We start from the raw sequence: 115,343 nt of genomic DNA, 5'->3' as shown, positions 1-115,343 counted from the left end.
TCGAGTCAATGGCTTTTCTGCCGACTGCTCGCATGATAAACAGCCTGATCGCATTCAGTGCCTGACAGCGGGCCGCGCTTCTGCCAAAATAGCCCATCTCGGCACGTTAAACAGATGGACTAGCGATTCTGATGGTAGCAAAACTCATTGATGGCAAATCGATTGCTCAACAGGTCAGGAATGACGTTGCCGCACGGGTCAAGCAGCGGCTGGTCGCGGGTAAACGCGCGCCAGGGTTGGCGGTGGTGCTGGTGGGGGAAAACCCCGCATCTCAGATTTATGTCGCCAATAAACGCAAAGCCTGTGAGGATGTCGGTTTTGTCTCGCGCTCCTACAATTTACCTTCCACCGTCAGCGAAGCTGAACTGCTGTCGCTTATCGACCGGTTGAACGATGACGGGCAGATCGACGGTATTCTGGTGCAGTTGCCGCTGCCGGCGGGCATGGATAATATCAATGTACTGGAACGCATCCGGCCGGATAAGGATGTGGACGGTTTCCATCCCTATAACGTCGGACGTTTGTGCCAGCGCGCGCCGCTGCTGCGTCCCTGCACGCCAAGGGGCATCATTACCCTGCTGGAGCGTTACGACATTGAAACCTTCGGCGTCAACGCCGTGGTGGTGGGCGCGTCCAATATCGTCGGCCGTCCCATGAGCATGGAGCTGCTGCTGGCCGGCTGTACGGTAACGGTGACCCATCGTTTCACCAAGGATTTGCAGCGGCATATCGAGTATGCCGATATCCTGGTGGTGGCGGTGGGTAAACCCGGCCTGATTGCCGGAGAATGGATAAAACCGGGGGCGGTGGTACTGGACGTGGGCGTCAACCGGCTGGATAACGGCAAGCTGGTCGGGGATGTGGATTTTGCCGTCGCCGCGCAGCGGGCATCCTACATTACGCCGGTACCCGGCGGCGTCGGCCCGATGACGGTGGCCACCTTGATTCAAAATACCTTGCAGGCATGTGAAGAATTTCACGATACAGCATCATAACGGTGGAATACGATGGAAACCTTTTCTCTAGCAGGACACCCGCACATTGCTTTGTGCGATTTATTAAAATTCCAGGGATGGTGCCATAGCGGCGCGGCGGCGAAAACCGCCATCAACGGCCAGCAGGTGAAAGTAGACGGGGTAATGGAGACCCGCAAGCGGTGTAAGGTTGTGATCAATCAGCAGGTGGAATTTCTCGGCCAGGTGGTGAAGATCGTTGAGTAAACCGGTCTATTCATGAGATGGACCGGCAGGACGGCGCTCTTTCATGCAACGTGCTTAGATCAACGCCAGGGGCGGCAATCCGGGGACCGGTCACTTGATCCCCCCGGACCCCATAGCCGCCGGCATATTCCCCTACCCCTCCTGCAATAGTGAAATAATACCTCCCAACGGGTCCATACCATTGACCAACGCCTTAGAAGGCCGTTGCGCGATAGCGGCCGGCTTGGGCCTTCTGGCGCGTTTTCGTTCGCCTTCCTAGCCGCGGCGCCAGATAGTGCCCTGAGCACTGTCTTCCAGTACGATACCCATGTCGGTGAGCTGTTTTCGCGCCTGGTCCGCCAGGGCCCAGTTTTTCTCTTTGCGGGCATCATTACGCTGTTTAATCAGGGCTTCAATCTGTGCGGTTTCGTCATCGTCGGTTTGGGCGCCGTGCTGCAGAAACTGTTCCGGGTCCTGGGACAGCAGGCCGAGAACATGGCCCAACTGGCGCAACGCGGCGGCCAGCCCCGCGGCTTCCTGGGGATTCTCCGCCTTGAGGCGGTTGACTTCCCGCGCCATTTCGAACAGTACCGAGTAGGCTTCCGGCGTATTGAAATCATCGTCCATGGCGGCAACGAACTGCGCCAGGAAAGCTTCGCCGCCCGCCGGGGGAGTTTGGGGATCGGCGCCGCGCAGGGCGATATAAAGACGTTCGAGGGAGGATCGCGCCTGCTTGAGGTTTTCCTCGCTGTAGTTCAATTGGCTGCGGTAATGTCCCGACATCAGGAAATAACGCACCGTTTCGGCGTCATAATATTTCAGCACATCGCGCACGGTGAAAAAATTATTCAGGGATTTGGACATCTTTTCCCTGTCCACCATCACCATGCCGGAATGCATCCAGTAGTTCACATAGGGCCCCTCATGGGCACAGGTGGACTGGGCGATTTCATTTTCATGGTGGGGGAACATCAAATCCGATCCGCCGCCGTGAATATCAAAGTGGTTACCGAGCTGTTTGCAGTTCATGGCCGAACATTCGATATGCCAGCCCGGGCGGCCTTGCCCCCAGGGTGAAGGCCAACTGGGTTCGCCGGCCTTGGACATCTTCCACAGCACGAAGTCCATGGGGTTGCGTTTGACGTCGGCCACTTCCACCCGCGCGCCGGCCTGAAGCTGTTCCAGGTCCTGGCGCGACAGCTCGCCATAGGACGGGTCGGTATCCACGGCAAACATCACGTCGCCGTTGGCGGCGATATAGGCGTGTTCCTTGCCGATGAGCGTTTCCACCATTTCGATAATATCCGCCATGTGGAACGTGGCGCGGGGTTCGCTGTTGGGGCGCGCGATATTCAGCTTATCGAAATCCCGATACATCTCGCCAATCATTCTGGAGGTGAGCTGTTCTATGGTTTCTTTATTTTGCGCCGCGCGGTGAATAATTTTGTCGTCGATATCAGTGATATTTCGCACATAATCCACTTCATACCCTTTGAAGCGCAGGTAGCGGGTGACGACGTCGAAAGCCACGAAGGTCCGGCCGTGGCCGATATGACAAAGGTCATAAACAGTGATACCGCACACGTACATACCGACTTTTCCGGCATGGATAGGTTTGAATTCCTCTTTTTGTCTGGTCAGGGTATTAAAAATCTTCAGCATCTACATTCATTCCATGGTAGTAACAGGTACGTGTGCATACCGACAGGTTTAGACAGATTGTTCATGCAACGGGGTATTGAACCCTGAAGACGTTGGGAATGCAAGACCAGGCGCCAAGCGAGCACGGAGGACTATGCCACGGACTATGCCACGATCGAAAAGCAACCGTTTTGCGGGGGATTTGGCCGGACATATTAACAGAAACCGGTGTTATCTGCTGTGTATGCTGACTCCACGCCGGACTTATGTTATAAATTCGGTCTGTTTCCCTGGCAGTGAATATACCCGTCATCTTTCACGTTGCCGCTTTACTGCAACATGAAATCAATAGGGTATAACTCCTTTTCTGACTCGTAGGACAACTATTTATGGTCACTTTCCACACTAATCACGGCGATATCGTCATTAACACTTTCGCCGACAAGGCACCGTTAACCGTCGAGAATTTCCTGAATTACTGCCGTAGCGGCTTTTATGATAATACCATTTTCCATCGTGTCATTAACGGTTTTATGATTCAAGGCGGCGGTTTTGAGCCAGGCATGGCGCAAAAAGCCACCAAGGCGACCATCAAAAACGAGGCCAACAACGGTTTGAAAAACAACCGCGGCACGCTTGCAATGGCGCGGACCAACGATCCCCATTCCGCCACCGCGCAGTTTTTCATTAATCTGGTGGATAATGACTTTTTGAATTTCCGCTCTGAAAATGCCGACGGCTGGGGCTACTGCGTTTTCGCCGAAGTCTCCGACGGCCTGGACGTGGTGGATAAAATCAAAAATGTCCCCACCGGCCGCAGCGGCATGCATCAGGATGTGCCTAAAGAAGATGTCATTATCACCAGCGTGACGGTGGAAGAATAAACACTGCTGCAATGGCAACCTTATTTATTGCGGATCTTCATCTAAGTCATAAAGAACCGGCGATCACCGCCGGTTTTCTGCATTTTTTACAGCGGCAAGCGATCCACGCCGACGCGCTCTATATCCTGGGCGACCTGTTCGAGGCCTGGATAGGGGATGACGATCCCGCGCCGCTGCATCGCGAAGTCGCCGCGGCGCTGCGCGCGCTGCATAAAAAGGGCATCCCGTGCTTTTTTATCCACGGCAACCGTGATTTCCTGCTGGGCCGGCGTTTCGCCGATGCCTGCGGCATGATCATACTGCCCGAAGAGCAACGACTGGATTTATACGATCGCCGAATCCTTGTTTTGCACGGGGATACCCTGTGTACCGATGATGTCCGCTATCAGCGTTACCGGCGGCGGGTCAACCGGCGTTGGCTGCAGCGATTATTCCTGGCATTGCCGCTGCGCTGGCGCCTGCGTATCGCCGATCGGATGCGCGCCGGGAGCCGACAGGCCAACCAGGCAAAATCCCCGGAGATCATGGATGTCAACCCGCAGGCGGTGGTCGCCGTCGCCGAGCGCCATGGAGTGGACTGGCTGATTCACGGCCATACCCACCGCCCGGCCATCCACATCCAGCCACTGTCCTCGGGCCAGCTCCATCGGGCGGTGCTCGGCGCCTGGCACCATCAGGGCTCCATGATCAAGGTCAGCCGGGAAAGTATCGAACTGATTGAATTCCCCTTCGAGGGCTAGCCGGCGCAAAATTCTTTCCTCCCATACGTCAGCTATGTCTGAAACAGGTGCTGGGAATGTTATCGGCGCCTCTTTTCCATTGGTCCGCGTTAGGTGATATATGTGATCTATAATTCTGCTTTAACAGGATACGCAACCGTTTTCCTCGCCCGTGACACATGATATGCTCTACGCCCTCTTTTACCGGCATCCCGGCGTGACGGGGGTCGTTTTAGCGCAACCACAGGAGCATTCCGTCCATGCAAGCCAATCCTGCCCCGGCAAAAATCGCCATCGTGATGGGATCCAAAAGTGACTGGGGAACCATGCAGTTCGCCGCGGACATTCTCACTTCCCTGCAGGTCCCCTTTCAGGCGGAAATCGTCTCTGCGCACCGTACACCGGATAAGCTGTTTGAATTTGCCCAGGGAGCGGCGGCGGCGGGTTTTCAGGTGATCATCGCCGGGGCGGGGGGCGCGGCCCACCTGCCGGGCATGCTGGCGGCCAAAACCCTGCTGCCGGTGCTGGGGGTGCCGGTACAGAGCGCGGCGCTGAGCGGCGTGGACAGCCTCTATTCCATTGTGCAGATGCCTCGCGGCATACCGGTGGGCACCCTGGCCATCGGCAAGGCCGGCGCCGCCAATGCCGCATTGCTGGCGGCACAGATACTTGCTTTGCATGACCAGGCGTTGTCGGACCGTTTGGCGGCCTGGCGGCAGGCGCAAACCGACGAGGTTCTGGCCCATCCCGATCCGCGGGAGGACGCATGAAACCGGTTTGTGTTTTAGGCAACGGCCAACTGGGGCGCATGCTGCGTCAGGCGGGCGAGCCCCTGGGCATACAGGTATTCCCGGTGGGCCTGGACGCGGAGCCTGAATCGGTGCCGTTCCAGCAAAGCGTGATTACCGCTGAAATCGAACGCTGGCCCGAAACACCCCTGACCCTGGAGCTGGCGCGCCATAAGGCATTCGTTAACCGGGATATATTCCCGCGGCTGGCGGATCGCCTGACGCAAAAACAATTGCTGGACCAGCTCGGGCTGTCCACCGCGCCATGGGAAGAGCTCAGCGGGGCGGCGCAGTGGCCGCAGGTGTTCAATTCCTTTGGTGATTTGGCTATCGTCAAACGCCGCGTGGGCGGTTATGACGGACGCGGCCAGTGGCGGCTCACTCCCGGCGAAGAAGCTGGCCTGCCCCAGGATTGCTATGGCAGCTGTATTGTCGAACAGGGCATCCCCTTCTCCGGCGAGGTGTCGTTAATCGGCGCCCGCGGGTTTGACGGCGGCAGCGTTTTTTATCCGTTGACCCATAATCTGCACCAGGACGGCATCTTGCGCGCCAGCGTCGCGCTGCCGCAGCCGGACGCGGCATTGCAGCACCGAGCGGAACTGATGCTATCGGCCATCATGCATGAACTGGATTACGTCGGCGTGATGGCGATGGAGTGTTTTATTCTCGGCGATGACTTGTTGATTAACGAGCTGGCGCCGCGGGTGCATAACAGCGGCCATTGGACGCAAAACGGCGCTTCAATCAGCCAGTTCGAGCTGCATTTGCGGGCTATATTGAATTTGCCGTTGCCTAAACCCGTGATCACCGCGCCGTCGGTGATGGTGAATTTGATTGGCACCGGCGTCAACGTGGGCTGGCTTAACGATCCTCTGGTGCATTTACATTGGTATGAAAAAGAGGTCAGGCCCGGACGCAAGGTGGGCCATCTTAACTTCAACCATCCCGATCGGAGCGTTTTGCATCGCAGCCTGACGCGGCTGGCGCCACAGTTGCCAGAGGAGTATCAGCGCGGGCTGCATTGGGCACAGCTTCGGCTGGCCGAGCTGCCCTGAATCCTGACCGTCGGTCAAAAAAAGGCCCCAATACAGCGGGCCTTCCCTATTACCGTCCTACTGAAGCCAGCCCGCTATATTCAGGCCATTACCGCCTTTATCGCGTTGTTCAAGGTGGCGCTCGGGCGCATAGCCTGGCTGGCCAGCGCCGGATCCGGATGATAATAACCGCCGATATCAACCGGTTTGCCCTGCACCTGGTTCAGTTCCGCGACAATCTGCTGTTCGTTGTCGGCAAGAGCAGCGGCGAAGGCGGCGAATTGCTGTTTCAGCGCCGGGTCTTCGTTTTGCTCCGCCAGCGCCTGCGCCCAGTACAGCGCCAGGTAGAAGTGGCTGCCCCGGTTATCCAGCTCGCCGGTCTTGCGCGACGGCGATTTATTGGTATCCAGGAATTTGCCGTTGGCCTGATCCAGGGTTTTCGCCAGGATCTTGGCCTTGGGGTTATTGCCGGCGATGCCGACGTGCTCCAGGGATGCCGCCAACGCCAGGAATTCACCCAGCGAGTCCCACCGCAGGTGATTCTCCTGCAGGAACTGCTGGACATGCTTCGGCGCCGAGCCGCCCGCGCCGGTCTCGAACAACCCGCCGCCGGCCATCAGCGGCACGATGGACAGCATCTTGGCGCTGGTGCCCAGCTCCATGATGGGGAACAGGTCGGTGAGATAATCCCGCAGCACATTGCCGGTGACGGAGATGGTGTCTTTACCGGCCCGGATGCGATCGAGAGAGAAGCGGGTGGCTTCCACCGGCGACATGATGCGGATGTCCAGGCCGGAGGTGTCGTGATCCTTCAGATAGCGCTGCGCTTTTTCAATCATTCGGGCGTCATGGGCGCGGGCCGGATCCAGCCAGAACACCGCCGGGGTATTTGATTCGCGGGCCCGCGTCACCGCCAGCTTCACCCAATCGCGGATCGGCGCGTCTTTGGCCTGGCACATACGCCAGATATCACCGGCTTCAACATTGTGTTCAAGCAAGACCCGGCCGGATTCGTCGGTCACCCGCACCACGCCGTCCGTCGGAATCTGGAAGGTCTTGTCATGGGAGCCGTACTCTTCGGCCTGCTGGGCCATCAGGCCGACGTTGGGCACCGTGCCCAGGGTAGTGGGATCGAAGGCGCCGTGCTGTTTGCAATCGTCGATGACCACCTGATAGATGTCGGCATAGCAGCGATCGGGAATCACTGCCTTGGTGTCGTGCAATTGACCGTCGGGTCCCCACATTTTGCCGGAATCGCGGATCATCGCCGGCATGGAGGCATCCACTATCACATCGCTGGGCACATGCAGATTGGTAATGCCCTTATCGGAATTCACCATCGCCAACTGAGGGCGTCGGGCATAGAGGGCGTCGATATCCTGCTTGATGGCTTGCTGTTTTTCCGCCGGCAGGGCGTTGATTTTGGCATACAAATCGCCGATACCGTTATTGGCGGAAAAGCCCAGGGATTTCAGGTCGTCAGCGTAGCGGTCCAGCACATCTTTAAAGAATTCGCTCACCGCGATGCCGAACATGATGGGATCGGAGACTTTCATCATGGTGGCTTTCAAATGCAGCGACAGCAGCACTCCCCGGCGCTTGGCGTCCTGAATCTGCTCATCGATAAAGCTGCTCAGGGCCTTTTTGCTCATCACCGATGCATCGATAAGCTCAGCGGCTTTTACCGCCGTCTTCGCCTTCAGGACCTTGACGGCGCCGTCTTTGGCCACCAGCTCGATTTTAACGCTGCCGTCATGGTCGATAAGCGCCGTTTTTTCGCTGCCGTAAAAATCACCGGCGGTCATATGCGCCACATGGGTTTGGGAATCGGCGGACCAAGGGCCCATGCGATGCGGATGTTTGCGGGCGTAACTTTTCACCGACAGCGGCGCGCGCCGATCGGAGTTGCCTTCGCGCAGAACCGGATTCACCGCGCTGCCCTTGATTTTGTCATAACGTGTTTTGGCATCTTTTTCCGCATCGGTCTTCGGCTCATCCACATAGTCCGGAACCGCGAAACCCTGCTCCTGCAACTCTTTAATGGCGGCCTTCAGCTGCGGCAGCGAAGCGCTGATATTGGGCAGCTTGATAATATTGGCCTGCGGCGTGACGGCCAATTGGCCCAGCTCCGCCAAATGATCGGAGATGCGTTGATGGACCTGCAGATTTTCGGGGAAGTTGGCAATTATGCGGCCGGCCAGCGAGATATCGCGCGTTTCTACGGCGATGCCCAATGATTGGGTGAACGCCTGAACGATTGGCAGCAGGGAATAGGTCGCCAGCGCCGGCGCCTCGTCAGTGAGCGTATAGATTATTTTAGACGTTGTGGACATTTATTATGTTAACTCCTCAAACCGTATTTTAGTATGACGCCTGGCCGTTACTGTGCAGTAGGCGTGCGGTGGCTGTCAACCTGGTTGTCACTTGCCTGGGGATTTTTTGTTGCATTAATGTTACGCGTTAAAACTCACCCCAGATACTGTCGAAAGCCGCCGTTGCCCTTGACCAGCCGGATACCCAACACGGTGCCCAACAGCGACAATAATATCATCCCCCCCAGCGGCAGCGCCCACCACAGCACATAATCCGGTTGCCAGGGAAAATCGAACACTTTCTGCTGCAATAGCGCCAGCGCCGCTTCGGCGCCGATGGCCGCCGCCACGCCGGCCACCAGTCCCAGCAAGGCAAATTCACTCCACAGGGTCGAGCGCAGCAGTTTGGCGCTGGCCCCCAAGGTCCGATAGACCACCAGTTCCCGCTGGCGCTGGTGCATACCCACCTGTACCTGCGCCAGCAGCAGCAGGCCGCCGCAGATAAGCACCAGCGCCACCATGATTTCCAGGGCGCGGCTGACCTGCTGCAATACCTGCCCGATTTGCCGCAGAATGGCTCCCACATCCAGCAAGGTCAGGGTGGGAAATTGGCGGTTCAAACGGGACATCAGCTTTTCGTCACCCTGATAGCGGAAACTGGTGAGCCAGGTTTGGGGCTGATTATCCAGGGATTCCGGCGGAAAGATAAAAAAGAAATTGGGCCGCAGGCTTTCCCAATCCACTTTTCGCAAGCTGGTCACTTTGGCGGTGAAGGTTTGGGTATCGCCGGTAAAGGCCAGGGTATCGCCGAGTTTCAGGTGCAGATCATCGGCCACCCGCTGCTCCATGGAGACTTCCCCGTGCCCCGGAGGCCAATGGCCTGACACCAGTTGATTACCCTCGGGCCGGTCCGCCATCCAGGTCAGGTTCAGCTCGCGATTGACCGTGCGGCCGCCGGGATCGTTCTCATGAACGATCTGGGTTGCTATCTGCCCGTTGATCTCCGTCAGGCGCGCGCGGACGATGGGATAAAATACTCCGGGGGATACCTGGTTTTGCCGGAGAAAATCCCTGACCTGCGGCACCTGATCGGCGGTGAGGTTCAGCAGGAAATAGTTCGGGCTGCCCGGGGGCAGCTGTTCCTGGAAGCGCTGGAGTAAATCCCCCCGCATCACCAGCAGCAACGCCAGCAGCATAAAACTCAGTGAGAACGCCGCCAGCTGGCTCATGGTTATCCATGGCTGCCGCAACAGGCGGTTAATGGCCAGCCGCAGGGTAAGCCGTCGGACAACCACATGCCGTAGCAGCCATAAGGCGCCCCATCCCACCGCCGCCAGCATCAGCGTCAGGACCGCAATGCCGCCGGCCAGGGTCCAGAATAGACCGCCGACGCCGACGATGGCGATGAGCAATCCCAGGACGACGATAAGGACAGCCGGCACATAATAACGCAGCGGCCAGACAGCGGCGGCCGATTCCCGGCGCAGCACCCGCAGCGGGCGCGTGGCCAGCAGTTGCCGGTAGGGCCGCAGGCCCACCAGCAGGGAAATAATCACCAGCGATCCCAGCGACCACAGCCAGGGCCAGACGCCGGCGGAGGGCAGCGCCGCCGGCAGTACCGGCGCCAGCATGCGCATTAACAGCCATTCGAAGGCCAGACCGATGAGGCTGCCGCATATACCGGCAAAGATCAGTAACGATAGCCACTGGCCGATGATGAGTTTCATCAGCGCCCGGCGTCCGGCGCCGAGGGTTTTCAATACCGCCACCACGTCGCCGCGGCTGCGGCAATAATGCCCCATGGCCACCGCCACCGCCGCCACGGCGAGCATCAGCGTCAACAGCGCCGACAGCACCAGGAAGGAATGAGAGCGCTGGATGGAGACGTTCAGCGCGCCGTTGGAGTCATCCATGCTATACCAGCGCTGGTCGGCGCCAAGCTTGGGCAGCAGATAGCCCTCAAAGGTTTGAAGCTGTTGCGGCGTGCCGGCGAACATATAGCGCCAGGTCACCCGGCCGCCGGGCTGGACGGCGCCGGTTTTCTCCACGTCCGCCCCGTTGATGATGATGGCCGGCGCGGTTTGGAACGGGTTGAATCCGCTGTCCGGTTCCTGCACGATCTCGCCGCTGATGCGTAACGTGGCGTCCCCCACCGCCAGCATATCGCCGACGTTCAGGGCGAGCAGCGCCAGTAAACGCGGCGCCGCCAGCACGGTGCCGGGCTGGACCCGCAAGCCCGCCGGACGAGTGACCAGTTGTCCGTACAGCGGATAGCGCTCGTCAGCGGCTTTGACATTGGCCAGTTGGGCGTTGTCGCCGGCGAAGGTCATCGTCATAAAGCTTACCTGGCGGCTCAAGGTCAAGCCGTCGGCGGCGGCCTGCCTCAGCCAGCTTTCATCTATCGGGCGCGCCGTGCGCAGTACCCGGTCGGCGGCAAGAAATTCGCGGCTTTGCTGCCCGATGCCTTTTTGCATACGATCGCTGATGTTTCCCAAAGCCAGTACGCAGGCCACCGACAGGGTCAGCGCCAACCACACTATCAGCAGCGAAGGAGAACGCCATTCGCGCCAGAACCATCGTCCTATCATGCCACCTCCTGCAATCGGCCGTCCTGCAGGCGCAGGCGCCGCTCGCAGCGGGCAGCGAGCTGGAGATCATGGGTCACCAATATCAGGGTGGTGGCGGAGTCCCGGTTCAGGGAGAACAGCGAATCGGCGATGCGATCGCCGGTTTTGCGATCCAGATTGCCGGTGGGCTCATCGGCAAAGAGAATTTGCGGCCGCCCGCTGAAGGCACGGGCCAGCGCCACGCGCTGCTGTTCGCCGCCGGACAGCTGGGCCGGCATATGGCCCAGGCGCCGGGACAAACCCAGCTGATCCAGCAATTGTAGCGCCTGTTCACGGCTGTGCCCTTCGCTTTCACCCCGCAACAAGGCGGGCAGCTGCACGTTCTCAAGGGCGGTCAGCGTAGGCACCAGCATAAAAGACTGGAACACGAAACCGATGTGCCGGGCCCGCAACGCCGCCCGTCCCTCTTCATCCAGCTCCGCCAGCGAGTGGCCCAGCAGCCTGACCTCTCCTTCGCTGCCGTCGTCCAGTCCGGCCAAAATGCCCAGCAGGGTGGATTTACCGGAGCCCGATTCGCCAATCAGCGCAATTGTCTGCGCCGGTTTGACAACAAGCTCAACTCCGGTAAGGATGGTAAGCTGGTGTTCCCCCTGACCGACATGTTTACCAAGATGATGAACTTCAAGAACGTTTTCCGCTGGCATTTTCCCTTCCTTTTACTGTTAGGACTCTTCAGTGTACGTGCAATTGCCGCTGATACCTTATTGATTTTGGGCGATAGTCTCAGCGCCGGCTATAGAATGGCGGCAGAGCAGGCCTGGCCGTCGCTGCTTAATGATAAATGGCGGCAGCAGGCCGACGGCAGCCGGGTGATTAACGGCAGCATCAGCGGCGATACCGCCACCCAAGGCCTGGCGCGCCTGCCGGCTTTGCTCAAACTCTACAATCCGCGCTGGGTCATGATTGAACTGGGAGGCAACGACGGTCTGCGCGGTTTCCCGCCGCCGGCCATCGAGCAGGACCTGTCCCGGGCCATCGAACTGGTAAAACAGTCGGGAGCGCAGCCCTTGCTGATGCAAATCCGCCTGCCGCCGAATTACGGACAGCGCTACACTCAATCGTTTAGCGAGATTTATCCCGCGCTGGCGCAAAAATACGGGGTGCCGCTACTGCCGTTTTTTATGGAGCAAATCTATCTGAAACCGCAGTGGATGCAGGATGATGGCATTCACCCCAATCCCTTGGCCCAGCCTTTTATCGCCGACTGGATGTCGACGCAGCTCACCCCGTTACTTAAGCATGATTCATCCGTCTCAGGACCAAGCCATGGGTAAAGTTATGCAAAAAACGGTGGTGATCACCGGCTGTTCCAGCGGTATCGGCGCCGTCGCGGCGACGGATTTACGCCAGCGCGGTTATCGGGTGGTGGCGACCTGCCGCAACCCGGCGGATGTCGCAGGGCTGCTGGCCGCCGGATTCGAGGCGCTGCAAATGGATCTGGATGAAGCAAAGAGCGTTGACATTGCCGCCGCCGCTATCATTGAGCTCACCGGCAATCGGGTCTATGCCCTGTTCAATAATGCCGGCTACGGGCAATACGGCCCCCTGGCCGACCTGTCGCGTCAGCTATTGGAGAAACAGTTCGCCAGCAATCTGTTCGGCACTCATCAGCTCACCCAGCGCTTGCTGCCGGCCATGCTGCCCCACGGCGAGGGGCGGATTATCCAGACCAGTTCGGTGATGGGGCTGGTTTCCACGCCGGGACGCGGGGCATATGCCGCCAGTAAATTCGCCCTGGAAGCCTGGTCGGATACTCTGCGGATGGAGCTGCACGGCACCGGCCTGCATGTCAGCCTGATTGAGCCCGGCCCCATAAGCACCGCTTTTACCGGCAACGTCAGACAGTCCAGGTCGGATAAACCGGTAACCAATCCCGGTATTGCCAAACGATTTACGTTGCCTCCCGAGGCAATCCTGCCCAAACTGCATCATGCGTTGGAACATCCGAGACCCCGGTTACGTTATCCGGTCACGCTGGTGGCGCATACTATGTCAGTGTTACGCCGTATTTTACCGGACCGAAGCCTTGATATGATTTTACGCGGCAGGCATTGAGGCGGGGGAAAACGCCCCCATATATCGCTAAAACGGACGAGAGAAAATTTCATGCTAGCTCAAGCCACCCTTGTTGAAATTGATGAAACAAACCTGCAGCAAACCCTCGAACAATCTTTGTCCCAGCCGGTGCTGTTCTATTTTTGGTCGGAGCGCAGCCAGCATTGCCAGCAATTGACGCCGGTTATCGATCGGCTGGCGTTGGAATTCGCCGGCCAGTTCATCCTGGCCAAGGTGGATTGCGATGCCCAGCAGCAGGTAGCCGCTCAATTCGGCCTGCGCGCCATCCCCACGCTGTATTTGTTTAAAGACGGCCAGCCGCTGGACGGACTGCAGGGTCCGCAGTCGGAGGAGGTGATTCGCGAGCTGCTGCTCAGAGCCTTGCCGGATCCCGCCGAACTCAAAATGACCGAGGCCGGCGCCCTTATGGACCAAGGCGCCTACGGCGAAGCCCTGCCGCTGTTGAAAGAGGCCTGGCAGATGAGCAAGCAGTCCAGCGAATCGGGGCTGCTGCTGGCGGAAACCTATATCCATCTCAAGCGTATCGACGATGCCCAGGCGGTACTGGACGTTTTCCCGCTACAGGATAAAGATACCCGCTACCAGGGGCTGCTGGCGCAAATCGATCTGATGAAACAGGCGGCGAACACGCCGGAAATGCAGCAATTACAACTCCAGGTGCAAAATGCGCCGGACGATGCGGCGCTGGCGGTGCAGTTGGCGCTGCAGCTGCATCAGGTCGGCCGGAACGAGGAAGCGCTGGAACTGCTTCTTGGCCATCTGCGCAAGGATCTCGCCGCCGCGGAGGGTGAAGCTCGCAAAACCATGATGGATATCCTGTCGGCCCTGGGCACCGGCGACGCCCTGGCGGGAAAATATCGCCGCAAGCTGTATTCCCTGCTCTATTAAGCCTTCATGCCGGGTGGGGCCGCTGCCCCGCTCCGCAGGCGTCGGTAAGCCGGAAAGCCTCGGCCTGCGGTGCTTCGCCGCTTAAACCGCGCAACGCGTTCAATCCGCCGGACCGGTGAAATCCCGATCCCGTCGCCGAATATGCTCTGTCCCCCGCGAATCCGCGACGGCAAAAGCGTACTATTAAGCCAGCGTTGAAAACGCTGTGTCATGCTGGCCGGCAGCCGCGGGCGATGCCTTTTGGGTCGGCCCGGCCACGTTAGTTCCTTCACGTAAAGAAATGGAGATTCCCCCTATGCTGACGGTTATACCAATCATAGTTATTGTCGCCCTGATTATCGTCTGGGCGGGGATAAAAATTGTCCCGCAAGGATATCATTGGACAGTGGAGCGTTTTGGCCGTTATACCCACACACTCAGACCCGGCCTCAATCTGGTGGTGCCGTTCATGGACCGGATCGGGCGCAAGATCAATATGATGGAACAGGTGCTGGATATTCCGTCGCAGGAAATCATCTCGAAGGACAACGCCAATGTCACCATCGACGCGGTCTGCTTTATCCAGGTAGTGGAACCATCGCGCGCCGCCTATGAAGTCAGTAACCTGGAGCAGGCCATACTTAACCTGACCATGACCAATATCCGTACGGTGCTGGGCTCCATGGAGCTGGACGAAATGTTGTCCCAGCGGGACGGCATCAATACCCGCCTGCTGCATATCGTGGATGAAGCCACCAGTCCCTGGGGCATCAAGGTCACGCGTATCGAAATCCGCGACGTCCGGCCGCCGGTGGAAATGATTGCCGCGATGAACGCGCAGATGCGGGCTGAACGTACCAAGCGGGCGAATATCCTTGAGGCGGAAGGGATACGCCAGGCCGCCATCCTGCGGGCCGAGGGTGAAAAACAGTCGCAAATCCTGAAAGCGGAGGGTGAGCGTCAATCCGCTTTCCTGCAGGCGGAAGCCCGTGAACGGGCGGCGCAGGCCGAAGCGCAGGCCACCCAGGTGGTCTCCGATGCCATCGCGGCGGGCAATATCCAGGCGATTAACTATTTTGTCGCCCAGAAATATACGGATGCGCTGAAACATATCGGTTCCGCCAACAACAGCAAGGTTATCATGATGCCGCTGGATGCCAGCAGCCTGATGGGCGCCATCGGCGGTATTGCCGAACTGATCGGCGATAGCAAACAGGTCCGGGGTAAATAACCATGCTGACCGCTTTGGTGGTAAATCCTCATTGGTTCTGGATTTCGCTCGGCGGTCTGCTGCTGGCTGCCGAAATGCTGGGCGCCGGCGGGTTCCTGTTATGGAGCGGCTGCGCCGCGGTGGCGGTGGGACTGGTGATATGGGTGGTGCCCATGGATTGGGCGGCGCAAGGCCTCCTGTTCGCGCTGCTCACCCTGGTTTCAGGCTTTTTATGGTGGTATTGGCTGCGCGGTCATAACAAAAGCCTGCCCGCGTCGTTGCTCAACCGACGCGGCGAACAGCTGGTGGGCATCCATGCCATCCTGGTGGAACCGGTGGTGAACGGCGTCGGCCGGGTACGCGTCGGCGACGGCACATGGCGGGCGATCTGCGACGAAGATCTGCCCGTGGGGGCCACCGTGGAAGTGATGGCCGCGGAAGGCATTACGTTGCATGTCCGTCCGGTCAGCGGCTCGAGCAGCATCCCGACAGATTATCAATAATCGGGCAATCGGCGCCTTCATCCCCAGGACAGCTTTCCGCCAGCGCCAACAGGTGCTCGCGCATGGCTTTCAGCTGTTCGATGTGATTTTCGATGTCTTTCACTTTCTGCAGGGTGCGGGTCTTGACGTCGGCGCTGTGGCGCTGGGGATTATTAAAGAGCGCCACCAGTTCGCGGCATTCGTCGAGGTTGAATCCCACCAGCCGCGCCTGATGCAGCAGCGTCAGCTCTTCCAGATGCCGTGCGTCATAGCTGCGATAACCATTGTCCCGGCGGGTGGGCTGCGTCACCAGGCCCTTCTCTTCATAAAACCGGATCGCCTTGCTGGTCAGGCCGGTTTTTTTCGCCACGTCGCTAATATTCATTTTCCCCCCTTGACCTTCCCCTTGCGGCAAGGTTTAAGCTTCATTACATCGAATTTTCCCAACCGAAGTCAACCTGTTTGGGAAATCCCGTTAACCACAAAGGAGTCGTGTATGTCACAGACTATCGTACTCGCATTGCAGGGTTTGTCTTGCGATCACTGTATTAAACGGGTCAAAGAGACCCTCGAATCCCGTGACGATGTTGAAAGCGCACGGGTGGCGCTGGACTATGCGGAAGTCACCGGCGATGCCGGAGCGCCGGATCTGATTGCCAGTATTGAACAGGCCGGTTACGACGCCGCGCCGGCGGAGCGGGGGGATACCGAATTGGCCCTTTCCGGCCTGAACTGCGGGCATTGCGTGGCCAGCACCCGCAAGGCGCTGGAAGCGGTGCCCGGCGTCTTCAGCGCCACGGTAACGCTGGATCACGCCAGCGTGTACGGTAAGACGGATGCATCGGCACTGGTCAAGGCGGTGGAACAGGCGGGTTACCAGGCCGTTCCGGCGGTGAGTCAGCCGCACCCAAAAACTGAGCCGCTGACAGTGCTTACCTCAGCGCCGGACTTTCTGGCAGCGGCGACATCTCTTCCGGCATACATCAATAGCGATTCTCCGGACGCGGTGGCAACGACGTCCCCTTCCCCCGTCGCGGCCTTGCCTCAAAGCGCATCGCCGCAAAGCGACGACAGTTTGCATCTGTTGATTAGCGGCATGAGCTGCGCCAGTTGCGTCAGTAAAGTCGAACATGCGCTACAGCGGGTTCCCGGCGTGGAGCAGGCGCGGGTGAACCTGGCGGAGCGCAGCGCACTGGTGATGGGGACCCCGGACGGTGGGGCGCTGATAACCGCCATTGAACAGGCCGGCTACGGCGCGGAGCTGATTGCGGATGAAACCCAGCGGCGGGAACGGCAGCAGCAGACCGCGCAAAGCGCAATGCGACGTTTCCGCTGGCAATCGGCGCTGGCGCTGGCCCTGGGTCTACCGTTAATGGCCTGGGGCCTGTTCGGCGGCAGCATGACCCTCACCCCGCAAACCCGCTTGCCCTGGCTGCTCATCGGCTTGATTACCCTGGCGGTGATGATTTTCGCCGGCGGACATTTTTACCGCAGCGCCTGGCGCAGTCTGAAAACCGGCAGCGCCACCATGGACACGCTGGTGGCGCTGGGCACCGGCGCGGCCTGGCTTTACTCCATCAGTATCGTGCTTTGGCCGGACGTGTTCCCGATGATGGCGCGCCATCTCTATTTTGAAGCCAGCGCCATGATCATCGGCTTGATTAATCTCGGCCATGCCCTGGAACAACGCGCCCGCCAGCGCTCATCGCAGGCCTTGGAACGCCTGTTGGACCTGACGCCCCCCACGGCCAGGGTGGTCACCGAAAACGGCGAGCAAACCCTGCCCCTGTCAGAGGTTCAACTGGGCATGATCCTGCGGCTGACCGCAGGGGATCGGGTACCGGTGGACGGTGAAATTACCCAGGGTGAAATCTGGCTGGATGAATCCATGCTCACCGGGGAGCCGGCGCCGCGGCAAAAATCCAACGGCGATAAAGTCCATGCGGGAACCGTAGCGCAGGACGGCAGCGTGTTGTTCCGCGCCGATGCGGTGGGCAACCAAACCACCCTGGCGCGGATCATCAGGTTGGTGCGCCAGGCGCAAAGCAGTAAACCGGCCATCGGACAGATGGCGGACCGGATTTCGGCGGTATTTGTCCCGACGGTTGTGGCCATCGCCTTAATCAGCGCCGCCATCTGGTATCTGGTGGGGCCGGCGCCTCAAATCGTCTATACGCTGGTGGTCGCCACCACGGTATTGATTATCGCGTGCCCCTGCGCCCTGGGCCTGGCTACTCCCATGTCCATTATTGCCGGCATAGGCCGGGCGGCGGAGTTCGGCGTACTGGTGCGGGATGCCGATGCGCTGCAGCACGCCACCTCCCTTGATACCCTGGTCTTCGATAAAACCGGCACCCTCACCGAGGGCCGCCCGAGAGTGGTGGCGGTGGAACCCATGGCCGGTTTTGACGAGTCACGGGCGCTGTCGCTGGCTGCGGCGCTGGAACAGGGCTCCAATCATCCCCTGGCCCACGCCATCGTCCAGCGTGCCGGTGAAACGGCGCTGCCTGTAGTACGGGAAGTAGTGCGGGAATTTCACACCCTGCGCGGTCTCGGGGTCAGCGGCGAGGTAGACGGGGCCCGGATTTTATTGGGCAACAGCGCGTTGCTAAAGCAGCACCATATCAACGCCGGGCTCATTGCCGACAGGATAAAACACTGGTCGGAACAGGGCGCCACGCCGGTGATTCTGGCGGTGGACGGCGAGGTGGCGGCGCTGTTCGCCGTTCGCGATCCGCTGCGGTCGGACAGCGTGGCGGCGCTCAACCGGCTGCATGCTCAGGGTTATACCCTGGTCATGCTCACCGGCGACAATCCCGCCACTGCCCAAAGCGTGGCGAAAGAGGCCGGTATCGACCGGGTGATTGCCGGCGTATTGCCGGACGGCAAGGCGGAGGCCATCAGGACGTTACAGCAGCAGGGGCACCGGGTAGCCATGATTGGCGACGGCATCAATGACGCGCCGGCCCTGGCCCAGGCGGAAGTGGGTATCGCCATGGGGGGCGGCAGCGATGTGGCTATTGAAACCGCCGCCATTACCCTGATGCGCCATAGTCTGCACGGGGTGGCGGACGCGCTGGCGGTCTCCAAGGCCACGTTGCGCAACATGAAGCAAAATCTGCTGGGGGCCTTCGTTTATAATGTATTGGGGATTCCTATCGCCGCCGGTATTTTGTATCCCTTTACCGGCACCCTGCTCAGCCCGGTGGTGGCCGGCGCGGCGATGGCGCTGTCATCGATTACCGTGGTGAGCAACGCCAACCGATTGATAGGTTTTAAACCAAAAGCATAAACTTGAATACGTCGAGTCGCAGCTGTGTTAGCCGCGACTTGAAGTATGACGGGTATAACGTCCCGGCGGCTTCATGTTACCCTAGGATGCTATAAGACAACGGGGACGACAGGTAATGAGAAAATGGTGGCGGCGCACGGCGACCGTACTGGGATTGCTGTCCCGGCCGGTTTATGCCTGGCCGGGAATGGATATCAGCCTGCCGGCGGATCGGCAACTGCATCTGGTGGGCAGTATCCATATGGGTACCCGGGACATGGCGCCGCTGCCCGCCAGCCTGCTGCTGATGCTGCGTAAAGCCAGCGCGCTGATCGTGGAAGCGGATGTTACCGTCAGCCCGCCGCTCACCAGCGCCACGCCTGTAACGGTGCCCCTGGCCGAGCGGCTCTCACCCGACCACCTGGGGATCCTTCGGCGCCTGTGTGAAGAGTATCATTTGGACGAGAGCACGCTTGCAGGGCTTCCCGCCTGGCGTATCGCACTGATGCTACAGGCGCACCAGGCCGAGGGGCTTGGACTGCGCGCGGCTTACGGTATCGATTACCAGTTGATCCAGGCGGCGAAGGCCATGGATAAACCGGTAATTGAACTGGAAGGCCCCGATGAACAGCTGGGACTGCTGCTGCAATTGCCGGATCAGGGCAATGCCCTGCTGGAGGATACCCTGAGCCATTGGCATACCAACGCTCGCCTGCTGCAGACCATGATCGGCTGGTGGATGAACCGCGGGCCCGCGGATGTAGGCAACGCCTTCCCCGCCACCTTCAGCAGCGAGCTTTACCATTACCTGATGACCGAACGCAACCGCCGCTGGAAATCAGCATTGGAGGCCCTCCCCGCCGGGGCGTATGTGGTGGCGGTAGGCGCGCTGCATTTATATGGCGAGCAAAACCTGCCCTCGCTGTTACAGTCTTGAATAGTATTTTAAACGCCGGGCATTTACCCTCCGGCGTCGGTACGTTACCCTAAATTATCCCTAATGCGATTTACGCTCAGGTTGACGCTATGACCCCTGCGGTTAAGTTATTGGAAAAAAACCATATCGTTTTTACCCTCCATCCCTATGAGCACGACAGCGATGAAACCCACTTCGGCGATGAGGCCGTTGAAAAGCTGGGGCTGGACGCCGCCCAGGTGTATAAAACCTTGCTGGTGGCATTAAATGGCGACCCCAAGCATCTGGCGGTGGCGGTCACCCCGGTGGCGCTGCAGCTGGACTTGAAAAAAGTCGCCAAAGCCCTGGGCGCCAAAAAAGCCGAAATGGCCGATCCCCAATTGGCGCAAAAAACCACCGGCTACCTGGTGGGCGGGATCAGTCCGTTAGGACAGAAAAAACACCTGCCCACCGTTATTGACCGGCCGGCGCGGCAATTCGCCACTATTTTCGTTTCCGGCGGCAAGCGGGGACTGGATATTGAATTGAAACCCGGCGATTTAGGCCTGTTATTATCGGCCGTTTTCGCCGATATCGCCAAGCGGGACGGCCAGGACAAGGCGGCGGACCAAGCATGACCGAACGTATTCTCTCAGGGGCAAAATCCGGTGCAAGCCTGGCCCGGCGCACGGTCTTTCCCGTGCTGGCCGCCATCAGCGTCGCCCACCTGCTCAATGATATGATTCAGTCGCTGATCCTGGCGATTTACCCGCTGCTGCAAGCCTCTTTTTCCCTGAGTTTTACCCAGGTGGGCATGATTACCCTGACCTACCAGATCACCGCCTCGTTACTGCAACCCCTTATCGGCAGTTATACCGATAAACATCCGCAGCCCTACTCGCTGCCCATCGGCATGATGTTTACCTTGTGCGGCCTGCTGCTGATGGCCACCGCCGGCAGTTTCCCCTGGGTGCTGGCGGCGGCGGCGCTGGTGGGCACCGGTTCCTCGGTATTCCATCCGGAATCCTCACGGGTGGCGCGCATGGCCTCCGGCGGGCGCCATGGCCTGGCCCAATCGCTGTTCCAGGTGGGCGGCAATTTCGGCGCTTCGCTGGGGCCGCTGTTGGCCGCGTTAATCATCGCACCCTACGGTCGGGGGCATATTGCCTGGTTCTCTCTGGCGGCGCTGCTGGCTACGGTTATTCTGCTGCAGGTAGGCAAATGGTACCGCGGCGCGATAACGGCGCCCGCGGCTCGCCGCGGCCGGCCCGCCGCAGCGTCCGTTTTGCCCGCCCGCCGGGTGGCGGGGGCCATTGCTATTTTACTGGTGCTGATCTTCTCTAAGTATTTTTATTTAACCAGCATCAGCAGTTATTACACTTTTTATCTGATCCATAAATTCGGTTTGTCAGTGCAGGCGGCGCAGCTCCACCTGTTCGCCTTTTTGTTCGCCGTGGCGGTAGGCACCGTTATCGGCGGCCCGTTGGGCGATCGTATCGGCCGGAAATATGTTATATGGGGCTCCATACTCGGCGTCGCCCCTTTTACGCTGTGGCTGCCCCATGCGTCCCTGGCGGTGACCAGCGTGCTGACACTGTTTATCGGCGTGATTATCGCTTCGGCCTTTTCCGCCATCCTGGTCTTCGCCCAGGAGCTGTTGCCCGGCCGCATCGGCATGGTATCCGGACTGTTTTTCGGCTTCGCGTTCGGCATGGGGGGCCTTGGGGCGGCGGTGCTGGGTTATATTGCCGATTTGACCAGCATTGAATTTGTCTATCAAATCTGCGCATTCTTGCCTTTGCTAGGCATTCTCACCGCTTTTCTGCCCGATCCCCGCTGACAATCTCCTCCTTTCCCGCTGAAGATTGTTCAGCGGGGAACGTTTTTACCCCGAAATCCTTGGTGGCAAATTATAAAATCGGAAGAAATACACCTTTACAGCCTTTTCCCGGTAAAAGCTTTTTTTTTGCCGTCTTGCCATAAATTCCTACCCAAACTCCCCGGCTTTGCCATAAACTCAATATGTAAGTTTTTGTTTCTAACGCCTCTTGGCAAGGAGTCGGGATGCATCATGCCACACCACTCATCAATACCATTGTCGGAGGCCTGGTCCTGGCTTTTTTGCTGGGCATCCTTGCCAGTCGTTTTCGCATCTCCCCCCTGGTGGGCTATCTCGCCGCCGGGGTTCTCGTGGGTCCCCATACGCCGGGTTTCGTCGCCGACACCTCCCTGGCGACGGAACTGGCAGAACTGGGGGTGATATTGCTGATGTTCGGGGTGGGGCTGCATTTCTCCTTCAAGGATCTGATGGCGGTAAAATCCATCGCCATCCCCGGCGCCATTGCCCAAATCGGCGTAGCCACCCTGCTGGGCATGCTTTTTTCCACGTTGATGGACTGGACGCCGGTCAACGGCCTGGTGTTCGGTCTGTGCCTGTCCACCGCCAGCACCGTGGTATTGCTGCGGGCGCTGGAGGAGCGGCAGCTCATCGATAGCCGGCGCGGACAAATCGCCATCGGCTGGCTGATTGTGGAAGATCTGGTGATGGTGCTGACGCTGGTATTACTGCCGGCGTACGGCAATATGCTGGGCAGCGACGCAGGCGGCAGCGCGCTGTCGTGGCAAGACCTGGCCATTACCATCGGCAAGGTGGTGGCGTTTATCACCTTGATGATTGTGGTGGGCCGCCGGGTAGTACCCTGGGTCCTGGCCAAAAGCGCCAGTACCGGCTCGCGGGAGCTGTTTACCCTTTCGGTGCTGGCCATGGCCCTGGGTATCGCTTTCGGCGCGGTGAAGCTGTTTGACGTTTCGTTTGCCCTGGGGGCATTTTTCGCCGGCGTGGTGCTTAGCGAATCAGAACTGAGCCACCGCGCCGCCCAAGATACCCTGCCTCTGCGGGATGCCTTCGCAGTGCTGTTTTTTGTGTCGGTGGGCATGCTGTTCGACCCGCTCATCGTTATCAACGAACCGGGAGCGGTGCTGGCGACGCTGGCCATTATCCTGTTGGGTAAATCGGCGGCTGCTTTCGCTCTGGTGAAGCTGTTCGGCCTCTCCACCCGCACCGCGCTGACGATTTCCGTCAGCCTGGCGCAAATCGGCGAATTCGCCTTTATTCTCGCCGGACTGGGCATCGCCCTGGGCATGCTGACCCAGGAAGGGCAAAATCTGGTGCTGGCGGGGGCGATTTTATCCATCATGACTAATCCGCTGATGTTTGCCGTGCTGGAGCGCTATCTGGCCCGGGATGCGACCGATGAAGAACAATATGCGGAACAAAAGCCGGGGGAAGAGCCCCAGTCCCCCATGGAAATCTGCCATCACGTGCTGCTGGTGGGATATGGCCGGGTGGGTAGCCTTATCGGCGCCAAACTGGCACAGGCAGGCATGCCGATGGTGGTGGTTGAGAACGCCCGCCCCCGGGTGGACGCCCTGCGCGAGCAAGGGATTAATGTGGTCATGGGCAATGCCGCCAAGGCGGAGATTCTTTCGCTGGCGCGCCTGGATTGCGCCCACTGGCTGCTATTGACGATTCCCAACGGCTTTGAAGCCGGACAAATTGTCGCCATGGCCCGAGCCAAGCGGCCGGATCTGCACATTGTCGCCCGCGCACATTATGATGAGGAAGTGACCTATATTACCGAACGCGGCGCAACGCAGGTGGTCATGGGTGAGCGGGAGATTGCCAATAGCATGATTTCCCTGCTGCAGCTTGAGACCTCCCTGGTACCCCAGACGGATGACAGCGTACCGGGGCAGCGTTCGCTGCCGTTTTAACGGCGTGATGCCGAAGGGCGGCTTATTTGTCCGTTGGTTCACTCACCAATTGCCGAAACAGCGCAATCTGCGAGGGGTTATCATTCAGGGCCGGAATATAATGGAACGTTTCACCGCCGGCATGAGTGAAGATTTCCCGATTCTGGACATTAATCTCTTCCAGGGTTTCCAAACAGTCCGACGAAAAGCCCGGACAGATCACCTGCACATGTTTCACCCCCTGTGCCGGTAAATCCCGCAGACTGTGATCGGTAAACGGCATCAGCCAGGGATCGCGGCCGAAACGGGACTGGAAGGTCATCATGACCCGCTCCGGGGGAAAATCCAGCGCGGCCACCAGAGCCCGGCGGGTATCCTCGCAGCGCTGCGGATAGTCATCCCCCTCACGCGCATAGCGCTGGGGAATGCCGTGGAAAGAGATAACCAGCCGGTCCGGGCGTCCGAGCCGGGCGAAAGAAGCTTCAATGCTCTGCTTCAGCGCCGCGATATAGGCGGGATGCTCGGCGTAATCGCGAATAAAGCGGATCGCGGGCAAACGGCGGTAGCCGGTTAAAATGCGGGCTACGGCATCCCAGATGGCGGCGCTGGTGGAACTGGAATATTGCGGATACAGCGGCAGGATTGTCAGGTTGGTTACCCCCGCGGCCAACAGGCGCTCAATGGCGGACGGCAGCGTGGGCCGGCCATAGCTCATGGCCAATTCCACCCTGGTATCGGGCAAGGCGGCCGCCAGCGCCGCCTGCTGACGCTTGCAATACACCATGAGCGGCGACCCCTCTTCCATCCAGACGCTGTTATACAGCTTCGCCACCCGGGGGGAACGAAAGGGCAGTATCACGCCGTGCAGCAGCGGCCACCAAAGAAGACGCGGGGTATCCACTACCCGCCGATCGCTGAGGAACTCGGCCAGATATCGTTTTACCGCCTGGGGCGTGGGTGCCTCGGGAGTGCCCAGATTAACCATCAGGACGGCGTTTTTTTCCTGCTCCATGACCTTATCTCCAGTTAAGGTTTAGCCGCCAACATCCTGTAATACAATGGGAATAGCCCGGCGGTTTCGATAAAACAGTGTAGCCGAAAAACCGGCGCGGGTGTTTATGATCCGGGCTAAGATTATCAATTGTTGCAATAGGTGGCGGGCCGAGCCAAAGGCCCGCCCGACTTGAGCGTGGGTTTTTAACCGAGGATCTTTGCCAGTTCGCCGCTGATTTCAGCGACTTTCCGGGTACCGTCGATTTTGAAATAGCGGGTATTGCCGGCATCGGCTTCCTGACGGTAGTAATCAATCAGTGGCGCGGTCTGCTGGTGATACTCCACCAGACGCTTGCGCACGGTTTCTTCCTGATCGTCTTTACGGCTGGTGAGCGGCTCGCCGGTGACGTCATCCTTGCCTTCTTCCTTCGGCGGGTTGAACTTGACGTGGTAAACACGGCCGGAAGGGGTGTGCACGCGGCGGCCGACGATGCGTTCGATAATCAGGCTGTCCGGTACGGCGAATTCCAGCACATAGTCCACGCTGATGCCGGCGTCCTTCATGGCATCCGCCTGGGGAATGGTGCGGGGGAAACCGTCCAGCAGGAATCCGTTACGGCAATCGTCCTGTTTAATCCGTTCTTTCACTAACGCAATGACTAATTCATCGGTCACCAGCTTGCCGGCATCCATGATTTCCTTGGCTTTTTTCCCCAGTTCGGATTGCGCTTTCACCGCAGCGCGCAGCATATCGCCGGTTGAAATCTGCGGAATACCGTACTTTTCCATAATAAACTGCGCCTGAGTGCCTTTACCGGCGCCTGGAGCGCCCAGCAGAATGATACGCATTGCGTAAATCCCCTTGCTAATCTTAAATGTAAAAAAGTGAGAAAACGCTAAACCTTACCACTAGTGTATAGCGTTCCTCAAGGCATGGCGGCTGGGAGAAGCGGTTTTATGCCGCTTTAGGAATCTTGCCCGGTACGGGGGGGTAAAAAAACGACGTGAATGTCCATATTATAGGCCGGGCAAGCCCGGCCTGAGCTTGTTGACAAAACGTTCGGTCGGGGCAAGGCTTTTACCCACCCCCCCAACGGCTTATTTGGCCAGCAGCTGATTCATGCGGCGGATAAACTGGTTCGGGTCGTCCAGCGTGCCGCGCTCCGCCAGCAGCGCCTGATCCAGCAACAGATCGATCCATTCACCGAAATGGCTTTCATCATTGATATCAGCCGCACGCTTGACCAGCGCATGCTCCGGATTGAGTTCAAATATATATTTGATTTCCGGGGCTTTCTGCCCGGCGGAGGCAAACAGCTTCGCCATCTGGGTGGTCATGTCGTTGGCATCGGTGGTCACGATGGCCGGGGTATCGGTGAGACGGTGGGTCAGGCGCACGTCCTTGACCCGATCTCCCAGCAGGGTCTTCACCCGGCTGACAAAAGGTTCCAGCGCTTTATCGGCGTCTTTGCGCTCTTCCGGCGTCTCTTCATCCGCCAGTTTATCCAGCGTCGCATCGGTTTTACTGATGGATTGGAACGGCTTGCCCTCGAATTCCGTCAGGTAGCTCATCATCCATTCATCAATACGATCGGACAGCAGCAGCACCTCGATGCCTTTTTTACGCAGCAGTTCCAGGTGCGGACTGCTCTTGGCGGCGGCATAGCTGTCGGCGGTGAGGTAATAGATTTTTTCCTGGCCTTCCACCATCCGGCCCAGATAGTCCTGCAGCGAGACGGTTTGCGCAGAGCTGTCGGTATGGGTAGAGGCAAAACGAAGCAGCTTGGCGATGCTTTCCCCATTGCCGGTATCTTCCCCCGGACCTTCTTTCAGCACCAGGCCGAACTGTTCCCAGAATTTCTGATAGTTTTCCGGATCGTCCTTGGCCAGCTTTTCCAGCATTTGCAGCGCGCGTTTGGTGAGGGCGCTTTTCAGGTTTTGCGTTACGCGGTTATCTTGCAGGATTTCTCGGGAGATGTTCAGCGGCAGATCGTTGGAATCAATCAGGCCCTTCACGAATCGCAGATAATTCGGCATGAACTGCTCGGCATCGTCCATGATAAAGACCCGCTGCACATACAGCTTCAGGCCATGCTTATGATCGCGATTCCACATATCCCAGGGGGCCTGGGCGGGAATATACAGCAGGCTGGTATATTCCTGCTTCCCCTCCACCCGGTTATGGCTCCAGATAAGCGGATCGCTGTAATCATGGGAAAGGTGTTTGTAGAATTCCTTGTATTCTTCGTCGCTTATCTCGCCCTTGCTGCGGGTCCACAGCGCCTGGGCTTTATTGATCTTCTCCCAGCTAATGGTTTCGGCGGCGTCATCGGCGGCTTGCGCGTCTTGATCCTCCGCGTCCCCTTCTTTCTCCGGCTTGCTGCGGGTTTCTATTTCCACCGGCAGGGCGATATGGTCGGAATATTTGCTGATGATGCTGCGCAAACGCCAGTCATCCAGGAATTCATCCTCGCCCTCGCGCATATGCAGCGTGATTTCAGTGCCGCGTTCAGGTTTGGTGATATCGGCAATGGTGTAATCCCCTTCACCGGCGGATTCCCAGAACACGCCTTCCTCGGCGGGAGCACCGGCGGCGCGGGTGCGCACGGTCACTTTATCCGCCACGATAAAGGCGGAATAGAAGCCGACGCCGAACTGGCCGATTAACTGGCTGTCCTTCACCTGATCCGACCCCATGGACTCAAGAAAGGCCTTGGTGCCGGATTTAGCGATGGTGCCCAGGTTGTCGATAACCTCGTCCCGACGCATGCCGATGCCGTTATCACTCAGGGTCAGCGTACGTTTCTCTTTATCGCACGACAGGCGGACTCGAAGTTCGCCGTCGCCTTCATAGAGCTCGGGCTGCGACAATGCGCGAAAACGAAGCTTATCCGCCGCATCCGAGGCGTTAGAGATCAGTTCGCGTATAAAGATTTCTTTATTGGAATAAAGTGAGTGGATCATTAACTGAAGTAGTTGTTTTACTTCAGATTGGAATCCGCGAGTTTCTTGTCCTTTCATACTTATACTTACCTCAATCCAAATAGCTGTCAGTCAGGCGGGTTTGCGTACAACGATGAAGAACAAATGGGGGTGGTTCAGAGGAATTTCAAGGCAAAAAAATGAAAATTGTTGGCGGATTCAACGAGGAAGAGGCCGGCACGCGCGGGGAAAATCCCCGCCCCGGCCTTAAAATTTGATGGGTTGGCGGCCCGCCAGGGAGTGTGAAAGGGTTGTACCGTCAACCATTTCCAACTCGCCGCCCATGGGCACGCCGTGGGCGATACGACTAGCCAGTACATTGTGATGGGCGCACATCTCGGCGATATAGTTGGCGGTGGCCTCCCCCTCCACCGTGGGATTGGTGGCAAGTATCACTTCAGCGATGTTTTCAACCGCCAGCCGCTCCTGCAGCCGGCCGAGGCCGATATCCTCCGGACCGATACCGTCCAGCGGGGATAAATGCCCCATCAGCACAAAATAGCGGCCGGCATATTGGCCGGTCTGTTCAATGGCGTGAATATCCGCGGGACTTTCCACCACGCAAATTTGCCGGCTCTGCGCACGGCGCGGATTGGCGCAGATGGTGCAGATATCCTGCTCGGTAAACGTCCGGCAGTCGGCGCACTGGCCGATTTCCGCCATGGCGCGGGTCAAGGACTGCGCCAGCCGCATGCCGCCGCCGCGATCCCGTTGCAATAAATGAAAAACCATGCGCTGCGCCGATTTCGGTCCCACCCCCGGCAGGCAACGCAACGCTTCCATTAACGCTTCAAGCAATGGGCTGGTTTGCATCAGAACGGCATTTTAAAACCGGGAGGAAGCTGCATGCCGCTGGAGACAGAGGCCATTTTTTCCTTCTGCGTCTCGGCGATGCGCCGGGCCGCATCGTTAAACGCCGCCGCGATCAGGTCCTCCAGCATATCCTTGTCGTCCTCCAGCAGGCTGGGATCCACTTCCACCCGGCGGCAGTTATGGGCGCCGTTGATGGTCACCTTAACCAGACCGGCGCCGGATTCACCGGTCACTTCCAGCTGGGCGATCTCTTCCTGCATTTTCTGCATTCTTTCCTGCATTTGCTGGGCCTGCTTCATCAGGTTGCCCATGCCGCCTTTACCAAACATAATCTTCTCTCTCTCGTAGCTAACCGCAGCGCGGTAGTCATGCCGACGGTGCGGCGGTTAAACAGGACGGATGCTGTCTTCATCCAATTCGGCGTCAAAAAAACGCCGAAGCGTCTGGATGTTATTATCTTCGATAATTGCCTGACGCGCCTGCATCAATTTTTCTTCATAGATAGCTTGCCGCCATTCCAGAGGCGTACGCACCGCCGGATTATCGTCCGTCACCACGCTTAATTCAACCGGTGCGCCCAGTTCTGTGCTCAAGGCCTCGGCAATGGCGCCCTGGGCCATGTCGGAATTCAAATGCTGCTGGCCCGACCGCAGATGCAAACACACCTTGCCCGGCGCCAAATCTTCCCGAAAGGCGTTTAACGCCAGCTGCTGCACCAGCTTGGGCAGAGCCAGCCGGTCCACCAACGCCGCCCACGGATCGCGCTCCATCGATTCCGCCGCCAGCCGGGCGGCCAGCTCCGGCGTTTTTTCATGTTCGAGGGCGTTACGCAACGCCTTTGGCGTAGTAACCGGTTCGTCCGGCTCGGATTGAACGCTGGCCCGCCAGCGGTAGGCCTCCGGCTTGGCGTCTTGGTCCGCTTTAGGTCCCTTTTGTCCGCCGAGCTGACGCTGTTGGGCCTGTTCAGTGACCGACGCCAAACGCTCCAATGCGCTGTTCGCCGGTTTCTGGCGCTCCGGCGTCAAAGCCGGTTCAGCTTTTTTTGGCTTGCGGCTCTCACTGCGTTGCATCAGCGCGGTGCGGGCCTGCAGTAGCTGGGCGGTGTTCTTTGGCAAATCAGCCGCCGCGGGAAGATCTTCATCGCCGGCTCCGGGCCCAGGAGCCGGCCCGGCGGCGGCGTCCGGCTCCGCCGGCCCAAACATGGCCGCCGAGTCGGCATCACCCTCGGCCCGAGAACTTGGCGCCGGGTAAACAGCATTGGGATTCGTAGGGGGCAACGAGGAAGCCGGCGCATCCTGTGCGCCTGTATGCGACTGTGCCGGCGCGCTGGTTTCGTTCCTACCCGAACGCGGCGGGAGAATCGTGCCCTGTCGTTCCGCCGGTCGAGGGTGGATAGGGCTCGGAAGAGCGCGTTCTTCTGGTCCGGCGTTTGCCGGAGCGGTTTCGTCAGCGCCATAATCCAGGTTCGCCGATGTATCGCCCGAAGAGTGCTCCGCCGGCGGCGAAAACGCCTGGTGACGGGGATGAAATGCCAGTGCGCGCAGCAGTGTCATTTCAACGCCCATCCGCCGATCGGGCGCGAAGGGCAGCTCTTTACGTCCCACCAGCAGCGTTTGGTAATAAAGCTGCAAATCGGCGGGGGGGATCAGCCGCGCCAGCTCACGCAATCTTGACAGGATAACGGCATCGTCTTCATCCGACAGGGCATCCGGCAAAAGCTGCCCCATGGCAACGCGATGCAACAGCGTCAGCATTTCCACCAGCAGCGTTTCCCAGTCAACCCCGCGGGAGGCGCACTGGGCCAGCTGCGCCATCATGGCGCTGCCGTCCGCCTTCACCAGCGCCTCTATCAGCGCCAGGGGCTGCTCGGTATTCAGGGTGCCCAGCATATCGCTGACCGTCCGGGTGGTCACCTGCCCCCCGCCCATGGCGATGGCCTGATCGGTCAAACTCAGCGCATCGCGCATGCTGCCGTCGGCGGCCCGGGCCAAAAGCTGGAGCGCCCGCGGCTCGCTGCCGAGACCCTCCCGCTGGAGGATACGATCGAGCTGATCGCGAATCTGTACGATGTCCAGCGCCTTTAGATGAAACTGCAGGCAGCGGGATAATATGGTCACCGGCAGCTTTTGCGGGTCGGTGGTGGCCAAAAGAAACTTCACGTGGGACGGCGGCTCTTCCAGCGTTTTCAGCAGCGCGTTGAAGCTGTGCCGCGACAGCATGTGGACTTCGTCTATAAGATAGACTTTAAAGCGGCCCCGGGCGGGAGCATATTGCACATTATCCAGCAGATCGCGGGTATCTTCCACCTTGGTGCGTGAGGCCGCGTCAATCTCGATAAGATCGACGAATCGTCCCTGTTCAATCTCTCGGCAGTTATCGCAAACGCCGCACGGCGTGGCAGTAATCCCGGTTTCGCAATTCAGCCCCTTCGCCAGCAAACGGGCAATAGTGGTCTTGCCGACCCCCCGGGTGCCGGATAATAAATACGCATGATGAATCCTGCCCAGTGAAAGGCCGTTGGTGAGCGCCGTCAGAACATGTTCCTGACCTACAACATCTGAAAACGTCTGCGGACGCCATTTACGGGCAAGAACCTGATAGCTCATGGGTCGCGAAAAAGTCGGTGAACAGGAGGCCATGCTAACACAGCCCCACACCGAAGCGCGAGGCTGATATACCCATCATCTTTCACGTTACAGCTGTGTCGGCTGTAACGTGAAAGATGATGGGTAAATGAATCAGTGGCCGGGGAAAACCACCAGACTGTAACTCTCTACCGCCATGCGTTTAAGACGCTCTTCGCCGCCGAGATCCGCCAGGTTAATCACAAACGCCGCGTCATGGACCTCGCCGCCCAGCCGGCGGATGAGTTTAACCGTCGCCTCGATGGTGCCGCCGGTGGCCAGCAAATCATCCACCACCAGCACTTTATCCCCCGGCTTGATAGCGTCCTGATGGATTTCCAGCATATCCACGCCGTACTCAAGCGCATAGCTTTCGCTCAGCGTCTCGCGGGGAAGCTTGCCGGGCTTGCGGACCGGTACAAAACCCAACCCCAGCGCCAGCGCCACCGGAGCGCCGAACAGGAACCCGCGGGCCTCCGTGCCGACGACTTTGGTCAGCCCTTTGTCCCGGTAGCGATCGGCCAGCAGCCGAATACTGGCGGCATAAGCCTCGGGCTGCTCCAGAAGGCTGGTGATATCCCGAAAAAAAATGCCTGGTTTAGGGTAATCGGGGATTGTTTTGATACTATTTTTTATACGTTCTAGCTGTAGGTCCATCGCGGTCATAATATATGCGCCTGAAACTTTTGAAATCACAATCCGCGCGGACATATAAACCAGCCCGCCGACAGTAATGCTCAGGCTATCATGGACTGGCGGGAAATACCGCGCACGAAAGCGCTCAAATTTATGCAAACCGGCAAAAAATTGCAATACCGGTGCACCGCCATCTGGTCTTTTATTGTTTCACATCAACCCGGACGGAACACGGCGGTCAAAGTAATTCTGCCACTCTTGGCCTTTAATTACATTACATTGAAAACATTTCCCTTACTGGGATTTGCTGTTAACACCGTGCATGACCGGCGCGAGCGCGTTATTATTGCGTATTGAGGTAAATGGGTAATCAACAACAGGTAAGCGGCGTGCAGTCACTTAAATTTATCAATGCGTTAAGCGAAAAGCTCAATGCACTGGCCACCCGCATCGAGGCCACCGGCCATAATGACGCAGCCCAGTCTCGCTTTGATCATAAGCTATTTCAAAGCCGCGGCACAGGACTGGCGGATTACCTGGCCGAATGCAGGCTGACGCTGCAGCACCTGACCGAGACGGCGCAACAGGGACGAACCGAGCAGGTCGCCTGGCTGGCCCAACGGCTACTGGATCAAATGACCGCCCTGGCGCGGGAACTGGCCACCCTGGATTTACGCCGCCGGCAGGCGCCGGTTGCCGCGCCGGTGGATGATTATGTAAAGCTGGCGGAACATCAGGATTACGAACGCCGGTTGATGACGCTTATCCGTGACCGGGAAAGCCTGCGGCAAAACTGCGGCGATAGAGGCCGCCAACATCAGTTACAACAGGAAATCGCCGCCCTGGAAGGCCGTCTCACCCGTTGCCGGCAGGCGTTGACGCGAATTGAAAAACTGATTGAGCGCCGTGAAAACGGGGGAAGTATCGGTTGAGCTTGGGGCTGGGCCTCGGACGGGATGGTCATCATTAATGATACGCTTACTATTTGGCATGCTATCAATCTCATCTATACTCTCTTTTTTATCCAGCTTGGCAAAGCTTGCGGGAGAGACCGGTGGCGCTTGAAGATGAGTCCCCAGAGGTTAAATTAGCGGTCGATTTGATCATGCTGTTGGAAAGCAATGATGTGGAACCGGAGCTGGTCCTGGCGGCGCTGGAAATAGTCAAAAAAGACTATCAGCTAAAGCACCGGCGGCAGGAAGAGAACCCTCTATGCTGACGCCGCCGCGTGGCGCAGGCTGGGGCTAAGCCGCAGCATATCGATCAACACGGCGACCAGAACCCGTGAGCCCCCCTGCAGGTCGAAGGTTCCCGGCACGAACAGCCAGTTCTCCATCAGGCCGGTCATATAGGCCCGCAGCATAATCGCGGCGCGGCGACAGTGTAAATCCTCCGGCAATTGTCCGCAGGCAATACACCGCTTGAGAACTTCTTCGATCCGTTCGTAGCATTCGGCATACAATCCTTTGCGCACGTCCTGGAACAGGGCCATTTCGCCGACAAATTCACATTTATGAAATACAATTTCCATCAGCGCGCGCCATTCTGTATTGGAAACGGTGGACTCCAGAATGTAAATCAATGTCTCTGTGAGCACATGGAGTGGATCATCGGGAAATTTTGCCTGATACTCAAGCTCCAACGCATGAATCTTTGATTCGGCGTTATGCCAAATCTCATTAAATAACTCGACTTTATTCTTGAAATGCCAATAAATAGCACCACGGGTCACCCCCGCCACCGTCGCGATATCGGTTAACGACGTAACCGAGACGCCGCGACGGGAGAATTCATGGACAGCGGCGTCTAAAATGTGTTGCCGGGTTTCCAGAGCCTGTAGTTTGGTTTTTCGTGCCATGGCGCTTTTTTTGGAGGTCTTTAGATTTACATACATTCGCGAATGTATGTAACATAGCATAAGGCTAATTGTTACGCAGCAATAGGTTTGCAGGCTTGTGATCAGTTGATCAACTTTAAATTTTTTAAAATCGGACTCTTGAGGTTTACTATGATCAAAAACAGAGGGATTTTGCCTCTGGCAGCCGTTCTGATGCTTTCAGGCAGCTTTATTCTTGTTGGATGTGACAATAAGGATGCTAAACAGGCAGGTAATCAGCAACAGGCCCCGGAAGTGAGTGTAGTGACGGTAAAAAAACAATCATTGAATGTCACAACCGATCTACCCGGCCGTACCAACGCCTTCCGTGTTGCCGAAGTCCGCCCTCAGGTCAACGGTATCATCTTGAAGCGGAATTTTGTCGAAGGCAGCGACGTGCAGGCCGGAGCATCGCTTTATCAAATCGACCCGGCGACTTACCAGGCCGCCTATGACAACGCCAACGGCGCCCTGGCGCAAGCGCAGGCAAACGCGGCTATCGCCAAGGTTACCGTCAACCGGTATCAAAAACTGCTCCCCACCAATTTTGTCAGCAAGCAGGATTATGATACGGCAGTGGCCACCATGCGTCAGGACGATGCCGCAGTGGTAGCGGCCAAAGCCACCCTTGAGTCCGCCCGCATCAACCTGGCCTATACCCGCGTCACCTCCCCCATCAGCGGCCGTATCGGTAAATCCGCCTATACCGAAGGCGCGTTGGTCACCAATGCCCAAACTACCGCCATGGCTACCGTGCAGCAGTTGGATCCCATGTATGTGGATGTCACCCAGTCGAGCAATGACTATTCGCGGTTGAAGCAGGAACTGGCCAACGGCACGCTGAAGCAGCAAAACGGTAAGGCCACCGTGCGTCTCCTGATGGAAGACGGCAGCGTTTACGCACAAAGCGGTACGCTGGAATTTTCAGACGTCACCGTGGATGAAACCACCGGGTCCATTACCCTGCGCGCCATATTCCCCAATCCGCAGCTTACCCTGCTGCCCGGCATGTTTGTCCGTGCCCGCCTGGATGAAGGGGTAAACGACAGCGCGCTATTGGTGCCGCAACAAGGCATTACCCATGACCCGCGCGGCAATGCCACCGCCATGGTAGTCGGCCCGGACAATAAAGTCGCCCTACGTCAAATCACCGCGCCGCAGGCGATTGGCGATAAATGGCTGGTGACCGCCGGTTTGCAGGAAGGCGATCGCGTCATCGTCACCGGGCTGCAAAAAGTCAGACCGGGCGCGCAGGTGACAGCAAAAGAGGCAACGACAGACGAACAAAAACCGGGACAACCGCAGCCTGAAAATGCCAGCAAGTCTTAATAGGAACGGGTAAACCACATGGCCAAGTTTTTTATAGATCGCCCCATTTTCGCATGGGTGATTGCCATTATCATTATGCTCGGGGGCGCTTTATCGATCTTAAAGCTGCCTATTGAGCAATATCCTGCCATTGCGCCGCCGGCAATCCAGATCACCGCCACCTATCCTGGCGCCGATGCCACAACGGCACAAAATACCGTAACCCAGGTTATCGAACAGAACATGAACGGTATCGACCATCTGCTGTATATGTCGTCTAACAGCGACTCATCCGGTACGGTGCAGATTACCCTCACGTTCGATTCCGGCGTCAACCCGGATATCGCCCAGGTGCAGACGCAGAACAAACTGCAGCTGGCGATGCCGCTGTTGCCGCAGGAAGTACAGCAGCAAGGGGTGAGAATCCAGAAATCCAGTTCCAGCTTTTTGATGGTGGCAGGGTTTATCAGCGATGACCCCAACATGACGCAGCAGGATATCTCGGATTATGTGGGGTCGCATATCCAGGACCCCATCAGCCGAACCCAAGGCGTAGGGAATTTCCAGTTGTTCGGTTCGTTGTACGCCATGCGCGTGTGGATGGACCCGAATAAACTGAATAATTACCAGCTGACCCCGGTGGATGTCATCAATGCGCTGACGGTACAGAATAGCCAGATCGCCGCCGGCCAGTTGGGTGGAATGCCGGCCATCCAGGGCCAGCAGTTGAACGCCTCCATCATCGTGCAGACCCAGCTCACCAGCGTCAAGGAATTCGGCAACATCCTGCTGAAAGTGAATCCCGACGGTTCCCAGGTGCGTTTGCGGGATGTGGCGAAGATAGAGCTGGGCGGGCAAAACTATAACGTTGTCGCGAAATTCAACGGTCGTCCGGCTTCCGGCCTGGGTATACAGCTGGCCACCGGCGCCAATGCCCTGGATACCGCCGCGGCGGTAAAAGCCGAACTGGGAGAGCTTGAAAAGAACTTCCCCGCCGGATTGAAGGTGGTCTATCCCTACGATACCACGCCGTTCGTGAAAATCTCCATTCAGGAAGTGGTCAAGACCCTGGTGGAAGCGATCATCCTGGTATTCCTGGTGATGTATCTTTTCCTGCAAAACTTCCGCGCGACCCTCATCCCCACCATCGCGGTGCCGGTGGTGTTGTTGGGGACCTTTGCCATTTTGAATGCCTTCGGATACTCCATCAATACCTTGACCATGTTCGCTATGGTGCTGGCCATCGGGTTATTGGTGGACGACGCCATCGTGGTGGTGGAGAACGTCGAGCGGGTGATGGCTGAAGAGGGCCTGAGCCCCAAGGACGCCACCCGCAAGTCCATGACGCAAATCCAGGGCGCCCTGGTGGGCATCGCACTGGTGCTGTCGGCGGTATTCGTACCCATGGCATTTTTCGGCGGCGCCACCGGCGCCATCTACCGTCAGTTCTCCATCACTATCGTTTCCGCCATGATCTTGTCGGTGCTGGTGGCGATGATTCTGACGCCGGCCCTGTGCTCCACGCTGTTGAAGCCGATAGCAAAAGGCGATCACGGCATCAATACCGGTTTCTTCGGCTGGTTCAATAAAAGATTCAGTCAAAGCACTCATCACTATACCGACAGTATCGGCCATATCCTCAACAGTACCGGCCGCTATCTGATTATCTACCTGTTGATAGTGGTGGGCATGGCCCTGCTGTTTATCCGTCTGCCCACGTCGTTTCTGCCCGAGGAAGATCAGGGGGTGTTCCTGACCATGGTGCAGTTGCCGGTGGGGGCGACCCAGGAGCGCACGCAGAATGTGCTCGACCAGGTTGCCTATCACTTTATGCACGACGAGAAAAACAACGTCAATTCGGTATTTACCGTCAGCGGCTTTGGTTTCTCCGGCCGTGGACAAAACAACGGCCTGGCGTTTGCCAGCCTCAAGGACTGGAGCGAGCGCGGCGGCAGCGACAATAAGGTTCCGGCCATACTCGGCCGCGCCAATGCCGCTTTCGCCAAAATCAAGGACGGTATCGCGCTCTCGTTCAACCTGCCGGCGATCATCGAACTGGGTAACGCCACTGGTTTCGATTTCGAATTGATCGATAACAACGGTCTGGGCCACGAGAAGCTGACCGAAGCGCGTAACCAGTTGTTGGGCATGGTCGCCCAGCATCCGGATCTGCTGGCGGGGGTCCGGCCCAACGGACTGGAAGATACGCCGCAGTTCAAGCTTGACGTGGATCAGGAAAAAGCGCAGGCGCTGGGAGTCACCCTCTCGGACCTGAATACCACCATCGGCGCGGCGCTAGGCAGTAGCTACGTCAACAACTTCGTTGACCGCGGCCGTGTCAAACAGGTCTATGTCCAGGGCGATGCTCCGTTCCGTATGCTGCCGACGGATATCGGTAATTGGTTCGTGCGCGGTTCCGATGGCCAGATGGTGCCGTTGTCGGCGGTGACCACCAGTCATTGGCAATACGGTTCGCCGCGTCTGGAACGCTACAACGGCCTGCCCTCTATGGAAATACAGGGGGAAGCGGTACCGGGTAGAAGTACCGGTGAAGCCATGGAGATGATGGAACAATTAGCGGCAAAACTGCCTGCCGGCATAAGCTACAGCTGGACCGGCATGTCCTATCAGGAACGCCTGTCCGGTAACCAGGCGCCGGCGCTGTACGCTATTTCATTGATTGTGGTATTCCTCTGCCTGGCGGCATTGTACGAAAGCTGGTCAATTCCGTTCGCGGTCATGCTGGTGGTTCCCCTTGGGGTGGTGGGCGCGTTGATAGCCGCCTCCCTGCGCGGGCTGACCAACGACGTGTACTTCCAGGTGGGCCTGCTGACGACCATCGGCCTGTCGGCGAAGAACGCTATCCTTATCGTGGAATTCGCCAAGGATTTGATGGATAAAGAAGGCAAAGGATTGGTGGAGGCGACATTGGAGGCGGTGCGTATGCGGCTACGCCCGATTCTGATGACGTCCCTGGCCTTTATCCTCGGCGTATTGCCGCTGGCCATCAGTACCGGTGCCGGTTCGGGCGCGCAAAACGCGGTGGGTACCGGCGTTATGGGCGGGATGATCACCGCTACCCTGCTGGCGATCTTCTTTGTACCGGTGTTCTTTGTGGTGGTTCGCCGCCGCTTTGGCAACCGGTCCGAAAATGAAAACCATCCTGATCGGCCGGTGTAGACAATCCTTACCATGATTAAGTGTTAACCAAGGCCGCGCAAGCGGCTTTTTTTGTCGGTTTGACTTGGGGTGAAAAGCGTGCATAATAGTTATGATATAACATAACATATGAGGTGATTTATGAAACCTGCCATACATCCGGACTATCGCACCGTGGTATTCCATGACACCAGTGCTGATACCTATTTCAAAATCGGCTCCACCATAAAAACCGACCGCACACTTGAACTGGACGGGAAAACCTATCCCTACGTGACGGTTGAGGTCTCATCCGAATCGCATCCGTACTACACGGGCAAACAGAGAATTGTGGATAAAGAAGGCAGCACGGCGCGCTTTAACCAGCGTTTTGGTCGTTTTTTCAGTAAAGAGCCGTCATAAGGGAAGAGCCTCGCCATGCAGGTATTGAGTTCGTTACGTTCGGCGAAAACCCGCCACAAGGATTGCAAGGTAGTACGCCGTCGCGGCCGTATCTATGTTATCTGTAAATCCAATCCTCGCTTTAAAGCCGTCCAGGGCGGCAGCAGGAAAAAATAGTCCAGGGCACGTTCGTCGTTTTTATCAGGGCCATCCGTTCGGGGCCCTTTTTTATTGCCGGTTATTGTTGAAATACACCGACGCCATCCCTATATAGAGTCTAGGCAGCCACTTCGACAGCCGCGATGATATTCGCCTCAGGCACAGTTGCCTGGAGCGGTCCTTGTGATGTGTATCTGACGCTATCCGGTCAAAGTGTTATGTAAATTAAGCGATTAAGACCGATTTGCAACGTGTTGTCATAATTTTTTCGTCAATAAAGGGTGTTTAATGCAGCAAGAAATGGTAATAATAAATATCGTGTAGGATGCTCTACTAGAAATGAGTCTTTATCTGGCGGCCACTCGGCAACGGCAATGACTTTCACCGGTATCCTTCAATTTGTTTTCGATATGTATTACTACTCACTTCCTAACTGTGATGATGGTATCTTGCTGTTAACCCGGTCTGTGCATGGGCAATGGTAGTGGCTGCGATATAAATTGCACGAGCACGGAACAGTAAGTTAATGTAAGCTGATTGTGCTATACTGCTCAAATCTTCTATCTTTAAATAGAGCGCAAGTATCGGCACGGATAAGAAGCAGCTCAATCTCGGTCGATTTTAAAGATGACGGTAATTTGTCGAAGGTAGGAGGGCTGATATGGACGAGTATTCACCCAAAAGACATGATATTGCGCAACTAAAATTCCTTTGTGCTACTCTTTATGATGAAGGCATTGCCAGCCTCGGTGATAGTTACCATGGGTGGGTTAATGATCCCGCTTCCGCCATAAATCTGCAGATGAATGAATTAATTGATCATATTGCTTCTTATATGGTGAGCTTCAAGCTTAAATACCATAATGAAAGCGATCTCACCGATCATGTTGAATCTTTCCTGGATGATACGTTTACGCTATTCAGCAGCAGTGGTATCAACAACTTGGATGTTCAGAGATGGCGTACCAGCCGCTCCCGCTTATTCGGAACATTCTCAGAGACTGAGCTTTGTATTTCTTGAAACAGTAAATGATATTTTAACATTCTACTCAACATCTAAGGCCATCATGAAAAAAATCGACTATTTAATGCGTCTACGCAAATGCAGAACCCTTGAGACATTGGAACGCGTGATTGAAAAGAACAAATACGAACTGTCCGACGATGAGCTTGAGATATTCAACTCCGCAGCGGACCATCGCCTGGCTGAGCTGACGATGGATAAGCTCTATGATAAAGTTCCGGTATCTGTCTGGAAGTATGTTCGATAAATGCCTACCATTTGCTACTAAGTATTAACATTATTATATATCCTCATCTATATAAATGGTCATCGTGCATACATCATCAACCTTATAAAAAGTGTTGTTTTTTGTGGTTTGAATCGCTGCTAATCTATATGAAAACCCGTTTCACATCCCTAGTTCAAAGGACGCTCGCCTAAAAAGTAACATCGTTCAAATCTTTCCCAGCAGCAAGCATGGTACAAACGGGATTTGCCAGTGGTTAATTTTAATGCGCGTTTGGCGGAAGGAATATCAGCCGAAAAAATTCAAGAATCAATATATCCAAAACATCCTATTTCGCCCAAGACTAATAAGGAATGGGGTGATAATGTACAGACTAAGACTTTGTCGCCACGTTCGAACTTTGTGATAATTCATTAATATCAATAGACACCAGGAATCATCCAGGCACTTTCCGGGATAAAATGTATTAGGATGCTATAAACATGCAGATTACATTCTTGTTTAGCATCGACCTCTTTACGAGATGATCACAGGAATAAGTCGCCATATTGTTTCACAGCGAATAATCAGTCAAAGCGGATTCAAATGGGTGGAGGCTCCGCCAGCGACATCCCGGCACACACGACGCTTGCTACGGCTGCTTCCTTCCGGACCTGACCGAGTTCACAAGTTAATGTTGCGGGAGCACCAACAGAGCCTCCATTGACGGCCTTAATTTCTAAGGCGCGGGGCATTATCGATGATGCCCCCATCAATTGCAAGCCGATAGCATTTAAGCGCTGCTTTCTTCGCCGAATTCTCCGGATACCGCCGTCCGACCAGGGCGCCTTCCACGCCGGCGCCTTTTGTGCCAACATGGACCGCTCTATTTTGGCTTTGGCTGCAGCGTATATGGATGAACCAACAGATTCCTTTCGTCAGCGCGTCTTCCAGATTATTGCCGCCATTCCGGCCGGCAGCATTACCACCTATGGCGAGGTAGCCCTGCTGGCCGGCTCGCCACGCGCCGCCAGGCAGGTTGGCGGTATCCTGAGCCGCCTGCCTGAGGGCACAGCCCTGCCCTGGCACCGTGTGCTCAATAGACATGGCGGTATTTCGCTGCCCGGAGAAGGCTTCCACCGCCAAAAAGCGGCGCTGGAAGCCGAAGGTATAGAAATCAACGATCAGGGTAACGTCAGTCTTGAACGTTACCGCTGGCAGTGGTAAGTCGACAGGCGTCGGGCCTTATCAGCCGGCAGTCGCGTCCCACAGACCTGCGGGACAAACCGGTTTAAAGTTGATTAGGCGCCGGTATGCTGCTTGAAGGCGTAACCTGCGTCGGCGACGTGGCGGGCACTGTAGAGGGGACTATGGGCCGGCTTGCCAAAGGTATTGACGTTGCGGGGACAAGAACCAAATCCTGCTTGGTGCCGCCATTGTTAATCACAGGTTTTACCTGCTCGGTCATTAGCGCCACACGTCCGTTGACGGTAATGGCCGCGCTCAGCAGAATGCGCGCGTTGGGCTGGATTTCGGTGGGATTATAGGGCAGCACGAAGCTGAACGGCGCCTGTTTGCCTTCGGTGCGTATCACACGCTGCGATATGACGGTGGAAGGGACATCGGACAAACTTGCATCTGACAGGGTCACGGTTAACACCGCATCAGGCGGCAATGCCAAACGTTGCCTGATCCATACGGTACCTGTCACCGCTGGCTGTCTTATGGCATCCGCCCCCTCCGCCGTACCGGGGGTTTTAAACGCGGGAGTCGCCACCTGATGCTCTCTATTCCCGTGAGTGCAGCCGCCGAGCGCTGCCAATAAAACGACACCGCCGATTGTTTGCCAGAGTTTCATGATTTACCTCTCCTTCTTATTATCAGTTCATCATTTCACCACTCGTCAACGGCGGTGAATTCGTAGTGGTTAATACCACCTAATGCTTTAATAATGGCACAGGATCCTGATATTTTCCTGCCGGGCGCATTCGCGGGTAAACTCATTGGGGTCAACCCCGCTCAGGGGATGCGGCGGACGCCTGGTGAATGGTGGAGTCGGTGTCCAGAGCATTATCCTTAATCCATTTGAATTTTAACGGTATTCGCCTATGAGCCACACACTTGATCAGCTATTGGCGCTGATGACGTTGGAAAAAATTGAAGAAGGGCGCTTTCTCGGCCAAAGCGAAGACTTAGGGTTAAAGCGTGTTTTTGGCGGCCAGGTGGTCGGCCAGGCGCTGTTTGCCGCCCGGCAAACAGCGCCTGACGGGCGCATTCTGCATTCTTGCCATTGTTATTTCCTGCGTCCCGGAGACAGCAATGAACCTATCATGTACCAAGTTGCCAACCTGCGCGACGGCAATAATTTCAGCGCCCGCCGGGTAGACGCCATACAACGGGGCCAAACCCTCTTTTCCATGACCGCATCTTTCCAATATCCCGAAGAGGGATTTGAGCATCAAGACACCATGCCGCAGGTGGCGTCTCCCGAAGGATTAACATCGGAGCGGGAAATTATGGCCCGCCTGGGGGGGAATCTGCCGCCGCTGCTGCGGGAAAGATTATCCGGAGAGCAACCCTTCGAAGTCCGCCCGGTTATATTTCATAACCCCGCCAAGGGCCGACCGGAAAAACCCGAGCGCTATATCTGGCTGCGCGCCAACGGCGCCATGCCGGCAGATATCCATAGCCACCAGTATTTACTGGGTTATATATCCGATTTCAATTTCCTGCCTACCGCCCTCCAACCCCACGGCGTGGGCTTTCTCGAACCGGGCATGAACATCGCCACCATTGATCACTCCATATGGTTTCATCGGCCATTCAATCTCGAAGACTGGCTGTTATATGCCATACAAAGCCCCTCCGCCTCGGGAGCGCGCGGTTACGTGCGCGGGCAATTCTACAGCCGCGACGGGAGGCTTATCGCATCGGCAACCCAGGAAGGCGTCATGCGCCGCGCCAATGAACCAGGTTAATCCAACCGGCGGAAAAGCGCCCCACAGCGCGGTAGGCCCGCGATCGCCGAACGTGCAGCGAACGTGTTAAGGGAGACCGATAAAATGGAGGCGAATCTGTCCGCAAAAAAACCGGGGCGTCATCTAGACGCCCCGGTTCAATGATGTGCCGGTAAACTTTTACCGGCCAATCCTGCATAAGTTATTCGTTGTAAGCACTTTCGCCATGGCTGTTGACATCCAGACCTTCGCGTTCCTGTTCTTCGGAAACCCGCAGACCCACCGCGATATCAGCAATCTTGAAGCCGACAAAGGCAACCACGCCGGACCATATCAAACAAACGATCACGCTATAAAGCTGTACCCACAGTTGATGACCCATGGTCACGCCCTGCGCATAACCGACGCCGCCCAGTGAAGCGGAAGTGAAGACACCGGTCAGCAGACAGCCGCAGATACCGCAAACGCCGTGCACACCGAACACATCGCAAACGTCATCCACACGCAGCCATTTCTTCAGGGCAACCACACCCCACAGACCGGCGACACCGCCCACCAAGCCAATGACCAGCGCACCGCCGACACCGACGAAGCCGGCCGCCGGAGTAATGGCAACCAAACCGGCGATACAACCGGAACAGGCGCCCAGCAAAGAAGGCTTGCCGCGAATCATCCACTCGACGAACACCCAGGAAAGAATGGCGCCGGCGGTAGCCATGACCGTATTGATAAACGCCAGTCCGGCGATTTCATTGGCGGCGCTGGCGGAACCGGCGTTGAAGCCAAACCAGCCGACATAAAGAATGGCGGTACCGGTGAATACCATCGGCAGGTTATGCGGTTTAAATGATTCTTTACCAAAGCCTGCGCGTTTGCCCAGCATATAAGCGCCGATCAGACCTGCACTGGCGGCGTTGATGTGTACCACCGTACCGCCGGCGAAGTCCAGCGCGCCCATGGACGCCAAATAACCGCCCGCCCACACCATATGCGCCATCGGCACATAAGAGAATGTCAGCCAGATAACCACAAAAATCAGAACGGCGGAGAAACGGATGCGTTCCGCCAGCGCGCCGACGATCAGACCCACGGTGATACAGGCGAAAGAACATTGGAACGCCACATGCACCAGCTGATAGAAAGTCCCCATCAACGCCGTGGTTTCAATGTTTTTCAGCATCGCCCAGGTAAAGCCGCCGAAGAAGGGATTGCCTTCACTGAAGGCCAAAGAGTAACCGTACAGCATCCACAGCACGCAAACCATGGCAAAGGTTACCGCCACCTGGGTCAGCATTGACAGGACGTTTTTGGCGCGTATCAAGCCGCCGTAAAATAAAGCGATGCCCGGTAACGTCATAAACAGCACCAAAGCGGTGCTAATCATCATAAACGCATTATCGGCCTTATCAACAACAGGTGTCGCGGCCATGGCCCATGTGGGCAACAATGCCACTGCCCCAAGACCGGTTAATGAGACAAGTTTCTTCATTTTCATTCATCCCTATCCACAAAATTCGCGCGTGTCGTTAAAGTGCTGCTTCATCGGTCTCGCCGGTACGAATGCGAATAACCCGTTGTAACTCAGCAACAAAAATCTTGCCGTCCCCGATTTTACCGGTGTAAGCCGCTTTACTGATGACGTCGATAACTTCATCCAATTGATCATCGGCAATGGCAATATCAATTTTCACTTTTGGCAGGAAATTAACGCTGTATTCAGCCCCGCGATAAAGTTCAGCATGGCCTTTTTGCCGTCCAAACCCTTTTACCTCGGTGACCGTTAGCCCTTGAATACCCACAGCAGAAAGTGCTTCTCGCACGTCTTCCAATTTAAATGGTTTTATCACCACGGTTACCAGCTTCATATGCTCCCCCTCAAGAATTTGGATCCGAACTCGCGACCACTACGCCTGAGTAAAGCAAAGCATGTGCCATAAATGTTTTGAAATAGAAATTTACCCTTCGATGCCTGCCCATGGAGCGCGGGCAGGTTTGTCTTTGATTTTATCGGAAGCTGCGTCCAAAGAGAGGGAGAATAGGTGCACCAAAAAGAGGCGCCGCGCCTGATAAGGGTGCATTGGCGCGGGTGAATGCTGGTTAATGCCCGATTGCGGTGCGGGTAGATGTAAATGGGCGGACCATTCAGCCCGCCCGCCGGTAAGCAGGCGCATCACGAACTATGCCGAGCCTTGGTAAAAAGCCCCGTCAAACCGTCGGCGCTATGGGGGTCGCCAATATCCCGGCGGTACTCAAGGCCCGGCCTGCCTGCTGTAGCTGGTACATTTGGTAATAACGCCCCTGCTGTCGCAGCAGGAAATCGTGGGAACCCCGTTCTACCGCTTCGCCGCGATGCAATACCAGGATTTCATCGGCATCGACTATCGTGGACAGCCGGTGGGCGATAACCACCAGCGTCGTCTGCCGGCGGATGGTGGCCAGCGCCCGTTGGATTGCCTGCTCGGTGCCGGAGTCGATATTGGCCGTCGCTTCGTCCAAAATGAGGATTTCCGGCGTCGATACCATGACCCTGGCCAGCGCCAGCAGCTGCTTTTGCCCCACCGACAGCGTGTTACCCTGTTCGCCGAGCTCGGCATACAGTCCGTCGGGCAGCGCACGCACCAGTTCGGCCAATTGCACCTGTTCAAGGACCCGCCAGACCTGGGCTTCGGTGATATCCCGCCCCAGGGTGATATTGGTGAATACCGTATCCGCCATGACCACCGGATCCTGCTGGACGATAGCCACGCCTTGCCGGAGCACCCGGTGCGACAGGCTGTCGATGGAGCGTCCATCGAGCAGTAAGCGGCCCTCATCGATACGGTAGTACCCCATCATCAGATTGGCCAACGTACTTTTTCCGCTGCCTGTATGTCCCACCAGGGCGATAAAGCTGCGGGATGGAACGGTGAGCGAGACGTGTTTTATCACCGGCGCGCCGTCCCGATAGCCAAAGGTCAAATCACGGATGTCTATGCGTCCGCTGCACAGGGGCTTATCATCCGCGCCGTATTGCTGCCGGTGGCCATCCATCAACTCGAAGATACGCTCCCCCGCCACCACCGCCTGCTGCAGCATGGATTGCTGTGTAGTGAGTTCAATCAGCGGCTCGTTCAGCCGTCCCAGGTAGTTGATAAAGGCATATAGTACCCCTACCCCCACCGAACCTACCGGGCTGAAGCCAAACAGCATCAACAGGCCACACAGCACCAGGGCGGAGAGAAGGCTCAATAACGGCCGCAGGAGGAAACCCTCCAGCCTGAGCGTCTGCATGCGGGCCAGATAGTGTGAGTGGCTGGCTTCCGCCAGTTTTTTTCCGAATCGCTGCTGCTGCCGGAACTGCTGTATAACGGTCATACCGCTGATTGCTTCGTTAAAACCGTCATTGATATCCGCCAGATAGGCGCGCAGACGACGCACGATGGGTGTGCTGTAATATTGGTATATAGACATCACCAGCGCCACCACCGGGAAGATGACCAGCGCAACGCAGGCCATGCGCCAGTCCAGCGCGAACATGGCCACCAGCATGGCCACCACCAGCGCGATACAGCGCAGCCAGGTGGACATCACGGTTATATACAGATCCTTCACCACCTCGGTATCGTTGGTCACCCGGGAAATAAGCTGTCCCACCGGCTGGGTATCGAAGGTACTCAAGGGCTGTCGCAACGAAGCATCCATCACTTCGGTACGCAGCTGTTGCACTATGTCCAATGCCGTACGGTTAAACAGCAGGGCCTGAAAATAGCGCAGCGACGCGGAGATAAGCTGCAGCGCGATATATGCCAGGGCCAGCCCGGTCACCAGCAGCGCGGGGAAACGCTTAAGAGGCACCACGTGATCGATAAAATAACTGATGACCACCGGCCCGGCCACTTCCGCCGCCGCCGCCAGCCAGAGCATCACCACCGCCCGGATCAAGGGTTTGCGATAGGGCGCGCTGTAAGACAGCAATCGCCTCAAGGTGGGCCATTGGGTTTGCCATTTACGCATCGGCCGCCTCCGGCGCATCGGGATCGGCGGTCAGGGCCTCTTCCAGCTGCTGATAGCGGAACATATCCCGGTACCAGCCCGGCTGTTGCAACAGCCCGCGGTGTTGTCCCCGCTGGGTGACCGTGCCATGGGCCAGCACCAGGATATCATCCGCCGCATGGAGCGCTGACAGCCGATGCGCAATGATGATAAGGGTACGATCCTCGCCCCACTGGCGTAGGTTGCGCAGGATGGTATGTTCGGTGCGTCCGTCGACGGCGGACAGCGCGTCGTCCAGCAACAGGATTTCCGCTTCCAGCAGCAGGGCCCGGGCGATGGACAAACGCTGCTTTTGGCCGCCGGACAGCATAACGCCCCGTTCACCCACCTGGGTTTCGTACCCCTGCGGTAACCTGAGAATGTCATCATGCACGCAGGCCAGCTCAGCCGCCTGTTCAATTTGCCGTCGGGTGGCGTCCGGCCTGCCGAGGGCGATATTATGCGCCACGGTATCGGAAAACAGGAACGGCGTTTGACTGACCACCGCCAGACGCCCGCGCCACTCGTCAAGCTTGACGGACGGCAGCGGAATGCCGTGAAACCGGATCTCCCCGCGGGTAACATCGAAATGACGCTGGATAAGGGACAGCAGCGTGCTTTTACCGGCGCCGGTGGGACCGCAGATACCCAGCATTTTCCCTGGCGACAGCATCAGCTGGATATGGGTCAGGGTCGGCTGCAGGGTATGGGGATAGGTAAAACTGCCGATATCCACCTGCAGCGTTCCGCGCCCGGGAGGCAATGCGCTGATGCCGTCCGCGATTTCCGGCGCTTCATCGAGGGTCTGCCGTATACGGCTGTAGGCGGCGCTGCCCCGCTCGACGATATTAAACATCCAGGCCAACGCCAGCATCGGCCAAATCATCAACCCCAGATACATGATGAAACTGGTGAGCTGGCCAAGGGTCAGTAAATCCCGCATCACCATCCAGCTGCCGCCGCCGATGGCCAATAAATTAGAGAATCCAACCGTCAGATAAATGGTCGGGTCAAAACGGGCGTCGATACGCGCCACCCGCATATTCTTCGCGCCGGCATCGGCGGCCACCTGTACGAACCGGTCCGATTGGTAATCTTCCAGGCCGAAAGCCTTGATCATCCGGATACCGGTCAGGCTTTCCTGGGTCTGATTATTCAAGGAGGAGAAGGCGGCCTGCGCCGATTTGAAACGCCGATGCAGTTCATCGCCATTGTGTTTGACAATCAGCGCCATAATCGGCATCGGCACCAGGGACAGCAGCGTGAGCTGCCAACTGATCTGTACGCTCATCACAACCAGCACCGAGCAGCCCATTACCAGCGAATCCACCAGGGTCAACACCCCTTCCCCGGCGGCGAACACCACCCGATCCACATCATTGGTGGCGCGGGCCATCAAATCACCGGTGCGGTGGCGCAAATAGAAGCCGGGCAGCTGCCCGCTGAGCAATCGGTAGAAACGGGCGCGCAGTTCCACCGCCAGCTGATATGACGCACCGAATAACAATACGCGCCAGACATAGCGCAGCAGGTAGACCAGTACCGCGGTAAGGACCATGGCGCCGAGCCACAGCATGATCATATGGTTTGAAGCCCGGTGTTCGGTCACGCCATCCACAATCACCCCCACCAGCTTGGGAGGGATCAACTGTAAAATGGCGATGACGATCAGCAGGACTACCGATCCCAGATAACGCCGCCATTCGCGACGGAAATACCAACCCAGTTGTGCAAATAATCTCACGAAATATTATTCCAGCATCATTTACCTGTTTGCCCCGGACCGATAACCGGGGCGGCTCAGGGGAACCCATTATAATGGCACTACCGTCGTATTTTTGATCTCTTCCATCGCAAAACTTGAGGTAACGTCAATCAGCCCCGGCACACCGTTAACCAGGCGCTTATAAAAATTATCGTAGCTTTTCATATCGGCAACCAGCACCCGCATCAGGTAGTCATACTCGCCGGCCATACGATAGAACGCCAGGACTTCCGGCATCTCTTTTACCAGGGCGACAAAGCTGTGATACCAGTCGCTATTGTGCTGTTGTGTTTTGATATGTACAAAGGCCGTAAGTGCCAATCCCAGTTTATCATGATCCAGCAAGGCCACTTTGGCGCGAATGAACCCCTCTTCCTCCAGGCGTTTGAGACGTTTCCAGCAGGGCGTGGAGGTTAAATTCACGGCTTCCGCCAGGGATTGTAATGACGTCGTACAATCCTGCTGCAGTAATGAGAGTAACGTGCGATCGGTTTTATCTAACATGGCGAGCTTCTGGAGAAAAACGTTCTCCCATAACACGGTATCAGGGAGAAAAAGGCAACTTTTTTTTCCCGCTTCCCCGCTATGCTGTGGTCATCGACACTTCGGGGGATATTATGAACCAGCAATGGGTTAAACAGGCTATCAGCGACATACAGGCTGACTTCCAGCGCTCGGCCGATACGCACTTGATACGCTTCGAGCTACCGTCGTTTCCCGGCATTTTTTTCTATTTGAAAGATGAAAGCACCCATCCTTCAGGCAGCCTGAAACACCGTTTAGCCCGTTCACTGTTCTTATACGGATTATGCAACGGCTGGATCAAACAAAACCGGCCCGTTATCGAGGCTTCCTCAGGCAGCACGGCGGTATCGGAAGCCTACTTTGCGCGGCTGCTGGGCCTGCCGTTCATCGCGGTCATGCCGGAGTGTACTGCCAGGCGAAAAATAGAACAAATCACCTTTTATGGCGGACGCTGCCATTTTGTCGGCCACAGCGGGCTGATTTACGAAGAGGCCACCAGGCTTGCCGAAGAATTGGACGGTCACTATATGGACCAGTTCACCTATGCCGAACGGGCCACCTATTGGCGGGGCAATAACAATATTGCCGAAAGTATTTTCCGGCAGATGGCCCGGGAACCCTTCGCAGAACCGGACTATATTGTGATGAGCGCCGGTACCGGCGGCACCTCGGCTACCCTGGGACGTTATATTCGTTATCAGGGACACGATACCCGCCTGGTGGTCACCGACCCTGAACATTCGGTATTCCATGATTATTATCATCAGCGCGACCCCTTGCTCACAGGCGACCAGGCCGGACGCATCGAAGGAATAGGACGGCCGCGGGTTGAGCCTTCTTTTATTGCCGATGTTATCCATCGGATGATCAAGGTTCCCGATGCCGCAAGCATCGCCGCCCTTTATTGGCTGGAGCCGATTTTAGGCCGCCGGGTCGGGGGCTCCACCGGCACCAATATGTGGGGCGTACTGCAATTGGCCCGGGAGATGCGGGCACAAGGCCGCCGGGGCGCTATCGTGACGCTGTTGTGCGATAGCGGGGAACGTTATCAGGATACCTACTACAACCCGGCGTGGGTAAGAGAACATATCGGCGATACGGCTCCCTGGGTTGAGATGTTACGTGATCTATAGCGGCACCGGGATACCTCCTGAATAAATCTCGGCTTTGCCCTGCGCCAAGAAGGCAGTAACATATCCTTTTGCGCAACACATGCAACGAGTCCAGTGATGAAACGAGCAGTAGTGGTTTTTAGCGGCGGGCAGGATTCCACGACGTGCCTGATACAAGCGCTCACGTTATATGATGAAGTCCATTGCATTACCTTTGATTACGGCCAGCGCCACCGGGCGGAAATTGACATTGCCCGCCATTTGGCGCAGGAGCTGGGTGCACGTGTCCATAAGGTTATCGACGCGGGATTGCTCAATGATTTGGCGATAAGCAGCCTGACCCGCGATAACATCCCGCTGCCCCACTACGACGATACCGCCGGCGACGCGTTGCCCTCGACCTTTGTGCCGGGACGCAACATTCTTTTTCTCACCCTGGCGTCCATTTATGCTTACCAGGTGGGTGCGCAAACGGTAATTACCGGGGTATGCGAAACGGACTTTTCCGGTTATCCGGATTGCCGCGACGAATTTGTGCAGGCGATGAACCAGGCGGTGAAGCTGGGAATGGCCCGGGATATAGAGTTCAAAACGCCGCTTATGTGGCTGAACAAGGCGGAAACCTGGGCGTTGGCTGATTATTATCATCAGTTGGACAAGATCCGCCACGATACGCTGACATGTTACAACGGTATCAAAGGCGATGGTTGCGGCGAGTGCGCCGCCTGCCATTTGCGGGCGAGGGGATTAGCTGAATATGAACAGGATCCGGAAAGGGTCGCCGCTGAAATGAAACGTAAAACCGGTCTTATGGATTAGCCGCCTGTTTCCATTGACCGCACCTTATTATTAACCAACCACCTTGGTTGATCGGCTTATCGGGTCAGAGGGACCAACCGCCTCCCTCCGAGCCTGAATCTTTCATTAAATAAACGACTCATTATTCGAACGAAGAATGCTTATTTTTTCTTGGATTTTTTCTTGGAAGTGGCATTCAGCAACGCCCGCAGTTTTTTCACTTCACTACTGGTAAAGGGTTGTTCAGTGATTTCTTGGGTGTGTTGATTATCGACGTCGGCGGCGACATGCTCCGTTGGCGCAGCGCTGTCCTCATTCAGGCTGCGTTCCAGCCTTGCGCCTATTTCTGCACTCATGGAAACGCTATTGCTCTCTGCCAAGGCTTTAATTCTTTCCTTGAGTTGCAGAGGAAGTTTGATTGTTAAGTTAGCTGTCTCACTCATCGTGCTTTCCTATTCATAGAAGAGCCACTAACTTAGGAAAGTTAGTTCCGGTTGTCTAGGCTGTCATAAAAATTTAATATTATTGTCAAAAATTTGCGACATATTGAGAGAATACATTTTAGCCGACTTTAAAAAAAAGCGCTTGTTAACTTATAGGCCAGAGAGCCTTTAAAATCAATACATTAAGTTGTTAAGCGCTTTAAATTAGCGGATTCACCCGCTGACGCAGCCGGGAGAACCCGCAAATCTAATGTTAAATCAGAGCTCTAGTTGAGATTGGATCTTTTCGTAGGTTGCAGTTCCTATTCCCTTGACCTTTTTCAGATGATCTATTTTCTTGAAAGGACCGTGCTTTTCACGGTATTTGATAATTTCGCCGGCTTTGGACGGGCCGATGCCTTTCAAACCCTCCGCCAATTCCTCTGCGGTGGCGGTATTGATATTGACCTTTTCGAATTCATCTTCATCATCGGCAGTGCTATCGGCTTTATCAGACTTGCCGGCGCCTTCTCCTTCCGCCGCCGAGACGTCGGTTTGCGTGGATTTATCCTTTGCGTTGCCTTCGGCGTCGTCCTGCGGCGCCACGGCCGTTTGTGAATCAGCCCCCTGGACGACCTTATCTCCCGTTTGGGCAATAGGCAAATCCTGGCCGCTTGCCGTTGATGTGGCTTCGAGGTCCGGGGTTAGAGCATCGACCTCTGCTGATGAGTCGCCGCGCGTCGCTTTAGTCCCGCCTTCATCCTGCCCGGTATGGTGATGAGCTTCGGCAATGTGGCCGATGGCCGTCGTATCCTGGTCATCTCCCACCGTCGCATAGGCGCCAAGCGGCATGATAAATAAACCGGTGGACAGAATGATACCGAGGGTGCGTTTCCATGATGTATACATTGTGCTTTCTCCTTGTTTGCTTGCACGGGTGGCAGAATGCCCGAGGCGGGAGAAAGGGACAACCAGGGAATACCGAAGATGCAAAAGGCCCCATGCGGGACCCTTTGCCGTTACATCCTATGCGGGATTTTTATGACCGCTATTGCATTTGTGCGGCATTGCCCAATTTGATTTTGGCTTCACCGCGCAGGTTATTAAGCAGCGCATCGAAAGTCACGCCGGTCATGCCCTGATTCAACTGGCCGACAAACAGGCTGCGCTGCCGATCGTCAAGCTTGCGCGGAATGATCTCATCCAGTGCCAGCAGAACTATATTACCCTTGCCATCCTCGGAGAGGCCATAGGAGGATTTATTCGGCTGCGGTTGCGGCAGGGTAAAGACCGCTTGGCTCAACCGGTCGTTCTGCCGGGTGGAATCGAAGGTCTGCGCCTCGCCAAACGCCAGGTTCGCCGCCTTCAGGGCATCATTCCCTTTGCCCTGTTTCAAAGCCATCAGGATCTTTTCGGCGTCCACCCGGGCCTGCTGCGCCGCTTTCTGGCGTTTAACCTGCTGCTCCACCTGCGAGCGCACCGTATCCAGGGATTTGGTGGACTCCGGTTTATGCTCGGCGATACGCACGATAAAGGCCCGGTCGCCATCCACGGTAATGACATCGGAATTATTGCCGGGGGCGCCGTTGGCGCCCAGCAGGGAACCGTCGAAGATGACCTGTTTCACCGGATCAAAATTCAGCCCGGCCGGAACGCTGTCGCGGCTGAACCAGTCGGTTTCGATAGCCTTGGTACCGGCGGCGGCTTCCGCCGAAGCCAGCGATTCGTTATCATTGCTGGCGGCATCACTTACTTTCTGCTGCAAAGCATAATAAGCATCCACCGCTTTCTCCTGCTTCACCTTCGCCGCGACGCTGTCATGCACCTCGGCCAGGGGCTTTACCTGCGCCGGTTGGACATCATCCAGCCGGGCAATCAAATACCCGACCGACGAGGTGATCACGCCGGAAAGCTGGCCTTTATCGTTGAGGTTGGCCTGTTTAAGTTCTTCGACGGTGGAGTCAGCCTCCATCCAGCCGATATCGCCGCCGTTTCTGGCGGAAATCACATCGGTGGATTTCTGTTTCGCCAGGGTGGCGAAATCAGCTCCCTGCTGCAGCTGCGCCAGGATGCCTTTCGCATCAGCCTCGGTTTTGCTTTGTATGATGCGGTAATGTTTCCGTGCCTGCTGGGTGAACTGATCTTTGTGCTGGTCGTAATAGGCCTGTACCTCGGCGTCGCTGACGGTGGTTTTATCCATCATCGAGGCGGCGTCCAGGGGGATATAGGAGACCTTAAAGGATTCGGGCAGGACGTAAGCGTTTTTGTTCTGATTGTAATTGTCCTGGATTTCCTGATCGGTGGCGGTCTGTGCGGCCACCAGGGTATCGATGTCCAGGGTCGCCAAGCGCGCTTTACGATCCTGAATAGCCAGCGACAGCAGGCGGGTGGTTTCGTCCGGCAGCATAAAACCGGTGCCCCCCATGCCCTGAATCAACTGTTGGGTCAATAGCTGTTTGCGCATCAGCTGCGCATATTGGTCGGGCGTCAATCCCATGCTGTTGATGATGGAGCGGTATTTTTCATTATCGAATTTGTTGTCGGTCCTGAACGCCGGGATGGCGAAGATCGCGTCTCTGATCTGGTCGTCGCTGGCCGCCAGACCCAGGGTCTGGGCATATTGGTCAAGCAAGGTTTCGTCTATCAGCTGGGACAAGACCTGCCGCCGCATCTGGAGCATATAACCTTCGTTGCCCGCCAGGGCCGAGAAGCTGTCGCCCAAGGATTCCTGCTGGCGATTACGCTCATTTTGCACCGCCTGCTCCAACTGGGCGCGGCTGATCTGCTGACCGTTGACCTTGGCGGCATAATCTCCGCCGCCGCCTATCAGATAGTTGCCTACCCCGGTCAGCACGAATGAAATGGCGACAATGGCCAGAATAATTTTGAGCACGACGTGATTTGCGGCCGCGCGTAAATTGTCCATCATAGTGTGACAACACTCCGCTGTAAAATGAATGAAACCCTGCGCGGCGGTGATATCCCGCTACACCCGTCATATTTCAAGCCGCAGGTGCGTTGGCCTTCCTGCAACCCGGATCATATAGGGTATATCATGCCGTCATCCGAGAGCGGCTGCGCGCTAAAGCTATTCCTCTGACAACAACGTTAGCCATCTGTCAGGAGAAAACAAAAAAGGCACATCGAAAAGATGCGCCCTGTATTCTACCCTACCCGTTCACTTGCGTCAGGTAATAGTTTGACGCAAAAAACAACGGTGCAACAATCAGTTGACAGCGTCCTTCAAACCCTTGCCGGCGCGGAAGCCGGGCACTTTAGCCGCTGGGATACTGATTTCTTTACCAGTTTGCGGATTACGACCGGTACGGGCAGAGCGTTCGCGAACCGTAAAAGTGCCGAAGCCGACCAATGCAACGTCATCTCCCTGTTGCAAGGTTTCGGTAACGGAACCAATAATTGCGTCCAATGCACGTCCGGCAGCCGCTTTGGAAATATCAGCACCTGCGGCAATTTTGTCGATCAGTTGTGACTTATTCACTCGTTCATCCCCTCTAAAATTCTCTTGTCGCGGCGGAATTTTCCTTAAACGCGACAGCGCAGCTGTTATACCAAGCCTGTTATGTACTGGCAAGTGTAACGCAATTACCGACCAGGCCAGACAGCTACCTAACTTAACGGTACAAAAAAAGGCTGGCAAGCGGGAATTCGCCTGTCAGCCTTATTTTTAACGCTATATGTTACATTGAGCCACTATTTTGCCGCCGCGGTCACTATCTCCATGCCAAAAGGCGAGTTTTGCAGGGCCAGCGTCAGCACTTCGTCGATACGCTGAACCGGGTGGATATCCAGATCGCGAATCACATTCGCCGGCATATCTTCCAAATCGCGTTTATTCTCGTAAGGGATCAATACGGTTTTAATCCCGCCGCGATGCGCCGCCAGCAATTTTTCCTTCAGACCGCCGATGGGCAGCACCTGACCGCGCAACGTTATTTCACCGGTCATGGCAACGTTAGCCCGCACCGGATTACCTGTCAGGCAAGAAACCAGGGCGGTGCACATGGCGATACCGGCGCTAGGACCATCTTTGGGCGTCGCGCCTTCCGGCACATGCACATGGATATCCCTCTTTTCGTAGAAATCGGCGGTGATGCCCAATTTATCCGCACGGGAACGCACCACGGTCAATGCCGCCTGAATCGACTCCTGCATCACCTCGCCCAGCGAACCGGTATAGGTGAGTTTGCCCTTGCCCGGCACACAGGCCGTTTCGATGGTCAGCAGTTCCCCGCCGACTTCGGTCCAGGCCAGGCCGGTAACCTGCCCTACGCGATTTTCGCCTTCGGCGCGGCCATAGTCGAAACGCTGCACGCCCAGATAGTCTTTGAGGTTATCGCCGTCGATATGGATATGCTTGATGGTCTTGTCCATCAGCAGCGTCTTCACCGCCTTGCGGCATAATTTGGAAATTTCCCGTTCCAGATTACGCACCCCGGCTTCACGGGTGTAGTAGCGGATAATACCGATCAGGGCGCTGTCTTCGATAGTCAGCTCACCCGATTTCAACGCGTTGCGTTCAATCTGTTTTTGCAGCAGATGCTCGCGGGCGATATTGAGTTTTTCGTCTTCCGTGTAGCCGGACAGGCGAATCACTTCCATACGATCCAGCAGCGGCGCCGGGATATTCATGGAGTTCGACGTTGCCACGAACATGACGTCGGACAAGTCGTAATCCACTTCCAGATAATGGTCGTTAAACGCCACGTTCTGTTCGGGATCCAGCACTTCCAGCAGCGCGGAAGAGGGATCGCCGCGCATATCCGAGGACATTTTATCGATCTCATCCAGCAGGAACAGCGGATTTTTCACCCCGACCTTGGACATCTTCTGGATAAGTTTACCCGGCATGGAACCGATATAGGTCCGGCGGTGGCCGCGTATTTCAGCCTCGTCCCGCACTCCCCCTAGCGCCATACGCACATATTCGCGCCCGGTGGCCCTGGCGATGGATTGCCCCAGAGAGGTCTTACCCACCCCCGGCGGTCCCACCAGACAGAGTATCGGCCCTTTTATCTTGCTGACCCGGCTCTGCACCGCCAGATACTCAAGGATACGTTCCTTAACCCGTTCCAGGCCGTAATGGTCTTTATCCAGTATTTCCTGCGCCTTCACCAAATCCTTTTTCACTTTGGTGCGCGCGTGCCAAGGCACCGAAAGCATCCAATCGATATAACCGCGCACCACTGTGGCTTCGGCGGACATCGGCGACATCATCTTTAGCTTTTGCAATTCCGCTTCGGTTTTTTCACGCGCCTCTTTAGGCATTTTCGCCGCTTCGATTTTGCGTTTCAGCGCTTCGTTTTCATCGGGTGCGTCGTCCATTTCACCCAATTCTTTCTGAATGGCTTTCATTTGCTCATTCAAATAGTATTCGCGCTGACTTTTTTCCATCTGCTTTTTGACGCGGTTACGGATCCGTTTTTCCACCTGCAGCAGGTCGATTTCCGATTCCATCATCGCCATCAGATATTCCAGCCGCTCCGTAACATCGGCCATTTCCAAAACCGATTGCTTGTCGCTTAATTTCAACGGCATATGCGCGGCTATGGTATCGGCCAAACGGGCGGCGTCATCAATACTGTTCAAAGACGTCAGTACTTCGGGCGGAATCTTTTTATTGAGTTTGATGTATCCCTCAAATTGATTGATCGCCGTGCGTACCAGGACTTCCTGTTCACGCTCGTCTATTTCGGGGGTATCGAAATATTCAGCCTGGGCGGCAAAGTGTTCGCCGCTGTCCGACAAAGTCGTTATACGGGCGCGCTGTAAACCCTCAACCAGTACTTTTACCGTACCGTCGGGCAATTTCAGCATCTGGAGAATCGAAGAGACGGTCCCGACTGAAAAAAGATCGTTAATACCCGGTTCATCCGTAGAGGCCTCTTTCTGCGCCACCAGCATGATTTTTTTGTCGCTGTCCATGGCTGCTTCAAGGCACCGAATCGATTTCTCCCGCCCGACAAACAGCGGGATGACCATATGCGGATAGACCACCACATCGCGCAGAGGCAATACGGGGATTTCTATGCGTTCGGAACGCTCAGCATTCATAGAGCTCTCTCTTAGTTTAGCTTCCGCCAGGTTTAGGGGATTCGCAAAACTCGGCTTTTGCCAGTTTCAACAAATAGGTATCAGAGTATATGGGGGCAATTTTTTTACATTCAACGGGCAAGGTAATGGAAAACAAATGGGGGATAAAATCCCCCACATTAATTACTTTGTCGTTATTTCAGCGGCTTGCCGGCCTATTATTCACCGGAAGCCTGCTGTGCCTCATGTTTACCATAGATCAATAATGGCTCCGACTGGCCGTCAATAACCGACTCGTCGATGACCACTTTTTCCACGCTATCCTGCGAAGGCAGTTCATACATGGTTTCCAGCAGCGCGCCCTCGACGATGGAACGTAATCCACGCGCTCCGGTTTTACGGGCCATGGCTTTTTTGGCAATGGCCGTCAGCGCCTCGTCGCGGAATTCCAGCTCCACTCCTTCCAGATTGAATAATGCCTGGTACTGCTTGGTAAGGGCATTTTTCGGCTCTTTCAGGATTTGAATCAGCGCGTCCTCGCTCAATTCATTAAGGGTGGCAAGCACCGGCAGACGACCGATAAATTCAGGTATCAGGCCGAATTTGATCAAATCCTCCGGCTCAACCTTGGTCAGCAGCTGTCCTTCGGACGCCTTTTCGGCGCTGCCTTTGACCGTGGCGCTAAAACCTATGCCGCGGCCGGTATCGATACGCTGCTCAATGACTTTGTCCAGACCGGCAAAGGCGCCGCCGCAGATAAAGAGGATCTTCGAGGTGTCCACCTGCAGGAACTCCTGCTGCGGATGCTTGCGGCCTCCCTGGGGCGGCACGGCGGCAATGGTGCCTTCGATGAGTTTCAACAGCGCCTGCTGGACGCCCTCGCCGGACACATCACGCGTGATGGACGGATTATCCGATTTGCGGGATATCTTGTCGATTTCATCAATGTAAACGATGCCGCGCTGCGCTTTTTGCACGTCGTAATCACATTTTTGCAGCAGTTTCTGAATGATGTTTTCCACATCCTCGCCGACATAACCCGCCTCGGTCAGCGTGGTTGCATCCGCCATGGTAAAAGGCACATCCAGAAAACGCGCCAGCGTTTCCGCCAGCAGCGTTTTGCCGCTGCCGGTGGGACCGATCAAAAGAATATTGCTCTTGCCCAGTTCGATACCATTGGTGGTATCGCCGTTGCGCAATCGCTTGTAATGGTTATATACCGCTACCGCCAGGACTTTTTTTGCTTTCTCCTGGCCGATCACATAATCGTCCAGATGGTGGCGGATTTCATGGGGCGTCGGCAACGCGCTGCGTTCCCTGTGCGGGGCAACTTCCTTGATCTCTTCGCGAATAATGTCATTGCATAAATCGACGCATTCATCGCAGATATACACTGACGGCCCGGCGATCAGCTTCCGCACCTCATGCTGGCTTTTACCGCAGAAAGAGCAATACAGCAGCTTTCCTGAACCGTCTTTGCGCTTATCTGTCATCAGTAACCTCTTTCTCTAGTCTTGTCCCGCAAATCAACCACGGCGGCAACGCGACTGCTAAACGTAAAACCGGCGCGATGAGTGAATATGAGTCTACCCGAACACCTATACTCTAACTATAGTCTATGGGTATTCAGAATTTCGCCTCAATCGCGATGGTTTAATATGCCATCCACTAATCCGTAGTCTACCGCCTCATCGGCGGATAAGAAACGATCGCGTTCCGTGTCTTTCTCAATTGTTTCAAGCGGACGGCCGGTATGTTTGGCCATCAGTTCGTTCATGCGGGATTTCACCTTCAAAATCTCTTTCGCATGAATTTCAATATCCGTCGCCTGACCCTGGAAGCCGCCCAAAGGCTGGTGAATCATCACCCGGGAATTGGGCAGGCAGAACCGTTTACCCTTGGCGCCCGCCGTCAATAAGAATGCCCCCATGGAGGCGGCCTGCCCCATACAGATAGTGCTGACATCCGGCTTGATAAACTGCATGGTATCGTATATCGACATACCTGCGGTGATAACCCCGCCCGGCGAATTGATGTAAAGATATATGTCTTTCTCGGGATTCTCGGCCTCAAGAAATAACATCTGCGCCACAATCAGGTTCGCCATATAGTCTTCGACCTGGCCGGTCATAAATATGACACGTTCCTTCAGCAGGCGCGAAAAGATATCGTAAGAACGCTCTCCGCGTGAAGTCTGCTCAACCACCATCGGCACCAACGCCATGCGGGGTGCGTGTTGATCTTTTTCGCCACTGTATGACATTACCATCTCCTAGATAAATTTCTTTCGGCGCCATTCTTACCAATTCTACTTGAGATGAGGAACAATCACCACGTTCAAGCAGACGGATCGCCTTTTCGGTCGAGCGGATGTTATCAGCAGGGACGTATGCGTTTGGGCGTAATAATTCCCTGTAACCTTTAATTGGGGGGTCCGACCACGCTTTTCAAGCGCCGGCGCCTGTTCTTTCATTGGCTGCAACGTGAAAACCATCGTGCCGATATCTAACGGCGGCCGCTAAGTATCAAATAAGCATAACTATTTGCGCTAAACCGCCGCCCTTTATGAAGACGCAACGGATGCATAGAACAGCCTTGCGCAAATAAAAAAACCCGCCACCATAGGATGACGGGCCATTAATGATAAACACAGCGCCTGGTCTGGAGCAAGCCCCCGGCCAGACAGATTTATCATGCCGCGGTGGGTTGATTCATCAGTTCGCTGAACGTGGTGTTTTTTTCCACTACCTTAGCGCTGGCCAACAAAGCTTCAACCGCTTGCTCTTCCAAAGCCACGTTACGCATATTATTCATCATTTCCTGATTTTTTGCGTAAAACTCGATGACTTCGCGCGGGTCCTCGTATGCCGAGGCCATTTCCTCAATCAAGGTCTTGACCCGATTTTCATCGGCTTTCAGCTCGTTGGTCTGGATCACTTCGCCCAGCAATAATCCAATTTTAACGCGGCGTTTAGCCTGTTCTTCAAACAGTTCGCGCGGCAATTCCAATGCCTGCTTTTCGTTGCCGCCGAAACGCTGGGCGGCCTGGCGGCGCAGGACGTCGATTTCACCGTCCACCAACCGCGCCGGGACATTGATGTCATTGGCGCTGATCAGTCCGTCGATAACCTGGTTCTTAACCCGGTTGCGAACGGCGTTTTTCAGCTCGCGTTCCATATTTTTACGCACTTCGGCGCGCAGGCCGTCGAGGGAGCCGTCAGGCACGCCGAAACGTTTGATGAAGTCTTCGGACAGTTCCGGTAATTCACGCTCTTCGACTTTTTTCAATACGATGGCAAACTTGGCCGCTTTGCCTTTCAGATTTTCCGCATGATAATCTTCAGGGAAATTGACGTCGATCTCGAAGCTATCGCCGGCTTTATGGCCAATCACGCCCTCCTCAAAGCCCGGGATCATCCGGCCCTGGCCCAGCGCGAGCACGAAATCAGCGGCTTTGCCGCCTTCAAATTCTTCGCCGTCAATGGTGCCGGTAAAATCAAGGGTCACGCGGTCTTCAGCGATAACGTCACGGTCGGTTTCTTTCCAGTCCGCCTGCTGCTTGCGCAGGGTTTCGAGCATCTGATCGACATCGGCGTCGTTAACCTCAACCACGGGCTTTTCGACTTCGATGGTATCCAGATCTTTCAGCTCAACTTCAGGATAAACTTCAAATTCAACATGGTAGGTAAAATCTTCCCCTTTCTTGTATTCGCCGGGGACATAGTCGGGCGAGCCGACCGGATTGATTTTTTCCTGGATAATGGCATCGACAAAGTTACGCTGCATCAGGTCGCCCAGTACATCCTGAAGTACCGAAGCGCCATAACGCTGTGCCACGATATTCATCGGCACTTTTCCTTTGCGGAAGCCATCAATGCGAACTTTTTTGGCGACGTTCACCAGTTCGCTTTTTACCGCTTGCTCAATGCTGTCGGCGGCAACGGTAATGGTTACGCGGCGCCCCAGGCCTTCAGTGGTCTCAACAGAAACTTGCATCTTGTTACCTCAAAAAATCACAGTGCTCGGTCAACTCCAGAAGCCGTTTTCAAAGAAGCGGTCATCCAGGTCCACTGACGTGAAAATGGCCTCTTAGAACCGGGAGGTCTGAGTGAACAGAAACCCGTTCCCCGTCGTCGTCAGAAGCATCCCGAATACATTCCGGAAATATAAGACGCGGCATTATAGCGGCATAGAGTTTATGAGTCGAGAACAGCGCGAAATTTGACACAAACCGCGAGCCGCCGCCCACAAAAATAAAAAAAACGGCCGGGCGGCCGTTCTGATTGCATGAATAATTTCAATATGGAAAAGGAGTAGACGAAGACTCTCATCAGGCCATCAGCCCCGCGCCGCGACAGGGCGGCGACGCCGGTACGGCATTTTGCAAACTGGCCCACTCTTTGAGGGTGTAGGTATGCAGGGCCAGGGCGTGCACCGGCCCGGCCAGTTCCTCGGAAAGAACCGCGTATAACGCGCGATGCCGGTTCAGGATCCGCTCGCCGGCAAAACGCTCGCTCACCATTATCACCTTGAAATGGCTTTCCGAACCCGCCGGCACGTTGTGCCGATAGCTCTCGTCGATGACCTCCAGATGGATAGGATCAAACGCTGCCCTTATTTTTGCTTCTATTTGCTCGCGGAACATGATTTTCTCCTTACTGCCTAGGCTGCGCGCTCAATATCGTCAATTAGAACTTTAGCCGACTTTTTATTAACTCATAGCACTAATATCATAAATATTTGTCTTAAAAAGCCGAAACTTCAACCCAAATGACCTGCGCTACGCTAAAGCGCCGGTAATGTGTTTTTTTGCCAACCAGGAAAATTGCGGGCCGGAAGAGCAACGTTAGCATAATTTAACGTGATTCTGATCTTCCCACCGCGAACGGCAATGTTATTATGTGGCCAATTTGTCTCCCCCTATGCATCTTAATGATTGAGAAGGCGATTATGCTGAAAAAAATGTTCTTCCCCTTATTGGCTGCGCTGCTGCTCGCCGGCTGCGCCGCCAAAAGCAATACCCTTGAAGTGACCCCGAGAATCGACCTGCCGCAGCAGGATCCTTCCCTGATGGGCGTTACGGTCAGCATTAACGGTGCCGACCAGCGCCCCGACCAGGCCCTGGCGAAGGTGAACCGCGACGGCCAAATAGTGGTATTGACGCCCTCGCGGGATCTGCGCTTCCTGCTGCAGGAAGTCCTGGAAAAACAAATGACCGCGCGCGGCTATATGATAGGGCCGAACGGTGCGGTTGACTTGCAAATCGTGGTCAACAAGCTCTTTGCCGACGTTTCCCAAGGCAACGTGCGATATAACATCACCACCAACGCCGACATCTCGATTATCGCCACGGCGAAAAACGGCAACAAGCAGATGAAGCATTATCAGTCGAACTACAGCGTGCAGGGCGCATTCAACGCCAACAACGAAAATATCACCAAAGCCGTTAACAGCGTGTTGAGCGATGTCATCAGCGATATGGCGCAGGACACCAGCATCAGCCAATTTATTAAAGAAAACTCTCATTAATAAGCGGTATCATTCCTATCGACCCTTCCACGTTCCCACCCGCTCCGCGCGGGTGGGCTTTTAACCCACCGGTTAACGAACTGAACGACCTATGCCCAATCGCCATCTTAGCCTTGCAACCCTGGCCCAACCCCTATCGCTGATGTTGCTGTGCCTGGGCTTTGCCTCCGGCCTGCCGCTGGCGTTAACGTCCGGCACGCTCCAGGCCTGGATGACCGTGGCCAATGTGGATTTGAAAACCATCGGCTTCTTTTCCCTGGTGGGCCAGGCGTATGTCTTTAAATTCCTGTGGTCGCCGGTGATGGACCGCTATACCCCGCCGTCGTTCGGCCGGCGGCGGGGCTGGCTGATCATTACCCAATTGTCCCTGATAGGCGGCCTTCTCGCCATGGCGAGCCTCACGCCGGAGCGCAACCTGGGCGCTATGGCCGTGGTGGCGGTCTGGGTGGCCTTCTGTTCGGCGTCGCAGGATATCGTGTTCGATGCCTATAAAACCGATCTGCTGCCGCCGGAAGAGCGCGGAACCGGCGCCGCCGTCTCGGTATTAGGCTATCGCATCGCCATGCTGGTTTCGGGAGGTTTGGCGCTTTGGCTGGCGGACGGTTTTTTGGGATGGCAATACACCTACTATCTTATGGCCGGCTTAATGGTGATTGGCGTGGCGACGGCCTCGATGGCGCCGGAGCCGGATAACGCGATTCCGGCTCCCCGGACGCTGGAGCAGGCTATTGTGGAACCGCTGCGGGATTTCTTCGGCCGCAACAATGCCTGGCTTATCCTGTTGCTGATAGTGAGTTACAAACTTGGCGATGCCTTCGCCGGCGCCCTCAGTACGACATTTTTGATACGAGGGGTGGGTTTCGCCGCCGGAGAAGTGGGGGTAGTGAACAAGACCTTCGGTTTGCTGGCCACCATACTGGGTACTCTGGTTGGCGGCGTATTAATGCAGCGACTGACGCTGTTTCGCGCCCTGCTGCTGTTCGGCGTGCTGCAAACGGTATCCAATGCCGGCTACTGGGTGTTGGCGGTCACCGATAAGCATCTGGCCTCCATGGGCGCGGCCATCTTTGTGGAAAATCTCTGCGGCGGCATGGGGACCGCGGCCTTCGTGGCCCTGCTGATGAGTCTTTGCAATAAGTCCTTTTCCGCCACCCAGTTCGCACTGCTTTCCGCCCTGTCCGCCGTCGGCCGGGTCTATGTGGGCCCCATCGCCGGCTGGTTCGTGGAACTCCATGGCTGGGCCTGGTTCTATTTGTTCTCTGTCGTTGCCGGCGTCCCCGGCCTGCTGTTGCTGATAGTGTGCCGGGATACGCTGAGCTTCGCCCAGGAAACCGGCGTTTTTCCCAGACGCGTCGGTTATGCCGGCCCCTACCGGTGGGCGCTGTGGTTACTGCTGGCCGGCGCCTCGCTGCTTGCGGCGGGCCTGGTGCTTATGCTGGCGCAGTCGGCCGGATGGCTGGACGCCACGCCGGTGACCGGCTATTGCTGGCAAAGCGGCGCCGCGCTGATCTCCCTGGCCATACTGGCGGGATGCTGCTGTGATTTTGCGTCGATGCGGCGTTCACAGGATGCCGGCTGATAGGCCAAAAAATAGACTAAATAAGAATTTCTCCTCATCTCTTTGCCGTAAAAACGTCTCTTATTGCTATACAAAAAGGGCTTTTTTTGTATCTGATTTTTATTATCGCGATAGGGCAGGAAGGTTATAGTTTAACAACTTTACTATTGCGGGAGGTACATATTTGCTTTTTTGTAGCTTATTTGTCGTTAAATGCTATTTTTATGTTAATGTAATGATAAGAACACCGCCGCGTTATTCTTTATGAATCGAGAATATTTGTTCTGTGGCTTATTTTTCTCTAAGCCTTTGTGAGTATTCATATTTTGTCATAATTTTCCAAGCCAATGATATCTTTCACATCGAGCGGAAACATGTTTCTGACATAACCTTAAGCATGTTTACAGTACTGCAACCTTCCCGTAAAATGCCCACACACAAGAAACGACATTAGAGCCCTTTTTTATTGAGGTCGTTAGATGAGACTCAGGAAATACAATAAAAGTATAGGGATTCTGTCATTGATTTCCGCCGCCGCTTTACTGAGCGGTTGCGATATGGCGTTAATGAATCCCAAAGGACAGATCGGACTGGAGCAACGTTCACTTATACTGACTGCCCTCGGGCTGATGTTGCTGGTAGTCATACCTGCTATCGTCATGGCGGTGGTCTTCGCCATAAAATATCGCGCTACCAACACCAAGGCAACGTACAGTCCCAACTGGTCCCACTCAGGTAAAGTGGAACTGGTGGTCTGGACCGTGCCGATTCTGATTATCATTTTTCTGGCGACACTGACCTGGAAATCAACCCATGCGCTGGATCCCGGCAAACCCATCGCATCCAATGCCAAGACCATCAATATCGAAGTGGTGGCGATGGACTGGAAATGGCTGTTCATTTATCCGGAGCAAGGTATCGCCACCGTTAATCAGATTGCCTTCCCGGTGAATGTGCCGGTCAAGTTCAACATCACTTCCAACTCGGTAATGAACTCCTTCTTTATTCCCCGGCTCGGCGGACAGATTTACGCCATGGCGGGAATGAATGCCACGCTGCACCTGATTGCCAATGAACCCGGTGCTTACAACGGCATCTCTTCCAATTTCAGCGGCAGGGGATTCTCCGGCATGAAGTTCACCGCGATTGCCACACCGGACCAGCAGGGTTTTGATGAGTGGGTCCAAAAGGTGAAATCGTCGCCGGAAACCCTAAATACCATGGATGCCTATGAACAATTGGCCGCGCCGAGCGAATTCCATCCGGTGGAGTATTTTTCCAGTGTGAAACCCGACCTGTTCGATTCGGTCATCGGTAAATTCATGGGAAAGGGCAAGAGCATGGACATGACCCAGAAAAACGGGATGGACATGAGCATGAGTGAGCACTCTCACGCGGGAACCGAGGAATAACACGATGTTCGGATTATTAACGCTGGATTCGGTTCCGTATCATGAACCGATCATTATTATCACCGTGGCCGCCATTGTCGTTATCGGGCTGGCTCTGGTGGCGGCCATTACCTATTTTGGCAAATGGCAATATCTGTGGAATGAATGGTTTACCTCGGTGGATCATAAAAAAATCGGCGTAATGTACATGATTGTGGCCTTCGTAATGCTGCTGCGCGGCTTTGCGGACGCCATCATGATGCGCTCGCAGCAGGCGCTGGCCTCCGCCGGCGAAGCCGGTTTCCTGCCGCCCCACCATTATGATCAGGTGGTCACCGCCCACGGCGTCATCATGATTATCTTCATGGCGACCCCATTCGTGGTCGGCCTGATGAACCTGGCGGTGCCGCTGCAAATCGGCGCCCGCGACGTGGCATTCCCCTTCCTGAACTCCATCAGCTTCTGGTTTTTTGTGGTGGGGGTGATACTCATCAACATCTCGCTGGGCGTGGGCGAATTCGCCCAGACCGGGTGGGTGGCGTATCCGCCGCTGGCCGGCAAGGAGTATAGCCCGGGGGTGGGGGTGGATTACTGGATATGGAGTATCCAGATAGCCGGTATCGGCACCACTCTTACCGGGGTGAATTTCTTCGCCACCATTATGAAAATGCGCGCGCCTAACATGCCGCTGATGAAAATGCCGGTGTTTACCTGGACGGCATTGTGCACCAATATCCTGATTATCGCCGCGTTCCCCATTCTCACCGTCACCATCGTTCTATTGACCCTGGATCGCTATCTGGGCACCCATTTCTTTACCAATGATATGGGCGGCAACATGATGATGTATGTCAACCTGTTCTGGGCCTGGGGTCATCCGGAGGTGTATATCCTGGTACTGCCGGTGTTCGGCGTTTACTCCGAGGTGGTGGCCACCTTCTCCAAAAAGAGGCTGTTCGGCTACACGTCGCTGGTATGGGCCACCATCGCCATCACGCTTCTGTCGTTCTGCGTCTGGCTGCACCACTTCTTCACCATGGGCTCCGGCGCCAACGTCAATGCGTTCTTCGGCATCATGACGATGATTATCGCCATACCCACCGGGGTGAAAATCTTCAACTGGCTGTTTACCATGTACCAGGGGCGCATTGTTTTCAATTCGGCCATGCTGTGGACCGTCGGTTTTATCGTCACCTTCTCCATCGGCGGCATGACCGGCGTGCTGCTGGCGGTGCCGGGCGCCGACTTTGTCCTGCACAACAGTCTGTTCCTGATAGCGCATTTCCATAACGTTATTATCGGCGGCGTGGTGTTCGGCTGTTTCGCCGGCATGACCTACTGGTGGCCGAAAGCCTTCGGTTACACCCTGAACGAGAAATGGGGCAAACGCGCCTTCTGGTTCTGGATTATCGGTTTCTACGTTGCGTTCATGCCGCTGTATGCGTTGGGTTTCATGGGCATGACCCGTCGTTTAAGCCAGCAAATCGACCCTGAATTCCATCCGCTGCTGATGGTGGCGGCCGGCGGCGTAGTCCTTATCGCCCTGGGCATTTTGTGCCAGGTGGTGCAAATCGTTCTCAGCGTCATCCAGCGGGATCAGAACCGGGATCTCACCGGCGACCCGTGGGGCGGACGCACCCTGGAATGGTCCACCTCCTCACCGCCGCCGTTCTATAACTTTGCCCTGGTGCCGGATGTCAACGATCATCGCGACGCCTTCTGGCAGATGAAGGAAGACGGAACGGCTTATCAGAAACCGCTGGCCTACGAACAGATCCATATGCCGAAGAATACCGGCGCCGGCGTCATTATCGCCGCCTTCAGCCTGTTTTTCGGCTTCGCCATGATCTGGCATATCTGGTGGCTGGCGATTGTCGGCTTTGCCGGCATGATAGTGACCTGGATTATCCACAGCTTCAACGAAGACGTAGATTATTACGTGCCCGCGGCGGAAGTGGAGCGTATCGAAAACCGGCATTTTGACCAAATTAGTGAAGCGGGCGTGAATAATGTCAACTGAGACCCTGTCAAATCATGATACCGCCCATGCCGCGCATGGGCACCACGATGCGGGAGCCATAAAGGTATTTGGCTTCTGGATCTACCTGATGAGCGACTGTATTTTATTCGCCACCCTGTTCGCCACCTATTCGGTTCTGGTGAACAGCGTCGCCGGCGGTCCGTCGGGCAAGGATATTTTTGAACTGCCCTTTGTACTGGTTGAAACCTTTTGCCTGTTATTCAGCAGCATCACCTACGGCGTCGCGATCCTTGCCATGCACAAAGGCAATAAAAGCCGGGTTATCACCTGGCTCGGACTGACCTTCCTGTTCGGCCTGGCGTTTATCTGCATGGAGCTGTATGAATTCCATCACCTGATAGAAGAGGGTTTTGGTCCTGACCGCAGCGGGTTCCTGTCCGGGTTCTTCACCCTGGTGGGCACGCATGGGCTGCATGTCACCTCGGGTCTTATCTGGATCCTGGTGATGATGGTGCAGGTTTCCCGGCGCGGCCTGAACGCCACCAATCAAACCCGATTGATGTGCCTGAGCCTGTTCTGGCATTTCCTCGACGTGGTGTGGATTTGCGTGTTTACCGTGGTGTATCTGATGGGAGCCATAGGATGAGTCATTCCGCAACCGGACACGGCGGCGCCAGTCACGGCAGCCTGAAGTCCTATTTAACCGGTTTTGTACTGTCAATCATTTTAACCGTCATCCCCTTCGCCATGGTGATGAACGGCTCGGCCACCAAAACCACCCTGATTGCGGTTCTGGTTGCCTGCGCGGTAGTACAAATATTAGTCCACCTGATCTATTTCCTGCATTTGGATTCCTCTTCCGAACAGCGTTGGAACCTGGTGGCCTTTGTCTTTGCAGTATTAATAATCGCGATTCTTGTTGTGGGCTCCCTGTGGATTATGTGGTACCTGAACTACAACTTGATGGGCCATTAAAAGAGCGCAACGGTAATGATTAAAAAATACCTGCAAGTCACTAAACCAGGGATTATTTTCGGTAATTTAATTTCTGTCATCGGTGGTTTTCTTCTGGCCTCAAAAGGCCAGATAGATCACGCCCTGTTTATCGCCACCTTGATCGGTGTCTCGCTGGTGGTCGCGTCGGGTTGTGTTTTCAACAACTTTATCGACCGGGATATCGATAAAAAAATGGAAAGGACAAAAAACCGTGTCCTGGTGAAAGGACTTATCTCGCCGAAAGTCACGCTGGTTTATGCAACCGTGCTGGGTATTGTGGGCTTCGTCTTGCTCTATACGGCGGCTAATCCGCTGGCCATGTGGCTGGCGGTGATGGGCTTTATCGTTTATGTCGGCATTTACAGCCTGTACATGAAACGCAAGTCGGTTTACGGCACCTTGATAGGCAGCCTGTCGGGCGCCGCGCCGCCGGTTATCGGCTACTGCGCCGTCAGTGACAGGTTCGATATGGGGGCGTTGATCCTGCTGCTGATCTTCAGTTTGTGGCAAATGCCCCACTCTTACGCCATCGCCATCTTCCGCTTCAAGGATTATCAAGCGGCGTCCATACCGGTACTGCCGGTGAAACGGGGGATTTCGGTTACCAAACACCATATCACCCTTTATATCATCGGCTTTATGGTGGCCACGCTGATGCTGACGCTTGGGGGATATGCCGGTTACAAGTACCTGATTGTCGCGGCATCGGTAAGCGTCTGGTGGCTGGGCATGGCCTTGCAGGGCTACAAATCAGCCAACGATGATAAGGTCTGGGCGCGCAAGCTGTTTATATTTTCCATCGTCGCCATTACCTCGCTGAGCGTCATGATGTCGGTGGATTTTATGGTCCCGGCGAGTAACAGCTTGTTATCCTATGTATGGTAATTAATGTCTGCTAAGTAGTCTTTTACGGCAAAGCCTTGCTTTGCCGTCCCCCTCGCCCAACCGGCCTCTTTCCCGAATCAATGGCGTTTTGCCGTAACATCTGTTAAAAGACATTCCATTTCCCCCGCTTCAGAATGGCTGTAAAATAACCCGCCTAGGTATCATGAGGTAAGAATGAACGACAATAAAATGACCGGCACCGAACTACGCGCCACCTGGGGTTTGGGTACGGTTTTTTCATTACGGATGCTGGGCATGTTTATGGTGCTGCCGGTCCTTACCACTTACGGGATGGCGCTCCAGGGAGCAAGCGAGGCGCTGATCGGCCTGGCTATCGGTATATATGGACTGGCGCAGGCGGTATTCCAGCTGCCTTTCGGGCTGATTTCCGATCGCGTCGGCCGCAAACCGCTTATCGTAGGCGGGCTATTGGTGTTTGCCCTCGGCAGCGTGATAGCCGCCATGACCGACTCAATATGGGGCGTCATACTGGGACGTGCCCTGCAGGGTTCCGGCGCTATCGCCGCGGCGGTGATGGCGCTGTTATCGGATTTGACCCGGGAACAAAACCGCACCAAAGCCATGGCCTTTATCGGCATCAGCTTTGGCGTTACCTTCGCCATTGCCATGGTGCTGGGTCCGATTATTACCCATGCCCTCGGTTTGCACGCACTGTTCTGGGGTATCGCCATTCTGGCGTTGATGGGTATCGTATTGACCCTGCTGGTGGTGCCTAACGCCGATGCCCATATTCTCAACCGCGAATCCGGCATCGTTAAGGGCAGCTTTGCCAAGGTACTGGCCAATCCCCAGTTATTAAAGCTGAATTTCGGCATCTTCTGCCTGCATGCGTTATTGATGTCCAGTTTTGTCGCCCTGCCCCCCATGATGGTTAACGCGGGACTGCCGGCCGCCGAGCACTGGAAAGTCTATCTGGTGACCATGCTGATTTCGTTCGCCGCCGTGGTTCCCTTTATCATCTATGCCGAAGTTAAAAGGCAGATGAAGCGGGTGTTTATGGGCTGCATTACGGTCTTGATGCTGGCTGAGATCGTTTTATGGTCCGCCGGACTGCATTTGTGGACCATTTTCATCGGCGTGCAGCTGTTTTTTCTGGCGTTTAACGTGATGGAAGCCATATTGCCCTCATTGATCAGCAAAGAAGCGCCGGCCGGTTACAAAGGCACCGCCATGGGCATCTACTCCACCGGCCAGTTTCTCGGCGTCGCGGTGGGCGGCAGCCTGGGCGGCTGGCTGTTTCAATTGTCCGGTGCCGGACTGGTCTTCTTGACCGGGGCGGGAATTTCTCTGATATGGTGGCTGGTAAGCAGCCGGCTGCGTGAACCTCCCTATGTCAGCAGCCTGCGGCTGACCCTGTCCGCGCTGGCGGTAAAAGACGGCGGACTGGAGCAGCGATTGAAATCACAGCCCGGGGTTACCGAAGTGGTGGTGGTGCCGGAAGAGCAGAGCGCCTATGTCAAAATCGATACCAAACGCACCAACCGAATTGAGCTGGAGCGTCTGGTGGACGCGCTATAAATCAGTTGCCTTGCTGCCGGCGGCTATATGACAGCCGAGGAGAGGCTCAGTGACGCGCCGGCGGAAGCGGCTCGTATGAATAGGTATTCCCGGAAAAGAGATTTTTTGCGCTAAAAGGAACTTCCGATATCTCCTCCAAAATGACCCCGATGCGTTTTCTTGGAAATATATATTGTGATATCCCATTGGCGATACTGATGCCCTTGACGCGAAAATACGTTTTCGGCGGATAGAGATATTCCACTTCATCAAGCGCCGTGCTGGCGGCCAGAGGTATAAGCGGGGTGCATTTTTCACCGTTGTCGATTCGATAGATGACTAATGCTTCCAGACCTTTTTCAATTTCCGGGCCGTCTTCCGCGGCCTGTTCAGCAAAAAGCCGCGCAAACGCATCGTCCCCCGACACGCTCATCAGTTGCGGATAATTGGTCACAATGTCCCCCACGATAATATCATGAAGCCAAGGAATGTGGTGGCCCTGCCGGTATTCCGCGATACGCAGATAGCCTCCGCGCTGCCTTGGTATATCCGCGCGCAAAAAAGCCATAAGACCGTCATAAACCTCTTTTTCGTCCGCAGCGAAGGGTAAGCCGTCCCGCAATTTTTGGTTGATCTCGACGTTGATAGGCCTTTTGTTCAAGCGGGTGAGGTTAGGCGAACCGTCACTGTAGCTTCTGACGTCATCTTCAACCAAAGACCAGGTACGTACCGCGGTTTTTTCATTTTCCAGTAATCGGGCAAAGGCGCGCTCATATTCAGTGGCGTCTAGGCTGTTCTGATGCAATGAGATGCCGATTTCCGGAAAAAGCACGGATTCGCTGTCCCCATCGCCGAAGGTTTTAATATAAAATTGCTTAGGTAAATTCTTTTCCGCCCTATAGGCGGCCCGCCAGGACCGTTCAACGCTGCCTGCCGCGCCCCCCTGCGGGTAATGATGCATAGGGGGGCGATTGCCGTGGCCACTGGCTGGCGAAAGTATGACTTCACGCAGTGATTCATGAACGTGTTCCGACAGATGTCTTTGCTCGTTCATCCATTGCCTGCCCTGTATTTTTGCGCCGTGGCCGCCTAACCCCTGGGTTCGAAGATTATCCAGCCTTTTTGCCAAATCAAGGGGGATGGGCACCAAGGTTTTATCGGCGGACAATGTATATTTACGGCCAAAGATATCATTGTTTACGGGGTTTACCCGGACATAGATTTCTTGCCCGCCAGGCGTTTTCTTCTGGAGCTTTACCACCGGCACCTGCAGTCCCGAGGCGGACAAACGTGCCGTATCATAAAGTTTTGCCGGGGAAGTGATGGATTGCCCGATTTTTTTCCTTTGCAGGGCTGCAAAAAGTTTTTTTAGCGCCGGGGCAGATCTGCTTGCAATGCCGACCCCTTTCGTCACCTGTGTGACTATTGCGCCGCTTAATCGCCCGGCCATCTCCAGACCTGGATCGAACAGGCGAAGAAATTCGATGCCCAAGTCGGTTAGTGCCAAACGATTTAGCTCACGGGAGGCGGGCAAGATAGCAAATCTGGAAAGAGCGGGCATCGCTTTTTTCATCGCCATTCGCAGGGATTGCCTGGCGGCAAAACCACTTACCGCCTCACCTAATGCTATCCTTGCACCATAGCCGAAGGTTTTCGCGGCCTGGGTGCTCATCATTAATCCCTTGACCGCAAACGGACCCACCATCACGATATCTGCGCTACAGGCCACGACAGCTTCCTTTTCCTCCGCCGCCAGGAGGTGCATTGAGCAATCATGGAAAGGTATCAAAGATAAGAAAAAAGTCCGGGTCTTCTCCGCCGCCGTTTTTTCATAACCTTCGTTATTCAAACTAACGTATAAAATGTCACGGTGAAGCTGGCTTAACTGTGCCGCCAATACCTTAAGTGATTGCTCGGGCGACTGCAAAAGAGCGCGATCTTCCTTATGCAAAACAAGTCTGACATCTTTATCGAATTCTAATTCAGGGGAAAAATTCTTCAATAACTCAAAATAGGCTTTCAGATCATCATCAGTTCGTTTTATCCGATAGCCGTCTTTTTCCTTGATTAATGCATAGACTCTTTCTTCATTATTTTTACTCGCCGCGAATATATCGACATCCTGCCTTATAGCCAAGTTAACATATTGAGAAAAAGCCAAATAACCCAAGGCTGTTTTTGGTTTAATGCGGTGTGCGAAGCTCACTCTGGTTTTTTTTATCTCCGAAAAAGCCAGAAATTCAAGTTCGCCAACATCGATAGCGGATATCACTTTGTAAATAATCCTTTTATCAACGTTTGCGAATGCGTCGGCAATATCGGCGTTTTGCCTTTCATATATTGAGTCTAGACTCGGCAATGGCCTATCGGCGTTAATAGCCCCGGAGACGACGTCAGCACAGGTTAAGCCGCTATTATAGTATTTATAGTATGAAACGTAGGGTATTTCGTCTTTATTCACTACGTGACAATATGTATCAATCACCTTTTCAGCAAGCTGCGACCTGGTTTGATAGGATGCTAGCGCTTCAGAGAAATAAGTTACCGGATCATTCGCGGCATTGAATTTGTCACAGGCCAATAAATACTCTTCAAGAATAGCTTTTTTTATGCCGGAAGGCTCAATGATATTATTGATATCAATGACGTCATCAGTATCTATGCTATGTTTGACATGATAAAGCATAGCTGGCAACATAAACAATTTAAAAAGGGAAGGGTCAGAAAGACCTTCTTTTAACATGGAGTCCAATACAATACCTAAGGATAATAGCTGACTGGCCGAAATTGATTGCAGATTGATTTCAGCGCCCATGGCAAAGCATAGGCCTGCATGTAGATATCCCCATTCAACAGACCCGATAGAATAGTGCACCGATGGGTCAAGAATAGCATCAAAAAAAAATGTCGGCATAATCGGCAAGAAAATATTATCGGCAATGAACTCTAAGGCGCCCCCCTGCAAACCATCCGACCCGCTCATGCTGGTATTATTTGTAAATCCTTGTCGCACTTTTTGAAGAAGATGAATGGCGAAATTCTGTGGTGAGGTCACGTTACCCAAGGATTCATTTCGGTAGACCTTGATAAATTCATTGACAATAAACGCTTCAATACCTTTCTCAAAAAGCAATGAATGCATCCAGGCAGTCACCGTTTTTTGCTGATTAAATTCGCTCATTTCCTCATTTTTTTTAGCTCCCATCAGACCTGAATGTCTTAGCATACGTCTGGCGACTTTTTCCATTCCATTGCTATTCGTATTAATATACTTCACCACAGCATTAATTAAATCCGCGTTTCCCCACGGCTGTTTGCCATTCATAATATTTTTATTAATCAAAAAACTTTTAATATTTTTTGTGGCCAAGGATCCAGACGGTAAATAAAGAGAAGCTGACTCATCATTGTTTCCGACGCTGCGTCTCAGGTGATGCCTGGGAAAAATGCTATCATGGCTATCGATTTTAACCAAAATCGCATCAGGAAACAGGGTAGTGTCAGCGTTATTATCAGCCGATGCGACCGGCATTCCCAAGACAGACTGGCCGGACAGCGGTCCGGCGCCGCGTTGAAGGGGATTATTCCCTGCCGCGTTAACGTGTCCCAAGCTAGGCTGCATCGGCGAAAAAGCCGATGCGTAGAGTATTTGCAAGGCGAGGTTTGTTAACTTTCCCTTGTGACGGACTTTTGGCGGCGCCAAAGCTATATTTTCCGGCTTTCTTATGCTTTTTAGCGTCTCAAAAAATCGCAATGTTTCTTCATATTCTTGTGGGTTAGCTTCATTGGATAATAATTCTCTATTTATAATATTATCAGATGTTTTATAATCAGAAATATACATAGCAATTCTCTTTGTGAGTTTAATTCAGTTTGACTCTACTTTTTTTTAATAAGCGCCGCCAGAATTTTATTTCACATTAAAGAAATGAGTTTTGTTCTATGCAGAGTGTAATTTCTTTTTTTAATCTATAAAGCTGCTAGAGAAATAGTAGTTTAATCAATTATTGCAAAACAGAACTTACGCGTGACGCCCGGCTGTAAAAAAACCATACCCACGTCTCGATCCCGGCTTGGATTCTCCCCGCCATAACCATAAATCCGCTCTCCGGCAGTGTAGCCAAAGAGCGGAACGCCGATATCTGTTCAGGCCGGGCAGCGGGTAGGGCCCCTCAATCGCGAAAATTGGTGAACTGGAACGGCTGGCCCAGCTCGCCGCCTTTGACCAACGCCATGGCGCCCTGCAAATCATCCCGGGATTTACCGGTGACCCGCACCTGTTCGCCCTGGATCTGCACCTGCACCTTGAGCTTGCTGTCTTTGATCAGTTTCACCAGCTTTTTGGCCAGAGTGGACTCTATACCCTGCTTGAGCTTGGCCTCGATGCTGTAGGTTTTGCCGCTGCGCGCCATCTCGTCGGGCAGTTCGATAGCCCCGCCCTCGATACCACGCTTGGCCAGCTTCTCCCGCAGTATCTCTACCAATTGCTGCACCTGGAAATCGGATTCGCTGGTGGCGGTTATGCTTTGGTTTTTTTCATTCAGCTCAAAACTTGCCGGCACGTTGCGAAAATCCCAGCGGGTGGATAATTCCCGATTGGCATTTTCCACCGCGTTACGAACTTCTTGCATATCTATTTCTGAAACGATATCAAATGAGGGCATAATGTTTCTCTTTCAGTCTCACCATGGCAAGCATCATACCTGCTTGGTTTGCCGGATACAAAAACCAGTGGTCGCCCATTGCCTGCCCCCGGCCGGCGGCAATATGTCCCATATAGCGTAAATGTCTATAATGAAGGCGTCGCACTGCACATGAAGCCGGGTGAAGGCTAAATCTACACAAGGGTTAGGCACATGAATATTACCGTTCTGGGTTGTGGGGCTATCGGCCAACTCTGGCTGGCGGGACTGTTCCAGCAGGGACATACCCTCCAGGGCTGGCTGCGCGTGCCGCAACCCTTTTGCACCGTTGATGTGGTTTCGCCCCTGGGAGAAACCTTTCAACATCAGCTGCCGGCCAATAATACCGCGTTACTGGCCGAGAGCGATTTATTGCTGGTGACCCTGAAAGCCTGGCAGGTTTCCGACGCGATCAGAAGCCTGCTGCCGCAGCTTAAAGCGGACTGCGCCATCTTATTATTACATAATGGCTTGGGCACCCGTGAAGAATTGCCGGCCCTGACCCAGCCCCTTTTGCAAGGCATAACCACCCATGCGGCCTACCGCGGCGGCGATGGCAGCATTATCCATGTCTACAGCGGTACCACTCGTATCGGGCCGCTGACCGCCAATGCTCAATCCATCAGTTCGGTTGCGGAAGTTTTGCACGATGCGCTGCCGGACGTGGCCTGGCATGACAATATCGCCGCTACCTGCTGGATTAAGCTGGCGTCGAACTGCATTATCAACCCGCTTACCGCGGTGTATGAATGCACAAACGGCGAGATCGAGCGTTTCAGCAGCGAAATCGAAGAGTTATGCCGGGAAGTGGCGGCGGTAATGGATCGCGAAGGTTTTCACACCTCCTATGAAAGCCTGCTGCTTTATGTCGGGCAGATTATCAGAAACACCGCCGGCAACACCTCCTCCATGCTGCAGGATATACGCGCCCAGCGCCATACCGAAATTGATTATATCAACGGTTATCTACTGCGGCGCGCGCGGGCGCACGGCATCAATGTCCCCGCCAATCAACGTTTGTATGAACTGGTTAAGCAAAAGGAGAATCGTTATGACCGTCTCGGCACTGGTATGTCTGGCGAATGGGAGTGAGGAGACAGAAGCCGTCACCGTTATCGATCTGCTGGTGCGGGGCGGGATTGAGGTAACAACCGCCGCCGTGAATAACGGCGAGGGGCTTGAAGTCCGCTGTTCGCGGGGGGTGCGTCTGCTGGCGGATACGCCCTTGTCGGCAGTGCTCGACCGATTGTTTGATGTCATTGTATTGCCTGGCGGCGCCAAAGGCGCTGAAGGCTTCCGGGACGATCCACAGTTGGTGGCGACCCTCCGTCGGATAAAAAGTCAGGGCAAGCTGGTAGCGGCAATCTGCGCGGCGCCGGCGCTGGTATTACAACACCATAAGCTGTTCCCCTCCGTCGCCATGACCGGCTTCCCGGCATTGAAGGATCGTATACCGCCGACAGAGTGGCGTGATAAGCGCTGGGTGTATGTGAAGGAGAATAACCTATTGACCAGCCAGGGTCCGGGGACCGCAATGGATTTTTCCCTGAAAATCATCGATATTTTGCTGGGCAGGGCCAAGGCGGCCGAGGTGGCGGAGCAATTGGTGTTGCCCTCGGGTGTGGATAATTACGCTGGCTGAGAGTTTCCCGCGAACGGGGGCGAAGGGGAACGGGCGGCAGCCGGGGTTTTATACTTTCTGCGCCGCCCTATTCCCGTTTACGGCCGGTATACCTTGACGTTGGCAAATCCCTGCTCGCGCAAATAGAGCGCCTGCAGACGGCTCATGACTCCCCGTTCACAGTACAACAGATAGGATTTGCTCTGATCCAGTTCACTGAACAGGGATCCCAGTTTGTAAAACGGCAACGCCTTGACGGGAATATTGTCCAATACCAGCGGCTGGCTCTCCTGTTCATCCACCGGGCGAATATCCAGCACGATATCGTTATCGCCTACCTGGTCCGAGGTTTCAACCTCAACCACATCCTGGTTGGTTTGTTCGATAATCTCCCTGATGTCGATGCTTTGGGCTTCATCAACCGCCCGATCGAGAATGGCAAAATCAAAATTCGCTTCTTCCTGTTCAATACGCTGTTTTACCGCTTTCACCGTCGGGCTTTTGGAAATGACGCCGCAATATTCCGGCATGGTTTTGGCAAAATCCTCGGTGCCGATGCTGCGGGCCAGGTTGATAATATGTTCTTTATCATGGGAGATAAGCGGCCGCAGGATCAAGGTGTCGGAGACATTATCAATCAGGCGCAGATTGGTCAGCGTTTGGCTGGAGACCTGGCCAAGCGCCTCGCCGGTCACCAGCGCCTGGATGCCGTAGCGTTCGGCCATTTTCGACGCCGCCCGCACCATCATGCGCTTGAGCACGACGCCCATTTGCCCGTCGTCCACCTTCTCCAGGATTTCGCCCACTACCGCCGCAAAATCAATGGCGATAAAACGGACCCGGTGGGAGCTGCCGAAGCGGTTCCAGATATGGTGGGCCACCTGCCGGACGCCAATCTCATGGGCCGCGCCGCCGAGGTTAAAGAAGCAGTAGTGCACGCGACAGCCCCGGCGTATCAGCATATAGCTGGATACGCCTGAATCGAAGCCGCCCGAGATCAGGGACAGCACGTCTTCCTGGGTGCCGATGGGGTACCCGCCGATGCCTTCATAGCGTCCGGTGATAAGCAGCAGCCGGTCATCTTCGATTTCAAGATGCACCGTTTCTTCGGGGTGATTGAGCTTGACGCGCGTTCCGGCCACATTCTGGTTCAGTCCGCCACCGACGTAGCGCTCCACGTCCTGCGAGGTAAAGTCGTGGGTGCCACGGCGCTTCACGCGCACGCAGAAGGTTTTCCCAACCAGGCGATCGTGATTCAGCGCCAGGGTTTGCCGGTAGATATCATGCATATCTTCATAGGGATGATCTTCCACCGCCAGGATATGATGGATACCGGGAATACGTGTTAACGCGTCGACAATCGGCGTACGCTGGCTTTCATTCTGGGCGCGGACTTCAACATGGTCCCAGTGGCGCACTACCGCCAGAGATTCGTCGTAATGTTTCAAGACGTTGCGAATATTGCTGGTGAGGATTTTGATAAAGCGCAGCCGTACGGATTGACTCTTTATCGTAATTTCCGGAAACAGTTTGATGATAAACTTCATGGCGATAGTCGTTATGTGATCAGAAAAAGACAACGCATCGGAACACGTCATATAATGAGATATCGGTAATCCCCGGCGCCTGGGCGCGGGCGTTATCAATAGCATCCGAGGCGCGGAGTATATCACCTTCCGTCAGCGGATTGAGGCTCAATTTGCTTATCAGCGCACTCTGGGCTAACGTTGACTGCTTTCATACTCGCAGCCACTCACTATATTGAAAAAAATTATGCCGAAAAAAGCCGAACAGCCCGCCAGTTTTGAAACAGCGCTGAAAGAGCTGGAGCAAATTGTTACCCGTCTTGAATCCGGCGAACTGCCGCTGGAAGATGCGCTGAATGCGTTTGAGCAAGGCGTGCAGCTGGCGCGCCAAGGCCAGCAAACCCTGCGGCAGGCCGAACAGCGGGTGCAGATTTTGTTGAGCGAGGACAAGGAAGCGCCGTTAACGCCATTCACCCCGGATGCGGAATAGGACCATGAGTGATTTTGCCTCGCAGCTCAAGGCCAGCCATGAGCGGGTCAACGGCGCGCTGGATCGCTTTTTTGCGCCGCTGGACCATCGCGAACCGCTGATGCAGGCCATGCGCCACGGTGCGTTATTGGGCGGTAAGCGCCTGCGGCCGTTTTTGGTTTACCGTACCGGGCAGATGTTCGGCCTGTCCCCTGACATACTGGACGCGCCGGCGGCGGCCATTGAGTGTATCCATGCCTATTCGTTGATCCATGACGACTTGCCCGCCATGGATAATGACGATTTGCGGCGCGGCCAGCCCACCTGCCATCGGAAATTTGGCGAGGATACCGCTATTCTGGCCGGAGATGCTTTGCAAACGCTGGCGTTTTCCATTCTGGCTGATGCGACGATGCCGGGGGTGCCGGCCCAGGATCGCCTGCTGATGATATCCGCCCTGGCGCAGGCCAGCGGCGCCCGCGGCATGTGTCTGGGTCAGGCGCAGGATCTGGCGGCGGAAGGTCATCCGGTGACATTGCCGGCCTTGGAAACCATCCACCGGCACAAAACCGGTGCCTTGATCCGGGCGGCGGTAGCGCTGGGCGCACTGGCCGCCGGCGCACCGGGCAAACAGCTTTTGCCCCATCTGGATCGCTATGCCGCCGCCATCGGGCTGGCGTTTCAGGTACAGGACGACATTCTGGACGTTGTGGGCGATACCGCCACCCTCGGCAAACGGCAGGGAGCGGATCAGCAACTGGGCAAAAATACCTACCCGGCGCTGCTTGGACTGGACGGAGCGCGGGCCAAGGCGCTGGCTCTGCATCGGGAATCGTTGTCATCCTTAGAACATGTCGCCGCCCTGGGCTATGATACATCCACGCTGGCGGCATTGGCGCGTTTTGTTATCGAGCGTGACAAATAGCATTTGACGGTTTTATTACCTCAGGTATGAGTATCCAATGAGTCTTGATATAACAAAGTACCCGACCCTGGCTTTAGCTGAAATTCCGGCGCAGCTGCGTCTGATGCCCAAAGAGAGTTTGCTGAAACTCTGCGATGAACTCAGGCAGTTTTTGCTCGACAGCGTGAGTCGCTCCAGCGGCCATTTCGCCTCGGGACTCGGTACCGTGGAACTCACCGTGGCGCTGCATTATGTCTATAACACGCCTTTTGATCATCTGATTTGGGATGTGGGCCATCAGGCTTATCCCCATAAAATCCTTACCGGACGGCGGGAAAAAATTTCCACCATCCGTCAAAAGGGCGGCCTGCATCCGTTTCCCTGGCGCGGCGAAAGCGAGTATGACGTCTTGTCCGTGGGGCACTCATCCACGTCCATCAGCGCCGGGCTGGGCATGGCCGTGGCGGCGGAGCATGAAGGCAAAGGCCGCCGTACGGTCTGCGTGATTGGGGACGGCGCCATTACCGCCGGCATGTCCTTTGAAGCGATGAATCACGCCGGCGACATCAAACCGGATCTGCTGGTTATCCTGAATGATAACGAAATGTCCATCTCGGAGAACGTCGGCGCGCTGAACAATCACCTGGCTCAAATCCTGTCCGGCAAGCTGTATTCCACCCTGCGGGAAGGGGGCAAAAAGGTGCTGTCCGGCATCCCGCCCATTAAAGAACTGGTCAAGCGTACCGAAGAGCACATTAAGGGCATGGTAGTGCCCGGCACCCTGTTTGAAGAGCTGGGTTTTAATTATATCGGGCCGGTTGACGGCCATGACGTGCTGGGGCTGGTGCATACCCTGAAAAATATGCGCGGCAGGAAAGGCCCGCAGTTCCTGCATATCATGACCAAAAAAGGCAAAGGCTACGCCCCGGCGGAAAAAGATCCCATTGGCTGGCATGCGGTGCCGAAGTTCGATCCGCAAATCGGCACGCTGCCCAAGAGCGCCGAAGGCCTGCCCACCTATTCGGCCATTTTCGGCAACTGGCTGTGTGAAACCGCCGCCGCCGACCCTAAATTGATGGCGATAACGCCGGCCATGCGGGAAGGATCCGGCATGGTGCCGTTTTCCCGGCAATATCCGGATCGCTATTTCGATGTAGCCATAGCCGAACAGCATGCGGTCACCTTTGCCGCCGGTTTGGCCATCGGCGGTTATAAGCCGGTGGTGGCGATCTACTCGACCTTTTTACAGCGGGCCTATGATCAGGTGATTCATGACGTGGCCATTCAGCGTCTGCCGGTGCTGTTCGCCATCGATCGCGGCGGTATCGTCGGGGCAGACGGGCCGACCCATCAGGGCGCGTTTGATTTGTCTTTTTTACGCTGTATTCCCAATCTGGTGATTATGGTGCCGAGCGACGAAAACGAATGCCGCCTGATGCTGCATACCGGCTACCATTATGAAGCCGGCCCCAGCGCGGTGCGTTATCCCAGGGGTAACGGCACCGGCGCGGCGTTCTCGCCGCTGGCGCCGCTGGACATCGGCAAAGGGATTATCCGGCGCCAAGGGGAGAAAATCGCCCTGCTCAATTTCGGCACCCTGCTGCAGGAAGCCGACATCGCGGCCCGGCATCTAAACGCTACCCTGGTGGATATGCGCTTTGTGAAGCCCTTGGACGAGGAGTTGATTGAGTCACTGGCCGCCGGCCATGAAGTACTGGTGACGCTGGAGGAGAATGCGGTCATGGGCGGGGCCGGCAGCGCGGTGAATGAATTCCTGATGCGCAAGCGGCTAATGGTGCCGGTATTGAATATCGGCCTGCCCGACCGGTTTATTCCACAGGGCTCCCAGCAGGAAATCCGCGCCGATATCGGCCTGGACAGCGTTGGTATTCTGAGCCAGATACAGCATTGGCTGGCGTGAGCCCTCACCGGCGGCAAGAATAGCGCCTGCCGCACCGGACAATATTCACCGCCGGTAGTCGAGCACCATATCGCCATTGCGCTCCACCGAATCATATCGGCTGAGGTCCAGGGTTCGAAGGGAGGCTACTCCCCGCGGATTGAATTGTTCCCGCCAGGACAGGCCCAGCCGGTAATTTATTTGCAAAGTGATACGATCCTCGCTTTGATCTCCGCTGCCGACGCGCTGCTCAACCGCCAGCGTCAGCAGGGGAATCGGCGTATAATTAAGACCGACAATCAGCGCCCGGGGACTGTCCAACCGTTTATTTTTATCGAACAGCGCCACCCCGTCGCCATAATACTTCTCAAATACCATGCGAGCCCCCAATTGGGGAAAGAACGGCAAATAGGCATCGCCCCGCATATCGTAACCGAAGGCCGGCCGCTCATCAAAATTCTCCAAATCAGGGGAGTGGCTCCAGTTTTTTATTCGGTAATAAAGGTTTGAAGATAATTTAACATAGTGGGTCCAGAGTTCGGCACCCAGGCTCATACGCCGATTTGTGCCGCTAAAATCATTATCGAAGAACGAGTTTAAACCGAACATCCAGTTATTGGTAAACAGGCGGGCGCCGGCGCCCAGATTCAGCGTATTGCGGCTGTCCCGGTGACGACCGCTTAATTGAGTGAACAACATCGTATTTGGCCTGTTATCAAAGGGCACCAGCAGATCGACAGAACTGCCGTTCAAATGAAAATCATCGTCTGCATTAAACTGAAACCGGGCGCTGCCGAATTGACTGGATGATTCCCTGGCCGATTGCGCAAAAGAGGCAAGGTTGGCGGATTTGTCGTCGCCATCGAAGAAAGCCTCCCCGCCGGCCGTTAAACTATCGTTAGCACCGGCAGGGTTATTCACCACGGCCGCCTTAGGGGACGCCGCCAAAAAGAAAGGCACCGTTATAGCTATTATAACCCATGCATACAGGCCGCGGTGAAGTAAAGGATAGAGTAAAAAAGCGTAACCAAGATGAGGATTTTTAATTGGACGATCGGCTGAATCATAAGCCATCCTGTACATATTGACGCCCCCCAAAATAAAGAATCACGAGTTCCCAACACTTAGTATATTTTTATCTAATGCCATATTTAATATACATATTAAAAACACAATTAACAGGATATTATTTTTTATTATTTGTATTGCACAACAATACTTATCTATTATTGATTTAATTTTAAATTAATAGAAGCATGGCTTATTAAAATAAAGGGCAGACATAGGTAATAAAGGCCTGGCAACCTTATTAACGGGAACTAAATTATATAGATATCAAACGAATTATTTAGCAAATTTGAATGGGGAGGAATTATAATACAATCGTATTTAAAATGAATGGCGCCGCCGAGGACTATTCATTGGGCAATAGCGCCAGGGCGGGCCGCCAGATGATTCGCCGACTCTGTTGGTTTTATCTTCCCGCCCGCGGTTGAAGTGAACCCGGAAAAGTCTAAATGTTGAGTTCAGTCCGTCCCGGGCGAAGCCTTACGGCGCATTGGGCTAACCGTCGGTGGATCGGGTTACCTTTTCCCAGGCGTCAATCTCAAGCGCGTATTGCGCCAGTTTGTCCCGTACCAGCGCCAGGGCGTCGCTGCCCAGCAACAAATGGGCGGGGGGCTCCCGGCTTTCAATCAGCCTCAAGATGGCCTGCGCGGCTTTGGCGGGATCGCCGAGCTGATGGCCGCTTTTTTCCTCGCGCGCTTTGCGGATGGGATCGAATATCGCGTTGTAATCGGCGATATTGCGCGGCGAGCGTACCATGGAGCGTCCCGCCCAGTCGGTGCGAAAAGAACCGGGCGCCACGGCGGTAACGGCGATGTTAAACGGCTTCAGTTCCTTGCCCAGCGCCTCGGATATGCCTTCCAGGGCGAATTTGCTGCCGCAGTAATACGCAATACCCGGCATGGTAATGAATCCGCCCATGGAGGTGATATTGACAATATGGCCGGCGCGCCGCTTGCGCATAGAGGGCAATACCGCTTTGATCATCCCCACGGCGCCGAACACGTTGACATCAAACTGGCGCCGCATGTCCGCCAGCGGCGATTCTTCAAAAACCCCCTCATGACCGTAGCCGGCATTATTCACCAGAACGTCGATGGGGCCCAGCAATGACTCGGCATCAGCTATCAGACTATCCATAAGTTCAATATCGGTAACATCCAGTATCCGTCCGAATGCCTGCGCCGGGTTTAATGCTTCGAAGTCGGCCTTTGCCGCCGGGCTTCGTACCGTTCCTATTACCCGATGCCCGTCGGCAAGAGCTGCTTTGGCCAAGGCCAGCCCGAACCCGCTGCTGACGCCGGTTATCAATAGCGTTTTGGCGGCAGTCGGGCCCGTTGTTTTCGCGTTTTCATGTAAAGATGCGTCGTTTTTTACGGAATCATTCATTTTCAACACCCAATAGTGAGAGAGGAGTTGCATGATATCCCGTAGCGAGAATAGAACGGCTGTCTGTTGTTCTGTTTATCTTGCCTAATCCTATGAACAAGTAAATATTCTAGGCAAGCTATGGCATAATGCGCCCAGACGCCGATAAAAGGAAAACAGGATGGAAAAGACCGACGGCAACGACGCCTCGTTGCAGGACCGCATGGTTTCACTGCTGGGGAAATTGGCTCCGGAGGAGGGCTATAACCTGACGGCGCTGCCTGATGTGCGCTTTTTGCGCTCCAACCGTCCGCTAAGCCGCACGCCGGTATTATATGATCCGGGCATCGTGATCGTCTGCCAGGGGAGGAAGCGGGGGTTTTTCGGCGACCGGGTTTATCTGTATGACCGTCAGCATTATCTCGCCGTGTCGGTGCCGGTGCCCTTTACCATGGAAACCGATGCCAGCCCGGAACAACCGCTGCTGGCTATCTATATGCATCTTGATTTCAAGGTGGCGGCGGATTTGATGATCCGCATTGACCAGCGCTACACCGGCGTCCAGGCCAGGCCTCAGGGCATGATCTCCACGCCCATGGACCGGCGGTTCAGCGAATCGGTACTGCGCTTCCTGGAAGCCATGAACCGGCCATTGGAGGCGGAGATCCTCGGCCCGTCCCTGGTGCGGGAACTGTATTACCATGTGCTTACCGGCGAACAGGGTAGTTCTATGCGCGCAGCGCTGCTGATGCAGGGCCGGTTCGGCAAGATTGCCAAGGCGATTGCGCGCATACACGCCTCGTTCAGCCAGGATCTCAACGTCGAGCGGCTGGCCGGCGAAGCGGGTATGAGCGTGCCCACATTCCATAGCCATTTCAAGTCGGTCACCAACACAACGCCGATACAATACCTAAAATCCATCCGCTTGCATCAGGCGCGCCTGCTGATGGTGCGCAACAATATGACCGCGGCGACGGCCTGCCTGGATGTAGGCTATGAAAGCGCGTCGCAATTCAGCCGGGAGTTTAAACGGTTATTCGGCCAAAGCCCGCAGGAGGAAGCCAAACGCATGAAAGCGAATTTCGCCCTGCCCCCGCCGCATACGGCTTCCGGCTTTATCTCGTCGCACTGACCCGTCATCATTCAAGCTGCAGGCGTTCGGCGGCGTTACGCGGCTCATCCATGAGCTCCGCCTTTCCTGGCCGCCGCCACTTTAATCTATCGGTATATCAATGATTTTCCTGCCACTCCCCCGCCACCGCTTCCTGTGCGTCGGGGCGGGATAGCATGGCTGTGGCGATACCGTTCCCCAGCACATTGATACCGGAACGCCCCATATCAAGCACATGGTCGATGCCCATCAGCAGCAAGATACCCGCCACCGGAATATTAAAGCTCGGGATGGTGGCCGCCAGCACCACCAGGGCCGAACGCGGCACGCCGGCGATGCCTTTTGACGCCATCATCAGGGTGAGCATCAACATGGCGACTTCCGCGCCGGTGAGGTGGATGTTGTAGGCCTGGGCGATAAACATCGAGGCAAACGAACAATAGATCATCGAGCCCACCAGGTTGAAGGAGTAGCCCAGCGGCAGGACAAACGAGGCGATATTGTTCGGGCAGCCGAAGCGGCGCAGCTGTTCGAGGGTTTTCGGATAGGCGGCTTCCGAACTGCTGGTGGTGAAAGCCAGTATCACCGGCTCCTTCAGCAGGCTTATCAGCCGGAAGGTGGCGGACTTCAGAACAATATAACAAAAGCCCACCATCATAACGCAGCACAGCAGGATCGCCAGGTAATAGCCGCCGATGAACGACGCGTAGCTTTTCAGGATGCCCAGCCCTTCGTTGGCGATAACCGACGACACGGCGGCGAATATCGCAATGGGCGCCATATACATGACGTAGCCGGTGACCTTGAGCATGATGTGCGATACCACATTCAGACCGTCCGCCAGCGGCTTATTGAATTTCTCCCCCAGCGACGCGCCGGCAATGCCGAAAAACAGCGAGAACACCACGATTTGCAATATTTCATTGTGCCCCATGGCATCAACTATGCTGGTGGGGAAAGTGTGGGCGATAAAGGTTTTCAGGGACATGCCGTCGGTGGCCAGTCCGGTATTCACCGCCTGCGCCGGCACCTGCAGATTGAGGCCCGCCCCGGGCTGGATGATACTCACCACCGCCAGGCCCAGCAGGATCGAGACGACCGAGGAGGAGATAAACCAGAGAAACGCCTTGCCGCCCAAAGTTCCGATGGCGGAAGTGTCTCCCATGCTCATGATACCCACCGTCAATGTGGTAAAGACCAAAGGCGCGATAACCATTTTTATTAAGCGGAGGAAAACGTCGGTGAGCAGCGCGACGTTATCGGCATAGGCGCGAGCGCTGTCCACAGACGCAAACTGATGAACCAGAGCGCCGACGATGATGCCCAGCACCATGAATGCCAGGATGAAAGTGGTTAACTTGTTAGATTTAGACATATATTTCCCGCTGATCAGTTCCCTGAAGCGTATATAGTGGTGAGAAGATAAGATTTAGTCGCATAATCATCCTTGATGAAGAATAAATTTCCCTGCAGCACATCAAAAAAACGAAACAAATAAAATCATTAACCGGTTGACTGCCGGTTGCACATCGCATTTACCATCGCCTCCGATGGTTAAACGCCGCTATAATAAATTCATTAAGGCACCGCCGCCTATCCAGGAGATAATCATGCAGTTTACCACGCTCGGCCAGACCAATCTTCGTGTTTCCCGTTTATGCCTCGGCTGTATGACATTTGGCGATCCCGCAAGGGGCAAGCATGCGTGGACCCTGCCCGAAGAGAGCTCGCGGCCGCTGATCAAACAGGCGCTGGACGCGGGCATCAACTTTTTCGATACCGCCAATAGCTATTCCGACGGCAGCAGTGAAGAAATCGTCGGCCGGGCATTAAAGGATTTTGCCCAGCGGGATCAGATCGTGCTGGCCACCAAAGTGTTTAACGAAATGAGCAATTTGCCCAAGGGGCTGTCGCGTAAAAAAATCATGCAGTCCATTGACGATAGTCTGACCCGTTTAGGGACCGACTATGTGGATCTGCTGCAAATCCATCGTTGGGATTACGATACCCCGCTGGAAGAGACCCTTGAGGCGCTGCACGATGTGGTGAAGGCCGGCAAGGCGCGTTTTATCGGCGCATCGTCAATGTACGCCTGGCAATTTGCCCGCGCGCTATATACGGCGGATTTGCACGGCTGGACCCGGTTTGTCACCATGCAGGATCAATATAATCTGATCCAGCGCGAGGAAGAGCGGGAGATGCATCCGCTGTGCCAGTTTGAAAATATCGCTGTTCTGCCCTGGAGCCCGTTGGCCCGCGGCAAGCTGACCCGGCCCTGGGGTGAGACCACCGCCCGATCGGTTTCAGATGAGGTGCTCACGGCGATGTATACCCGTACTGAAGAGGTGGATGCCCGTATAGCCGAGCGCGTGGGCGTGATAGCCGATACCCGCGGCGTTTCCAGGGCGCAGGTCGCGCTGGCCTGGGTGTTGAGCAAGCCGGCGGTGACCGTCCCGATTATCGGCGCATCCCGTCCGGATCAATTCGCTGATTTGGTCGGTGCTCTGGATGTGACGCTGGACGAGCAGGACATTGCCGAGCTGGAAACCGCCTATGTCCCGCATTATCCGGTGGGATTTGCCTAGACGGTCACATCAGCACGGTTTCCCTTTAACAGGCTCGCTGCGCGTTCGGTGATAGCGGGCTTACCGCGCTGTGGGGCGCTCGGTCGGGCGGGAAAACCACGCCCGATTCGACCCCATCAGCACGGTTTCCCTTTAACACGATCTATTCATGTCCGGTGTTTAGGATGTTGCGGAGGGCTGCGGTATCGGCTTAAAACAAAGGCCAATGGTGGCCCAGCATATAGATCAGCCCGGCGCCGACGATGCCGGCGATGATATCGTCGATCATGATCCCCACGCCGCCGTGAACTTCACGATCGAACCACCGGATGGGCCAGGGCTTCCAGATATCCAGCACGCGAAACAGCAGAAATCCCGCCAGCACCCAGCGCCAGTCGTTCACCGGCAGGGCCATCAGGGTAATCCACATTCCGACAAATTCATCCCAGACGATGCAGCCGTGATCGTGCACGCCCATATCTTTGGCGGTTTTATGGCAGGCATAGATCCCCAGGCAGATGGCCAGCATCACCACCAGGGAGTAAAGCTGCCAGGGCAGGAAAGTCATCAGGCACCAGATAGGTATGGCCGCCAGCGAACCGACGGTGCCCGGCATCCAGGGAAACAGTCCGCTGCCGAAACCGGTGGACATCAGGTGCCAGGGATTACGCAGTTTGATCCGGCTGATGCCGAGCGTCACTTCGCTGGTCATGGCGTCACTCCCGGTTGAAATGGTCATAACCGTGCCAATCAAGGTCTACCGGTTGATTATCCCGCAGTAGCTGCAGGCCTTCGCTGCGGGGTCCGATTTGGCCGATGCAGGTAAAATCCGCGCCCGCATGTCCTAACGCCACATCCAGCGCGCCGCGATTGATTTCGGGCACGGTAAAGCAGAGTTCATAATCTTCCCCGCCGCTGAGCGCCCAGCGCAGCGCCTGGTCCGGCGAGACCTGGCGGCGCAGGGCGGTGGAATAAGGCAGATCTTCCAGATGGATGCGCGCGCCGCAATCGCTGCGGTCGAGAATATGCCGCAGGTCCGATATGAGGCCGTCCGATAAATCAATGGCTGAGCTGGCCAGATCCCGCAGGGCCTGACCTTGCAAAATGCGCGGCTGCGGCCGTAAATGGCGTTCAAGGAGGTATTGCCGGTCGGGGGCGGCCGCCACCATAAGCCGGTCTTGCAGTACGGCCAGGCCGGCGGCGCTGTCACCCAGGGTGCCGGTGACATAGATCCAGTCGCCGATGCGGGCGCCGGATCGAAGAATGGCGCGCCCGGCGGGAATCAGCCCCTGGATGGTCAGGGTCAGGCTCAGCGGGCCGCGGGTGGTATCACCGCCCACCAGCTGCATGCCGTAGTAGTCCAATTGCTCAAACAGGCTGTCGCTAAAGGCGGCCAGCCAGTTTTCATCCATCTCCGGCAGGGTCAGCGCCAGCGAAAGCCAGGCGGGATCGGCCCCCATCGCGGCCAGATCGCTGAGATTAACCGCCAGGGATTTATAGCCGAGATCCGCCGGCGAAATCGTCGGCAAAAAATGGATGCCCGATACCAGGGTATCGGTACTGACCGCAATCAGCCGTTTTTCATCAACCGACAACAGGGCGCAATCGTCGCCGATGCCCATCACGACATCACGGCGTGCGCTTTTTACCCGGTCGAAATAACGGGCAATCAGATCGAATTCGCCACAGGCCATAACCTATCCAAATTGAGTTGTCCCGCTACCGCGGCGCACGCCGGATCAAGCATTCTCACCCGCCGTGCTACCTGCGGTTGGGGCGGATATAGGGCGCCGCCTTGTCCAGTACGCCGTTGATGAATTTGTGGCTCTCTTCCGCGCCGAACGTTTTGGCCAGTTCAATGGCCTCGTTGATCGCCACTTTGTAGGGCACATCCTGGCGTTTGCTTAACTCGTACAAGGCCAGGCGTAAAATAGCCCGTTCCACATGGCCTAACTCGTCAAGCTGGCGTGAAAGATAAGGGGCCATCAGCTGATCCAGCTCCGCCGCATGCGTCGCCGTACCTGAATACAGCTCGCGAAAATAAGCGATATCAACGTCCGTGACATCCTGTTCCGCCAGGAACTGGACTTCAATTTCGGCAATATCGTTATGAGATACTTGCCATGCGTAAAGCGCCTGGACGACACATTCACGGGCACGGCGACGAGCAGCAGGTTTCACAAAATTCCCCTTTACTTACGCGTTGATAGCTTTCAGTACGTTAATCATTTCAAGTGCGGTCAATGCGGCTTCCGCACCTTTGTTGCCGGCCTTGGTGCCGGCCCGTTCAATCGCCTGTTCGATGCTTTCCGTGGTCAATACCCCGAACGCCACCGGCAATACGCTGTCCAGGGCCACGCGGGATAAGCCGGTGCTGCATCCGCCGGCAACGTATTCAAAATGCGCTGTGCCGCCGCGAATAACCGTGCCCAGCGCCACCACGGCATCGAATTTCTTGCTGTCCGCCAGCGCGCGGACCGCCAACGGCAATTCATAGGCCCCGGGGACCCAGACCACGGTGATATTGTCGTCTTTCACCTGCCCGATACGTTTCAGGGCATCGATGGCGCCTTCAAGGAGGCTGTCGTTGATGAAATGATTGAAACGCGCAATCGCGATCGCTATACGGGCTTGTGGAGTGGCAATAACACCTTCGATAACGTTCATGGCTTTCCTTCAGTTGGCAAATGGCGATAATTGCCCCAAGAGGGGGCGGATTCTAACATATTCTTTTGTCCGCTGCGCGGGCCAATTAATCCGCGTAGCCAGGTTTAAGCCGTACCCGGATATCCGGTCCGACCTGGCATAAATCCGCCACCGTAAACGACGGCGACTGCGCCAGGCGCTCAAGCCCCGGCAGGACGCACAGCCCCCTGCCCCCGTCCCCCAGCAGCCGGGGAGCCAGGTAAAGGATAAGCTCATCCACCAGCCCCGCCTGCAGCAGCGCACCGGCCAGAGCGGCGCCGGCCTCGACCCAGACGCTGTTTATCTGGCGCCGGGCCAATTGCATCATCAGGATCACCAGATCGATGCGGGGGTTATCGGTATCTCCCGCGGGCATGGCGATTTGTTCAACGGATGACGGCCAGGGCTGGTTATCCGCCGCCAGGCGGGCCAGCCAGGTTTGCCCCTCCTCGGCTATCAGCCGGTGGGCCGGGGTTACGCGGTTACGGCTGTCGATAATCACCCGCACCGGCTGGCGCAATTCGGACTGGGGATAACATAAGCGGACCTGTTCCGGCAACGAGTGCCAGCGAACGGTCAGGGCGGGATCGTCCGCCAGCACCGTGGCGCTGGTGGACAGGATTGCGGAGCTTTGGGCACGGAAAGATTGCACATCTTCCCGCGCATGGGTAGAGGTTATCCACCGGCTTTCGCCGGAAGCCATGGCGGTGCGTCCATCCAGCGATGCGGCCAGTTTCAGCCGGACATAAGGGAAACCGGTGCGCATGCGCTTTAGAAAACCCAGGTTCACCTCTTCCGCCTCGGCCATCATCAATCCGTGACGGACATCGATACCCGCCTGCCGCAGCAGGTGCATGCCCCGCCCCGAGACCTGGGGATTCGGATCCTGCATGGCCACTACTACCCGCGCCACGCCCGCCGCAATCAGCGCATCGGCGCAGGGAGGCGTCCGGCCTTGATGGCTGCAGGGTTCCAGCGTGACGTAGACAGTAGCGCCCCGAGCCGCCTCACCGGCCATGCGCAGGGCATGCACTTCGGCATGCGGCTCGCCGGCGCGGTAGTGAAAGCCTTCGCCGACAATCTTGCCGTCCCGCACGATGACACAGCCGACATTCGGATTCGGCGTGGTGGTAAAACGTCCGCGGCGGGCCAGTTCAAACGCTCGCGCCAGGTAATATTCATCCTGCTGCATAACACCACCTTAATCCTGAAGACGGGCAATCTCTTCGCCAAACTCCCGTACATCCTCGAAGCTGCGATACACCGACGCGAAACGGATATAGGCCACCTTATCCAGCTTTTTCAGCGCGTCCATCACCAGGTTCCCGATCATTTTGCTCGGAACTTCCCGTTCGCCGGTGGCGCGCAGCTGCGATTTGATGTGGTTGATGGCCATTTCCACATCGTCGGAATTGACCGGCCTTTTTTCCAGCGCCTTCAAAAAGCCGCCGCGTAATTTATCTTCATTGAATGGCTCCCGGATATCATTGCTTTTGATTACCCGGGGCAATACCAGCTCCGCCACCTCGAAGGTGGTGAAACGCTCGTTGCAAACCAGGCATTGCCGGCGGCGCCGGACTTGGGAACCATCCCCCACCAGACGGGAATCAATGACTTTGGTATCGACTGCGGAACAAAAAGGACAATGCATAAAGCTTCCTGTGCGGCTGATAGGGGTATGCTAGTTTAGCGCGAACTGTGGCGACAACAAAGGCCCTTCCCCGGCCGCAAGCAAAGGACTCGGAATTCTCCTGCCTTTCAGTTCATGACTTTTACGGTGTTCCGGGCTAAGCTGTAATTTATCGGCAGAATAAGGAAACTGTTGCTATGACAATCGCTTACCGCCCGGCCTGTGTTGTTGTCGCCCTGCTGTTGCTTGCCGGATGCGCCAGACAACCGAACGCTAACGCCCCCGCCCTGAAGAACGAAATGGGCCAGTTGAACCAGCGGCTGGATTACCTCAACAACCAGGTGTCGGCATTGATGCAGCAGAATGCCCTTAACGCGCAGTCCACCAGCGGCGTGTATATTTATCCCGCCGCCCAAACCGCCGCCGAGGTGGAAAGCCAGGTCGGCAAGCTTCAGGTATCGCTGAGCCCGATTGAAACGGAAGCAAATGGTTCAAGGACGCTAATGCGTATCCGCACCACCGACAATCAGCCGTTGACGCCTTTCTCCGCCACGGTGGATTGGGGCCAGGTGGATCCCGCAACCGGCAAACCCCTGACCGCCGATGCCCTAAGCCAGTCCATTGTGGTGCCCGCCTCGCTGCTGCCGAAATCCGACGCCGCCATCGAGCTGCGCCTGAGCGGACTGGCGCCGGAACAGGTGGGTTTTGTCCGGCTGCACGATATTATCAAAATATCCCCGGATTCCCCACCGCCCCCCGACGCCGTCAAGCCACTGTCCCAGCAATAGCGGCGGATATAATAAACCCCGCCGAAGCGGGGTGGGCTTGTTGGCAAAGTGCTCGGTCGGGGCAAACCGCCAGATCGTAAACACGCCGTAAATACCTCCTTGTAGGCTCGATCCGCGCCATCCTTGGCGCGGACGGTTTACTCTTCTGGCAGCCTGCCCCGCCTTTTTGACTCGAGGTACGTTTGTCAGCAATCTGACCCCGCCGAAGCGGGGTTTGTCCTGCTGGCAATCCGCTAAATTATGGCAGCAACGAAGGCTGATCCGCGCCCTCTTTCTCGACTTTCTGCTGGATCATGTGTTCGCGTTTCATCCCCAGCTTCAGCGCCAGCGCCGAGGCGACATAGATGGATGAAGCCGTACCGATGGTGACGCCTATCAGCATGGTCAAGGAGAAACCGGCCAGGATCGGGCCGCCAAAGATAAACAGCATCAGCACCACCATCAGCGTGGTGGCCGAGGTCATCAAGGTGCGGCTCAGGGTCTGGGTCAGCGACACGTTGATGATTTCATAAGAGCTGCCGCGCCGTATTTTGCGGAAGTTTTCACGAATACGGTCGGAAACCACGATACTGTCGTTCAGTGAATAGCCTATCACCGACATCAGCGAGGCGATGATGGTCAAATCGATTTCAATATGAAACAGCGACAGGACACCCATGGTAATCACCACGTCATGAGCCAAGGCCAGCACCGCCCCCAGGGCCAGCCGCCATTCGAACCGGAAGCCGACGTAAATCAGGATACAGATTAGCGCCACCAGCAGCGCCATGCCGCCGGCCTGCGCCAGATCGCTGCCGACGCTGGGTCCGACGAACTCGATACGTTTCACGGTGGCCTGCGAATCAAAGGTCTGATTAACAACTCCCAGCACTTTGTTGCCCAACTCCTGGCCGGCGCCGTCCTGCACCGGCGGCATGCGGACCATCACATCCCGGCTGCTGCCGAAGTTCTGGATCAGCGGATCCTTGAAACCGGCATGCTCCAACGCGCCGCGCATGGCATCCAGATCGGCGGCCTTGCTCAGGTTCAGCTCGATAACCGTACCGCCGGTAAAATCCAGCCCCCAGTTAAATCCACGGGTGGCCATCAGCGCGACGGAAATGATTAACAGCGTAATGGAAATGCTGAATGCCACGTAATCCCAGCGCATAAAGTCATAGACTTTACGGCCGTAGTTTAAATCTTCAACTCTATGTTGCTGAGCCACAACGCACTCCTAGATAGACAGTTTGCTGATACGTTTACCGCCGTAAAGCAGGTTCACGATGGCGCGCGTGCCGACAATCGCCGTAAACATCGAGGTGGCGACCCCGATAGCGGTGGTTATGGCAAAACCCTTGATGGAACCGGTGCCCACCGCGTACAGGATAATCGCGGTGATAAGCGTAGTCACGTTGGCATCGACGATACTGGAGAAGGCGCCTTTATAACCTTCATGAATAGCCTGCTGAACGGTACGCCCGTTCTTGAGCTCTTCTTTGATACGCTCGTTAATCAGCACGTTGGCATCCACCGCCACCGCCAGCGTCAGCACAATCCCGGCGATCCCGGGCATGGTAAGCGTCGCCCCGGGCAGTAAAGACATGATGCCCACGATCATCACCAGGTTCGCGATAAGCGCAGTAGTGGCGATAAGGCCGAACTTGCGATACCACACCACCATAAAGATGATGGATGCCACCAGCCCCCACAGACAGGCTTCCAGACCCTGCGTGATGTTCTGCATGCCCAGCGTCGGGCCGATAGTCCGTTCCTCGACAATCTGAATCGGCGCAATCAGCGCCCCGGCGCGCAGCAATAGCGACAGTTGGCGGGCTTCGTTCGGATTATCGATGCCGGTGATACGGAAACTGTTACCCAGGCGGGACTGGATGGTCGCCACATTGATAACCTCCTCCTGTTTGGCCAGGATAGCCCGGCCGTTGGCGTCTTTCTTGCCGCTGTCCTTGTATTCCACAAACAGGGTTGCCATCGGCTTGCCGATATTGTCCTTGGTAAAATTGGACATATTGGTGCCGCCGGTGCTGTCGAGGGAGATATTGACCTGCGGGCGGTTGTATTCGTCGGCGCTGGAGGTGGAATCGGTAATATGGTCGCCGGTGAGGATGACCCGTTTATAGAGCACCACCGGCTGGCCGTCGCGGGTATATTTCACTTCGGAATCACCCGGCACCCGGCCGCTGGCGGCCGCGCTGCGATCAACAGTGGTATTCACCAGGCGGAACTCCAACGTCGCGGTGGCGCCGAGGATTTCCTTTGCGCGCGCGGTATCCTGGATACCCGGCAGCTCAACCACTATCCGGTCCGCGCCCTGGCGCTGTACCAGCGGCTCGGCCACACCCAGCTGATTAACGCGGTTGCGCAGGATGGTAATGTTCTGCTGCACCGCATATTCACGGGCTTCCCGCAGGCGGGTGTCCGCCATGACCGCGCGCAGCCCGGTATCGCCGGTGCTGTTGATCACCAGATCGCGGTGGCGCGGGACCAGGTAGCTGACCGCCTGATCGCGGGAATTCCCGTCGCGGAAATTCACCTCGGTGCCGTAATTTTCGATTTTGCGCACCGTGGCATAAGGGATGCCTTTTTCACGCAGATCCGAGCGCAAGGCGTCCATGGTCTGTTCCTGGAGCTTGCCCAGGGCGGTATCCATATCCACTTCCATCAGGAAGTGCACGCCGCCGCGCAGATCAAGACCCAGTTTCATGGGTTCGGCCCCCATCATGGCCAACCAGGGGGGGGTGGCCGGGGCCAGGTTCAATGCCACCACATAATTTTCGCCAAGAGCGCTCAATAACGCCTCCCGAGCGCGCAGCTGCACGTCCGGATTGGAGAAACGGGCCAGGATGGCGCCGTTTTCCAGGGCGATCGACTTGCTGGCGATATTCTGTTCTTTTAGGACATTTTGGATCTGAACCAGCGTCGTCTCACTGGCGGCGGCACCCCGCGCACCAGTGATTTGTACGGCCGGATCCTCACCATAGAGGTTCGGAAGCGCATACAGCAGCCCGACGAGAAGTGCCAGGATAAGCATGATGTACTTCCATAAAGGATAACGGTTTAACACGGCAGTTCCCTTCGGGAAAATCGACAATTACAGCGCTTTCATCGTACCTTTCGGCAAGACAGCGGCCACGAAATCACGTTTGATAACCACTTCATTGGTATCGTTCAACGCTATCGCAATATAGCCGGTATCCGCGACCTTGGTCACGCGACCCACAAGACCGCCGGTGGTCAGTACTTCATCGCCTTTGCCGATGGAGTCCATCAGCTTTTTATGATCCTTGGTGCGTTTTTGCTGCGGACGGAGGATCATGAAATAAAATATCAGGCCAAATACCACTAACATAATCACCAGAGAGTAAGGACTTCCCTGGGACGGCCCGCCTGCTGCGGCAGCGGCGTCAGAAATGAAAAAGCTCATTTAAATTCCCTCATTGTAATTTAACTCAACGACTAAAGGCGGAACGGGTTTTCCAACCCGGCCATAAAATTCGTCAACAAACTGCTCTAATTTACCTTCATCGATAGCGTGGCGTAAACCCGCCATCAGACGCTGATAATACCGCAGATTATGGATGGTATTCAGACGCGCACCGAGTATTTCGTTGCAACGGTCGAGATGATGCAAGTAAGCGCGACTATAATTGCGACAGGTGTAGCAATCACAATGTTCATCCAGCGGCGATGTGTCGCTTTTGTTACTGGCGTTGCGGATTTTCACCACTCCGTCGGTGACAAATAAATGACCGTTGCGCGCATTACGCGTCGGCATCACGCAGTCGAACATATCGATACCGCGACGCACGCCCTCCACCAAATCTTCCGGTTTACCCACGCCCATCAGATAACGCGGTTTGTCAGCCGGAATCTGCGGCAGGACGTGCTCGAGAATGCGGTGCATATCCGCTTTCGGCTCACCCACCGCCAGGCCGCCCACAGCGTAACCATCAAAGCCGATCTCTACCAGTCTTTTTACCGAAACATCTCGTAAATCTTCGTAAACGCTGCCCTGGATGATGCCGAACAGCGCATTTTTGTTTCCCAGCTCGTCAAAACGGCGGCGGCTTCGCTCCGCCCATCGCAGCGACATCTCCATGGATTTGCGGGCATAGTCATGTTCGGCGGGAAATGGCGTGCATTCGTCGAATATCATCACGATATCCGAACCCAGGTCATGCTGGATTTCCATCGACTTTTCCGGACTGAGGAATATCGCATCGCCATTGATGGGATTGCGAAAATGCACGCCCTCTTCGGTTATCTTGCGAATATCCCCCAGGCTGAACACCTGGAAGCCGCCGGAATCGGTGAGAATCGGACCGTGCCACTGCATAAAATCATGCAGATCGCCGTGCAGTTTCATGATCTCCTGCCCCGGACGCAGCCAGAGATGAAAGGTATTGCCCAGGATGATTTGCGCGCCGGTTTCAGCCACCTCTTCCGGAGTCATGCCCTTTACCGTGCCGTAGGTGCCCACCGGCATAAACGCCGGGGTTTCCACCACGCCGCGCTCGAATACCAGGCGTCCGCGGCGCGCCCGGCCGTCAGTTTTGATTAATTCGTACTTCACTCAGCCTCCGACACCGGAGAAACAGTCCGATGCAGTTTATGCCGGCTGCGTTCGCAGCGGCAGCAAAGCCGGGCGGCATTTCGCCTCCGGCGGGGTTGCGGCCTACCGTTCGCCAATGGCGTCCAGGGCGGCCAAATCGTTACGGGTGATGAACATGGCATCGCCGTAACTGTAAAAACGGTACTCCAGCGCCACGGCCTCATGATAAGCCGCCATGGTATGTTTATAGCCGGCAAACGCCGATACCAGCATAATCAGGGTCGATTCCGGCAAATGGAAATTTGTTATTAACGCATCGATAATGCGAAACCGATAGCCGGGAAAAATAAATATATCGGTATCGCCGAAAAACGGCGCGATAACCGCCCCCCGGGCCGCCTGCGCGGCGCTTTCAAGGGAACGTACCGAGGTGGTGCCCACAGCGACGACCCGGTTGCCGCGCTTCTTGCATGCCAGCACCGCATCCACCACTTCCTGCGGGACTTCGGCATACTCCGAATGCATCACATGCTCTTCAAGGTTTTCAACCCGCACCGGCTGAAAGGTGCCCGCCCCGATGTGCAGGGTGACAAAGGCCATTTCAATGCCTTTGTCCCGCAGGGCATCCAGCATGGGCTGGTCAAAATGCAGGCCGGCGGTAGGGGCGGCCACCGCGCCGGGACGTTCGCTGTAAACCGTCTGGTAGCTCTCCCGGTCGGTTTCCTCATCGTGGCGATGGATATAGAGCGGCAGCGGAATATGACCGGCGGCATTCAGCAGCGTCAGCACATCCCGGTCGTCATCGAAGCGCAGCTCAAACAGCGCATCATGGCGCGCCACCATGGTGGCGGCGATGCTTTCATCATCCCCGAGCAATAGCGCGGCGCCGGGTTTAGGCGACTTGGACGCGCGCACATGGGCCAATACCCGATGATCGTCCAGTACCCGCTCCACTAGCACTTCGATTTTGCCGCCGCTGAGCTTACGACCGAACAGCCGGGCCGGTATCACCCGGGTATTATTGAATACCAGCAGATCGCCGGGCGCCAACCGATCCAGCAGATCGGTAAATACGCCGTGCGTCATCTCGCCGGAGGGGCCGTCCAGCGCCAGCAGGCGGCAGGCGCTGCGTTCCGGCAGGGGATAGTCGGCAATCAGGGCCTCAGGAAGTTCATATGAGAATTCGGCGACACGCATTCCAGTTCACTTAAGACAAAAAACAGGCGGCTTAGTCTAGGGCTATGCAGCGCGGCCTGCAAGAAATAAGCGGCTTTGCCGGTGTTTTACCTTATACTCTTGCAATGAATTTTCTTGCTCATCTCCATCTCGCCTCCGTGGCGCACAGCTCGCTATTAGGCAATCTGATGGCGGATTTTGTCCGCGGCAACCCCGACGGACTTTATTCCGCCGAAGTGGTGGCCGGTATCCGCATGCACCGGCGCATTGATACCCTTACCGATAGCCATACGGTGGTGAAATCCGCCAAAACCCTGTTCAGCGCCGATTACCGGCGGGTGGCGCCCATTGCGCTGGACGTGGTGTGGGATCATTTTCTGGCGCTCCACTGGAGCCGGGTCGTGCCGGACGTACCGTTACGCCGGTTCGTGCTGCAGGCCGAAGCGGTGATTACGCCGGCGCTGCCGCAAACGCCGGAAGCGTTCCGCTCGCTTAATGCCTATCTTTGGCGTGAACGTTGGCTCGAACGTTATGCCCAGCGGCCTTTTTTAGCGCAGGTGTTGACGGGCATGGCGAGCCGGCGGCCCAGACTGGCCGCGCTGGGGGAAATTTACCCGGAAATTGAACAACATTATCCGGCGCTGGAGGCCTGTTTTTGGCAACTTTACCCGGATATGTTGCAGCTGGCGCATCAGGGCGCATTTACCTTGTAAACAAAAAACAGCACTAATTGTTACTGGAATGAAATAAAATCTTTAACGTTTTTCCCTTGTATCGCAAAGGGTTATTTTGTAATATAAAAATAAAATACTAATCAAATTAATAGGTAAAAACTATCTCATCAATCGGCGCCAATGGCTTTATCCATTAGCTGCGACAACCTATACTGACTCTCGTTTTACATCTTCCCTGTCAACCAACCTAACCGTATTTTACAGGAGTACACATGGTCCTGGTCACTCGTCAAGCACCCGATTTTACCGCTGCAGCGGTTTTGGGCAACGGAGAAATCGTTGATAACTTCAATCTGCATAGTTTTATCAAGGGTAAACCCGCCGTTATCTTCTTTTGGCCGATGGACTTCACCTTCGTGTGTCCGTCAGAACTGATTGCCTTTGATAAACGTTTCGCTGAATTCCAAAATCGCGGCGTTGAAATCGTCGGCGTATCCTTTGATTCAGAGTTTGTACATAACGCCTGGCGCAACACGCCGGTGGATAAAGGCGGCATCGGCCAGGTTAAATATCCGCTGGTTGCCGACATCAAACATGAAATCATCAAGGCTTACGGTATTGAACATCCGGAAGCCGGCGTGGCGCTGCGCGGTTCGTTCCTGATCGACAAAGCAGGCGTTGTCCGCCATCAGGTGGTTAACGACCTGCCGCTGGGCCGCAACATCGATGAAATGATTCGTATGGTTGACGCGCTGCAGTTCCATGAAGAGCACGGCGAAGTGTGCCCGGCACAGTGGGAAAAGGGTCAGGAAGGCATGGACGCTTCACCCCTGGGCGTGGCCAAATACCTGTCTGAGAACATCGATAAGCTGTAAGAAACGGACACTTATTGAGTAGTATATTTGAATAAACCCGCCGCTACCGGCGGGTTTTCTTTTTCAGCTAATGCTGGCGGCGTCGCCCGGCCGCCGGCGGGTAAAACCGTAGCCCAACAGCAGCAATACCACCCAAATACCGCCGGCGTAGAGAGAAATACGCGTGGTGGGAAAATAACCGATAAGCCCGATGATAAACAGCAGGAAGGCCACCCCCGCCGCCGAAGTCAGCACTCCGCCGGGCATGGGAAACGCCAGCGCTTTGACCTGCTGCGGTCCCAGCCGGCGGCGAAAGGCCATCTGCGAGCATAGGATCATAATCCACACCCACACCGTGGCGAAGGTGGCCAGGGAGGCAATCACCAGAAAGATGTTTTCCGGCATGATGTAGTTAAGATAAACGGCAATAAGCAGGGCGAACATCATCACCAGCACCGTTATCCAGGGGATACCCTGGCGGGACACCCGGGCGAACATTTTCGGCGCATAACCCTGGCCGGCCATGCCGTGCAGCATCCGGCCCACCCCGAAGACATCGCTGTTGATCGCCGACAGCGAAGCGGTGATCACAACAAAATTCAGTATGCCGGCGGCGGTGGGGATGCCCAGCTTCTGGAAGGTCAGCACAAACGGGCTGCCCGCGGTGCCTACCTCGTTCCAGGGGAAAATCGACATGATTACCAGCAGGGTACCCACATAGAACACCAGGATCCGCCAGGGCACGGAATTAATCGCCTTGGGAATGGACTTTTCCGGCTCGCTGGCTTCGCCGGCGGTGATACCGATGATCTCGATGCCGCCGTAGGCGAACATCACCATCTGCAGCGACAAAATCATGCCCAGGAAGCCATGGCTGAAAAAGCCGCCGTGAGTCCAGAGGTTATGAATGCCGGTGGGCTGACCGCCATTGCCGAAACCCCAGACGATAATGCCCACGCCGGCCAGGATCATGGCGATGATGGTGGCCACCTTGAAAAAGGAGAACCAGAATTCCATCTCGCCAAAAGCCTTGACGTTCAGCAGATTGATGGCGCCGATAAACAAGACCACGCCAAGCACCCAGACCCAATGCGGCACCGTCGGAAACCACACGCTCATATAGATACCGAAGGCGGTAACGTCGGCGATGGCGACAATCAAGATCTCGAAGCAGTAGGTCCAGCCGGTGATATAACCCGCCAGCGGACCGAGATTATCCTGGGCATAACGGGAAAACGATCCGGCGCTGGGGTTGTGGACCGACATCTCTCCCAGGGCGCGCATGATGATATACGCCACGATGCCGCCGATCAGGTAGGCCAGCAAGACGCTGGGACCGGCCATTTGGATCGCGTCGGCGGAGCCGTAGAACAGCCCGGTGCCGATAGCGGAACCCAAGGCCATAAAGCGAATATGACGGGTGGTGAGACCGCGTTTTAACGTTACGGGTGGTTGTTGCATATCCCTGATACTCTGTTTTGGCAAATGACAAAAACCACGAAGCATTCTCCGTGGCCAACAGCGTTGTTTGAATTTTATAAGTGAGCGGTTACTTCATGCCGTAGACGGAATTTATCATAGACAGCCACCATGATACCCACCGCCAGGGTCGGCAAAAGCCAGGCCAGACCCTGCGCCGACAGCGGCAAATGGCCTGTCCAGGCGGGAAGCGCATCATGGAACGACGACATCTTGAGGGCATCGACACAGCCGAACATCAGGCTGACCAGCATCGCCGGGGCGATGATAAGCGTGCTGCTGCGCCACCAGCGCAGGGTAAAACTCAGTAAAACCAGTACGATGCACGGCGGATAAATGGCGGTCAGCACCGGTATGGAGAATTGAATCAGATGGCTGAGCCCGAGATTGGAAACCAACATGGAAAACAGCCCCAGCACCACCACCAGCGTCCGGTAGGACAGGGGCAAATGCCCGCTGAAAAACTCGGCGCAGGCGCAGGTCAGCCCAACCGCGGTGACCATGCAGGCAATAAAAATCAAGACGGCCAGGAAGCCGCTGCCGCCGTTGCCGAACCGGTATTGCACATACGCATGCAGGATCTCGGCGCCGTTTTGCGCCGAGGGCACCAGCACGCCGCTGCCCGATCCCAGCTTGAACAGGGTGATATAGACCGCCGTTAAACCGATGCCGGCAATCAGACCGGCATAAACGGTATAACGGGTCAGCAGGCGCGGATTATCCACGCCGCGGGACCGCGCCGCGTTGACGATGACAATGCCGAACACCATGGCGCCCAAGGTATCCATGGTGAGATAGCCATTCACAAAGCCGGTTGAGAACGGCATCTGGTTATAGATTTCGCTGGCCGGGATCGGACTCCCTGCCGGCCAGAGCAGCGCGGCGGCGCCCAGGATGCCTAAAGCCACTATTTTCAGCGGCGCCAGGACGTGGCCCACCGTATCCAGCAGGCGGCCCGGATAAAGGGAAATGCCGATGACCAGGACAAAATAGATCAGGCTATAGCACAACAGCGGCCCGCCGCCCTGGCCGGTAAAAGGCGCCATGCCCACTTCAAAGGAGACCGTGGCGGTGCGGGGAATGGCGAACAGCGGACCCACCGCCAGATAGCAGACCACCGCCAGCACCAAGCCGGCTTTGCGGCCGAGGGGAGAACTGAGGGCGTCGATGCCGCCCCCCACCCTCGCCAGCGCGATAACGGTCAACACCGGCAGTCCCACCGCGGTAATCAAAAAGCCCGCTGCCGCCCACCAGACATGAGGGCCGGATTGCAATCCCACCATGGGGGGAAAAATGATATTGCCGGCGCCGACGAATAACGCAAAGGTCATAAAGCCGAGTGCCAGAATGTCTCTATAAGTTAAACGCTGACTCATGAAATCTTGTCGTGCCTGTTTTTAGGTAATAAATAAGAAAAACCTATGGATTGGAACCGGCGCACTTTAAACTGATAAAGGGGCGCAAAACAAGAGTGTAGGATTAATGCGGAACAATTAGCCTAATAAACACCGTTAATGCAGTGAATAATTTCTTAAAACCTTAAATACTCCATATATACTTGCTGAATAAGATCACATATAACAATAAGATAAAATGATACACAGACGTCAATGGCTGCGGCGAAGCCTGCCGGCCTATTCGAGTCCGATATTGCGGCGTGCCTGCAGCCTGACGGCCTCCGGCAGCGGTCGGTAGCCGTTCTGGCGAGCGCGCAGCTGTCCGCCGGGGGAAAGGATTTGATCAAAAAATGCCGCTGTGATGGGCTCCAGCGGCCGATCCGGCGCTTTATTCACATAGATATAAAGATACCGCACCAGGGGATATTCACCGTTGAGCAGGGTGGCATCATCCGGCTGAACCGTTTTCCCCTGCCCGTCGGTCAACGCCAGGATTTTGACGCCGCTGGCGTGAAAACCCATACCGGCGTAACCGATGGCGTTGACTGAACCCGCCACCGCCTGGGCCACGGATACCGAGCCGGGCAGTTCGTTCACCGACGTCAGCAGATCGCCGCCGCACAGTACGCGCTGACGGAAATAGCCGTAGGTGCCGGACGCCGAATTGCGACCGTAGCGCAGCAGGGTCTGCCCGGCCAAATGCCCTTTCAGCCCCAGGTCCCCCCAGCGTTTCAAGGCCGGCGAGGGACCGCAGCTATGGGTAATGGAAAAGATGCCGTCCAATTGGCTCAACGGCAGGGATTGCAGGGGATTATCCTCATTCACCAGAATCACCACCGCATCCAGCGCCACCGGAACCGCCGACGGAGGGTAACCGTAATGCCGGCGAAATGCGTCAACTTCCGGCTCGGTCATGGGGCGACTCATCGGCCCGAGCTGAGTGGTGCCGGCGGTCAGCGCCGCCGCCGCCGTTGCCGAGCCCGAGGCCTGGATCTGCACCCCCACCTCGGGAAAACGGCGATTAAAATCCATTCCCCAGCCGGTCAGCAAATTGGCCAGGGTATCGGAACCGGTACTGGTCAGGCTGCCCGACAATACCGTTACCGCCCGGGAGGAGGCCGGCCAGGCCAGTAATATGAGCAGACAGCAGACGATGGGACGGACGATTTTCATCAAAGCTCGACGGGCGGCTTAAAGGTGAGGTTATTTTCCTTCAGGGACGGGGCAACTATCAACCGGTTCGGCAAGGTGAAATAAAATCGGGTACCGGCGCCCGGTTCGCTGATGATATCCAGGCGCGCGTCATGATTGCTGAGGGCGTGTTTCACAATGGCAAGCCCGAGGCCGCTGCCGCCGGTTTGCCGTGACCGGGCTTTATCCACCCGGTAAAAACGCTCGGTCAGTCGGGGGATATGCTCCGGCGCGATACCCGGGCCATTGTCGCTCACCTGGAATTCCGCGCCGGCGGAGGTACGCTGCCAGCAGACCTCGATACGGGTGCCCGGCGGCGTGTGGATCACCGCGTTGTAAATCAGATTCGACATGGCGCTGCGCAACTGCTCTTCGTTACCGCGCACCCGCAGATGCTCATTAACGCGAAACACAATGTCGTGGCGCTCCTGGCTCAGCCCCTCCGCGCTTTGCTGCAGCCGCTTGAGGATGGAAGGAACGTCGATATTCTCGTTGACTTCGTTGTGGGGAGCGGCTTCGATGCGGGAAAGCACCAGCAGTTGTTTAACCAGGCGCTCCATGCGCTGCGTTTGATCCTGCATGGTATGGATTGCCTTGGCGCGAATCGCCGGGTCCATCTCCTGATCGTTCATCATCTCCAGATAACCCTGCAGGACCGTCAGCGGCGTACGCAGCTCATGGCTGGCATTGGCAAAAAAGTTGCGCCGCGCCCCTTCCAGCTGTCGCATCTGGGTAATGTCCCGCGCCACCATTAACAACTGATCGTCGGTGTAAGGCATCACCCGGAACTCCACATAGCGCTGGTTGTTGATGTGTAGCGTAAGGGGCCGCTGGAAGGATTGATTTTGCAGGTATTCATTAAACTCGGGGTAACGCAGCAAATTGAGGATATGCTGGCCGTTGTCTTCCGGCCAGCGAAAGCCCAGCAACTGCTGCGCCAAGCCATTGCACCAAAATATATGGCCGTCGCCGGTCAGCATCACCAGCGCATCCGGCAGGGTTTCCGCGCCGCTGCGAAATCGCTTGAACAGCGTTGCCAAATCGCGGCGGCGGCGGCGATGGCGCAGTTGCATCTGATGCAGGCCGTAGAACAGCGGTTCCCAACTGCCGCGGCCCACCGGCGGGGTCCGGCTCAGGTCTACCCACAGCCACCAGGACAGCCGGAGCTGATAATAATAGTTACGCAGCAGCGCCGCCAACAGCGCCGCCGCCAGCAGCCAGGGCAAATGCCCGATAAGTAACGACAACAGCAGGGCGGGCAGGCAAAAAAGCCCCAGTTCAAGCAGCAGTTTGCTCCAGGATAAACGTTCTAGCACCGGCCGTTCTCCCTTGAGACAGATTCAATAGCGGGCCGAGAAACGATAGCCGGTTCCCCGTACCGTCTGTACCATCCGATCGTGCCCGCCTGTTTCCAGCGCCTTGCGTAAACGACGAATGTGCACGTCCACCGTACGATCTTCCACGTAAACATTGGTACCCCATACATGGTTGAGCAACTGTTCGCGACTATAGACCCGTTCGGGATGGGTCATGAAAAAGTGCAGCAGTTTAAATTCGGTAGGCCCCATATCCAACGCCAGCTCATTGGATGTTACCCGGTGCGAAGAGGGGTCCAGGCTCAAGCCCTGCACTTCGATTTTATCTTCCACCGCCATCGGCGAGATACGCCGCATTACCGCTTTGATCCGCGCCAGCAGTTCCTTGGGAGAGAAGGGCTTGGTAATATAATCATCCGCCCCCACTTCCAGTCCCCGCACCCGGTCTTCCTCCTCGCCGCGCGCCGTCAGCATCATGACAGGAATATCGCGCGTCAATACTTCGCGCTTCATCAGTTTGATAAACTGTATACCCGAACCGCCGGGCAACATCCAGTCGAGCAGGACCAGATCCGGATAAGGCTCCGCCATACGACTCACCGCACTGCCGTAATCTTCCGCCTCAATAGGCTGGAAGCCATTTTGTTCAAGAACAAAGCAGACCATTTCACGGATGGGTGCTTCATCTTCCACGACTAATATGCGTTTTGCCATTATTTTCCTGCCGTTTATTCTCTGCGGTTATCGTGCCCGGGCATTATGCGTCACTTTTATGACAGATTTATTAAAATAGGCGCCGCCTGCTTCAAGGATAGGAGATCGCCGTTTTTCCGCCGCAAATTATATAATCGCACCTTTATTTCGGTATCCGCCGAAGCAAGGGTTATACCCGATAGCGTTCAGGTTGCGGCTGAGTTGGCTGCAACCTGAACGCTATTGGGTATATACTCTCGCCCTGATTCAGGGATTTTCTCCGGAGCCTCATGCGGATCATTCATACCTCCGACTGGCATTTGGGTCAGTCGTTTTTCACCAAGAATCGCGCCCATGAACATCAGGCCTTCCTGCGCTGGCTGGTGACGCAGGTTGAACTGCATCAGGCGGACGCGGTGGTGGTGGCCGGCGATATATTCGATACCGGCACGCCCCCCAGCTATGCACGGGAACTCTTCAACCGTTTTGTGGTGGAGCTACAGCCCACCGGCTGCGGGCTGATTGTGCTGGCGGGGAATCATGACGCCGTCGCCACCCTCAACGAATCACGCGGACTGCTGGCCTGCCTCAATACCCGCGTCATTGCCGGCGGCGACGCCGAACAGCAGGTTTTCGTGCTTGATGAGCGTAGCGGAAAACCGGGAGCGATTTTGTGCGCCATCCCTTTTTTACGGGCCAGGGATATGCTGGTAAGCCGCGCCGGCGAGTCGGGGGATGACAAACAGCGCTCCCTGATGGATGCCATCGCCGGACATTACCGGGATTTATATCAACAGGCCGTGGCGTTGCGCGATACCCTGACCGCGCCGGTGCCCATCGTCGCCACCGGTCATTTGACCGCCGTGGGCGCCGGCACCAGCGATTCGGTACGGGATATCTATATCGGCAGCCTGGATGCTTTTCCCGTCCCGTTATTTCCCCCCGCCGATTACATCGCCCTCGGTCATATTCACCGGCCGCAGAGCGTCGGCGGCCGGCCGAATATTCTGTATTGCGGCTCCCCCATTCCCCTGAGCTTTGACGAGGCCGGCCAGCCCAAACAGGTCAATATGGTGGATTTCCAGCCGGACCTGACGGCGGTGGTGACGCCGTTGACGGTGCCGGAGGTCCAGCCCCTGCGCCTGATTCGCGGCACCCTGGCGGAAATTGAAGCGCAGTTGCTCACCTTTCGCGATTACCGGGGCCAGACGAGGGTATGGCTGGATATCGAAGTGCTGACCGATGCCTGGCTTAATGATATCCAGCGGCAAATACAGCAGATTGCCGCCGATCTGCCGGTGGACATTTTGCTGTTGCGCCGCAACCGCGAGCAGCGGCGCCAGGCGCTGGAAAAAGAGCCTCATGAAACGCTGACCGAACTCAGCGTGGAAGAGGTGTTCGAACGCCGCCTGGCGCAGGTGCTGGTGCGGGATGAAGAGGAACTCAGCCGCATCCGCCTGCTGTATGAGCGGGTGGTGGCGGATATCCGGCACGAAAGTCCGGCACAGGAGCCCAGCCGATGAAAATCCTGACGCTGCGGCTGAAAAATCTCAATGCGCTGCAAGGGGAATGGAAAATCGATTTTACCGCCGCCCCTTTCGACGGCGCCAGCCTGTTTGCCATTACCGGTCCCACAGGCGCCGGTAAAACCACCTTGCTGGACGCCATTTGTCTGGCGCTTTATCACCAGACTCCCCGTCTGGGCGGCAATCCCGGCCAGGAGCTGATGACCCGCCACACCGCCGAAGCGCTGGCGGAGGTGGAGTTCGAAGTGAAAGGTATCGGCTACCGCGCCTTTTGGAGCCAGCGGCGGGCGAAAAACAGCCCGCAGGGCAACCTGCAGCCGCCGAGAACCGAACTGGCGCTCATCGCCGACGGCCGTATCGCCGACGGCCGTATCCTGGCGGATAAAATCAACGACAAGCTGCGGCTGGTCACCGACATCACCGGGCTGGACTTCGGGCGTTTCACCAAATCCATGCTGTTGGCGCAGGGGGACTTCGCCGCCTTTCTCAATGCCGACGCCAAAAAGCGCGCCGAACTCTTGGAAGAGCTCACCGGCACCGACATCTACGGTCGCATTTCCGCCGGCATATTCGAACGCCATAAAGCGGTCAAAGGAGAGCTGGACAATTTGCAGGCCCGTGCCGCCGCCATTGAGCTGCTCACCGAACCGCAACTGCAGGAACTAAACGATGAGCTGGCGCGATTAAAGGAAGAGGAGCTAAGGCTAAACCACCAACAGCAGGCGCTGCAGCGTCATTTGGACTGGCTGGCAAGGCACGGGCAGCTTACGGCGGCCTTGTCCGCCGCCCGTGAAAGGCAACAGGCCTCGGCGCGGGCTTATGACGAAGCGCAGCCGCAGCTGTCCCGGCTGACCCGGGGGGAACCCGCGGAGTCCCTGCGTCCGCTGCTGGAAGAGCAGCAACGCAGCCGGCTTAGGCAGCAACACCTGGACGAGTCCATCGCCGCGCAGCGCGCCGAGCAGCAACGTACGCAGCAGGCTTTACTGCCCTTGCAGGAGGCTTTCGAGCGCGCCCGCCAGGGCTGGCAGGATTATCTCCGGCACCGGCGGCAGCTTCAGCAGCTTATGGACGAGCGCATTATTCCCCTGGATCAGCATATCGCAGGACTGGAACAACAGGCGGCGCAACTGCGCCAGGCTGCCCGGGAGCTCAGCGCCCAGCGGCAAAAAAGGCAATCGGCGCTGGCGGAACAACAGACCGCCCTTTCCCGGGCCGAACAGCAGCTCCGGCAGGCCGAGAGCTATTTAACGCAGCATCCGGACTATCACCAGTGGGGAGAAGGGTTGCCGCTGTGGCGCGAACTCTTCGCCCGCCGGCAGCGGGAACGCCTGCAGGCGGACCAGTTGGGCCGGCAGCGCGATGGCTGCCTGCAACAGCAGCAAGAGCTGCTGGCCGAACGGCAATCGGTCCTTGCCGAGGCCAAGAGCTGCCGCCGGCAGGCGGCTGTCCTCACCGAACGCTTTAACGAACTGCAGCGCCAACGGGAGCAGCGGGAAGCACTCACTCCCTTTGGCGCGCTGCAAGATGAATGGGAGCTAAGCCGCCGGCACAGCCCTGCCCGCACCGTGCTCGCGTCGTTATTGCCCCAGCGCCGGCGGCTCACGCGGGATCTCGCCGCCGCCGCCGTGCGACAGACGGCATTGCAGCAGGAACTCGATGCGCTGGCGCAAAGCAGCCGGACCAGGCAACAGCAGTGGGAGGAAAAGTCCCGGTTATTGAATGAAGTCAGCGCCCGCTATCAGCTTGAGCAGCGCATTGTCGCGCTGGAAGGCCAAAGAGCACATTTGCAATCCGGGCTGCCCTGCCCGCTGTGCGGCGCCGTTGAACACCCCTTTGTCGATCATTACCGACTGCCGGAACCGGCGCAAACCGAGCTCAGGCTGCAGGGGCTGCAACAGGAAGTATCGGCGATAACCGCCGACCGGGTGGCGACGGATACCCGCAGCGGCATGCTATTGAACCAACGGCATCAAGCGGCGGATGACGAGGCGCAACTGCAAAGGGAACTGACGGCCATCGATGAGCAGTGGGCGTTGGCCGCCGCCGCGCTGGGCAGGGAACGCTCACCCGCCGACGACGGGAACGTGGCGGAATGGCTGGCGAAACAGGATGCGCGGGAGCAGGCTTTAGCGGAACGGCTCGAGACGCGGCGGCAGGCCGAGGGTCAATTACAGGCCGCGCGAGACGCCATGAACGACGCCAACGGGAAAGTGGCATCGGCCGAGGCCCGGCTGGCGCTGAACGACCAGTTGCAGCACACCACCGCGCAGACGTTACAGCAGGCCACGCAGCGCCTGACCGAGCAGCAAACCCTGGTCCGGCGGTTGGCGACGGAAGTCGCCGCGTCGTTGTCTCCCCTAGGGCTTACCGTGCCGGAAGAGAATAATGTCGAGGAGTGGCTGGCGGCGCGCCAGCAAGAGTGGCAACTGTGGTGCGGGCATTTGCAGCAGGAGCAGGAGCTGAAGGTGTCCTTGGCGGCGCAGGCTAATGAAATTCGCAACCACCAAGACAGCCTGGAGGAACTCGCGCGCCAATCGGCCGAGCTTGAACAGCGGACCGAACACACCCGAACCGCTTTGCAACAGGCGCGGGATGAGCGGCGGTTATGGGTGGGGGATGCCACCGTGCCGCAGCTGGGAGATGAGCTGCGCCTTCTGGGAGAAACGGCGGAACAGGCGCGCCAGCAGGCGGAGCAACGGCTGCAGCATGCCAGGGAACAACTGCTGCAATTAACGGGCAGTATCGAAGCGCAACAGCGTCAATTACAGGAATTCGACATGCAGACGCAGCAGGCCGGGGCCGCGCTGCAAGGCGCTCTCGACAGCAGCCCGTTCGCCACCGTCGCCGAATTGCTATCGGCTCTGCTGCCCCCGCAGGAAAGGGATCAATTGCGGGACATGGAAGAGCAGCTCAAGGAGCGGCGCCAGCACGCCGCGGCCTGGTATGAACAGGCGGAACAGGCGCTGAAAAACAGTCTGGCGGAACGTCCTGCCGACCTGGGAGAGGAGCAACAGCCCGCCGCCGTGGAGCAGCGTCTGGCCGCCGTCAAAACCCTGCTGGCGGAAAAAGCCCGGCGGCAGGGTGAAATCCAGCAGCAATTGTCCAGCCATGAACGCCGCCGGCTCGATCAGCACAACCTGCTGCAGGCTATTGCCGACAGCGAGGCGGCCTATGCGGACTGGAGCTACCTTAACGAGCTGATAGGCTCCAAAGAGGGGGACAAATTCCGCAAGTTTGCCCAGGGTCTCACCCTTGAACATTTGATTCATCTGGCGAACCGGCAGCTGGCGCGCCTGCAGGATCGTTACCAGCTGCGGCGTAAATCCGCCGCCGAGCTGGAACTGGAAGTCGTGGATACCTGGCAGGCGGAAGCGATACGGGATACCCGCACGCTGTCCGGCGGGGAGAGTTTCCTGGTCAGCCTGGCCCTGGCCCTGGCGTTATCGGATCTGGTGAGCCACAAAATCCGCATTGATTCCCTGTTTCTCGATGAGGGTTTCGGCACGTTGGACGCCGAGACGCTGGATATCGCCCTTGATGCCCTGGATACGTTAAACGCCACCGGTAAAATGATTGGCGTTATCAGCCACGTGGAGGCCATGAAAGATCGGATTCCGGTGCAGATCAAGGTTAATAAAATCAACGGCATGGGCGTCAGCCGGCTGGAAGCCCGTTTTGCGGTCCGCTAGCCGGCTTATCCCTTCAAAAGGCGTAGCGATGGGCGGTTCTAGCGCCCCAGAGGCCGCAATAGGCGCCCACCGCCGCGCCGATCAGTAGCGCGATAAACAACCATACTGCGGATTTGGCAATGGCTTTCGCGGCGGCATCGGCTTGCTCCCTGGCCTGCTCTTTCCACTGCTGCATTTCCGCCACGGCATCATCAATATTCTGCTGGAGATCCTCCAAACGCGCCTTGACCTCGGCGATCGCCTGCCGCTGGTAGCGGATCACCGTGTCGGTGGCCTGGTTAACTTCATCGGGGGACATCGAGGTATCGCGCGCCAGCGCCTGGCGGATGTCGTCCCGCTTGATATCATCCGTGATACCGTCCCCGCGCTGCTTGAGTTTGACGGACAATTGATGCATCTCGCTGTCGAAACTGGCCGGGCTTTTTAAAATGGCGTTCATGGCGCTTTGCATATCATCACGGGCTGCCGACAACTGTCTTGGCAGGTAGTCCGGCTTTAACGACTCTATACTGCTGTTTTGCAAAGCATTCACTGCCTTTTTCGGCATCGGGTCCGCCGGGAGTCCGGCATTCATCCCCATGGGCTTTAGGGTATTCTCTAACAGGCCTTGCAAATGGCCTTTATTGTCTGATAAAGACGAAACCATGCCTGATGACGCGCCGCCGGTGACCGAGGCAAGGGAACCGATAATACTGCCGGCGGCCCGTAGCGCTCCGCCTATAATAATGCTACTAATGATAATTGCGATTATTAATGACATGGCCCATACCAGAAAGCCATGGCTTATTCCCGCCGCGCCGGCCAGTCGACCGGCGACATAACCGCCGCATGCCAGGCTAATGAGTATTGAAATAAATGACCAGACCGTTACCGCGCTACCGACCCCCTGCGCCGGCTGCTCGGAATAGGGCTCCGCCCTGCTCAACCCTAATGCCGTTCCCAATACCGAAAGCAGAACGGATATTGCCAATACGGTAATAACTCCACCGATAATAGCACCCCAGGAGGTAACTCTTGCTGTGGCGATGACAGTATGCGACTCCATAAACTTTCTCCTCGATATTCTCCCTTGTAGCAATAGGCTACGCAATCAAGTTAGTTTATGTTGGCGTGAATTCAAGAATGCACAATTCTGGGAGATATTATTAATTAGATAATTCAATTATTATTTGAAACTAATCCAGTCTGGCGCTCTTTTAACTTAACGACGGTTATGTCCTTTTTTTTCTTCGCCACCGCCGGCGATCGTAGGCGAAAACCGGAAAAATCTTTACCGATTTTAACGTCCTTATGCGCTATCATGCGCCCTGCGTTTGAACAACTCGCGCGCTGACGGGCGCGCCAGTCCAGGGATATAAAAAATATGTTTTGGTTTAAAAATCTGATGATTTACCGTTTGACCCGCGATCTTGCGCTGTCGGCGGAAGACATGGAAAAACAGTTGGCGGGCTCGGTGTTTTCTCCCTGCGGCAGCCAGGATATGGTGAAATCCGGCTGGGTTTCACCGCTGGGCGACAAAAGCACCGCGCTAACCCATGGGGTTAACGGGCATATCCTGCTTTGCGTGCGCAAAGAGGAAAAAATCCTGCCTTCTTCGGTGGTGAAACAGGAGTTGCAGGGCAAGGTGGAAAAGCTGGAGGCAGACCAGAGCCGCAAGCTGCGTAAAGCGGAAAAAGACGCCCTGAAAGAGGAAGTGCTGTTCAATTTGATGCCTCGCGCCTTCAGCCGTTACAGCCAGACATTTCTTTGGATCGATACGGGAAAAGGCCTGGTGATTGTCGATGCCGCCAGCGCCAAAAAAGCCGAAGACACCCTGGCATTGCTGCGCAAATCCCTCGGTTCGCTGCCGGTGGCGCCCCTTACCCTGGAGAATCCCATCGAGCTGACCCTGACGCAGTGGGTCCGCGGCACGGAACCCCCGGCGGGTTTCGCCATTCAGGACGAGGCCGAACTCAAAGCCCTGCTGGAAGACGGCGGCATCATCCGCTGTAAAAAACAGGACCTCGCCAGCGACGAAATCGCCGCGCATATCGAGGCGGGAAAAGTCGTGACAAAACTGGCGCTGGACTGGCTGGAGCGGGTTCAGTTCGTACTGGCGGACGACGCCACCTTGAAAAGGCTTAAATTCTCCGAGCAGCTGCGTGAGCAAAACGACGATATCGACAGAGAGGACGTGGCGCAGCGCTTTGATGCGGATTTCATTCTGATGACCGGCGAGCTATCCGAGCTCATCAGCCAGCTGACAGCGGCGCTGGGCGGCGAAACCCAGCGTTAGAATAAACGAAGAGGGCCGGTTGTGGGGCCTTCCGTTTCGGTTTGCCTATATTCTGACTATTTACTCAGGTATTTGCACAGATAGGCGCTGGCTTCGGCCACCTGCAGGAAAAACTCGCTCTTCGCCGGTACAAAAAACATCTCGCCGGGCATAAACACCTGCCAATCGTGCGCGCCGGGAATCAGTACTTTCAACGCACCGTTGATCACGGTCATCTCTTCCGGCTGTGCAGTGGTGAAAGTATATTCTCCGGCTTCCATAACGCCGACGCTGGCGCGACCAATGCTGGCGGAGTCAAAACCAATGGACTTCACTTTCCCGGCAAAATACTCATTTACATTCAGCATGGATCATTTCCTGTATCGATCATAATTTAAGTCATTCATAGTAAAAGGTGAAATATCGATTTGTCACGTCCTAATGCTGAAAAATGCCGGTAACCAGGCAGAAAAATTAACGAGGCCGCCAGCCTGGGTCGCCAATTTTTTCCGCCAGCATCCGGGTCACGGATATAAGGCGCGTTAACAGATGTTGCGGGAACGCATTGCCGTCGCTCAGGCTTGGAAAGGTCAGGCAAAGCCCGACGCGTTCGTTTCGCAGAGGATGCGTCAGAGACGTCGCCAGCGCGCTCTGGTCGGGCCGGGTTTCATTACGGGCATAAGACCAACCCTGCCGGCGCACCACGGTAAGGCGCTGTAATAAACCGGTTAACCCGTGTTGCGAAAAAGACGCATGCGCCGCCGCGCCCGGGACCAGGCGATCGATAACGTCACGCTCGGAATAACCGGCCA

102 protein-coding genes and 1 other RNA gene (1 of these 103 running past the window's edge) are annotated in these 115,343 nt (G+C 56.1%); 49 read left to right on the top strand and 54 right to left on the bottom strand.

Annotated features, from left to right (window positions below; genetic code table 11):
• The first annotated feature begins 131 nt into the window (after window positions 1-131).
• Together folD and ybcJ are read left to right on the top strand one after the other, a co-directional pair.
• Window positions 132-995: a bifunctional methylenetetrahydrofolate dehydrogenase/methenyltetrahydrofolate cyclohydrolase FolD gene (folD, locus tag ACL2XJ_RS14775; protein ID WP_413723663.1), complete on the top strand. Its 864-nt coding sequence runs from the start codon at window positions 132-134 to the stop codon at window positions 993-995.
• 12 nt (window positions 996-1,007) lie between these two features.
• Entirely contained in the window at window positions 1,008-1,220 is a 213-nt protein-coding gene (ybcJ, locus tag ACL2XJ_RS14770) for a ribosome-associated protein YbcJ (RefSeq protein WP_203522366.1), read from the top strand.
• Between the two features lie 255 nt (window positions 1,221-1,475).
• Here the strand turns inward: ybcJ and cysS are convergent, their stop codons facing one another.
• Window positions 1,476-2,861 (bottom strand): cysteine--tRNA ligase, encoded by a 1,386-nt coding sequence (gene cysS, locus ACL2XJ_RS14765; protein ID WP_413723662.1) that lies wholly within the window; start codon window positions 2,859-2,861, stop codon window positions 1,476-1,478.
• 368 nt (window positions 2,862-3,229) lie between these two features.
• On the opposite strand from cysS, the gene ppiB reads away from it, so the two are divergent.
• The 4 genes from ppiB to purK all read left to right on the top strand — a co-directional run bounded on the left by ppiB (window position 3,230) and on the right by purK (window position 6,286).
• Window positions 3,230-3,724 (top strand): peptidylprolyl isomerase B, encoded by a 495-nt coding sequence (gene ppiB, locus ACL2XJ_RS14760; protein WP_132922886.1) that lies wholly within the window; start codon window positions 3,230-3,232, stop codon window positions 3,722-3,724.
• Window positions 3,725-3,735: 11 nt separating this feature from the next.
• Complete coding sequence (locus ACL2XJ_RS14755; RefSeq protein WP_413723661.1) at window positions 3,736-4,464, top strand: UDP-2,3-diacylglucosamine diphosphatase; 729 nt, start codon at window positions 3,736-3,738, stop codon at window positions 4,462-4,464.
• 239 nt (window positions 4,465-4,703) lie between these two features.
• Window positions 4,704-5,213: a 5-(carboxyamino)imidazole ribonucleotide mutase gene (gene purE, locus ACL2XJ_RS14750; protein WP_413723660.1), complete on the top strand. Its 510-nt coding sequence runs from the start codon at window positions 4,704-4,706 to the stop codon at window positions 5,211-5,213.
• Entirely contained in the window at window positions 5,210-6,286 is a 1,077-nt protein-coding gene (gene purK / locus ACL2XJ_RS14745; RefSeq protein ID WP_413723659.1) for a 5-(carboxyamino)imidazole ribonucleotide synthase, read from the top strand. Before purE ends, purK begins: the two co-directional genes overlap by 4 nt.
• An 80-nt stretch (window positions 6,287-6,366) precedes the next feature.
• Here the strand turns inward: purK and ACL2XJ_RS14740 are convergent, their stop codons facing one another.
• From ACL2XJ_RS14740 to ybbA, 3 genes are all read right to left on the bottom strand, one after another.
• Window positions 6,367-8,598: an NADP-dependent isocitrate dehydrogenase gene (locus ACL2XJ_RS14740; protein WP_413723658.1), complete on the bottom strand. Its 2,232-nt coding sequence runs from the start codon at window positions 8,596-8,598 to the stop codon at window positions 6,367-6,369.
• 134 nt (window positions 8,599-8,732) lie between these two features.
• Window positions 8,733-11,165, bottom strand: a complete 2,433-nt coding sequence (ybbP, locus tag ACL2XJ_RS14735; protein WP_413723657.1) for a putative ABC transporter permease subunit YbbP — start codon at window positions 11,163-11,165, stop codon at window positions 8,733-8,735.
• Window positions 11,162-11,848, bottom strand: a complete 687-nt coding sequence (gene ybbA, locus ACL2XJ_RS14730; RefSeq protein WP_132922892.1) for a putative ABC transporter ATP-binding protein YbbA — start codon at window positions 11,846-11,848, stop codon at window positions 11,162-11,164. The genes ybbP and ybbA overlap by 4 nt, the downstream gene beginning before the upstream one ends.
• On the opposite strand from ybbA, the gene tesA reads away from it, so the two are divergent.
• The 5 genes from tesA (at window position 11,819) to ACL2XJ_RS14705 (ending at window position 15,860) form a co-directional block, all read left to right on the top strand.
• Entirely contained in the window at window positions 11,819-12,478 is a 660-nt protein-coding gene (tesA, locus tag ACL2XJ_RS14725; RefSeq protein WP_165934285.1) for a multifunctional acyl-CoA thioesterase I/protease I/lysophospholipase L1, read from the top strand. The genes ybbA and tesA overlap by 30 nt on opposite strands.
• Window positions 12,479-12,482: 4 nt before the next feature.
• Window positions 12,483-13,259, top strand: a complete 777-nt coding sequence (locus ACL2XJ_RS14720; RefSeq protein ID WP_132927847.1) for an SDR family oxidoreductase — start codon at window positions 12,483-12,485, stop codon at window positions 13,257-13,259.
• Between the two features lie 51 nt (window positions 13,260-13,310).
• Window positions 13,311-14,168 (top strand): tetratricopeptide repeat protein, encoded by an 858-nt coding sequence (locus ACL2XJ_RS14715; protein ID WP_413723656.1) that lies wholly within the window; start codon window positions 13,311-13,313, stop codon window positions 14,166-14,168.
• Between the two features lie 295 nt (window positions 14,169-14,463).
• The gene (locus tag ACL2XJ_RS14710; protein ID WP_413723655.1) at window positions 14,464-15,378 is read left to right on the top strand and encodes an SPFH domain-containing protein; all 915 of its coding nucleotides are present in this window, start codon (window positions 14,464-14,466) and stop codon (window positions 15,376-15,378) included.
• A 2-nt stretch (window positions 15,379-15,380) separates the two neighbouring features.
• Entirely contained in the window at window positions 15,381-15,860 is a 480-nt protein-coding gene (locus ACL2XJ_RS14705; RefSeq protein WP_203522377.1) for an NfeD family protein, read from the top strand.
• Here ACL2XJ_RS14705 and cueR read toward each other — a convergent pair.
• Complete coding sequence (gene cueR, locus ACL2XJ_RS14700) at window positions 15,823-16,224, bottom strand: Cu(I)-responsive transcriptional regulator (protein WP_132922897.1); 402 nt, start codon at window positions 16,222-16,224, stop codon at window positions 15,823-15,825. The genes ACL2XJ_RS14705 and cueR overlap by 38 nt on opposite strands.
• A gap of 111 nt (window positions 16,225-16,335) precedes the next feature.
• Between cueR and copA the strand changes: the two genes are divergently transcribed.
• From copA to ybaL, 5 genes are all read left to right on the top strand, one after another.
• On the top strand, window positions 16,336-19,131 hold the full coding sequence (copA, locus tag ACL2XJ_RS14695) for a copper-exporting P-type ATPase CopA (RefSeq protein ID WP_413723654.1): 2,796 nt from the start codon (window positions 16,336-16,338) through the stop codon (window positions 19,129-19,131).
• Between the two features lie 115 nt (window positions 19,132-19,246).
• Window positions 19,247-20,047 carry a TraB/GumN family protein gene (locus tag ACL2XJ_RS14690; protein ID WP_413723653.1) on the top strand — a complete coding sequence of 267 codons (801 nt, stop codon included), beginning with the start codon at window positions 19,247-19,249 and terminating at the stop codon, window positions 20,045-20,047.
• 89 nt (window positions 20,048-20,136) lie between these two features.
• Window positions 20,137-20,643, top strand: a complete 507-nt coding sequence (gene ybaK, locus ACL2XJ_RS14685; protein ID WP_413723652.1) for a Cys-tRNA(Pro)/Cys-tRNA(Cys) deacylase YbaK — start codon at window positions 20,137-20,139, stop codon at window positions 20,641-20,643.
• Window positions 20,640-21,845 carry an MFS transporter gene (locus tag ACL2XJ_RS14680; protein WP_413723651.1) on the top strand — a complete coding sequence of 402 codons (1,206 nt, stop codon included), beginning with the start codon at window positions 20,640-20,642 and terminating at the stop codon, window positions 21,843-21,845. The genes ybaK and ACL2XJ_RS14680 overlap by 4 nt, the downstream gene beginning before the upstream one ends.
• Window positions 21,846-22,069: 224 nt before the next feature.
• A complete protein-coding gene (gene ybaL / locus ACL2XJ_RS14675; RefSeq protein ID WP_413723650.1) occupies window positions 22,070-23,779 on the top strand; it encodes a YbaL family putative K(+) efflux transporter in 1,710 nt (569 codons plus the stop codon).
• Between the two features lie 22 nt (window positions 23,780-23,801).
• On the opposite strand, the gene hemH is transcribed toward ybaL, so the two are convergent.
• The 7 genes from hemH to apt form a co-directional block, all read right to left on the bottom strand.
• The gene (gene hemH, locus ACL2XJ_RS14670; RefSeq protein ID WP_413723649.1) at window positions 23,802-24,770 is read right to left on the bottom strand and encodes a ferrochelatase; all 969 of its coding nucleotides are present in this window, start codon (window positions 24,768-24,770) and stop codon (window positions 23,802-23,804) included.
• 185 nt (window positions 24,771-24,955) lie between these two features.
• A complete protein-coding gene (gene adk / locus ACL2XJ_RS14665) occupies window positions 24,956-25,600 on the bottom strand; it encodes an adenylate kinase (RefSeq protein WP_203522383.1) in 645 nt (214 codons plus the stop codon).
• 249 nt (window positions 25,601-25,849) lie between these two features.
• Window positions 25,850-27,772: a molecular chaperone HtpG gene (htpG, locus tag ACL2XJ_RS14660; protein ID WP_413723648.1), complete on the bottom strand. Its 1,923-nt coding sequence runs from the start codon at window positions 27,770-27,772 to the stop codon at window positions 25,850-25,852.
• A 168-nt stretch (window positions 27,773-27,940) separates the two neighbouring features.
• A complete protein-coding gene (gene recR / locus ACL2XJ_RS14655) occupies window positions 27,941-28,546 on the bottom strand; it encodes a recombination mediator RecR (protein WP_413723647.1) in 606 nt (201 codons plus the stop codon).
• Window positions 28,546-28,875, bottom strand: coding sequence for a YbaB/EbfC family nucleoid-associated protein (locus tag ACL2XJ_RS14650; protein WP_132922907.1), 330 nt, complete (start codon window positions 28,873-28,875; stop codon window positions 28,546-28,548). Before ACL2XJ_RS14650 ends, recR begins: the two co-directional genes overlap by 1 nt.
• 57 nt (window positions 28,876-28,932) lie before the next feature.
• A complete protein-coding gene (dnaX, locus tag ACL2XJ_RS14645) occupies window positions 28,933-31,152 on the bottom strand; it encodes a DNA polymerase III subunit gamma/tau (protein WP_413723646.1) in 2,220 nt (739 codons plus the stop codon).
• A gap of 132 nt (window positions 31,153-31,284) precedes the next feature.
• Entirely contained in the window at window positions 31,285-31,836 is a 552-nt protein-coding gene (gene apt / locus ACL2XJ_RS14640) for an adenine phosphoribosyltransferase (protein WP_413723645.1), read from the bottom strand.
• 359 nt (window positions 31,837-32,195) lie between these two features.
• Between apt and priC the strand changes: the two genes are divergently transcribed.
• The gene (priC, locus tag ACL2XJ_RS14635) at window positions 32,196-32,738 is read left to right on the top strand and encodes a primosomal replication protein PriC (protein ID WP_132922910.1); all 543 of its coding nucleotides are present in this window, start codon (window positions 32,196-32,198) and stop codon (window positions 32,736-32,738) included.
• 122 nt (window positions 32,739-32,860) lie between these two features.
• On the top strand, window positions 32,861-33,025 hold the full coding sequence (gene rsmS / locus ACL2XJ_RS14630; RefSeq protein ID WP_132922911.1) for a pleiotropic regulatory protein RsmS: 165 nt from the start codon (window positions 32,861-32,863) through the stop codon (window positions 33,023-33,025).
• Here the strand turns inward: rsmS and acrR are convergent.
• Window positions 33,017-33,664, bottom strand: coding sequence for a multidrug efflux transporter transcriptional repressor AcrR (acrR, locus tag ACL2XJ_RS14625; protein ID WP_132922912.1), 648 nt, complete (start codon window positions 33,662-33,664; stop codon window positions 33,017-33,019). The two genes, rsmS and acrR, sit on opposite strands and share 9 nt — an antisense overlap.
• A 150-nt stretch (window positions 33,665-33,814) precedes the next feature.
• Here acrR and ACL2XJ_RS14620 point away from each other — a divergent pair, with 150 nt between their 5' ends.
• The 6 genes from ACL2XJ_RS14620 to ACL2XJ_RS14595 all read left to right on the top strand — a co-directional run bounded on the left by ACL2XJ_RS14620 (window position 33,815) and on the right by ACL2XJ_RS14595 (window position 39,960).
• The gene (locus tag ACL2XJ_RS14620; protein WP_132922913.1) at window positions 33,815-35,011 is read left to right on the top strand and encodes an efflux RND transporter periplasmic adaptor subunit; all 1,197 of its coding nucleotides are present in this window, start codon (window positions 33,815-33,817) and stop codon (window positions 35,009-35,011) included.
• An 18-nt stretch (window positions 35,012-35,029) separates the two neighbouring features.
• Complete coding sequence (locus tag ACL2XJ_RS14615) at window positions 35,030-38,170, top strand: efflux RND transporter permease subunit (protein WP_413723644.1); 3,141 nt, start codon at window positions 35,030-35,032, stop codon at window positions 38,168-38,170.
• 120 nt (window positions 38,171-38,290) lie between these two features.
• The gene (locus tag ACL2XJ_RS14610; RefSeq protein ID WP_413723643.1) at window positions 38,291-38,551 is read left to right on the top strand and encodes a type B 50S ribosomal protein L31; all 261 of its coding nucleotides are present in this window, start codon (window positions 38,291-38,293) and stop codon (window positions 38,549-38,551) included.
• A gap of 15 nt (window positions 38,552-38,566) precedes the next feature.
• Complete coding sequence (gene ykgO / locus ACL2XJ_RS14605) at window positions 38,567-38,707, top strand: type B 50S ribosomal protein L36 (protein ID WP_132922916.1); 141 nt, start codon at window positions 38,567-38,569, stop codon at window positions 38,705-38,707.
• Between the two features lie 643 nt (window positions 38,708-39,350).
• Window positions 39,351-39,710, top strand: a complete 360-nt coding sequence (tomB, locus tag ACL2XJ_RS14600; protein WP_132922917.1) for an Hha toxicity modulator TomB — start codon at window positions 39,351-39,353, stop codon at window positions 39,708-39,710.
• A 46-nt stretch (window positions 39,711-39,756) separates the two neighbouring features.
• Window positions 39,757-39,960 carry an HHA domain-containing protein gene (locus tag ACL2XJ_RS14595; RefSeq protein ID WP_132922918.1) on the top strand — a complete coding sequence of 68 codons (204 nt, stop codon included), beginning with the start codon at window positions 39,757-39,759 and terminating at the stop codon, window positions 39,958-39,960.
• Between the two features lie 575 nt (window positions 39,961-40,535).
• Here ACL2XJ_RS14595 and ffs read toward each other — a convergent pair.
• Window positions 40,536-40,632: signal recognition particle sRNA small type (gene ffs, locus ACL2XJ_RS14590), an RNA gene on the bottom strand.
• A gap of 198 nt (window positions 40,633-40,830) precedes the next feature.
• Between ffs and ACL2XJ_RS14585 the strand changes: the two genes are divergently transcribed.
• Window positions 40,831-41,145: an MGMT family protein gene (locus tag ACL2XJ_RS14585; RefSeq protein ID WP_413723642.1), complete on the top strand. Its 315-nt coding sequence runs from the start codon at window positions 40,831-40,833 to the stop codon at window positions 41,143-41,145.
• A gap of 64 nt (window positions 41,146-41,209) precedes the next feature.
• On the opposite strand, the gene ACL2XJ_RS14580 is transcribed toward ACL2XJ_RS14585, so the two are convergent.
• Entirely contained in the window at window positions 41,210-41,776 is a 567-nt protein-coding gene (locus ACL2XJ_RS14580) for a YbaY family lipoprotein (protein WP_132922920.1), read from the bottom strand.
• Window positions 41,777-42,026: 250 nt separating this feature from the next.
• On the opposite strand from ACL2XJ_RS14580, the gene tesB reads away from it, so the two are divergent.
• Complete coding sequence (gene tesB, locus ACL2XJ_RS14575) at window positions 42,027-42,896, top strand: acyl-CoA thioesterase II (RefSeq protein ID WP_413723641.1); 870 nt, start codon at window positions 42,027-42,029, stop codon at window positions 42,894-42,896.
• 181 nt (window positions 42,897-43,077) lie between these two features.
• On the opposite strand, the gene amtB is transcribed toward tesB, so the two are convergent.
• The 5 genes from amtB to ACL2XJ_RS14550 form a co-directional block, all read right to left on the bottom strand.
• Window positions 43,078-44,364: an ammonium transporter AmtB gene (gene amtB / locus ACL2XJ_RS14570; protein WP_165934155.1), complete on the bottom strand. Its 1,287-nt coding sequence runs from the start codon at window positions 44,362-44,364 to the stop codon at window positions 43,078-43,080.
• A 37-nt stretch (window positions 44,365-44,401) separates the two neighbouring features.
• Window positions 44,402-44,740, bottom strand: coding sequence for a P-II family nitrogen regulator (glnK, locus tag ACL2XJ_RS14565; protein ID WP_009639071.1), 339 nt, complete (start codon window positions 44,738-44,740; stop codon window positions 44,402-44,404).
• 340 nt (window positions 44,741-45,080) lie between these two features.
• The gene (locus tag ACL2XJ_RS14560) at window positions 45,081-46,868 is read right to left on the bottom strand and encodes a SmdB family multidrug efflux ABC transporter permease/ATP-binding protein (protein ID WP_413723640.1); all 1,788 of its coding nucleotides are present in this window, start codon (window positions 46,866-46,868) and stop codon (window positions 45,081-45,083) included.
• Window positions 46,861-48,630 (bottom strand): SmdA family multidrug ABC transporter permease/ATP-binding protein, encoded by a 1,770-nt coding sequence (locus tag ACL2XJ_RS14555; protein WP_413723639.1) that lies wholly within the window; start codon window positions 48,628-48,630, stop codon window positions 46,861-46,863. Before ACL2XJ_RS14555 ends, ACL2XJ_RS14560 begins: the two co-directional genes overlap by 8 nt.
• Before the next feature lie 69 nt (window positions 48,631-48,699).
• Window positions 48,700-49,155 (bottom strand): Lrp/AsnC family transcriptional regulator, encoded by a 456-nt coding sequence (locus tag ACL2XJ_RS14550; RefSeq protein WP_132922925.1) that lies wholly within the window; start codon window positions 49,153-49,155, stop codon window positions 48,700-48,702.
• Window positions 49,156-49,268: 113 nt separating this feature from the next.
• Here ACL2XJ_RS14550 and ACL2XJ_RS14545 point away from each other — a divergent pair, with 113 nt between their 5' ends.
• Window positions 49,269-50,309, top strand: coding sequence for a PLP-dependent cysteine synthase family protein (locus ACL2XJ_RS14545; RefSeq protein WP_413723638.1), 1,041 nt, complete (start codon window positions 49,269-49,271; stop codon window positions 50,307-50,309).
• 96 nt (window positions 50,310-50,405) lie between these two features.
• Window positions 50,406-51,107: a 7-cyano-7-deazaguanine synthase QueC gene (queC, locus tag ACL2XJ_RS14540; protein ID WP_413723637.1), complete on the top strand. Its 702-nt coding sequence runs from the start codon at window positions 50,406-50,408 to the stop codon at window positions 51,105-51,107.
• Window positions 51,108-51,247: 140 nt separating this feature from the next.
• Here the strand turns inward: queC and ACL2XJ_RS14535 are convergent, their stop codons facing one another.
• The 9 genes from ACL2XJ_RS14535 to bolA form a co-directional block, all read right to left on the bottom strand.
• Window positions 51,248-51,529 carry an Arc family DNA-binding protein gene (locus ACL2XJ_RS14535; RefSeq protein ID WP_132922928.1) on the bottom strand — a complete coding sequence of 94 codons (282 nt, stop codon included), beginning with the start codon at window positions 51,527-51,529 and terminating at the stop codon, window positions 51,248-51,250.
• 258 nt (window positions 51,530-51,787) lie between these two features.
• Window positions 51,788-52,417 (bottom strand): ComEA family DNA-binding protein, encoded by a 630-nt coding sequence (locus ACL2XJ_RS14530; RefSeq protein ID WP_413723636.1) that lies wholly within the window; start codon window positions 52,415-52,417, stop codon window positions 51,788-51,790.
• A 139-nt stretch (window positions 52,418-52,556) separates the two neighbouring features.
• The gene (ppiD, locus tag ACL2XJ_RS14525) at window positions 52,557-54,437 is read right to left on the bottom strand and encodes a peptidylprolyl isomerase (protein WP_413723635.1); all 1,881 of its coding nucleotides are present in this window, start codon (window positions 54,435-54,437) and stop codon (window positions 52,557-52,559) included.
• 297 nt (window positions 54,438-54,734) lie between these two features.
• Window positions 54,735-55,007 (bottom strand): nucleoid-associated protein HU-beta, encoded by a 273-nt coding sequence (gene hupB / locus ACL2XJ_RS14520; RefSeq protein WP_132922930.1) that lies wholly within the window; start codon window positions 55,005-55,007, stop codon window positions 54,735-54,737.
• Window positions 55,008-55,219: 212 nt separating this feature from the next.
• Window positions 55,220-57,580 carry an endopeptidase La gene (gene lon / locus ACL2XJ_RS14515; protein WP_165934156.1) on the bottom strand — a complete coding sequence of 787 codons (2,361 nt, stop codon included), beginning with the start codon at window positions 57,578-57,580 and terminating at the stop codon, window positions 55,220-55,222.
• 197 nt (window positions 57,581-57,777) lie between these two features.
• Window positions 57,778-59,052, bottom strand: a complete 1,275-nt coding sequence (clpX, locus tag ACL2XJ_RS14510; protein ID WP_132922932.1) for an ATP-dependent protease ATP-binding subunit ClpX — start codon at window positions 59,050-59,052, stop codon at window positions 57,778-57,780.
• A gap of 146 nt (window positions 59,053-59,198) precedes the next feature.
• Window positions 59,199-59,822 (bottom strand): ATP-dependent Clp endopeptidase proteolytic subunit ClpP, encoded by a 624-nt coding sequence (gene clpP / locus ACL2XJ_RS14505; protein ID WP_132922933.1) that lies wholly within the window; start codon window positions 59,820-59,822, stop codon window positions 59,199-59,201.
• 428 nt (window positions 59,823-60,250) lie between these two features.
• Complete coding sequence (tig, locus tag ACL2XJ_RS14500) at window positions 60,251-61,555, bottom strand: trigger factor (RefSeq protein WP_413723634.1); 1,305 nt, start codon at window positions 61,553-61,555, stop codon at window positions 60,251-60,253.
• 334 nt (window positions 61,556-61,889) lie between these two features.
• A complete protein-coding gene (gene bolA, locus ACL2XJ_RS14495; protein ID WP_207918049.1) occupies window positions 61,890-62,207 on the bottom strand; it encodes a transcriptional regulator BolA in 318 nt (105 codons plus the stop codon).
• Window positions 62,208-62,509: 302 nt separating this feature from the next.
• Between bolA and ACL2XJ_RS14490 the strand changes: the two genes are divergently transcribed.
• The 8 genes from ACL2XJ_RS14490 (at window position 62,510) to ACL2XJ_RS14455 (ending at window position 71,438) form a co-directional block, all read left to right on the top strand.
• Window positions 62,510-63,088, top strand: coding sequence for a lipoprotein (locus ACL2XJ_RS14490; protein WP_132922936.1), 579 nt, complete (start codon window positions 62,510-62,512; stop codon window positions 63,086-63,088).
• 91 nt (window positions 63,089-63,179) lie between these two features.
• Window positions 63,180-64,667: a muropeptide MFS transporter AmpG gene (gene ampG, locus ACL2XJ_RS14485; RefSeq protein WP_413723633.1), complete on the top strand. Its 1,488-nt coding sequence runs from the start codon at window positions 63,180-63,182 to the stop codon at window positions 64,665-64,667.
• 458 nt (window positions 64,668-65,125) lie between these two features.
• Window positions 65,126-66,058: a cytochrome o ubiquinol oxidase subunit II gene (cyoA, locus tag ACL2XJ_RS14480; protein WP_132922938.1), complete on the top strand. Its 933-nt coding sequence runs from the start codon at window positions 65,126-65,128 to the stop codon at window positions 66,056-66,058.
• Window positions 66,059-66,062: 4 nt separating this feature from the next.
• Window positions 66,063-68,057 (top strand): cytochrome o ubiquinol oxidase subunit I, encoded by a 1,995-nt coding sequence (cyoB, locus tag ACL2XJ_RS14475; RefSeq protein ID WP_132922939.1) that lies wholly within the window; start codon window positions 66,063-66,065, stop codon window positions 68,055-68,057.
• Window positions 68,047-68,664: a cytochrome o ubiquinol oxidase subunit III gene (locus tag ACL2XJ_RS14470; protein WP_132922940.1), complete on the top strand. Its 618-nt coding sequence runs from the start codon at window positions 68,047-68,049 to the stop codon at window positions 68,662-68,664. Before cyoB ends, ACL2XJ_RS14470 begins: the two co-directional genes overlap by 11 nt.
• Window positions 68,661-68,993: a cytochrome o ubiquinol oxidase subunit IV gene (locus tag ACL2XJ_RS14465; RefSeq protein WP_132922941.1), complete on the top strand. Its 333-nt coding sequence runs from the start codon at window positions 68,661-68,663 to the stop codon at window positions 68,991-68,993. Before ACL2XJ_RS14470 ends, ACL2XJ_RS14465 begins: the two co-directional genes overlap by 4 nt.
• A 15-nt stretch (window positions 68,994-69,008) precedes the next feature.
• Window positions 69,009-69,899 (top strand): heme o synthase, encoded by an 891-nt coding sequence (gene cyoE / locus ACL2XJ_RS14460; protein WP_132922942.1) that lies wholly within the window; start codon window positions 69,009-69,011, stop codon window positions 69,897-69,899.
• Window positions 69,900-70,073: 174 nt separating this feature from the next.
• Window positions 70,074-71,438 carry an MFS transporter gene (locus ACL2XJ_RS14455; protein WP_413723632.1) on the top strand — a complete coding sequence of 455 codons (1,365 nt, stop codon included), beginning with the start codon at window positions 70,074-70,076 and terminating at the stop codon, window positions 71,436-71,438.
• A gap of 46 nt (window positions 71,439-71,484) precedes the next feature.
• Here ACL2XJ_RS14455 and ACL2XJ_RS14450 read toward each other — a convergent pair whose 3' ends face one another.
• Together ACL2XJ_RS14450 and ACL2XJ_RS14445 are read right to left on the bottom strand one after the other, a co-directional pair.
• Complete coding sequence (locus ACL2XJ_RS14450) at window positions 71,485-75,261, bottom strand: hypothetical protein (RefSeq protein WP_413723631.1); 3,777 nt, start codon at window positions 75,259-75,261, stop codon at window positions 71,485-71,487.
• Window positions 75,262-75,589: 328 nt separating this feature from the next.
• Window positions 75,590-76,081: a YajQ family cyclic di-GMP-binding protein gene (locus tag ACL2XJ_RS14445; protein ID WP_132922945.1), complete on the bottom strand. Its 492-nt coding sequence runs from the start codon at window positions 76,079-76,081 to the stop codon at window positions 75,590-75,592.
• Between the two features lie 192 nt (window positions 76,082-76,273).
• Here ACL2XJ_RS14445 and panE point away from each other — a divergent pair, with 192 nt between their 5' ends.
• On the top strand, window positions 76,274-77,191 hold the full coding sequence (gene panE, locus ACL2XJ_RS14440) for a 2-dehydropantoate 2-reductase (protein WP_413723630.1): 918 nt from the start codon (window positions 76,274-76,276) through the stop codon (window positions 77,189-77,191).
• On the top strand, window positions 77,151-77,741 hold the full coding sequence (yajL, locus tag ACL2XJ_RS14435) for a protein deglycase YajL (protein ID WP_413723629.1): 591 nt from the start codon (window positions 77,151-77,153) through the stop codon (window positions 77,739-77,741). Before panE ends, yajL begins: the two co-directional genes overlap by 41 nt.
• Before the next feature lie 77 nt (window positions 77,742-77,818).
• On the opposite strand, the gene thiI is transcribed toward yajL, so the two are convergent.
• Window positions 77,819-79,267 carry a tRNA uracil 4-sulfurtransferase ThiI gene (gene thiI / locus ACL2XJ_RS14430; protein ID WP_203522404.1) on the bottom strand — a complete coding sequence of 483 codons (1,449 nt, stop codon included), beginning with the start codon at window positions 79,265-79,267 and terminating at the stop codon, window positions 77,819-77,821.
• Window positions 79,268-79,493: 226 nt separating this feature from the next.
• Here thiI and xseB point away from each other — a divergent pair, with 226 nt between their 5' ends.
• From xseB to dxs, 3 genes are read left to right on the top strand one after another with little or no spacing between them, the layout of a single operon-like run.
• Window positions 79,494-79,736: an exodeoxyribonuclease VII small subunit gene (gene xseB, locus ACL2XJ_RS14425; RefSeq protein ID WP_413723628.1), complete on the top strand. Its 243-nt coding sequence runs from the start codon at window positions 79,494-79,496 to the stop codon at window positions 79,734-79,736.
• A gap of 4 nt (window positions 79,737-79,740) precedes the next feature.
• Entirely contained in the window at window positions 79,741-80,640 is a 900-nt protein-coding gene (gene ispA / locus ACL2XJ_RS14420; protein ID WP_413723627.1) for a (2E,6E)-farnesyl diphosphate synthase, read from the top strand.
• 37 nt (window positions 80,641-80,677) lie between these two features.
• Window positions 80,678-82,540, top strand: a complete 1,863-nt coding sequence (dxs, locus tag ACL2XJ_RS14415) for a 1-deoxy-D-xylulose-5-phosphate synthase (protein WP_132922951.1) — start codon at window positions 80,678-80,680, stop codon at window positions 82,538-82,540.
• Window positions 82,541-82,585: 45 nt separating this feature from the next.
• Here dxs and ACL2XJ_RS14410 read toward each other — a convergent pair whose 3' ends face one another.
• Window positions 82,586-83,440, bottom strand: a complete 855-nt coding sequence (locus ACL2XJ_RS14410) for an inverse autotransporter beta domain-containing protein (protein WP_413723626.1) — start codon at window positions 83,438-83,440, stop codon at window positions 82,586-82,588.
• Window positions 83,441-84,082: 642 nt separating this feature from the next.
• On the bottom strand, window positions 84,083-84,973 hold the full coding sequence (locus ACL2XJ_RS14405; RefSeq protein WP_413723625.1) for an oxidoreductase: 891 nt from the start codon (window positions 84,971-84,973) through the stop codon (window positions 84,083-84,085).
• Window positions 84,974-85,133: 160 nt separating this feature from the next.
• On the opposite strand from ACL2XJ_RS14405, the gene ACL2XJ_RS14400 reads away from it, so the two are divergent.
• The gene (locus tag ACL2XJ_RS14400; RefSeq protein ID WP_243701450.1) at window positions 85,134-86,084 is read left to right on the top strand and encodes an AraC family transcriptional regulator; all 951 of its coding nucleotides are present in this window, start codon (window positions 85,134-85,136) and stop codon (window positions 86,082-86,084) included.
• Window positions 86,085-86,181: 97 nt separating this feature from the next.
• Here ACL2XJ_RS14400 and ACL2XJ_RS14395 read toward each other — a convergent pair whose 3' ends face one another.
• Window positions 86,182-87,438, bottom strand: a complete 1,257-nt coding sequence (locus ACL2XJ_RS14395) for a dicarboxylate/amino acid:cation symporter (protein ID WP_132922954.1) — start codon at window positions 87,436-87,438, stop codon at window positions 86,182-86,184.
• 235 nt (window positions 87,439-87,673) lie between these two features.
• Between ACL2XJ_RS14395 and ACL2XJ_RS14390 the strand changes: the two genes are divergently transcribed.
• On the top strand, window positions 87,674-88,648 hold the full coding sequence (locus ACL2XJ_RS14390) for an aldo/keto reductase (protein ID WP_132922955.1): 975 nt from the start codon (window positions 87,674-87,676) through the stop codon (window positions 88,646-88,648).
• Window positions 88,649-88,838: 190 nt separating this feature from the next.
• On the opposite strand, the gene pgpA is transcribed toward ACL2XJ_RS14390, so the two are convergent.
• The 6 genes from pgpA to nrdR form a co-directional block, all read right to left on the bottom strand.
• On the bottom strand, window positions 88,839-89,339 hold the full coding sequence (gene pgpA / locus ACL2XJ_RS14385) for a phosphatidylglycerophosphatase A (protein WP_132922956.1): 501 nt from the start codon (window positions 89,337-89,339) through the stop codon (window positions 88,839-88,841).
• A 4-nt stretch (window positions 89,340-89,343) separates the two neighbouring features.
• A complete protein-coding gene (thiL, locus tag ACL2XJ_RS14380; protein ID WP_413723624.1) occupies window positions 89,344-90,321 on the bottom strand; it encodes a thiamine-phosphate kinase in 978 nt (325 codons plus the stop codon).
• 67 nt (window positions 90,322-90,388) lie between these two features.
• Window positions 90,389-90,808 (bottom strand): transcription antitermination factor NusB, encoded by a 420-nt coding sequence (nusB, locus tag ACL2XJ_RS14375; RefSeq protein ID WP_132922958.1) that lies wholly within the window; start codon window positions 90,806-90,808, stop codon window positions 90,389-90,391.
• Window positions 90,809-90,823: 15 nt separating this feature from the next.
• The gene (gene ribE / locus ACL2XJ_RS14370) at window positions 90,824-91,294 is read right to left on the bottom strand and encodes a 6,7-dimethyl-8-ribityllumazine synthase (RefSeq protein WP_132922959.1); all 471 of its coding nucleotides are present in this window, start codon (window positions 91,292-91,294) and stop codon (window positions 90,824-90,826) included.
• An 85-nt stretch (window positions 91,295-91,379) separates the two neighbouring features.
• Window positions 91,380-92,504, bottom strand: a complete 1,125-nt coding sequence (gene ribD / locus ACL2XJ_RS14365) for a bifunctional diaminohydroxyphosphoribosylaminopyrimidine deaminase/5-amino-6-(5-phosphoribosylamino)uracil reductase RibD (protein ID WP_132922960.1) — start codon at window positions 92,502-92,504, stop codon at window positions 91,380-91,382.
• Between the two features lie 9 nt (window positions 92,505-92,513).
• Window positions 92,514-92,963 (bottom strand): transcriptional regulator NrdR, encoded by a 450-nt coding sequence (gene nrdR, locus ACL2XJ_RS14360; protein WP_132922961.1) that lies wholly within the window; start codon window positions 92,961-92,963, stop codon window positions 92,514-92,516.
• Window positions 92,964-93,139: 176 nt separating this feature from the next.
• Between nrdR and ACL2XJ_RS14355 the strand changes: the two genes are divergently transcribed.
• The gene (locus ACL2XJ_RS14355) at window positions 93,140-93,730 is read left to right on the top strand and encodes a DUF3251 domain-containing protein (protein WP_203522410.1); all 591 of its coding nucleotides are present in this window, start codon (window positions 93,140-93,142) and stop codon (window positions 93,728-93,730) included.
• Between the two features lie 238 nt (window positions 93,731-93,968).
• Here the strand turns inward: ACL2XJ_RS14355 and secF are convergent, their stop codons facing one another.
• The 5 genes from secF to queA form a co-directional block, all read right to left on the bottom strand.
• Window positions 93,969-94,937: a protein translocase subunit SecF gene (gene secF, locus ACL2XJ_RS14350; protein ID WP_132922963.1), complete on the bottom strand. Its 969-nt coding sequence runs from the start codon at window positions 94,935-94,937 to the stop codon at window positions 93,969-93,971.
• Between the two features lie 9 nt (window positions 94,938-94,946).
• The gene (secD, locus tag ACL2XJ_RS14345; protein WP_132922964.1) at window positions 94,947-96,794 is read right to left on the bottom strand and encodes a protein translocase subunit SecD; all 1,848 of its coding nucleotides are present in this window, start codon (window positions 96,792-96,794) and stop codon (window positions 94,947-94,949) included.
• A 27-nt stretch (window positions 96,795-96,821) separates the two neighbouring features.
• The gene (gene yajC / locus ACL2XJ_RS14340; protein ID WP_132922965.1) at window positions 96,822-97,154 is read right to left on the bottom strand and encodes a preprotein translocase subunit YajC; all 333 of its coding nucleotides are present in this window, start codon (window positions 97,152-97,154) and stop codon (window positions 96,822-96,824) included.
• Entirely contained in the window at window positions 97,155-98,303 is a 1,149-nt protein-coding gene (tgt, locus tag ACL2XJ_RS14335) for a tRNA guanosine(34) transglycosylase Tgt (RefSeq protein WP_132922966.1), read from the bottom strand.
• Window positions 98,304-98,405: 102 nt separating this feature from the next.
• Window positions 98,406-99,479, bottom strand: a complete 1,074-nt coding sequence (gene queA, locus ACL2XJ_RS14330) for a tRNA preQ1(34) S-adenosylmethionine ribosyltransferase-isomerase QueA (RefSeq protein ID WP_413723623.1) — start codon at window positions 99,477-99,479, stop codon at window positions 98,406-98,408.
• 104 nt (window positions 99,480-99,583) lie between these two features.
• Here queA and ACL2XJ_RS14325 point away from each other — a divergent pair, with 104 nt between their 5' ends.
• Together ACL2XJ_RS14325 and ACL2XJ_RS14320 are read left to right on the top strand one after the other, a co-directional pair.
• Entirely contained in the window at window positions 99,584-100,171 is a 588-nt protein-coding gene (locus ACL2XJ_RS14325; protein WP_132927850.1) for an ACP phosphodiesterase, read from the top strand.
• A gap of 233 nt (window positions 100,172-100,404) precedes the next feature.
• Window positions 100,405-101,007 carry a peroxiredoxin C gene (locus tag ACL2XJ_RS14320; RefSeq protein ID WP_132922968.1) on the top strand — a complete coding sequence of 201 codons (603 nt, stop codon included), beginning with the start codon at window positions 100,405-100,407 and terminating at the stop codon, window positions 101,005-101,007.
• Between the two features lie 63 nt (window positions 101,008-101,070).
• Here the strand turns inward: ACL2XJ_RS14320 and proY are convergent, their stop codons facing one another.
• The 5 genes from proY to phoB all read right to left on the bottom strand — a co-directional run bounded on the left by proY (window position 101,071) and on the right by phoB (window position 107,083).
• Entirely contained in the window at window positions 101,071-102,447 is a 1,377-nt protein-coding gene (gene proY, locus ACL2XJ_RS14315; RefSeq protein ID WP_203522414.1) for a proline-specific permease ProY, read from the bottom strand.
• A 74-nt stretch (window positions 102,448-102,521) separates the two neighbouring features.
• Window positions 102,522-103,841, bottom strand: coding sequence for a branched-chain amino acid transport system II carrier protein (brnQ, locus tag ACL2XJ_RS14310; RefSeq protein ID WP_132922970.1), 1,320 nt, complete (start codon window positions 103,839-103,841; stop codon window positions 102,522-102,524).
• A gap of 258 nt (window positions 103,842-104,099) precedes the next feature.
• Window positions 104,100-105,038, bottom strand: coding sequence for a PstS family phosphate ABC transporter substrate-binding protein (locus ACL2XJ_RS14305; RefSeq protein ID WP_413723622.1), 939 nt, complete (start codon window positions 105,036-105,038; stop codon window positions 104,100-104,102).
• Window positions 105,035-106,369, bottom strand: a complete 1,335-nt coding sequence (gene phoR / locus ACL2XJ_RS14300) for a phosphate regulon sensor histidine kinase PhoR (protein WP_413723621.1) — start codon at window positions 106,367-106,369, stop codon at window positions 105,035-105,037. The genes ACL2XJ_RS14305 and phoR overlap by 4 nt, the downstream gene beginning before the upstream one ends.
• A 24-nt stretch (window positions 106,370-106,393) precedes the next feature.
• A complete protein-coding gene (gene phoB / locus ACL2XJ_RS14295) occupies window positions 106,394-107,083 on the bottom strand; it encodes a phosphate response regulator transcription factor PhoB (protein WP_132922973.1) in 690 nt (229 codons plus the stop codon).
• A gap of 269 nt (window positions 107,084-107,352) precedes the next feature.
• Between phoB and sbcD the strand changes: the two genes are divergently transcribed.
• A complete protein-coding gene (sbcD, locus tag ACL2XJ_RS14290) occupies window positions 107,353-108,585 on the top strand; it encodes an exonuclease subunit SbcD (protein ID WP_413723620.1) in 1,233 nt (410 codons plus the stop codon).
• Window positions 108,582-112,277: an AAA family ATPase gene (locus tag ACL2XJ_RS14285; RefSeq protein ID WP_413723619.1), complete on the top strand. Its 3,696-nt coding sequence runs from the start codon at window positions 108,582-108,584 to the stop codon at window positions 112,275-112,277. The genes sbcD and ACL2XJ_RS14285 overlap by 4 nt, the downstream gene beginning before the upstream one ends.
• Window positions 112,278-112,290: 13 nt before the next feature.
• Here the strand turns inward: ACL2XJ_RS14285 and ACL2XJ_RS14280 are convergent, their stop codons facing one another.
• Window positions 112,291-113,322 carry a CAP-Gly protein gene (locus ACL2XJ_RS14280; RefSeq protein ID WP_413723618.1) on the bottom strand — a complete coding sequence of 344 codons (1,032 nt, stop codon included), beginning with the start codon at window positions 113,320-113,322 and terminating at the stop codon, window positions 112,291-112,293.
• 318 nt (window positions 113,323-113,640) lie between these two features.
• Here ACL2XJ_RS14280 and rdgC point away from each other — a divergent pair, with 318 nt between their 5' ends.
• On the top strand, window positions 113,641-114,552 hold the full coding sequence (gene rdgC / locus ACL2XJ_RS14275) for a recombination-associated protein RdgC (RefSeq protein ID WP_413723617.1): 912 nt from the start codon (window positions 113,641-113,643) through the stop codon (window positions 114,550-114,552).
• 56 nt (window positions 114,553-114,608) lie between these two features.
• Here rdgC and ppnP read toward each other — a convergent pair whose 3' ends face one another.
• Window positions 114,609-114,899, bottom strand: a complete 291-nt coding sequence (gene ppnP / locus ACL2XJ_RS14270) for a pyrimidine/purine nucleoside phosphorylase (protein WP_132922978.1) — start codon at window positions 114,897-114,899, stop codon at window positions 114,609-114,611.
• A gap of 106 nt (window positions 114,900-115,005) precedes the next feature.
• Window positions 115,006-115,343, bottom strand: partial view of an IclR family transcriptional regulator gene (locus ACL2XJ_RS14265; RefSeq protein ID WP_203522420.1) — the 3' portion only. 433 nt of this gene lie beyond the right edge of the window; 338 of the gene's 771 nt are visible here — the last part of the coding sequence; its start codon lies off the right edge, out of view; its stop codon occupies window positions 115,006-115,008.

Source organism: Sodalis sp. RH16 (assembly GCF_047324245.1).
Lineage (GTDB): Bacteria > Pseudomonadota > Gammaproteobacteria > Enterobacterales > Enterobacteriaceae > Acerihabitans > Acerihabitans ligni.
The sequence above is the reverse complement of the archived record's forward strand: the minus strand, read 5'-3'. Positions and strand labels throughout refer to the sequence as shown.

Bases quoted from the DNA above. Each gene is read 5' to 3' on its own strand.
- cyoA (WP_132922938.1), top strand. From the start codon at position 65,126: ATGAGACTCAGGAAATACAATAAAAGTATAGGGATTCTGTCATTGATT.
- lon (WP_165934156.1), bottom strand. From the start codon at position 57,580: ATGAATGCTGAGCGTTCCGAACGCATAGAAATCCCCGTATTGCCTCTG.
- ACL2XJ_RS14615 (WP_413723644.1), top strand. From the start codon at position 35,030: ATGGCCAAGTTTTTTATAGATCGCCCCATTTTCGCATGGGTGATTGCC.
- ACL2XJ_RS14595 (WP_132922918.1), top strand. From the start codon at position 39,757: ATGAAAAAAATCGACTATTTAATGCGTCTACGCAAATGCAGAACCCTT.
- amtB (WP_165934155.1), bottom strand. From the start codon at position 44,364: ATGAAGAAACTTGTCTCATTAACCGGTCTTGGGGCAGTGGCATTGTTG.
- ACL2XJ_RS14400 (WP_243701450.1), top strand. From the start codon at position 85,134: ATGGAAAAGACCGACGGCAACGACGCCTCGTTGCAGGACCGCATGGTT.
- ppiB (WP_132922886.1), top strand. From the start codon at position 3,230: ATGGTCACTTTCCACACTAATCACGGCGATATCGTCATTAACACTTTC.
- ACL2XJ_RS14445 (WP_132922945.1), bottom strand. From the start codon at position 76,081: ATGCCCTCATTTGATATCGTTTCAGAAATAGATATGCAAGAAGTTCGT.
- proY (WP_203522414.1), bottom strand. From the start codon at position 102,447: ATGCAACAACCACCCGTAACGTTAAAACGCGGTCTCACCACCCGTCAT.
- htpG (WP_413723648.1), bottom strand. From the start codon at position 27,772: ATGAAAGGACAAGAAACTCGCGGATTCCAATCTGAAGTAAAACAACTA.
- cyoB (WP_132922939.1), top strand. From the start codon at position 66,063: ATGTTCGGATTATTAACGCTGGATTCGGTTCCGTATCATGAACCGATC.
- phoB (WP_132922973.1), bottom strand. From the start codon at position 107,083: ATGGCAAAACGCATATTAGTCGTGGAAGATGAAGCACCCATCCGTGAA.
- ACL2XJ_RS14610 (WP_413723643.1), top strand. From the start codon at position 38,291: ATGAAACCTGCCATACATCCGGACTATCGCACCGTGGTATTCCATGAC.
- ppiD (WP_413723635.1), bottom strand. From the start codon at position 54,437: ATGATGGACAATTTACGCGCGGCCGCAAATCACGTCGTGCTCAAAATT.
- ACL2XJ_RS14585 (WP_413723642.1), top strand. From the start codon at position 40,831: ATGGATGAACCAACAGATTCCTTTCGTCAGCGCGTCTTCCAGATTATT.
- dxs (WP_132922951.1), top strand. From the start codon at position 80,678: ATGAGTCTTGATATAACAAAGTACCCGACCCTGGCTTTAGCTGAAATT.
- ACL2XJ_RS14405 (WP_413723625.1), bottom strand. From the start codon at position 84,973: ATGAATGATTCCGTAAAAAACGACGCATCTTTACATGAAAACGCGAAA.
- sbcD (WP_413723620.1), top strand. From the start codon at position 107,353: ATGCGGATCATTCATACCTCCGACTGGCATTTGGGTCAGTCGTTTTTC.
- brnQ (WP_132922970.1), bottom strand. From the start codon at position 103,841: ATGAGTCAGCGTTTAACTTATAGAGACATTCTGGCACTCGGCTTTATG.
- dnaX (WP_413723646.1), bottom strand. From the start codon at position 31,152: ATGAGCTATCAGGTTCTTGCCCGTAAATGGCGTCCGCAGACGTTTTCA.
- rdgC (WP_413723617.1), top strand. From the start codon at position 113,641: ATGTTTTGGTTTAAAAATCTGATGATTTACCGTTTGACCCGCGATCTT.
- queA (WP_413723623.1), bottom strand. From the start codon at position 99,479: ATGCGTGTCGCCGAATTCTCATATGAACTTCCTGAGGCCCTGATTGCC.
- ACL2XJ_RS14320 (WP_132922968.1), top strand. From the start codon at position 100,405: ATGGTCCTGGTCACTCGTCAAGCACCCGATTTTACCGCTGCAGCGGTT.
- ybaL (WP_413723650.1), top strand. From the start codon at position 22,070: ATGCATCATGCCACACCACTCATCAATACCATTGTCGGAGGCCTGGTC.
- ACL2XJ_RS14395 (WP_132922954.1), bottom strand. From the start codon at position 87,438: ATGTCTAAATCTAACAAGTTAACCACTTTCATCCTGGCATTCATGGTG.
- panE (WP_413723630.1), top strand. From the start codon at position 76,274: ATGAATATTACCGTTCTGGGTTGTGGGGCTATCGGCCAACTCTGGCTG.
- ACL2XJ_RS14705 (WP_203522377.1), top strand. From the start codon at position 15,381: ATGCTGACCGCTTTGGTGGTAAATCCTCATTGGTTCTGGATTTCGCTC.
- xseB (WP_413723628.1), top strand. From the start codon at position 79,494: ATGCCGAAAAAAGCCGAACAGCCCGCCAGTTTTGAAACAGCGCTGAAA.
- acrR (WP_132922912.1), bottom strand. From the start codon at position 33,664: ATGGCACGAAAAACCAAACTACAGGCTCTGGAAACCCGGCAACACATT.
- ybaK (WP_413723652.1), top strand. From the start codon at position 20,137: ATGACCCCTGCGGTTAAGTTATTGGAAAAAAACCATATCGTTTTTACC.
- ACL2XJ_RS14355 (WP_203522410.1), top strand. From the start codon at position 93,140: ATGACAATCGCTTACCGCCCGGCCTGTGTTGTTGTCGCCCTGCTGTTG.
- ACL2XJ_RS14280 (WP_413723618.1), bottom strand. From the start codon at position 113,322: ATGGAGTCGCATACTGTCATCGCCACAGCAAGAGTTACCTCCTGGGGT.
- ACL2XJ_RS14450 (WP_413723631.1), bottom strand. From the start codon at position 75,261: ATGTATATTTCTGATTATAAAACATCTGATAATATTATAAATAGAGAA.
- ppnP (WP_132922978.1), bottom strand. From the start codon at position 114,899: ATGCTGAATGTAAATGAGTATTTTGCCGGGAAAGTGAAGTCCATTGGT.
- tesB (WP_413723641.1), top strand. From the start codon at position 42,027: ATGAGCCACACACTTGATCAGCTATTGGCGCTGATGACGTTGGAAAAA.
- tesA (WP_165934285.1), top strand. From the start codon at position 11,819: ATGAACTTCAAGAACGTTTTCCGCTGGCATTTTCCCTTCCTTTTACTG.
- adk (WP_203522383.1), bottom strand. From the start codon at position 25,600: ATGCGTATCATTCTGCTGGGCGCTCCAGGCGCCGGTAAAGGCACTCAG.
- ACL2XJ_RS14580 (WP_132922920.1), bottom strand. From the start codon at position 41,776: ATGAAACTCTGGCAAACAATCGGCGGTGTCGTTTTATTGGCAGCGCTC.
- ACL2XJ_RS14560 (WP_413723640.1), bottom strand. From the start codon at position 46,868: ATGCGTAAATGGCAAACCCAATGGCCCACCTTGAGGCGATTGCTGTCT.
- ribE (WP_132922959.1), bottom strand. From the start codon at position 91,294: ATGAACGTTATCGAAGGTGTTATTGCCACTCCACAAGCCCGTATAGCG.
- thiI (WP_203522404.1), bottom strand. From the start codon at position 79,267: ATGAAGTTTATCATCAAACTGTTTCCGGAAATTACGATAAAGAGTCAA.
- ACL2XJ_RS14455 (WP_413723632.1), top strand. From the start codon at position 70,074: ATGAACGACAATAAAATGACCGGCACCGAACTACGCGCCACCTGGGGT.
- ACL2XJ_RS14715 (WP_413723656.1), top strand. From the start codon at position 13,311: ATGCTAGCTCAAGCCACCCTTGTTGAAATTGATGAAACAAACCTGCAG.
- cueR (WP_132922897.1), bottom strand. From the start codon at position 16,224: ATGAATATTAGCGACGTGGCGAAAAAAACCGGCCTGACCAGCAAGGCG.
- tig (WP_413723634.1), bottom strand. From the start codon at position 61,555: ATGCAAGTTTCTGTTGAGACCACTGAAGGCCTGGGGCGCCGCGTAACC.
- copA (WP_413723654.1), top strand. From the start codon at position 16,336: ATGTCACAGACTATCGTACTCGCATTGCAGGGTTTGTCTTGCGATCAC.
- ACL2XJ_RS14285 (WP_413723619.1), top strand. From the start codon at position 108,582: ATGAAAATCCTGACGCTGCGGCTGAAAAATCTCAATGCGCTGCAAGGG.
- ACL2XJ_RS14535 (WP_132922928.1), bottom strand. From the start codon at position 51,529: ATGAGTGAGACAGCTAACTTAACAATCAAACTTCCTCTGCAACTCAAG.
- ACL2XJ_RS14470 (WP_132922940.1), top strand. From the start codon at position 68,047: ATGTCAACTGAGACCCTGTCAAATCATGATACCGCCCATGCCGCGCAT.
- ybcJ (WP_203522366.1), top strand. From the start codon at position 1,008: ATGGAAACCTTTTCTCTAGCAGGACACCCGCACATTGCTTTGTGCGAT.
- hemH (WP_413723649.1), bottom strand. From the start codon at position 24,770: ATGGAGCAGGAAAAAAACGCCGTCCTGATGGTTAATCTGGGCACTCCC.
- folD (WP_413723663.1), top strand. From the start codon at position 132: ATGGTAGCAAAACTCATTGATGGCAAATCGATTGCTCAACAGGTCAGG.
- ACL2XJ_RS14720 (WP_132927847.1), top strand. From the start codon at position 12,483: ATGCAAAAAACGGTGGTGATCACCGGCTGTTCCAGCGGTATCGGCGCC.
- ACL2XJ_RS14680 (WP_413723651.1), top strand. From the start codon at position 20,640: ATGACCGAACGTATTCTCTCAGGGGCAAAATCCGGTGCAAGCCTGGCC.
- purK (WP_413723659.1), top strand. From the start codon at position 5,210: ATGAAACCGGTTTGTGTTTTAGGCAACGGCCAACTGGGGCGCATGCTG.
- yajC (WP_132922965.1), bottom strand. From the start codon at position 97,154: ATGAGCTTTTTCATTTCTGACGCCGCTGCCGCAGCAGGCGGGCCGTCC.
- queC (WP_413723637.1), top strand. From the start codon at position 50,406: ATGAAACGAGCAGTAGTGGTTTTTAGCGGCGGGCAGGATTCCACGACG.
- ybbP (WP_413723657.1), bottom strand. From the start codon at position 11,165: ATGATAGGACGATGGTTCTGGCGCGAATGGCGTTCTCCTTCGCTGCTG.
- nrdR (WP_132922961.1), bottom strand. From the start codon at position 92,963: ATGCATTGTCCTTTTTGTTCCGCAGTCGATACCAAAGTCATTGATTCC.
- ACL2XJ_RS14740 (WP_413723658.1), bottom strand. From the start codon at position 8,598: ATGTCCACAACGTCTAAAATAATCTATACGCTCACTGACGAGGCGCCG.
- clpP (WP_132922933.1), bottom strand. From the start codon at position 59,822: ATGTCATACAGTGGCGAAAAAGATCAACACGCACCCCGCATGGCGTTG.
- glnK (WP_009639071.1), bottom strand. From the start codon at position 44,740: ATGAAGCTGGTAACCGTGGTGATAAAACCATTTAAATTGGAAGACGTG.
- clpX (WP_132922932.1), bottom strand. From the start codon at position 59,052: ATGACAGATAAGCGCAAAGACGGTTCAGGAAAGCTGCTGTATTGCTCT.
- ACL2XJ_RS14550 (WP_132922925.1), bottom strand. From the start codon at position 49,155: ATGTTAGATAAAACCGATCGCACGTTACTCTCATTACTGCAGCAGGAT.
- ispA (WP_413723627.1), top strand. From the start codon at position 79,741: ATGAGTGATTTTGCCTCGCAGCTCAAGGCCAGCCATGAGCGGGTCAAC.
- ACL2XJ_RS14710 (WP_413723655.1), top strand. From the start codon at position 14,464: ATGCTGACGGTTATACCAATCATAGTTATTGTCGCCCTGATTATCGTC.
- recR (WP_413723647.1), bottom strand. From the start codon at position 28,546: ATGCAAACCAGCCCATTGCTTGAAGCGTTAATGGAAGCGTTGCGTTGC.
- ACL2XJ_RS14490 (WP_132922936.1), top strand. From the start codon at position 62,510: ATGCTGAAAAAAATGTTCTTCCCCTTATTGGCTGCGCTGCTGCTCGCC.
- ACL2XJ_RS14650 (WP_132922907.1), bottom strand. From the start codon at position 28,875: ATGTTTGGTAAAGGCGGCATGGGCAACCTGATGAAGCAGGCCCAGCAA.
- ACL2XJ_RS14325 (WP_132927850.1), top strand. From the start codon at position 99,584: ATGAATTTTCTTGCTCATCTCCATCTCGCCTCCGTGGCGCACAGCTCG.
- purE (WP_413723660.1), top strand. From the start codon at position 4,704: ATGCAAGCCAATCCTGCCCCGGCAAAAATCGCCATCGTGATGGGATCC.
- ACL2XJ_RS14755 (WP_413723661.1), top strand. From the start codon at position 3,736: ATGGCAACCTTATTTATTGCGGATCTTCATCTAAGTCATAAAGAACCG.
- ACL2XJ_RS14545 (WP_413723638.1), top strand. From the start codon at position 49,269: ATGAACCAGCAATGGGTTAAACAGGCTATCAGCGACATACAGGCTGAC.
- cysS (WP_413723662.1), bottom strand. From the start codon at position 2,861: ATGCTGAAGATTTTTAATACCCTGACCAGACAAAAAGAGGAATTCAAA.
- thiL (WP_413723624.1), bottom strand. From the start codon at position 90,321: ATGGCCTGTGGCGAATTCGATCTGATTGCCCGTTATTTCGACCGGGTA.
- apt (WP_413723645.1), bottom strand. From the start codon at position 31,836: ATGACCGCGATGGACCTACAGCTAGAACGTATAAAAAATAGTATCAAA.
- ACL2XJ_RS14690 (WP_413723653.1), top strand. From the start codon at position 19,247: ATGAGAAAATGGTGGCGGCGCACGGCGACCGTACTGGGATTGCTGTCC.
- ACL2XJ_RS14530 (WP_413723636.1), bottom strand. From the start codon at position 52,417: ATGTATACATCATGGAAACGCACCCTCGGTATCATTCTGTCCACCGGT.
- ykgO (WP_132922916.1), top strand. From the start codon at position 38,567: ATGCAGGTATTGAGTTCGTTACGTTCGGCGAAAACCCGCCACAAGGAT.
- ACL2XJ_RS14390 (WP_132922955.1), top strand. From the start codon at position 87,674: ATGCAGTTTACCACGCTCGGCCAGACCAATCTTCGTGTTTCCCGTTTA.
- ACL2XJ_RS14620 (WP_132922913.1), top strand. From the start codon at position 33,815: ATGATCAAAAACAGAGGGATTTTGCCTCTGGCAGCCGTTCTGATGCTT.
- pgpA (WP_132922956.1), bottom strand. From the start codon at position 89,339: ATGACCAGCGAAGTGACGCTCGGCATCAGCCGGATCAAACTGCGTAAT.
- ribD (WP_132922960.1), bottom strand. From the start codon at position 92,504: ATGCAGCAGGATGAATATTACCTGGCGCGAGCGTTTGAACTGGCCCGC.
- cyoE (WP_132922942.1), top strand. From the start codon at position 69,009: ATGATTAAAAAATACCTGCAAGTCACTAAACCAGGGATTATTTTCGGT.
- ybbA (WP_132922892.1), bottom strand. From the start codon at position 11,848: ATGCCAGCGGAAAACGTTCTTGAAGTTCATCATCTTGGTAAACATGTC.
- tomB (WP_132922917.1), top strand. From the start codon at position 39,351: ATGGACGAGTATTCACCCAAAAGACATGATATTGCGCAACTAAAATTC.
- ACL2XJ_RS14465 (WP_132922941.1), top strand. From the start codon at position 68,661: ATGAGTCATTCCGCAACCGGACACGGCGGCGCCAGTCACGGCAGCCTG.
- yajL (WP_413723629.1), top strand. From the start codon at position 77,151: ATGACCGTCTCGGCACTGGTATGTCTGGCGAATGGGAGTGAGGAGACA.
- ampG (WP_413723633.1), top strand. From the start codon at position 63,180: ATGCCCAATCGCCATCTTAGCCTTGCAACCCTGGCCCAACCCCTATCG.